A 94,237-nucleotide genomic window follows, 5' to 3' on the forward strand; every position below is an offset into this window, starting at 1 on the left:
GGGGCTTGGCAAGCGGATACGCACCTGCAGGTGCCGTCTTGTCGTTGGACATGGATGCCTCTAGCGTTCAGTCAACCGATAGTGCTGGAGGATGCCATGCCGGGCCATTGCCGTGCGTTCATGCTGGGGATTGCGATCATGGGGCTGCTCTGTTTGCCGGTGGCGCAAGTCACCGCACAGGCGGTGCAAAGCGCCAAGTCCGGGGCGAAGACGCCACGCGATGGGCAACATGATTTCGATTTCCAGATCGGCACGTGGAAGACGCATCTGAAGCGGCTCGTGCATCCGCTATCGGGATCGGACGAATGGGCGGAGTACGAGGGCGTCACCACGGTGCGCAAGGTCTGGGACGGCCGCGCCAATCTAGTCGAGCTGACGGCCGACGGTCCGGCCGGCCATTTCGAAGGCCTGAGCCTGCGCCTCTACAACCCGCAGTCGCATCAATGGAGCCTCAACTTCGCCAGCAGCCGCGGGGGAATACTGACTCAGCCGACGATCGGCGGCTTCATCGACGGTCGCGGCGAGTTCTACAATCAGGAAGACTTCGATGGTCGCGCGGTATTGGTCCGTTTCGTGATTACACCGCTCGACGCCGACACCCTCCGCTTCGAGCAGGCGTTTTCCGACGATGGCGGGAAGAGCTGGGAGGTCAATTGGGTGGCGACGGATACGCGGGTGAAGCAGTCCGGCTTACTGGATCTTCCACGGCACCCCATGTCCCGAGCGGTGGGCCGGAGCTTACCCAACTAAATCCCCTATCCCTACACGTGTGGGGCTCAAACCCGCCGCAAAATGCCCGATCTACGGTGCTTGCCAAGGACCCTGCCCTTCATGGCAAGCTATCTGCGGGGACGGTGCCACGATGGCGCCGAAGGAAAAACACCGATGCATTTCGTACAGCGGGCTGCCTGTGCCGGGCGCGTGGTGGGCTGGATCCTGTGCTTCGCACTGCTGACAGGTTGCGGTAGCGGTCCGGACGGAAACGAGTACGTGAACTATGACGGCACTACCCTGATCGTCGAGGGCACCGAGTTCAAACGGGAAAACACGATGGACCCGCCTGGCACCTTCCTTCCCGGACGCGTCGTGGTACAGCCGGAGGATGAAATGGTGGACGACGCTCTGACGCTCATCGAGCGCTACGGACTGACGTTAGAAGGTCGCAGTTCCGAAGGCTGGCTGCTGGTCAAGGCGCCCGACGGTTTCGAGATGCAGTGGGCGGCGGCTCTGCAGTCGCAGCTCGGCGGGCGTAGCTTTGCGACCATCGACTCCGCCCAGTCGCCAACACCGATAGTCACGGCCGCGGCTGGCAAAGCGCCGGTCGCCGAAGGGCCCGTGCCTGACGATGAGCCGTCCGCCGCGGACGTGCGCCGCATCGCCATTGAGAGGTACGAGCGGCTCGAGCAAGCCGGCGGTCTTCCCGTGACCATGACGGCCACCGGGCAGTCGATGGTCCTCCACAGCAAGGTATTCGATGCACGCAAGGAATCCTGCCGGAAACTCCCCGGCGCCAAGCCTGGCGAGTGGGAGTGCGAGGCCGAACTGATGATGGGGTTGTGCAGCGGCGACTGCGACCCGTCCGCCGAAGAGCCCCTGCCAAAGGGCGAGCGTGTAGGTATCCGCTGGGATCCCGCGCAGCGTGGCTTCACGCTCGACGACTGATTTGAATTAGTGCTGATTTGAATTAGCGAAGCAGGCGACTGTCCGGTTTGGTCGAAAGCGGCCACTGGTACACGGGTCAAAGACCCCGGGTGCGATTCGCGTGCCCGGGGCCGAACCTACTTACGGCTTGGCGATCTGCAACAGTTCGAGTTCGAACACGAGGGTGCTGTTAGGCGGAATCGGGCCGCCGGGCGTGCCGGCTTCGCCATAACCCAGCTTGGATGGGATCCACAGTTTGTACTTGCTGCCCACGGGCATCAGCTGCAGCGCCTCGCTCCAGCCCGGCACTACCGAGCCCAGCACGAACTGGGCGGGTTCCTTGCGCTTGTATGAGCTGTCGAACTCGGTGCCGTCGAGCAGCGTGCCGGCGTAGTGCACGCTCACGCGGTCTTCCACTTTCGGCTTCGGCCCGGTGCCCTGAGTGATGATCTGGTATTGCAGGCCGGAAGCGGTGGTGATCACGCCGGGCTTCTTGCCGTTCGCGGCCAGGAAGGTCTTCTCCAGTTCGACGTTCTTCTTGCCCTGCGCTGCCATCTCGGCCTGTTTCTTGGCCATCTCTTCCTGTTGCTTGGCCTGCATCCTGACCGCGAAGGTCTGCATCACTTTCGCCACCTGCTCGTCGTTCAACAGGAGCTTCTTGTCCTTGACGACATCTTCGATCGCCCGATTGAGCGTCTTCAGGTCGACCTCGTCCTTCATCGGCTTGAGCGATTTGCCGATATCCATGCCGATCATGTAGCTGACTTGCTCCTTGTCGGTCGCCAATCCCGGGATCTTCCCGGCCGCGTCCGGCTTGGCGGCGGTCTCGGCGGCATCTTTCTGGGACGGGTTGCAAGCGGCGAGCATCAGGGCGCACGAGGCTGCGGCCACGGTGAGGGTCAGGGGGCGCGATAACTTCATCAAAAACTCCGGAGATTGGCAGGGCTGCATAGTGAACTAATAAGACCAACACCGGCTAACTGCGCAGTCGCAAAACCGGCTTCAGGGACAGACGGGGCGGGCCCAGACCTGCCGCGCGAGGTGGGATCTGCGGAATCTGATGTTGCGCCGGCCCAGAAGCTCGAGGGTCTACCGACAGGCCTCATAGGGCGCGCTCAAGCCCGCCGCATGATGTCCGACCTACAGGGCCTGCGTCGTTCGACATGCCGTCTGCGCCGTCGCTAAACTGACCTTGAGGCTAAGGAGGTGCCATGCAGCATTGCGACCTACGCACTACCACCGGCGCCGGCATCCATGTCCTACCGGCTCCCTGGAGGCTTGCAATCCGACGCGCTTGGCTTGTGGCCTGCCTCGTCTTGTCTGGTGTGCCCGCTGCGGCGCAGACCGAATTGCAGCGCATCACCGTCACCGCACCGCCCCCTAGCAAGGTCAGCGGCGGCTATCTGCGCTCTGGCGACTTCAAGGTCGATCCGCGCATGCCTTACGTCGTATTCGCTGCGGAACCGCTGATCGCGGGCGACATCCTCACCGTCCAGCCTATGCATCTCAACGACGACGAGTATCTGGTCCTGCAGGAATGCGCTTCGGCCGACTGCAGCGTAGCCAAGCTGGTGCGGGTCTGGAGCGTGGAGGGCTCGACCTCACCCAATAGCAAACCCGACCACATCTGGATCAAGCGCGAGAACAAATACTTCCTGTGGCTCAAGCGACTGCCGGGCTTCATCTCGCCGCCGTGCGAGGGCTGCGGCACGCACTACAGCTCGTTCGCGCTCGAAAGTCCGCCACTGGTGCTGGAGCCGAATGGGACGCTGACGGCATTCAACATGGCTCGCCTGGAAGCAGCCAAGTCGGCGGATCCGATCCTTGTGAAATCGCAGCGCCACGATGGCACCTATTTCAACGTCACCTACGTGGGCGGCACGCGGATCCGCGTCCAACGCATGCGCGCGCTTTCCGCTGAGCAGGCTAAGGCTGAAAAAAGCCCCTCACAGTCACCGCGACCCTAGCTGACCGTACATAGGGCGGGCTCAAGCCCGCCGCATGACGTGTGTGCAGCAGCATAAACTCCGGCTGTCCCCCACCCTGCCGTTCCTCATTCCAAAACGCGAATGTGATCCGGCTTGGCCACCATCACCTGTGTCTGGTAATAGTATTTGTCGGTCCGCACGCCGCCGGTGCTGAAATAGATCTTCACCTGGCTGGCGGCCCCCAGCACGACGATGTCCTTGTCCTTCAGGAATTCATCCGGCGCACTGCCATGTTTGCGCTTGAACGCGGACTCGACCTCCGGACTGAAGACAAGCGAAAGGTTGCGCGCGTCGCGATAGTCGGTTTCAGAATTGAGATAAAGATAATTGCGGTCGCGGCCGCTGGCCTGTACTTTCATCACGAACAAACCGGACGCCCGGCCTTCCGCCTCCGCAGCCAATACTCCAGCAACCTTGGCGGGGATACGTTCGCCTTCGCCGGTCAGCAGCATCGCTTCCAGCACGGGAAGCACGGCTTTGCCGCCGCCGCACATTTCATTGATCACCTCGGACGGCCCGTGAGGCATCACTTTACGTGCGGCCGCAAACGGTTCGTCGGCCTGTTTGTTGCCATCCAGAGCCAGCGCGGCCCATTTGCGGTACAGGGCTGCGGCCAGGGTCAGCCGCGCGATACCGTAGTCCATGAGGTCGAGAGCCTTGGTCGCTTCGACGATCGCTCCTTCGGCATCATCGCCCCAGCACAGCAGGAAGCCTGCATAGTCGCCATGCGCCCAGGCGCTGGCGGCGTCGGTCGCAATATTGGCTCGGTACAAGGCATCTGCGTCGCCAAGCCGGTTGTTGCGCTTGTAGTACTTGATCAGGCCCAGCTGCGCCGCTTCGTTCGTGCGGGCGCTGGCATTGTCCGCCAACACTTTCTTGTAGCGCGCCACCGCTTCATCCTGGCGATTTTCCTGCAGCAGCAGGGCGGCCCAGTTGAGGTGCAGCCACGGATCGTCCGTTCCCAGCTGGTCGGCTTTCTGTAGCGCGGCCTTCGCCTGCGCGGGCTTGCCCATCAGTCGATAGACGTGCCCCTGCAGGACATAGGCGCGGGCGTAGTCCGGTGCGATCTCCAATGCCTTGCCCAGGGCCTTGTCGGCGGCCTCGAGAGTGCCTGGTTCGAACGATTCTCCGCTGCGGTGGCCGTCGATGAGGTAGTAGCCCGCGTACAGTCGGTAGGCATTGGCCGAACGCGGGTCGTCGCGCAGCACGCGGTCGAGCTCCGCCTTGGCTTCAATCAGTCCATCCCCCTGCCCGCCCCAGGAGTCCAGCAGCGATTCGGCGCGATCCAGACGCCCCTGGGACGCCGCAGAAACGCTGGGCGCTTCGCCCTCAGCGGCGAGAGCCACTCGCGGAATCATCGCCCCTGCGAAACCCGCCAACATCAACAACAGAAAGCACCGCAACGACCGCTCCCCTGTGCTCGACATTCATGCATTCCCATGGTGAATGCTGTCTAGAGTGGCTTGCAGCTCGCGATTGTCAAGCATCGTAGCCTGGGTAGAGCGCAGCGAAACCCGGGGGCACGTAACAATGGAACAACCATACTGCGCTGACTGCGGGAGCCCCGGGTTTCGCCTACGACTCTACCCGGGCTACGTCGCTCAATTCTTCGCCCTGGCAAACGGCAATCCCTTTAGCAAGCCTTGGTTGATGGAAGCGCACTGCTCTGGCTTCAAGTCGCAGACCATGGCCATGCGCACCACGGGCACGTCGCCTTCCATCATCGGGCGATAGCGTGCCGCCACGATGCGGATACCGTTTTCGTCGCTGATCACCAACCAGAACTCTCTTCCTTCGGGTCCTTCCACTTGCATGAATCTGTGCGGGACATTGAGCACGGATGGACGCACTGTATCGGGCACGGATTCTTTCACGTCCTTGCTGACCTCCGCCGCGTTGCCTTGGCCTGCCAGTGAATCGTCCGCCAAGTAGATCGGACGCCGATGCGTTTTCGGCCAATCGACATTGCGCGATTTCAGTTTGGTGTTGTTGTCCATATGGAAGGACACTTCCTGGACCACCCAGCCATCCACCGCACCGGCGCTTTCCTGCTGGGTGAGAACCGACGCACGCTTGGCCACCAGCGCAGCCTCGTTAAGATCCGGCCGCCCACTGCTCTTTTGCACCTCGGCTTCGACCACGCGCCCGCACGTATCAACCCTCATCCGCACCATCACAACGCCGCCTTTGCCGGCACGCGCGGCATCTGGCGGATAGCGCGGCACAGCCTTCAACGGTGCAGGACAGCTCATGTCTGCGGCAGGCTCTGCTTCGCTTGCCGCTAGCGGTGCGATCGCAAGAGAAAAGAGGAGGGAACCAACCGTAAGCAGGCGGCTCACGCATCCACCATCGGCAACTTCAACCCCATCTCCCGCGCACACTGCTTGGCAATCTCATACCCCGCATCCGCATGCCGCATCACCCCGGTCCCCGGATCGTTCCACAACACCCGCGCAATCCGCTTGTCCGCTTCAACGGACCCATCGCACACGATCACCACGCCTGAGTGCTGCGAATAACCCATCCCCACCCCGCCGCCGTGGTGCAACGACACCCAGGTCGCCCCACCGGCCACATTCAACATCGCATTCAACAACGGCCAATCGCTAACCGCATCGCTACCGTCCTTCATCGCTTCCGTCTCGCGGTTAGGCGACGCCACACTGCCCGAATCCAGATGATCGCGGCCGATCACCACCGGCGCCTTCAACTCCCCGTTGCGCACCATCTCGTTGAACGCCAGCCCCAGCTTGTGGCGCAAGCCCAGGCCCACCCAGCAGATACGCGCCGGCAAACCCTGGAAACTGATCCGCTCCCGCGCCATGTCCAGCCAGCGATGCAGATGCTCATCGTCTGGAATGAGTTCCTTCACCTTCGCATCGGTCTTGTAGATGTCTTCCGGATCGCCGCTCAACGCCACCCAGCGGAACGGCCCGACACCCCGGCAGAACAGCGGCCGCACATAGGCCGGGACGAAACCCGGGAAATCGAACGCGTTCTTGCAACCCTCGTCGAACGCCATCTGCCGGATGTTGTTGCCGTAATCGAACACCGGAATGCCCTGCTTCTCGAATTCCAGCATCGCCTCCACATGCACGCGCATCGACTTCTTGGCTGCGTCGCGCACCTTGTCCGGATTGGTCTTCTGCTCCAGCAGCCAGTGCTCCACCTTCCAGTCGATGGGCAGATAACCGTGCACCGGATCGTGCGCGCTGGTCTGATCGGTTACCGCATCCGGACGCACGCCCATGCGCACCAGCTGCGGCAGGATTTCCGCCGCGTTGCCCAGCAGCGCGATGGACTTGGCTTCGCCCGCCGCCGTGTACGCGCGGATGCGCGCCAGCGCGTCGTCCAGGTCGGTGGCCTGCTCGTCCACGTAACGCGTGCGCAGGCGCATGTCGATGCTCTTCTGTTGGCATTCAATGTTCAGGCTGCAGGCGCCGGCCAACGTGGCCGCCAGCGGCTGCGCGCCGCCCATGCCGCCCAGACCGGCGGTGAGGATCCACTTCCCTTTCAAGTCGCCGTTGTAGTGTTGGCGACCCATTTCCACGAAGGTCTCGTAGGTGCCCTGCACGATGCCCTGGCTGCCGATGTAGATCCAGCTGCCGGCGGTCATCTGCCCGTACATCATCAAACCCTTCTTATCGAGTTCGTTGAAGTGCTCCCAGGTGGCCCAGTGCGGCACCAGGTTGGAATTGGCGATCAGTACGCGCGGCGCATCGCTGTGGGTGGGGAACACCCCGACCGGCTTGCCGGACTGCACCAGCAGGGTCTCGTTGTCTTCCAGATTGCGCAGCGACTCCAGGATCGCGTCGTAGCAGGCCCAGTCGCGCGCGGCGCGGCCGATGCCGCCGTAGACCACCAGCGAGGTCGGATCCTCGGCCACTTCCGCATCCAGATTGTTCTGCAGCATCCGGTACGGCGCCTCGCTGAGCCAGGACTTGCAGGTGAGCCGGGAGCCCCGTGGGGCACGGATGACGCGGGAGGGGTCGTGGCGGGGATCGGACATGTGGAAATCCAGTTGCAGATGTAACCCCATTATCGGTGATCGGTGGGAGCGCCGTCCCGGCGCGAGCTCTCCCTGCACAGCAAGGCAAAAGCTCGCGCCGGGACGGCGCTCCCACAGAAATGATGGGCGTCGTGGCAGACTTGGCCCATGCGCCCCTCTATCCCGACCTTACTGACCGCCTTTCTCTCACTGGCCTTCTGCCTGAACGCCGCCGTGGCCCAGCCGCCACCGCGCGTACTGGTCTTCAGCAAGACCGCCGGCTTTCGGCATGACTCCATCCCCACCGCGGTTGCTGCGCTGCAACGACTGGGCGCGCAGGAAGGCTTGAAGGTGGACCACAGCGAAGACCCTGCCGACTTCAACGAGAAGAACCTCAAGCGCTATCGCGCCGTAGTGTTCGCCAGCACCACCGGCGACGTGCTGGACGCGGCGCAGCAGGCTGCCATGGAAAGCTTCGTGCGCGCCGGTGGCGGCTATGTGGGCGTGCATGCGGCCGCCGACACCGAATACGACTGGCCGTGGTACGGCGAACTGGTGGGCGCGTGGTTCAAGGGCCATCCGCCTGGATTGCAGACCACTCGAGTGGTGTTCGAACACGATGGCGTTCCAGTGGGCGCCGCCTGGACGGTAACCGACGAGATCTACAACTACCGCAGCAACCCGCGCAATGCGGTGCGAGTAACCGCCACGGTGGACGAACGCGACTACCAGGGCGGCACTATGGGCGCCGACCATCCCATCGCGTGGTGCCATAGCTACGACGGCGGGCGCGCGTGGTACACCGGTCTAGGACACGACGCGAAGCTGTATGCAGATCCGCAGTTCGAAGCGCAGCTGCGGCGCGGCCTGCGTTACGCGACCCGCAAGTCGGAAGACTGCTGAGCCCTGAAAGCAAAACGCCCGGCATGGCCGGGCGCTCCCCCTATTCTGATCATGATCAACTCACTGCCGGATCAGTGCACCGCCGGATCCAGCCTGCGGATCGCATCGCGCAGGTCGAGGGCGCCGGTGCGGTCGATATCCTCCTTGCTGTAAGAGCGGCCAGTAGCGTTGGCGCACTTGCGGCCCTTGCTATCGGCACGGATCAGCCGCGAGCCGGTGTATTGGAGGCAGTTGCGGTCCGCCCATTCGTCCTTCTTCGCATCGGCCTTGTCCTGCTTGGCCGATGTTTCGGTCGGAGCGGGGTCGGCCGTCTGCGGATCGGTGGGTTGCGCGGGCGCAGCTGTCTGTGCGGAAGCGGCGAAGACCAGACCCAGGAGGGCTGCGGTAAGAGCTAGGCGTTTCATGTGAATCTCCTGCGCGCAATGGACGCGCTGGGTAAGCGGAATGCAGGGAGCTACATGGGTTATACGCCTGCAGGCCTGTGGCGGTCGCAACCCTGCCTGTCTGCATTCATAAACGCGTCAGACCGCGTCGCAGGCCTTGCCGCTCCCTTCGCGGAACGCTTGCACTGCCGCCGCGTCCGCAGGTTCCGGACGGTTACCGTCGTCGAAGATCACCCGCCATGCACCGTCTTCGTCCACTTGCCAGACCGTCCTGAAGCGCCCATGCCGGAACGCGCCGGTTTTCGGGTCCTGATACAGCGCCGGCCCGCTGGAATAGGCGGTGCGCCCGTCGCCGCCCACGGCGACCGCATCGGGATACCACTCCAGCTTGAGCGCGGTTCCGTCGATGATGCCCTGCCAGTCCGCGGCGATCTTTTCGCGGCCGACGCTGGGCTTGCGCTCCATGCCGAACACCGCCTGAGGATGCAGATGCTCGGCGAAGGCGATCGCATCGCGATCGGCGACCGATTTAGCGAAGCCCAACTCGCGTTGCCAGACTTGGCAGCGTGCCGACTCCGCAGGGGCCGAAGCAGGTTCCGCGGCCGACACTCCCAAACTAGCGAGTATCAGCGTGGCGATGCAGGCAATCCGTGGAAACTGTGTCATGCGAGATACTCCCGAGTCTGCCAAGCTTGGCGCATAGATTCTCACGACAATCGCCTATGCACCTGCCATTCTTCAGGCTTGCGTGGTTGGCCGCTTTGCTGTTGTTGGCGGGCTGCTCCACCACCCCGGCCCGGACTGCCGCCGTCCAAACCGGTTCAGATCAAACCGGTTCAGCTCAAACCGGTTTAGAGCAGGCACCGCTGCTGCTGATTTCCATCGATGCCCTGCGCGCCGACTACCTGGGCAAAGGCGACACCCCGCACCTGGATCGCCTGGCCCGGCAGGGAGTCCGTGCCGAAGGGATGAATCCTTCTTACCCGGCCCTAACCTTCCCCAACCATTTCACCCTGGTCACCGGCCTGCGTCCCGATCGCCACGGCGTGGTCCACAACACCATGCGCGAAGAAGGGTTGGGCGATTTCCGCGTGGCCGATCTGGCCGCGGTCGGCGATGGGCGGTGGTGGCGGGCCGAACCGATTTGGGTGGGCGCCGAAAAAGCCGGCCTGCCGACCGCGATTTGGGCCTGGCCCGGCAGCGCGGCGGAGATCGATGGCATACGCCCCACGCGTTGGCAGCAGTACGACGAGTCCGTCCCCGCCACGCGACGTGCCGACGACGTGGCCCGCTGGCTGGAAGAGCCTGTCGCCACCCGTCCGAGATTCGCCGCGCTGTACCTGGAAATGGTGGATGGCGCCGGCCATGCCTACGGTCCGGATGCGCCGCAGACGCGCGAGGCCGTGCGCGAAGCGGATGCGGCCGTCGGCCGCCTGATCGATGCGCTGGCGCGCAAGCGCAGGTTGGACCAGGTGAACGTGATCGTAGTGTCCGACCACGGCATGGCAGCCGTGCTGCCCGGTCACGTCGTAGCGGTGGAGGACATGGTGCCGATGGAAGACGCGACGATCATCAGCATCGGCCAGTCGGTGGGCATCGCACCGCGCGCCGGTCGCGTGGAAGCGGCGGAAAAACGCCTGCTCGGCCGCCACGATCATTACGAATGCTGGCGCAAGGGCGAACTGCCGGCGCGCTGGCATTACGGCCGCAATCCGCGGGTGCCGCCGATCGTCTGTCAAATGGATGAAGGCTGGGATGCCATCCCCGCCGCCAGCGTGGGCAAACGCCCGCCCGGCGTCACTCGCGGCTCGCATGGTTACGATCCTGCGCTTCCCTCGATGCGCGCGGTTTTCATCGCACGCGGCCCCGCTTTCCGCAAAGGCGCAGTGATCGCTTCCTTCGACAATGTGGACGTGTATCCGCTGATGGCTAGATTGCTCGACATTCCGGCGCGCGAAAACGACGGCGACATCACGCCGTTGCTGCCTGCGCTGAGGCCGGGTGAATGAGACTAGCTGAGAGCAATCGGGACCTCGTTGTCCAACTCCGTGCGTGGTGAGCTTGTCGACCACGCCGTTGGCGAGGTTTTCAAGTAAAGGCGAACCGTCGCCAAGAGCATGGTTCGACAGGCTCACCATGAACGGTTCGCAAGGCACACCATTAGCACTCAGTATTGATGTCCGAAAACGGCGAGTCTGGCCTGCGAACCGATGCTAGCCTATGCGCATGGAAATCAACGGCGCCTTTACCACCCTGGACCCACGCGTCTGCGAACAGGCGCGTCTGAGTCGCGATGCGCGTTTCGACGGACTGTTCTTCATCGCGGTGAAAAGCACCCGCATCTATTGCCGCCCGATGTGCCCGGCCCCCTCTCCCAAACCGGTCAACATCACCTACTACGGCAATGCCGCCGCTGCGGAAGCCGCCGGCTATCGGCCCTGCCTGCGCTGCCGCCCGGAACTGGCGCCCGGCGACGGTGCTTGGCGGCGCGGCGATGAAGCGGTGGCGCGCGCATTGAAACTGATCGACCAGGGCATGTTGGCCGAACAACCGCTGTCGGCGCTGGCCGCACGCGTGGGCTTAGGCGAACGTCAATTGCGCAGGCTGTTCACGGATCGGCTGGGCGCCGCGCCGATCGGCGTGCATGGAACGCGCAGGCTGCTATTCGCCAAGCAGCTGCTGACCGAAACCAGTTTGCCGATCACCGAAGTGGCGTTGGCTTCGGGCTTCGGCAGTCTGCGGCGATTCAACGCCACTTTTCTGGAAGCGTACCGGATGGCGCCACGCGATCTGCGCCGCCAAACCGTGATCTCGCAGGAAGGCACGCTGGTGTTGCGCCTGGGGTACCGGCCACCTTACGACTTCACAGCCATGCTGGATTTCCTGCGCGGACGAGCCCTGCCCGGCGTGGAATCGGTGGACGAACACAGCTATGCACGCGTGATCGGTCCGGCCAGCGCGCCGGGATGGCTGCGTGTGAGCGCATGGGCGAACAACGAGCACGCCTTGAAGCTCGAACTGCACGGCGTAGCGCCGACACGGTTGCTGGACATCGTCAATCGGCTGCGACGCATGTTCGACCTGGATGCGGATCCGCATGCCATCGCCGCCGCGCTCTCGCACGACGCGCGTTTGCGGCCGTTGTTGAAGAAACGCCCGGGCCTGCGCTTGCCCAGCGGCTGGGACGGCTTCGAGATCGCTATGCGCGCCATCATCGGCCAGCAGGTCAGCGTGGCGGCGGCGCGCACGTTCACGGCAAGACTGGCGCAGGAATTCGGCGAAGCGTTGCCGGAAGGTTTCGCTGCCGGCTTGCATCACCTTTTCCCCACGCCGGAAGCGTTGGCCGAAGCCGACCTTACCCGCATCGGCCTGACCCGCACGCGCGCCGACACCGTACGCACTGTCGCACGCGCGGTACTGGACGAACGCGTGGATTTCCGCGGCGAACGCATGCTGGACGATTTCATCGCCCGTTGGGTGGCGTTGCCTGGGATCGGGCCATGGACCGCGAACTACATCGCCATGCGCGCGCTTGGGCATCCGGATGCGTTCCCGGCCGATGATCTGGTCTTGCAGAAGGCGGTGCCGACCGACGGATCGCGCATGACCGCCAAGGCGCTGACCGCACGCGCGCAGGCATGGCGGCCATGGCGGGCGTACGCGGTGATACAGGTGTGGAAGGATTCGATGGGACTTGCCAAACCCCTGGCCGCGAACAAAGTCGAAGGCAAGAAAAAAATAGTCGTCATTCCCGCGAAGGCGGGAACCCAGTGACTTTCGCTCTTCGCTCTTTTCGGTATCCATCAACAACAGCAAGCAAAGTCGCTGGGTTCCCGCCTTCGCGGGAATGACGAGTTTTTCCAGCCATGGAGAACACGCAATGATCCACTATCAATTCATCGACAGCCCCGTGGACCCGCTGCTGCTCGCAGCCGATGAGCACGGCTTGAAGTTGATCGAGTTCCACACCCCGCGGCATCCAATGTCGCGCCTTGCGGACTGGAGCGAAGGCGACAATGCGGTGTTGCAGGCCACTCGTATGCAACTGGACGAATATTTTTCCGGGGCACGTAAACAGTTCGACCTCCCGCTCGCACCGCAAGGCACGCCGTTCCAGACCGAGGTCTGGCATACGTTGGCGACGATTCCTTACGGCGAAACCATCAGCTATGCGCAGCTGGCGCAGCGCGTCGGCAAGCCGACGGCGATGCGCGCGGTGGGCGCGGCCAACGGCCGCAATCCTTTGCCGATCGTGCTGCCCTGCCATCGCGTGATCGGTGCCGATGGATCGCTGACCGGCTTCGGCGGCGGTTTGCCGACCAAGCAGTTTCTGCTGGAACTGGAAGGTGCGCTGGCCCGTCCCGCCGACCTGTTCGCACACTAGCCGCGTAGGTCGCGACGTAGGAGCGACGTGAGTCGCGAACACATAGCTTTGTTTTCAGTCGCGACTCACGTCGCTCCTACGCCAGTCCCAAGCGATGAACAACGGCCGCGGGGCGACGGAACCTACAATCTGTGGAGCGAGCGGACCTCAGTCCGCAAGCAAGCCGGCCACGACTTGGCGGTAACGCCGCGCGATGGCGTCGCGGTCGGAATGGCGGCCATCGGCAACCACCCGCTGACCACCTACATGCACCTCGCGTATCGCAGGGCGATTGCCGCTGAATATCCAGCGATCGATGACGTCGTCCGCCAGCGCGCCCGCGAAGATCGCCGCATCGGTATCGAGCACGACGAAATCGTCCGCCGCGTCCTGACCCGTCGCCTGACGGGTGCTGGCTAGCGCCCCGCGCAATAGCGTTTCGCCGACGCTGGTGGATTCCGCATTCACCGCGATGTTGCGATGGCGCGTGACCAAGCGTTGGCCGTATTCCAGCCAACGCAGCTCTTCTACCGGCGATACCGAGATATGGGAGTCGGAACCGATGCCCCACGCGCCGCCCGCATCCAGATAGGCACGTAGCGGGAACAGGCCGTCGCCCAGGTTGGCCTCGGTGGTCGGGCAGATCGCCACGGTCCCGCCGCTGGCCGCGAGCTGCTTGGTTTCCACCGGCGTCAGATGGGTGGCATGCACCAGCGTCCAGCGCGAATCGACTTCGAAGTTCTGCTGCAGCCATTCCACCGGGCGCGCGCCACGCAGCGCCAAGCAGTCCTGCACTTCGCCGATCTGTTCGGCGATGTGGATGTGCAGCGGCGACTCCGGCGGCAAGATCGCCAGCACTTCGCGCATGGCCGCCTCGGGCACCGCGCGCAAACTGTGGAACGCGCAGCCGATCCGCAGCAAATCGTTTTCCTCGGCGCGCAGGATCTGCAACAGACGCAGGAAGCTTTCCGTATCGTGGCCGAAACGCTGCTGGCGCACGGACAAGGCGCGGCCATCGAAACCGCCGGTCATGTACAGCACCGGCAACAGGGTCATCCTGATACCGGTGTCGCGCGCGGCGGCGATCAGCGCGTGCGACATCGCCGCCGGATCGTCGTAGGGCCGGCCATCGGGTGCGTGGTGCAGATAGTGAAATTCGCAGACGCTGGTATAGCCGGCTTCCAGCATTTCCACGTACAGCTGCGTGGCCACCGCATGAGTGCTGTCCGGATCCATGCGCGCGGCGAAGCGATACATGGTTTCGCGCCAGGTCCAGAAACTGTCTTCAGGATGGGTCTGGCGTTCGGCCAGACCCGCCATCGCGCGCTGGAAAGCGTGCGAATGCAGGTTGGCGATGCCGGGAATGCGCCAGTCGCCCTGCGCGGTCGTGGACAACAACTCGGTGGCGGCAGGGCCGATGTTGGCGGAGAGCGCGGCTTGCATGCAGGGTTCCGATTGCATGGGGACGGATTGCGCTAGGCTAACGCGTCGCCGCTTCCCTGACACGCCTATGAAGCTATTGCTGCTGGCCCTGGTGGTTTTTGTTCTATTGACCCTGCTGTTCGGGCGGTTCCGGCGCGGACAGACGCGCGATTCTTCGGGCTCCGGTAGCGGCGATTCGAGCGCAAGCCACAGCGCCGGTTCGGATAGCGATTGCGGCAGCAGCGATGGCGGAAGTTGCGGAGACGGTGGTGGCGGTGGCGACTGAAAGCAACGACGCAGCGCGCTGGGACGGATTAATCCTGGGTGCCAATCTGGTCACGCTGGCCGACGACTCTGGCTATGGTTTGATCGAGCAGGGGGCATTGGGCTGGCGCGACGGCCTGCTGCAGTTCGTCGGATCCGTTTCCGGCCTGCCCGCCTCGCCGGAACAACTGGCGCACCATGTCATCCAGGCCAAGGGCTGCATCACTCCCGGCTTGGTCGACTGCCATACGCATGCGGTGTTCGCGGGCGATCGCGCCGGCGAGTTCGAGCAGCGCCTAAGCGGCGTGAGCTATGAGCAGATCGCGCGCAGTGGCGGCGGCATCGTTTCCAGCGTGCGCGCCACGCGGGAGGCGAGCGAGGAGGAACTGTTCGTGCAATCGCTGCCGCGCGCACGCGCATTGCGCGACGATGGCGTGACTACACTGGAGATCAAGTCCGGATACGGCCTGGACTTCGACAACGAACGCAAGATGTTGCGGGTTGCGCGGCGCATCGGCGACGAGCTGGGGATTACGGTACGCACTACGTTCCTGGGCGCGCACGCCCTGCCTCCGGAGTTCGTAGGACGTGCGGACGATTACATCGCTTCGGTCTGCGAGTGGCTGCCCCGCCTGCATGGCGAGGGGCTGGTGGACGCGGTGGATGCGTTCTGCGAGCGCATCGGTTTCACCCTGGAGCAGACGCGGCGCGTGTTCGAGGTTGCGCGAGCGCTGGGCTTGCCGGTCAAGCTGCATGCCGACCAGTTGAGCGATGGCGAAGGCGCGGCGCTGGTCGCCGAATTCGGCGGGCTTTCGGCCGACCATGTCGAGCACACCTCAGAAGCGGGCGTGCGGGCGATGGCTCGAGCCGGCACCGTCGCGGTACTGCTACCGGGCGCCTTCCACTGCCTGCGCGAGACCGTGCTGCCGCCGCTCGATGCCCTCCGCCAGCACGGCGTACCCATGGCCGTGGCGACCGACTGCAATCCCGGCACTTCGCCCTTGCAGTCGCTGCGGCTGGCGATGTCGCTGGCCTGCACGCATTTCCGGCTTACGCCGGAAGAAGCCCTGCGTGGCGCCACGCGCAATGCGGCGCGCGCGCTGGGGTTGTCGGATCGTGGGGCGCTGCGGGTGGGCATGCGTGCCGATTTCGCGCATTGGAGCATCCGCCAGCCCGCCGAACTCGCCTACTGGCTGGGCGGCGATCCTTTGCTTGCCTCCTACTCAGGCGGCAGACGCCTATCTTGACCCCACAAACAAAAACGCGACGCCGGGCGTCGCGTTTTGTGAATGACCTGGATGAGCCGATCAGCCGGCTTTGGCCACCGTCTTCTTGGCCACGGCTTTCTTCGCCGGTGCCGCCGTCTTGGTCACGGTCTTCTTTGCGACAGGCGCGGCCGGACCGACTGCGACCTTAGAAACGTGCGTGCGTGCGTTGCCGTAGCTAGCGATGCTGCGCTTGCCTTTGGCGGTCCTGCGATCACCTTTGCCCATGGTTTGCTCCTGATTTAGCTGTAGCGCCTTGCGCGCGAGGCCGCAAAGCCTATCACGCAGGCCTCAGTGCGCGCAGCTTGCATCGTGAATATGCCAGTGATTCAGACGCAAATTGACGATGTGGGCCAGCCCCACCAAGGTCCCACCCAGGGTCATCACAATCGCGTGTATCACCACCGGATGATGCAGCGGCGGGTAATAAACGCCGGCCCACAACACCGCCAAGCCAATCAGCAGCAAGCTCAGGGCCCGAAAGGCGCGATGGCGGCGATAACCCCAGAGCAGGCTGAACAACCCCACCACGGTCACGAACACTACGAAACCGCGCTCAAAACCGTCCCCGAGCCAGGCCGAAAGGCCCAGCGACGGAATCGCCGCGAGCAGCACCGGCGTCAGCGCGCAATGCACGGCGCAGATCATCGAGCCGGTGGCGCCGAAACGGTCTAGCAGACTGCGGAAGCGGGAATCCATGTGCATGAGTATGACTTTCGGGAGGGGTGTCTTTCCAATGTTGGTATATTATAACATCCGTCAAGCCCCTCCCACCCCCTTGGACTTCCGATGCCCTCCAGCCCTGCCACGCCCTTCCCCGCGCGTTCCCGCCACCGGCTTGCCATCGCCCTGGCGCTGGCCCTTTTCCCGGCACTTTCCTGGGCCGCCACCGCCGCCGACGATGCGCGCGCGACCGCCGCCTCAGCCGATGCGCCGCCGCCCACCGATCCGAGGCATGCCGAGGGCGACGCCAACGACCGCCACATCAAGGACCTCGACGACGTGGTCGTTACCGCCAGCCCTTTGCGGGATAGCGCCGACGCCTTGAGCAAGCCCGCCGAAGTGCTTTCCGGCGAACGGCTGGATGAAAACCGCGCCGCCAGCCTGGGCGAAACTATTTCCAGCCTGCCGGGCGTGCAGAGTTCCAACTTCGGTCCCGGCGTCGGCCGCCCGATCCTGCGCGGCTTGGATGGCCCACGCGTGGCGGTGCTGAGCAATGGTCTGTCCAGCCAGGACGTGTCCACCGTCAGCCAGGACCACTCGCCCGCGGTGGAAGCTTTTCTGGCCGACCAGATCGAGGTGTTGAAAGGCCCCTCCACCCTGCTCTACGGCAGTGGCGCCATCGGCGGCATCGTCAACGTGGTCGACGGGCGCATCCCGGAAGCGGCCATCGAAGGCGGTTTCAGTGGCCGCGCGGAAGTGCGCTTCGACAGCGTCAACGAGGGCAACACCGACCTGGTCCGCGTCGACGGCGGCAACGACCGCTTCGCCCTGCACGCGGACGCCGTGTACCGCAACAACAAGGACTACGACACGCCGGACGGCAAGCAAGCCAACACTTTCATGGACACCAAGACCGGTGCGGTCGGCGGCTCGTTGTTGGGCGACTGGGGTTTCGTCGGCGTGTCGGCTTCGCGCTTCGAGGACGACTACGGCAATCCCGGCGAACCCGGCGATCTGGCCGCCGGCGAGCGCGGCGTCTGGCTGAAGCTGCGCCAGGATCGCTACGACCTGAAGGGCGGACTGACCGATCCTTGGGGCGAAGGCAGCAGCCTGCGTTACAGCTTCGGCCACACCGACTACAACCACATCGAATTCGAAGGCGACGAAGTCGGCACCACTTTCACCAAGAAGGCCAATGAAGGCCGCGTGGAAGCGGCGTTCGGGGGCGCTTCGGCATGGAAGGGCGCCGTGGGCGTGCAAGGCAGCGACTCCACTTTCGCGGCGATCGGCGAGGAATCCTTCGTTCCCGAAACCCAGACCCGCTCCTTCGGCGTCTTCGGCGTTGCGCGCAGGAACTGGAACGACTTCCAGTTGGATCTGGGTGCGCGCATCGACAAGGTGGAAGCGGATCCGGTGAACGCCGCGGCGCGCGATTTCAAGCCGCTCAGCCTGTCCCTGGCCGGCGGCTGGCGACTCAACGATCAGTGGCGGCTGACGGCCAACCTCGACCATGCCGAACGCGCGCCGGCCGAGGAGGAGTTGTTCGCCGACGGCCCTCATTTGGCGACGCTGGCCTATGAGATCGGCAACGCTGATCTGGGCAAGGAAAAGGCCAATCAGTTGGAGTTCGGCCTCCAGTACCAGTCCGACTTCATGGATGCCAAGGCCTCGGTCTACTACAACCGCTTCGACGATTTCATCTACCTGGTCGATACCGGCGAGCAAGTCGAATTCGAGGAAGGCGAATTACTGCCGATCCGCCAATGGAGCCAGGCCGATGCGCGTTTCCACGGTTTCGAGGGCGAGGCCACTTTCCATCTGGCCAACAACGACAACGGCGCCTGGGATCTGCGTGTTTACGGCGACACCGTGCGCGGCACGCTGGCGGCAGGCGGCAATCTGCCGCGGATCGCACCTTCGCGGTTCGGCACGCAGTTGCGTTGGGAACGAGAAGGCTGGCGCGCTTCGGTGGGCGCGGTGCGCTACGACAAGCAGGACAAAGTGGCGGTGAACGAAACCCCGACCGCGGGCTATACCTTGGTCGATGCGCATGTGGCCTACCACCACGATCAGGGCAATACCGCATGGGAATTGTTCCTGGACGGCAGCAACCTGACCGGCGAGACCGCGCGCGTGCACACCTCCTTCCTGAAGGACTCGGTGGTATTGCCTGACCGCAACTTCTCCACCGGCATCCGCCTGTTCTTCTGACCACGTAGGTATGACCGAAAAGGCGGCTGTCCGAACAGGCAGCCGCCTTTTTGTTGACAGAACATGTGCATATACACTTAAATAACCGAACCTTGGCGCAGGCGTACCCAAATGCCCTCTCCTTCTGAAAGCGTGTGCACCTGTTTCCGCCTGCGCCGCGCCGCGCGCCAGGTTTCGCAGATATACGATCATGAGCTCGCTGCGGTCGGCCTCAGCCTCAACGAATATTCCATCCTGCGCCATGCAGAGCACGGCGGCCATTGCCTGCTGGGCGAACTGGCCGATTCGCTGGGCATGGAACGCACCACTCTGACCCGCAACCTGAAGCCGCTGCTGGAAGCGGGTTGGCTGAAGGAGTCGCGCGGCGAAGACGCGCGGCAGCGACTGATTTCGATCGCCGCTAGCGGACGCAGGCGCATCACCAGCGCGAAGCCGTACTGGTTGCGCGCGCAACAACGCATCGAAGCGCTTTACGGCGCCGCCAGGACCGATCGTCTGCGCAAGGATCTGGATCTTCTGAATAACGCACTGCGCCAGTCGCCCGGGGTCGCCGCATGAACGCTCAACCGAATACGCGTAACGCACCGACGATGCACTGGGGATTGCTACTGACCGCGGCGGCCATGCTGATGATCACTATGGGCGCACGCCAGACTACCGGCTTGTTCGTGCAGCCCATCCATCAATCCACCGGCGTGGGCATCGCCGCGATCAGCTTCGCGTTGGCGATCGGGCAGTTCGTATGGGGTGCGGTGCAGCCGGTGTTCGGCGCCATCGCCGACAAGCAGGGTTCGACCCGCATTCTGGTCGCCGGCGGCATCCTGCTCGCCCTGGGCATGGCGTTGACGCCGTTCATGTCCTCGCAGTGGGGGCTTATGTTTACGTTGGGGCTGCTGACCGCGGCAGGTGCGGGCGCCGGCAGTTTCTCCATCCTGATCGGCGCCACCGCTTCGCGGCTAACGCCGGAGAAGCGCTCGTTCGCGGCTGGTTTCATCAATGCCGGCGGATCACTGGGACAGTTCGTGTTCGCGCCGCTGGTGCAACTGGCGATCAGCGCGGCTGGTTGGGGCGTGGCGATGTTCGGGCTGGCCGCCGCTTCTCTGCTGACGCTGCCGCTGGCTTGGCCGCTGCGGCGCAAGCCTGCTCCCGCAGTTTCGGCCGATACGAGCGCAGTCGCGGCACCACCGGCGGAAATTACTCTCCGCGAACAACTGCGCATTTCTTTGCGCGACCGCAGTTATTGGCTGCTGCACCTGGGCTTTTTCACCTGCGGTTTCCACATCGCTTTCCTGGTCACGCACTTGCCCGGTGAGATCGCGCTATGCGGTTTGCAACCCGGCGTCGCGGGCGCTTCCATCGCGCTCATCGGCTTGTTCAATGTACTGGGCAGTCTGGCCGCCGGCGCGCTGGGCCAGCGTTACCGCATGAAGCTGATACTGGCCGCGATGTATGCCAGCCGCGCGGCGATGATCGTGATTTATCTGCTATCGCCGCCCACGCCGATGACGTTCTATATCTTCGCCGCAGCGTTGGGCTTCACCTGGCTGGCGACGGTGCCGCCGACGGCGGGGCTGATCGGGAAATTGTTCGGTCCGCGCTATCTGGGCACGCTATTCGGCCTGACCTTGCTGTCGCACCAGATCGGCGGGTTCTTCGGCGCGTGGTTGGGCGGCGTGGCGATCGAGAAGTTCGGCGATTACACGTGGATGTGGTACGCGGACATCGCATTGGCACTGATCGCGGCGGCGGCGAACCTGCCTATCCGCGAGAAATCGCCACGCGTTGTTGTTGTAGGAGCGGCGCAAGCCGCGAAGCCCTGAAACCTTCACTGTTTCGCGACTTGCGTCGCTCCTACGAAAAGCGTGGCTAGGCCGCGCAGCGTGCGCACAGGCCGTGCACTTCCAGGGTCTGCGCCTGCGGCTGGAAGCCGAGCGCCTTAGCCCGGGTTTCCAGTTGCGTGACCACTTCGCGATCCTCCAGTTCCACCGCGCTGTGGCAGCGGTCGCAGATCAGGAACGGCACCGAATGCTGGTCGCTGTTGGGATGATGGCAGGCCACGAACGCATTCACCGATTCCAGCTTGTGCACGAAACCATTCGCCATCAGAAAATCCAGCGCGCGGTAGACGGTGGGCGGCGCATCGGCACCGACGCCTTTCTTTTCGCGCACCAGCTCCAGCAGTTCGTAGGCCTTGACCGGCTTGCCGGCATCGGCGATCAGCGAAAGCACCCGCGAGCGGATCGGGGTCAGGCGCAGGCCACGCTCCTGGCACGCGCGCTCCACCGCCGCGACGAAGCCATGAGCGTCGTCGACGTGGTGCTTGGGATCGGTGCAGGAGTGCTTCTGGGCCATGGTCGGGTGGAATTATGCGTCCGCAGGTATCTTGATAAGTGCTGCATCGATGCGTTTCAAGGCCTGCTCGCGCCCGGCCAGGTACACGGTCTGTGAAATATCGGGGCTGACCTGCGTGCCCGTGATGGCCACGCGCAGCGGCTGCGCCACCTTGCCCATGCCCAGGCCCAATGCCGCGGCGGTGTCGTGAAGGGCGGCGGACACCGATTCCAGCGTCCACTCCACCGCATTGGCCAGATGATCGCGGGCGGCGTTGAGCGGCGCAGCGGCAGCGGAGTTCAGGTGCTTGGCGACGGCGGCTTGGTCGTAGACCTCCAGCGGCTGGTACCAGACCGCGGCGCGCTCGGCCATTTCCTTCAGCGTGTGTACGCGATCGCGCAGGGCGGCGACGACATCGCTCGGCGCAGGACCATGGAACGGATCCAACCCCAGCTTGCGCAACTGGTACTCCAGCTGCGGCGCGATGGTGGCCGGCTCATCGCTCTTGAGGTAGTGCTGGTTCACCCAGCCCAGTTTGTCCATGTCCAGGCGCGCGGCCTTGGAATTGACGTCTTCCACCGAGAATAGCTGGATCAGCTCCTCGCGACCGAACAGCTCCTGGTCGCCATGCGACCAGCCCAACCGCGCCAGATAATTGATCAGCGCATGCGGCAGGTAGCCGGCGTCCTTGTACTGCATCACGTCCGCTGCGCCGGTGCGTTTGGAGAGCTTAGCGCCCTCCGGGTCCAGGATCATCGGCATGTGCGAGAACAGCGGCACCGGCACGCCCAGCGCTTCGTAGATATTGATCTGGCGCGGGGTGTTGTTGATGTGGTCGTCGCCACGGATCACGTCGGTGATGCGCATATCTATGTCGTCGACGACCACCGCGAAGTTGTAGGTGGGATAGCCGTCGGATCGGAAGATCACCAGATCGTCGAGCTCGCTGTTGCTGATCTCGATGCGGCCCTTGATCCGGTCCTCGAATACTACGCTGCCAGCCTGGGGATTCTTGAAACGAATCACGCGATTGGGGTCGTCGCGATGCAGCAGGTTCAGCTCGCGCGCACGGCCGTCGTAGCGCGGCTTGTCGCCGGCGGCCTGGGCCGCGTTGCGGATCGCCTCCAATTCTTCCTTGGTTTCGTAGGCGTAGTAGGCCTTGCCGTCGGCGACCAGCTGCTCGGCCACTTCGCGATAGCGGTCCAGACGCTCAGTCTGGTAAATCGGGCCTTCGTCGTAATCCAGGCCCAGCCATTCCATCGCCTCCAGAATCGCGTCGATGGCGCCCTGGGTGCTGCGCTCACGGTCGGTGTCCTCGATGCGCAGGATGAAGTCGCCGCCGCGGTGGCGCGCCTCCAGCCAGCAGTACAGCGCGGTACGCGCGCCGCCGATGTGCAGGTAACCGGTGGGACTGGGAGCGAAGCGGGTACGGCAGGTCATGAGGAAGCCAATGATGCGGAATCGCTTGATTTTACCGGAGTGGGCGGGTTTTCTCCTTCCCCTTCGAGGCGAGGCCTTAAACTTCCGGCATGACCACTCTTTTCATCTCCGATCTGCACCTGGATTCCACCCGTCCGGCGATTACCGAACTGTTCGGCCGCTTCTTGCGGCGCGAGGCGAAATCGGCCGAGGCCTTGTACGTTCTCGGCGACCTGTTCGAAGCCTGGGTGGGCGATGACGATCCTTCCGAAACCGGCGCCTATATCGCCTCGAGCCTGAAGGAAGTAGCCGATGCAGGCGTGCCGGTGTACTTCATCCGCGGCAACCGCGACTTCCTGTTGGGTCAGGACTACGCATTGCGCGCGGGCTTTCGCATCCTGCCCGACCCGGCGGTAGTGGTGCTCTACGGAAAGCCCACCCTGCTCATGCATGGGGATCTGCTCTGCACCGACGATGTCGCTTATCAGGCGTTCCGTACGCAGACGCGCAACCCGGCCTGGCAGGCCCAGTTCCTGTCGCAGCCTCTGCAGGCGCGGCTCGCCTTCGCCGCACAGGCGCGAGCCGCCAGCCAGGCGCACCAAGCCAAGTTGCGCGAAGGCGGCAATGATGTGCGCTTCGAAACGGTGACGGACGTAACGCCCGCGACGGTGGAGGCGACTTTCGCGCGCTTCGGTATCGACACGATGATCCATGGGCATACTCATCGCCCTGCCGTGCACGATCTGCAAGTCAACGGACGCGAATGCCGGCGAATCGTACTGGGTGACTGGTACGAACAAGGGTCAGTGTTGCGCGTGGATGCAAGCGGTTTTCGGTTGAAATCGCTCCCGTAGGAGCGTATGGGAGCACGCCGCTCAGGCGGACAACTGCTCCAACGCTGCGATCTCTTCGGCGTCGAATCCGGCCAGCAGACGCGCATCATGATTGAACGGTCCACGCAGCGTGGGGCCTGCATATTTCGCCAACAACTCGCGGAAGGTGGAATGCGGTTCGACGCCGTCGCGCTGGCAGTACCAGCGGAACCAGTGCGATCCGGCGGCGACGTGCGCCACTTCTTCACGCAGGATCAATTCCAGTATCTCGGCCGTGGGCTTATCGCCGGCATTGCGCAGCTTGGCGATCATTCCGGGCGTCACGTCGAGTCCACGAGCCTCCAACACGCGCGGCACCAGCGCCATGCGGGCCATGCCGTCATGTGCGGTTTTTTCGGTCATTTCCCACAGACCGTTATGTGCATCGAAATCGCCGTACTCGTAGCCGAATTCCCGCAGCCGATCGCGCAGCAGCACGAAATGTCGCGATTCGTCGTTGGCGACGGAAACCCAGTCCGCATAGAAGTCCGCCGGCATACCGCGGAACCGGTACGAGGCGTCCCAGGCCAGATCGATCGCATTCAATTCGATATGGGCGATGGCGTGGATGAACGCGGCGCGGCCTTCCACGCTGCCCAGTCCGCGCTGCGGAAGCTCGCGTGACGGAACCAACTTCGGCCGCGCGGGACGGCCCGGCATGCGAATAGGTTGCGGCGGCGGAGCCTCGGGATCGACGTGGAGTTCGCCACGGGCGAACGCGGCGGCGTACTCCTGTGTCAGCGCGACCTTGCCGTCTGGCGAAGCAGCGTCAAGGCACGTCCAAGCAGCATCGAAGAGTGATAAAGCCATTAAAAATGAATCGTCATTCCAGCGAACGCTGGGATCCATTTTGACTTTGCTCTCGAACGCCCAATAGCAAAGGCAATGGCGAAGGCAACAGCAAGATCAAGATGGATCCCAGCGTTCGCCGGGATGACGATCCGGACGGAACGTATTTCACGACACCCGACGCTTGCGCTTGGCTTCGTCCGAACGCAAGGACTCGATGCGCTCGAAATAACCGGGCTCGATGCCGGTCACGTAATCGCCATTGAAGCAAGACGAATCGAAACGCTGCAGGTCCAGGTTGCCTTCGCGCACCGAGGCTTCCAGGTCTTCCAGATCCTGGTAGATCAGCCAGTCGCAGCCCAAGAATTTCTCGATTTCCTCGACGCTGCGCTCGTTGGCCACCAGTTCGTCCACCGCCGGCATGTCGATGCCGTAGATGTTGGGAAAACGCACCGGCGGCGCTGCCGAGGCCAGGTAGACCTTGCGGGCGCCGGCATCGCGGGCCATCTGCACGATCTGCTGGCTGGTGGTGCCGCGCACGATGGAGTCGTCCACCAGCAGCACCACGCGGTTGCGGAACTCCAGGGGGATCGGGTTGAGCTTGCGGCGTACCGATTTAACGCGCTCGCCCTGCCCCGGCATGATGAAGGTGCGGCCGACATAACGGTTCTTGATGAAGCCTTCGCGGTATTTCACGCCCAGCACGTTGGAGATTTCCAGCGCCGCATCGCGCGAGGTATCGGGAATGGGAATGATGGTGTCGATATCGTGGTCGGGGCGCAGACGCAGAATCTTCTCGCCCAGCTTCACGCCCATGCGCATGCGCGCCTTGTGCACGGAGACGTTGTCGATCATCGAATCGGGACGCGCGAAGTACACGTATTCGAAGATGCACGGCGCGTGCTCTTGCGGCTCGGCGCAAATTTCGGAGAACAGCTCGCCGCGCGCGGTGATGACGATGGCTTCGCCCGGCTGCACGTCGCGCACGCGCTGGAAGCCCAGGATGTCGAGCGCTGCGGATTCGGAAGCGACGATGTACTCGTCTGCGCCTTCCTTGTGTTCGCGCTTGCCCAGCACCAGCGGACGGATGCCGTGCGGATCGCGGAAGGCCACCAGGCCCAGGCCCAGCACCACGCTGACCACCGCATAGCCGCCCTTCACCCGGCGGTGCACGCCGGCGACGGCGCGGATCGCGGTCTCGGGCGAAAGCGTGCGCTGGCGGTCCAACTCGTGGGCGAACACGTTCAGCAGCACTTCGCTATCCGAATCGGTGTTGATGTTACGGCGATCTTCTGCGAACACATCCTGGCGCAGGGCGTCGGTGTTGATCAGGTTGCCGTTGTGCGCCAGGGCGATGCCGTACGGCGAATTGACGTAGAACGGTTGCGCTTCGTCCAGTCCTTCGGAACCGGCGGTCGGATAACGGCAGTGGGCGATGCCCACGCGGCCTTCCAGGGTGCTCATCGCTTTGGGGTTGAATACGTCGCGCACCAACCCATTGTCCTTGTGCACGCGCAGGCGCGTGCCGTCGGCGGTGGCGATGCCGGCCGCATCCTGCCCGCGGTGCTGCAGGACGGTCAGCCCGTCATAAAGCTGGCCCGCAACGTTCTGGTTGCCGACGATTCCGACGATGCCGCACATGGATACGTACTCCGCTCGTTTATTGCGAACTGGGCCGTTTCTGGCCGTTAGGGCGCTGCTTTGCTGATTCGACGTTGGCCGGTTCGGCCGTTGCCGGGCCTTGCCCGGTCGATTCGACGCCGTTCGACTCAATGTTCGCGGGCTCCTGCCCGCCGGCCTCGATATTCGCCGGTTCTATGACTGCCGGGGTGCGGCCCTCCGCCTCCCCTGATACGCCGCCTTTGGCCGTATCGATTGCCTGCTGGACGACGCCTTCCAGCGAGGGCACTGACAACGCTTCTGTGCCGCCATTATCGCCCGTGAGGAGCCGATTGCGAAAATCCATTTCCGGAACGGACCAATCCGGCAGTTTGGAACGCATCCAGCCCGCACCGGGCAGCAAGATCGGCAGAACGCTGGACTGTTGCCAGGACGGCTCGCGGGGCAACGGCGTGAAACCCATCAGCAGGACCAGGACGCAGGCCAGGAAAGCCCCGCGCAGCAGGCCCAGGCCTGCGCCCAGCATGCGGTCCATCCCCGACAGACCGACCGACTGGACCATGGATTTGGCGAGAGCGCCGACTAGCGCCACCGCCACCATCACCACCACGAAACTCAGCGCATAGCCGCCGAACGATTCGACCATGGTGGGTTTGCCGTCATCGGACAACCAGAAGGCGACCTGCCCGCCGAATTGGAAAGTGATCCAGCCGGCCAGCAACCATGCGGCGGTCGATACCAATGTGCCCACCAGCCCGCGCATCAGGCCGAGCAGCACGGAGCCGCCGATGATGACCAATAAAACGATGTCGATCATCGAGACGAATATTCCCGGACTGCCACGCGCCGACCTTTCGCCAGGCCCCGATCGGGTGTCAGGCGATTACGGATGCGGACGGACCATGCCGCTGATGCCCACCTTGGCGGCAACTTGCGCCTTCAGCTTGTCGGCGTCGGCGCGGCTGGCGACCGGCCCGACGCGGACCCGGCTCAGTGTGCCCTTGTCGGTCTTCACCTGTTCGACGAAGGCACTGAAACCGCCGGCGCGCAATTTATCGCGCAGGGCGTTGGCGTCGGCGGCCTGGGAGAAGGCGCCCAGCTGCACGGCGAAACCCACGTTGGAAGCGGCCGGCTTGGGAGCTTCGACCGGCTTGGCGATCGGCTCCGCCGGCTTGGGCGTGATCGTTGTCGGCTTAGGCGCTGCCGCCACTGGTTTGGGTGTCGCCGCAGACGGCGCCTGCGTCGGTTTCGCGGGTTCGGGCGGCAAAGCCTGGGTGGCGACCGCTGGCGGCGCGGCCGCTGCCAAGGGCACCGAGGTCGACGTGGACGCCGCCGCGGGCGCATCCAGGGTCACCACCTGCGCCTTCACGTCGCTGCGCACTTGTGCGGCCTGCAGACGCACGGCTTCGGCATCGGCCCGCTCGGCATAAGGTCCGATCCGCACGCGGTAAGCGGTCTTGCCATTGATGTTGGTGGGTTCGCGGAAGGCGGGGAGCGAGGATTGCTTGAGCCGCGCAATGACCGCGTCGGCATCCGCCGGGGTGGCGTAAGCACCGAAATTGACCGCGTAGTTGCCGCCTGCGGTACTGGCCGGCAGCATCGTGCCCGCCGCCGCGACCGGCGCAGTGCCGAGCGGAACCGCTTCGCTAGCGCTCGCAGGCGCGGGGGCTGGCGCATCTTCCATGCCCACTACGCCACCCGCGGGAGCGTTGCCAGGCGTCACCAAAGGAAGTTCACGGGTTTCGTACTGCCCGCCCGGTGTTGCCGGTACGTCCAGCGGCACGTCCGAGACGCCGCTGTCGGGCGCGGGGCCCTTGATCAGCATCGGCAGGAAGATCACCGCCAACGCCACCAGGACGACGGCGCCGATCAGGCGTTGTTTGAGGGCGGTATCCATGCGGGCTCGCAAAACGACGCGGCGGGAATGCCGTGCGAATTATACGGTGCCGCGAAACGGCTTCGCCGTCATTGACCTGAATGCAGGATCGTCAGCGCTTCGGCCACGGTATGGAAGGAGCCGAAAACGAGTATCCGGTCCTCAACGCTCGCGTCCGACTGCGCGGCACGCAGCGCCGCTTTCACACTTGTATGCCTGGTACCCGCCGCGGCGGCAGTTCCAGTCAACTTCGCGGCCACAGCATCCACCGATTGTCCGCGAGCCCCGACACTTTCCAGCCCCGCGAGAAACCAAGCCGACACTTCGCGCTCCAGAGCTGCGACCACGCCCGCCACGTCCTTATCTGCCAGCGCCGAAAACACCGCCAAGGTGCGCCCCTGTACGGGTTCGGCCCGCAACCATGCCGCCAGTTCGCGAGCCGCCTGCGGGTTGTGGCCCACGTCCACGATTACTGCAGTGCCTTGCAGGTCGAAGCGTTGCAATCTTCCCGGAATCATCGCCGAAGCTACGCCCTCGGCGAATGCAGCATCGGGCAACTCGATATCCAGGGCGCGCAGCGCCGCGATTGCGATGGCCGCATTGACGCGTTGCACAGGCGCGCTCAGGGAAGGATTCGGCAGTTCGATCTCGAAACCGGCATCGCGCCAGCGCCAATGGAATTCGTCCACCGGTTCATGGAAAAAATCGCTGCCCAGACGTACCGCATTGGCGCCGATGGCATAGGCGTGGCGTAGCACGCTGGAAGGCGAGTCGATCTCGCCCAGCACCAGCGGTTTCCATGGCCGCGCGATTCCGGCCTTCTCATAGCCGATGCTTTCGCGGTCGTTGCCCAGCCAGTCGACATGGTCGATATCGACCGTAGTGATGACGGCGACGTCCGGATCGATGATGTTGACCGCGTCGAGACGGCCGCCGAGTCCGACTTCCAGGACGGCCAAGTCGAGTTCGGACCGCTGGAACAACCAGAGTGCAGCGAGCGTTCCGAACTCGAAATAGGTGAGTGGTACGCCGGAGGCCTCCCCTTCAAGGAGAGGGTTGGGTGGGGATGGTGTTGGATCGCGATCTGGGGCATCCCCACTTCGCCATACCCTCACCCCAACCCCTCTCCCGTCGGGAGAGGGGCTCGATCGCGCCGCTTCCACCGCCTCGAATGCTGCGATCAGCTCTTCATCACTGGCCTCGCGTCCCTCGATGCGCACACGCTCGTTGTAGCGAAGCAGATGTGGCGAAGTGTAAGTGCCGACCTTCAATCCGGCCGCACGGGCGATAGCTTCGATGAAGGCTACGGTGGAGCCTTTGCCATTGGTGCCGCCGACAATGATGACGTGTTTCGCTGGCCGATCGATGTCAAGGCGACCCGCAACTGCACCCACACGATCCAATCCCAGCTCGACCGATCTAGAGTGGAGCTGCTCAATATAGGAAAGCCAATCGTTGAGCACCACGGAGGTTCCAGCATCGACACTCATGTCAGATCGGCATCAAACTCTGGCAGACGGTCATTCAGACCTCATCCAAAAAGGTTGCGGGGGTTTGGGAGGGGGCGGCAATGCCGTTTGCGTCGGAAATCCCTCAAGAAACTTCACAAGCTTTGCGCAAGATTCTTGGCCTGCTTCACACAACCAACTGGCAACCCAATAAGCCTTCTTCCCATCGGAAACCAACCTCCTCCTAACCAGTGCAGGAGAGAACAACCAGCCCTTCTCGAAATATTCCCAATAAGTCCGGCCGTAACTTGTATTCAGTGAATAAACCTCGATCCCTTCCTCGCCCTTCTCACGTGCGCCCTCGCGGCGGAGCAAAGCCATGTTTTCGGCAATGTTCGGCAGACTGACCGCCAAACCATCCGGGATATATCCTGGCAATGTGCCATCGGCATTCATCGAAATCTCAACCACCTGGCTATTCTTCCATTGAATCACCATTCGCCGCAGTTCAGGGGATATCGCGGATGCTGATTCGGCCGACGTGTGGTCGGACTGGAAATCGATAGGCAAACGCAGTCTTGACGGCTTTCCCCCGTATTGGGCTCCGGGAAATACCTTCCACCCTTTGACCGCCGCCATCGCAGCGTCATCCAGGTCACGGCTCTTTGAAGAACTTTCGACCTGCACATTTACCACACGCCCGCAATGGTCCGTATCAACCAAGAGGATCACCAAGCCACCAACATGTAAATCCTTGGCCGACTCAGGATATACGGGCGGCTGGTTCATCCCGGCCTGCTCTATCGAGCATGCCGTGGCACCTTCAGAGGCATGCAGGTTCGCAGAGGCGGAACAAATCAACGCAAACACTACCTGCATCAACAAAAGACCAAGCCTCATCGACATCTCCATATTGTTTTTTTAAACCGCTAGCTATAGCGCCCGATGCACCGCTTCGCCGAAGAACGGCGTGTGGTGCGCGCAATCGTTGAGGCGGACGATTTCCAGATGGTCCACGTCGGGGCCTTCCAGCAGGTTGAGCGTAGTGGGCGCCTGGCGGAAGCTCCAGAGCTTGGACAAGGGCAGACCTAGAATGCGGCACAGGATCACGCGATTGACCGCATCGTGGGCGACGACCAGTAGTGTGTCTCCATCGCCCAGACCGTCGGCTGCGCGCGCCAGCCCCTGCCAGGAACGGTCCAACACCTGACGCAAGGATTCGCCGCCGGGCATCAGCACGGTTTCGGGTTCCTCGCGCCAGGCACGTAGGCGGGCGGGATCCTTATCGTCGATTTCGCTGGCCAGCAGGCCTTCCCATTCGCCGTGTGCGATTTCCTGCAGATCGGGATCGAGGGTCAGCATCGGAACGCGCGCTTCGCCCAGCGCCAATTCGGCGGTGCGGCGTGCACGCGACAGCGGCGAGGCCACCGCACGGGTGAGGTTCACATCTGCGAGGCGGACGCCTAGCGCAGCGGCTTGCGACTCGCCGATGGGCGATAGGGGGATATCGATCTGGCCTTGATAACGGCCTTCAGCGTTCCACGGCGTTTCGCCGTGGCGGGCAAGCAGGATGCGCATGCGGGAGGGGGATCCGTGTGGGGGTGAAGCCGGGCGTTGCGGAGACCGAAACGACGACGGGAGCGAATGATACCGCGCCGCAGCAAGCCCAAAGCGCCATGACCTCAGAACGTGCCGCAGCACGCCGGCAAGCCAACCGAGGTCAGCTCCCGACCGTTGACTGCCATGGGCGAGACGATGCTCGCGTCATTCAGCGCGCGATGCCCATCTCCTTGAGCAACTGCGGCGCTGGGTAGACCTCCTGCATGATCCAGCGCACGTAGCGGCCATCGACCGAGATCATGCGCGTCATCTTCGGATCGAACACCCAGTTGGAACTCACCGACTCCCAGTTGCCGTCGAAAGCCAGACCCACCAACTTGCCTTGCGCATCCAGCACCGGAGAACCGGAGTTGCCGCCGGTGATGTCTAGATTGGACAGATAATCCACCGGCACGGTGCCCAGGCGTTTGTCTTCCAGGCCCCCGTAACGCTTGGCCTTGACTGCATCGAGCAAGGCCTGCGGCGCGTCGAATGGCTCCACGCCGGTGGCCTTGGCGGCGACGCCTTCGACGGTGGTGAATGGTGCGTATTCCACTCCATCCTTGGGCTGGTAGCCGGTGACATTGCCGAAAGTGATGCGCAGCGACAGGTTGGCGTCCGGATAGACGAACTCGCCTTTGCTCTTGCGATAGTCGGCCACCGCCTGCAGATAGATCGGCCGTGCCAGCAGAGCCTCGCCGGCGCGCGTCTTACGCTCCTCCTCCAGCGTGAGCAGCGCGGGCATCACCGCGACGGCGTATTGGATGGCCGGATCGGTGCTGGATTCGAAAGCTTTGCGATCGGCCTTGAACCACTTCAAACGTTCGTCGGTGCTGCCCAGCTTGGTCTTGGCGAAACGGTCCAGCGCGCGGGTGAGATTTTGTTCCTTGCTACCGGCCAGGAATTTATCGATCGGGGCCAGTCTCTGCTTGGCGGGCAACTGCGCATATTGCCGCAGCCAGTATTGCTGCAGCTGTCGCTCCATTGCGGGCACGTAGCGGCGTTCGAGCTGCTTCTGTGCGCCTTCGATGGAGGGATAGTCGCGCTGCTGGTAACCCGCTTCACGCTCGGCGTCCGGCTTTTCGCGTTCGATGGACAGGCGATACAACTGGATCGCGGTACCGAGTATGGCGGTGCCGTTGAGCTGGCCGACGACATAATCGCGTTCCCGCGTGGCCTTGGCCTTTTCGCCCAGTTCGATCAGCTCGTCATGCGCCGACAGCGCCGCGGTCCCCTGCCCGCCGCGGCTGCGCAGCCACGCCAATACCGCTTCCTCATCTGCATGTTTTTGCCAGGCGGCATCGATACGCTCGAAGCCGGCCAGCTGGCCCTCGTAGTTCTTGCTGGTGTTGCTCCAGCCGGCCCTGGTGCTGGCGTACTTCACCTGGATATCGGGATTTTTCTTGCCCGCCGCATCCACCATCGCGATCAGATTCTTGTAGTGCTTGCCGATGGTCGGATACGTCCAACTGGCGGTGCTGTCGAATTCGCTGGCCAGCGCGTAGCGGTTGGTCGATCCGGGATAGCCGGCCACCATCACGAAGTCGCCCGCACCCAGCGGTTTGTCGGCGAACTTGAGCCAGCGCTTGGGCTGGTAGGGCACATTGTCGGCCGAATACGCGGCCGGCTTGCCGTCCTTGCCCACGTAGGCGCGATAGAAGGCGAAATCGCCGGTATGACGCGGCCACATCCAGTTATCGATGTCGCCGCCGTACTTGCCCACACCGCTAGGCGGCGCATAGGCCAGGCGCACGTCCTTGATTTCCAGGTTGCGGAACAGCCGGTAGGTGTTGCCGCCGGAAAAACTGAAAAGACGGCAGCGGAAGCCGGCTTCGGCTTCGCATTCCGCTATGAGCTTTTTCTCGAATGCTTCCAGCGCGCGGGTTCGTGCCAGCGGATCTCCGCCGGCCGACGCGATGGCGGCCTTGGCGTCGGCGGTGACTTCTTTGATGGAGTCCAGGACGAAAATGCGCGCATTAGGACCCGCGCTGACTTCAGCGCCTGGGACGGTTGCATTGAAGCCGAGCTTGATCAGGTTCTTCTCGGCGGTCGAATTCAACTGGATGGCGCCATACGCGCAATGGTGGTTGGTGACCACCAGTCCCCGCGGGGAGACGAAGCTGGCGGTGCAGCCGCCCAACGCCACCACCGCGCCCATCGGGTCGCCGGTCAGATCGGCCAGCTGTTTGGGACTGAGCTTGAGGCCCGCCTTCTTCAACGGCCCGGAGATCTCGGGTAGCTGTTGCGGCACCCACATGCCTTCGGCGGCCTGGGCCACGCCCGTTTGAATTGCGGCGGTGGCGGCGAGCGAAACAGCTAGCAGGGTCAAACGCACAAGCAATTCCTTGCAGATCATGGGCTTTGGATTGTAGCCAGCCCGTCCGCCGCCAGCCTCATGACTTATGGCAGGGAGGGGTCAACGGACCGCCAGGGGCGGCGGCGTATAATTCGCGCCCTCTCTAAAGGCAGGGCCCGCACCGTCATGGCGCAAACGATGAAAGCACTGGTCAAGCGGGAAGCGGGCAAGGGGATCTGGATGGAGCAGGTGCCCGTGCCGCAGCCCGGCCCCAACGAAGTGTTGATCAAGTTGGAGAAGACCGCGATCTGCGGCACCGACCTGCACATCTACCTGTGGGACGACTGGAGCCAGCGCACTATCAAGCCGGGGCTGGTGATCGGCCACGAATTCGTGGGCCGCATCGTGGAGATGGGTCCGGGTGTTAGCGGCTATGCGCTGGGTCAGCGCGTTTCCGCCGAAGGCCACATCGTTTGCGGCCACTGCCGCAATTGCCGCGGCGGCCGTCCGCATCTGTGTCCGCACACTGTGGGCATCGGCGTGAACCGCGACGGCGCTTTCGCCGAATACATGGTGATGCCGGCCAGTAACCTGTGGCCGATTCCTGACCAGATCCCCAGCGAACTCGCAGCGTTCTTCGATCCGTACGGCAACGCCGCGCACTGCGCGCTGGAGTTCGACGTGGTCGGTGAGGACGTGCTGATCACCGGTGCCGGCCCGATCGGCGTGATCGCCGCCGGTATCTGCAAGCACATCGGCGCACGCAACGTAGTGGTCACCGACGTCAACGATTTTCGGCTGAAGCTTGCCGCCGACATGGGCGCCACCCGCGTGGTCAACGTGGCCCAGCAGTCACTGAAGGACGTGATGGCCGACCTGCATATGGAAGGCTTCGACGTGGGTCTGGAAATGAGCGGCAATCCCACCGCGTTCAACGACATGCTCGATTGCATGTACCACGGCGGCAAGATCGCGCTGCTCGGCATCCTGCCGAAGGGCGCGGGCGTGGACTGGGACCGCATCATCTTCAAGGGCCTCACCGTGCAAGGCATCTACGGCCGCAAGATGTACGAGACCTGGTACAAGATGACGCAGCTGGTGCTGGGCGGTTTCCCGTTGGGCAAGGTGCTCACCCATCAGATGCCAATCGACGATTTCCAGAAGGGCTTCGACCTGATGGAAGCGGGCAAGGCCGGCAAGGTGGTTTTGAGCTGGAATTGACCAAGCGCCATCGTGCTGAGCTCGCTCACCCACTGTTGCCTTGTTGAAGCAAAAATAGCCGAGGAAACCGGCTTTACGAATCATCAAAGAAAAAGGGCGCCTTGCGGCGCCCTTTTCGTTCAAACGGCTTGAATGGTTTACGGCAACGCAACCGCTACGGTCAGCACAAGGCCCGGCTTGTAGTTGTCGGTGCCGTTGTCGCGCAGTTCGTCGGCATCCGAACTGAAGGTGTCGTAGTAGCCCAAGGTTGCAGTGGCGGGACCGAAACCCTTCGACACGGAAACCGAACCGTCGAAGTAGTCCGTAACGCCATAATCGACCTTTTCGCCTTCGATGGTTTCGTCGCCGTAATCGACCGAGGTGTAACCCACCCCTGCCGCTACGGTGAACCCGGTTTCGCCGATGCCGTACGAGGCCGTCAGATTGGCATAGCTTTCCTTCGCCTTCGGGGTCAGATCGCCGTAGTCGGGGGCATAAGCCACCAGGCCAGTGACAGTGATCGGACCACTCCAGGTGATCTTGCCGATGATTTCGTCATAGTCGCCGCTAAAGCCACCATCACCCGAATAGGTGTAGCGGGTGGCGCCGAGGTCAAGATTCCAGCTGTCGCTGAGATCTTTGTTCCAGCCGACGTAATAGTCCGTCTCAAAGCCGCCGGTACCGCCGAAATCAACGTTGGAACCCCACACGCCGGCATAGATGCCGAACGGCGCGCTGTAGGTAACGCCCGCCTGGAAGGCCGGGCCGTTGTCGGTCTGCGACACACCACGGAACACGTAATCGGTGGTGGCGGCCAGCGAGATGGCCCACGGCGAGGAGGCTTCCTCTTCGGCTGCGGGCGCTTCGGCTTCCTGAGCAAACGACACAAACGGCGTCGCCAACAATGCGGCCGCGAGAGCAATACTTAGCTTGACTGACTTCATCCGGGTTCTCCTGGTTGGGGGGTTGCAGTCCGAGCCCAGTGTCACGAGCCCGCAATGGCAAATTCACGGTTTTTTAACCGGTTTGATATTGCGACGCAACATTAGCCCCGTCAAGTGTTCGATTAGCCCCGTCAAGTGTTCGGCGCATAAAGTCTGGATAAAAATTACTGACTGGCCGCCTTACCTGAATCAACCGGGGAAAACCCCATATTGGACCGGCGCCAGCCTGACTTCGGCACCGGCGATGTGAACCGGCGCCGCAGGTCCCGCAGGCAGTTCCACTTCCACTTCCGCATCGCCGTTATGCAGCCGCGCCCACAATCTTTGGCGAGGTCCGCTGCGCTGGCTGCCCAGCACTGTGGCCGTCCAACCCTCCCCCGCCTGCGTGAGTTGCAGGTGCTCGGGCCTTACGTACAGTTCAACGCTTCCGCTGCCCGAATCGCCAGCCGGCCCCGCCAGATCAAGTCCAGCCACCTGCAAGCGTCCATCGCGCCACTCGCCCGGCAGGCGATTGACCGCGCCAACGAAGGAATACACGAAGGGGCTGGCCGGTTGGTCGTAAGTTTCCGCCGGCGTGCCGAGTTGCTCGATGCGGCCCTGGTTGAGGATCGCCACGCGGTCGGCCAGTTCCAGCGCCTCTTCCTGATCGTGGGTGACGAAGACCGTGGTCAGCCCGGTGCGGTCGTGCAGCTCGCGCAACCAGCGGCGCAGGTCGCGGCGCACCTGCGCATCGAGCGCGCCAAAAGGTTCGTCGAGCAGCAGCACCCGCGGCTCGATGGCCAGCGCACGCGCCAAGGCCACGCGTTGGCGCTGGCCGCCGGAGAGTTGCGAGGGATAACGCGATTCCAGCCCTTCCAGCTGCACCAGCGAAAGCAGTTCGCTCACCCGTTCGCGGATGCGTGCCTCCGGCCAGCGCGCTTCGCCGCGGCGCACGCGCAAGCCGAAGGCGATGTTCTCGCGGATGTTCATATGCCGGAACAGGGCGTAATGCTGGAACACGAAACCCACCCTGCGCGCCTGCACGCTCAGCTGCGAGGCGTCTTCGCCGGTCAGCAGCACGCGCCCCGCATCGGCAGGCTCCAGGCCCGCAATCGTCCGCAACAGCGTGGTCTTGCCAGAACCGGAAGGGCCCAGCAGCGCAAGCAGTTCGCCCTCGCGCACGTTGAGGCTGATGTCTTCCAATGCGACGAAATCGCCGTAGCGCTTGCTCAGGTTTTCTATGCGTATGGTCATGGGATGCAGTCTCAGTGACGATGGTTGGCGGCCAGCGATTCGCCGTGCCGCCATTCCAAGTAAGCCTTCAGGATCAGGGTGACCAGCGCGCTGAGCGCAAGCAGCGAGGCCACCGCGAACGCGGCGCCGTAGCTGCTCTGACCGATGTCGTTGTAGAGGATTTCCACGTGCAACGGCAGCGTGTTGGTGCGCCCGCGGATGTGGCCAGAGACCACCGACACCGCGCCGAATTCGCCCATCGCGCGTGCGCTGCACAGCAACACGCCGTACAACAGCGCCCAGCGGATGTTGGGCAGAGTCACTCGCCAGAAGGTCTGCCAACCGCTGGCCCCCAGACTGAGCGCGGCGAGCTCTTCATCGGTGCCTTGCTGCTCCATTAGCGGCATCAACTCGCGCGCGATGAAGGGGAAAGTCACGAAAGTCGTGGCGAGCACGATGCCTGGCGTGGAAAAGATTATCTTCGGCAATTGCAGGGTGAATTCCCCCAGCCACGGCAACGCGAAATGCCAACCTTCGTTGATCAGCGGCCAGGCCCAGCCCTGCGCGCCGAAGATCAGCACGAACACCAGGCCCGCCACCACCGGCGACACCGCGAACGGCAGGTCTATCAGGCTCACCAGCAAACGCTTGCCGCGGAACTCGTGCTTGCTGACCACCCATGCCGCAGCGATACCGAATACCAGATTCAGGGGCACCACGATGGCAGTGACGAGCAGGGTCAGCCTGATTGCGGCCAATGCATCGGCTTCGGTGATCGCCGAGACGAACGCCTGCACACCGCCGCTCAGCGCTTCCACGAACACCAACACCAACGGCAACAGCAGGAAGCCGAGCAAGAAAAGCAAGGCGACCGCGATCAACAGCACCTGGATCCCGCGCGGTTCGGTGGTCGAGGCGATGGCGCGCCGCTTGTGGGTACTGTCGCGGGCGCTCTCGCTGGCACTTTGGGTGTACAGCTGCGGATTCTCCGAAGGGAACGCAATGACGGCGGAAATGGCCTCGCTCATCTTAACGCCCCCGCCGCGTCAGCTTCGACTGCAGCGTGTTGATCGCAAACAAGGTCAGGAACGACAGCAGCAGCATCGCCAGCGCGATGGCGGTGGCGCTGGCGTAGTCGTACTCATCCAAGCGGAAAGTGATCAGCAGCGGCGCGATTTCCGTGAATCCAGGCAAGTTGCCGGCGATGAAGATCACCGAACCGTACTCGCCCACGCCGCGCGCGAACGCCAAACCGAAACCCGCCAGGATCGCCGGCCACAACGCCGGTAGCACCACCCGGGTCACCGTTTGCCAGCGGTCTGCGCCGAGCGTGGCCGAGGCTTCCTCCAGCTCGCGCTCCACTTCAGCCAGCACCGGCTGTACCACACGCACCACGAAAGGCAGACCGACGAATATCAACGCCACGGTGATTCCCAGCGGCGTGTAAGCCACCTTGACGCCTATGGCTTCAAACCAACGCCCGATCCAACCCGACGGGCCGTACAGCGAGGTCAGGGCGATGCCCGCCACTGCGGTCGGCAGCGCGAATGGCAGATCGATCATCGCGTCGAAGATCCGCTTGCCTGGGAATCGGTAGCGCACGAACACCCATGCCACCAGCGTGCCCATCAGCGCGTTGAACGCGGCCGCAGCCAGCGCGGTGCCGAAACTGAGCTTCAGCGCCGACAGCACCCGCGGCTCGGTCCATATATTCCACAAACCCTGCCAGCCCAGGCCGCCCGCCTTAACGAAAAGACCGGCCAGCGGAATCAGCACGATCAGGCCCAGCCAGGCCAGCGTATAGCCCAGGCTCAAGCCAAACCCCGGCAAGACGCGCCTGCGCCGGAGGCGCCCGATCGATGCTGACTCCGCTGCCATCAACTATTTTTCCGCTTGTATCTGATCGAATACTCCGCCGTCGGCGAAATGCGTAGCCTGGGCCTTGGCCCACGAGCCGAATACTTGGTCTATCGTCACCAGCTCCACCTTGGGAAAACGCGCGATGTCGGCGGGGTCCGCATATTGCGGAAAACGTGGACGATAGTAGTGCTTGGCCGCGATCTTCTGTCCCTCTGGCGAATACAGATATTGCAGATACGCCTGCGCCACTTCACGGGTGCCGTGCTTGTCTACGTTCTTGTCCACTAGCGCCACCGGCGGCTCGGCCAGGATCGAGAGTTTCGGCACTACGATCTCGAACTTGTCGGGGCCCAGCTCCTCGACGGACAAGAACGCCTCATTCTCCCAGGCCAACAGCACATCGCCTATTCCGTTCTGCACGAACGTGGTGGTGGAACCACGCGCGCCGGTATCCAGCACCGGCACGTTGCGGAACAGCGCGCGCACCATGTTGCGGGTTTTCGTCTCATCGCCCTTGAAGATTTTCAGACCATAAGCCCATGCAGCGAGATAGTTCCAGCGCGCGCCGCCGGAAGTCTTGGGGTTAGGCGTGATCACCGATACGCCGGGACGCAGCAGATCAGGCCAGTCCTTGACCTTCTTCGGGTTGCCCTTGCGCACCAGGAATACGATGGTGGACGTGTATGGCGCGCTGTTTTCGGGCAGGCGCTTCTGCCAGTTGGCCGGAAAAAGTTTCGCACGCTGGGCGATGGAATCGATGTCGTAGGCCAGCGCTAGCGTCACCACATCCGCTTCCAGGCCGTCGATCACCGCGCGCGCCTGCTTGCCGGAACCGCCATGCGAAGTTTCGATCTGCACCTTCTGCCCTTTCTTCTGCAGCCAGTCCTTGGCGAAGGCGGCATTGAAATCGCGATAGAGCTCGCGGGTGGGATCGTAGGAAACATTGAGCAGTTCCACGTCTTTCGCAATCGCGCCGGCCGCCACGGTCAGGCCGAAGGCGAGCAACAGGGTCCGGAGAGGCAGTGGAATGAAGGAGATTTTCATGGGGGGCTCCGTTTTCTCAGAAGGCTACTTGCAGGCGTGTGAACACGGCTTTTTCATCTTCGCGATCGGCGCCGCTCGCCGCTCCGCCCTCGAGGCTGGTATGCAGGTAATTCAACACCAGCTTGAGATTGCTATTGAGGTACCAGTTCAGACCCACGGTCCAGGAAGCGGCTTCGCTTGCCGATACTGCGGGATCGGCGAACAACGGGAACGCGTCGTCGTCCACTTCCAGTACACCATAACGTCCGACCACTTCGAACGCACCCCATCCGCCGGTGCCGGGACTGAACGGATGCGACGGCTTGACCACACCGCGGTAGCTGGCGTCCTCGCCGGTCAACACGTAACTGGCGGTTGCCTGCCAGGCTTTGTTGGACAGTTCTTCGCGCACGCCACCGATGCTGACTTCCTGTTTCGACACGATGTACTCGGCAAGCAATCCGAACGCATTGCGATAGTAGTAGCCCTGCGGCGAGAGACGGCTTTGCTGCCCATCGGCCAGCGCGGCGGCGCGGTAGTTGAAGAATTGCACCTGGCCCGGCGTGCGATAACGCGGCAGGAAATTGTTGCCGCTGCCGCGCTTGTCGCCGACGCTGGCGCCGATACCGAAGCCCAGCCCGGACAGCGCGTTGGCGTCGTTCTTGAACGGTTCGAAGAACACGCGCCCGGCATATTCGAACTCGTTGTCCGGATTGGTGGTGACCGCGTCGCGGCCATCGACGGTGCCGTTGAATACGCCGATCGCGTAGCCGAAGCGGCCCTCGGCCACGTCGCCCTGCAGCTGCACGCCGATATCGCGATTGGGCGCCAGCTCGCTGGGAAGCGCGCGCTCCACCTCGGACAGCGCCGACGAAGACTGCAGGCGCTCCAGCCCCACCGGCGAAGTGAACTTACCCGCACGCACCGTGTAAGCCGGATTGAAACGAAGATCCACATAGGCATCGACGATGGTGGCGCTGTCGCCAGCGAACTCCGGCGTGAAGCGGAAGCCCACCAGCTTGCCCAGGGAGCCTTCGATGATCGGCCGTGCGGTACGCAACAGGAAGGTGTCGTTGTTACCCGCAGGCACCCCATCCAGGAAGAAGCGGCCGTCGCCCTGCAGCAATCCGCGGATCTTGATTTCGTAATCGCCATTGGCCGACTTGAAGGAAGCGCCCTTGTCGTTGACCGCGATCACCGGCGCTTCCTTGGCCTTGGCCACCTGCTCTTCCTGCTGCAGTTCCAACTTGCGCTCCAGGATGCGCAAACGCTGATCTAGATCGGCGAGGCCGGGCTCGGCCTGGGTTTCTCCGGACTCGCTGGCCGCGCTGCCGCCGACGCGCCGTTCCAGCGCCTCCAGCCGCTGCTGCAGCTGCTCGACCGTCAGTTTTTCCTGCGCCAGCAACGGAGCGGACAGCGAAGAACAGGCCAGAACGCCCAGCAAAACTGCGCCCTGCCCTTTGCCCCTAGTCCGTTCCGATCGCGTTCGCATTGTCTGGCTTCCCCTCGGTTGACCCCATCCGGGCCGGAATGTAGATGCTGCGGATGCACAATCACCGGGGGAAATGAATAGAGGGCCGCCGCTTATGCCGGATTGGCATGAACAGGCTGCAAAACGTCTCCAGGCGAGCAATTGTTAAACTGACCGCCTTTCCCGACCGCCGAGCGCCATGACCTCTTCCGCCCTCACCGATCCCGCCTTGACCCAGCATTACGCTGCCGAATTGGAATCGATCCGCGCCCAGGGTCTGTTCAAGGCCGAACGCATCATCACCAGCCCGCAGTCCGCCGAGATCGAACTGGCCGACGGCCGCAAGGTGCTGAATTTCTGCGCCAACAACTATCTGGGCCTGGCCGACCACCCGGACATCATCCAGGCGGCCAAGGACGCGCTGGACACGCACGGCTTCGGTATGGCCAGCGTGCGCTTCATCTGCGGCACCCAGGATCTGCACAAACAGCTGGAGGCGAAGATCGCGGAATTCTTCGGCGCCGAGGACACCATCCTCTACGCCGCCTGCTTCGACGCCAACGGCGGTCTGTTCGAGCCGCTGTTGGGCGAAGAGGATGCGGTCATTTCCGACGCGCTGAACCATGCCTCGATCATCGATGGCGTACGCCTGTGCAAAGCCAAGCGCTTCCGCTATGCCAACTGCGACATGGCGGACCTGGAAGCGCAGCTGCAGGCGGCCGATGCCGCGGGCTGCAAGACCAAACTGATCACCACCGATGGCGTGTTCTCCATGGATGGCTTCATCGCACCGTTGGACCAGATCACCACGCTGGCCAAGAAGTACAACGCACTGGTGCACATCGACGAATGCCATGCCACGGGTTTCCTCGGCGCGACCGGCCGCGGCTCGGCGGAAGTCAAAGGCGTGCTGGACCGAATCGACATCATCACCGGCACCTTGGGTAAGGCCATGGGCGGCGCGCTGGGCGGATTCACTACCGCAAAGAAGGAAGTGATCGAACTGTTGCGCCAGCGCTCGCGTCCCTATCTTTTTTCCAATTCGCTACCGCCGCACGTGGTCGCGGCCGGCATCAAGGCTTTCGACATGCTTTCGTCGGCGGGCGATCTGCGCGAAAAACTGGCGGAGAATACCCACTACTTCCGCGAGAAGATGACCGCAGCCGGTTTCGACATCCGTCCCGGCGTGCATCCGATCAGCCCGGTGATGCTGTACGACGCGCCACTTGCGCAGCGTTTCGCCGAGCGGCTGCTGCAGGAAGGCATTTATGCGATCGGCTTCTTCTTCCCGGTAGTGGCCAAAGGCCAGGCCCGCATCCGCACGCAGATGAGCGCCGCGCATTCGCGCGAGCACCTGGATCGCGCGATCGATGCCTTCGCAAGAATCGGTCGCGAACTGAGCGTCATCAAAGCTTGATTGGTTTTTACGGAAGCGGCGGCGATATCGGCGACAGCGCTGCCGCTTCTGCCGGCGACAGGCTGCGCCACTGCCCTTTCGGCAATTCCCCCAACCTCAGGTCGCCGATCGCGACGCGGATCAGGCGCAGCACGCCGATATCGAACGCCGTCAGCAGCCGGCGTATCTGCCGGTTGCGCCCTTCGTCCAGCACGATCTCCAGCCAGGCGTTCTTCTCGCCATAGCGCAACATCGTCGCGGAGCTCGCTCTGAGTGCCGCGCCATCGACCAATACGCCGGCCGACAAACCCGTCAGCAACTCAACATCGGGAATACGATCGACCTGCACGTGGTAGGTCTTGAGCGGTCCGGTTTTCGGATCGGTAATGCATGCGGCCCACTCGGGATCGTTGCTGAAGAGCAGCAGTCCTTCACTGGCCTTGTCCAGACGACCGACGGGCGCGATCCAGCCCAGGCCGGCGCCGTCGAAACATCGGTAAACCGTATCGCGGCCCTGCTCGTCCTTGGCCGTGGTCACCAGCCCGCGCGGTTTGTTGAGCATCAGGTAGTGGCGCTGGCTCTTGCCGATTTCCTTGCCATCCACCGCGATGCGATGCAGGCCGCGGACCACCGGAAATTCGACGTTCCTCACGACCCGCCCATCCACCGATACCCGCCCCTCGGATATCCAGGCGGCGGCCTCGGTACGTGAGCAGACCCCTAGCTTGGATAACGTGCGCGCAAGCCCGTGTCTTGCGGCAGGCGCTGACCTGAAGGTGTTCGCGGAGGCCACGGGCTACGGATTGCGCGCCGCGCCGAACGCGAGGGAGCGCTCGATTACTTCTTTACCGGCTCGGCAGCCGGAGCCGCAACCGGTACAGGCGCTGCCGCGGGCGGTACGCCCTTGACCACGCGCACGCCGCGCGACTTCATCCAGGCATCGAACTCATCGGCGGTCATGCGCTTGCCGTTCTGGGTCATATCGAAACGCCAAGGCGTGTTGTCGAACGCCGTCTTCGGCTTGTAGGCGGCCGGATCATTGGGATCGGTGACGCTCTGAACGGGCATTGCCATCGCCACGTTCTGGCAGGCCTGGACCCGCAACCGGAGCAGCACGCGGTCGACCGACTGCGCTTCGTCGTACGCATGCGCCAGGACGCCGCTGGGCGCTCCCAGAGGCGTGGTGTTAGTGGCCAGTTCGGGAGCGACCGGTGCCAGCAACGTCTGCGTCGAGGAAAGTGGTGGCGATATGCCACCGCTCGCGCAATTGGGCAGCGCGTTGGCGCCCGGAATCGCGGCGAAGACAAACAGGCTGGAGACGACGAAACGGCGCATTGGAAAACCCGGGCGGTAGGTGTCCCAGAGTGTAGGAAGCGCGGCAGCCAATATCAAGGAAAGTCTCGCTGCCCGCTCAGGTAGCGGCGATGCAACGGATGCGCGTGCAACTATCGCGGATACCCCACGCGATACCTCAATCCGCACGCAAAAAAGAAGCCCGGCACTAGGCCGGGCTTCTGATCTTGCTTGAAGCTGTGTCCGATTAGTTCTGGACGTTCAGCTCGGTACGACGGTTCTTCTCGCTCTTGCAAGCCGGGAAGGCCTGGCCCAGGTCTTCCAGCGGACGGCTTTCGCCGTAACCGTTCGGACCCACCAGACGGCCGGCGTCGACGCCGTTCGTGGTCAGGTAGTCGTACACCGCCTTGGCGCGACGCTCGGACAGGCTCTGGTTGTACGCATCCTTACCGCACTGGTCGGTATGGCCGGCGACTTCAACGCGCAGATCCGGGTAACGCTTCAGGATTTCGGTCGCTTCGCTCAGGATCGCAACCGCGTCCGGACGCAGCTTCGACTTATCGAAGTCGAAGTTCACACCCTTCAGGTCGATCGCCACGGCCACCGGGCAGCCATCCGGACCGATGGTCTGGCCAGCTTGCGAACCCGGGCACTTGTCGTTGCAGTTGTTGACGCCATCGCCGTCGTCATCCAGATCCGCGCAGTTCGGGGCCACTTCCGGAGCAGCCGGAACCGGAGCCGACGGCGCCGGGCCGAGCGGAATCACGACACCGACCGAAGCCAGGACGTCGCCGAAGTAGCTCTCTTCCTGCTGGTGCGGATAACCGCCCCAATCCGGGCCGCCTTCGGCGGCAAAGCTGCTGTCGTCGAAGTCGGCGCGGTAGGCCAACTCAGCGCGAACCGCAACGCGCTTCTCGAACGTGCTCTGCAGACCGATACCGACCTTAGCGGACAGGTTGCCGTCCTTACGCTCGCCGGGGGAATTCGGGCTCGGGAAGTTGTCGAACTCTTCTTCCGAGCGCTGGTAGCCCAGGCCGGCCAGCAGGTAGGGGTTCCAACCGCGGCCTTCGGAGATGAAATGGCGGCGCAGATCGATCGACAGACCGTACTGGCTCCAGTTCAGGTCGTCGTTCGCGCCGGCGATGCCGCCGTCGAAGCTCGGATTCTGATAGTTCAGTTCGCCGTCGAGCGACCAGTTCGGGCTGATGAACTTGCCCAGACCCAGGCTGATGAACGGGACGTCGTCGGTGCGGCGATCATCATCCTGCATGTTGTAACCGACTGAACCCGTCAGATACCAACGGTCATCGAACTCCTGAGCGGAAGCGGCCTGCGCCACGCCCAGACCGGCCAGCAATGCGGCACAGAGAAGTTTCTTGTTCATTTGCAGCTCCTTAAAAAATCAAGATGTAAGAGAAAACCGGAGTACTTCGTTAAAGGGTCCAGCTTTTGTAAGTTGTTCAGACGGCCATGTCTGCACGCCATCTCGTCCAGATTATGCGTGTCGATGTGAAGGCTGTGTTAACGGTACCATAACAAGTCAGCAGGGCCAATGACCGCACTATCTCATATCTCTAGGCGCGGTACATGTTCATGAACGCATCGACGGGAAGGGCTTCGAGCCTGGAAGGATCGGCTGCCAGGGCCATGATCCGATCGACTTGCGCGGCCGACAGATGGGCTCGCAGGGCTGCCTCGCACTTGGCCATCAGCATCGGAATGCCTTCGGCCCGACGCTTGCGGTGGCCGACGGGGAAATCGATTGAGATCCGGTCGGTGGAAGTCCCGTCCTTAAAGAGCACCTGCACCGAATTGCCGATATAGCGTTTGTCGGGATCGAAATAGTCCTGAGTGAACTGCGGGTTCTCCTTGACTTCCATTAGGCCGCGCAAGGCATCGATCCGAGGATCGGCAGCCACGTCATCGCTGTAGTCATCGGCAGTCAGATGGCCGAAGATCAGCGGCACGGCGACCATGTACTGCAGGCAATGATCGCGGTCGGCGTAGTTCGCCAGCGGGCCGGTCTTGTCGATGATGCGAATGCCGGCTTGCTGGGTTTCCAGGACGATCCTCTCGATCTCGCCGATCCGGTCCTTGACCTGCGGATGCAGGATCATGGCGCACTCGACGGCGGTCTGGGCGTGGAACTCGGCCGGGAAGCTGATCTTGAACAGCACGTTCTCCATCACATAGCTGCCGAACGGGCGCTCGAACTGGAACGGCTTGCCCCGGAAGGCGATGTCATAGAAACCCCAGGTCCTCACGCTCAGCGCGCTGGGATAGCCTACTTCGCCGTTGACCGCATTCAATGCATGAATGACCGCGCGACGGCAGGCGTCGCCGGCGGCCCAACTCTTGCGCGGACCGGTATTGGGGGCATGGCGGTAGGTGCGCAGCGCGCCATTGTCGATCCAGCTATGCGAAACCGCGTTGACGATCTGCTCCTTGCCGCCGCCCAGCATTTGCGTAGCCACGGCAGTGGAAGCGAGCCGGACCAGGATCACGTGGTCCAGGCCGACCCGGTTGAACGAGTTCAGCAAGGCATAGCCCCCTTGGATTTCATGGGCCTTGATCGCCGCGGTCAGCACATCGCGCACGGTCAGCGGTTTGCCGCCTTCGCGGTTGGCCTTACGGCTCAGGTAGTCGGCAACCGACAGAATGGCGCCCAGATTGTCGGACGGATGGCCCCATTCGGCGGCCAGCCAGGTGTCGTTGAAATCCAGCCAGCGGATCTGCGCGCCGATCGCGAAAGCGCCCTGCACGGGGTCGAGCTCGTGAGGGGTGCCGGGAACACGCACACCACCCTGCAGGGTCGCGCCGGGAACCACCGGCCCCAAGTGCTTGACGCAATCTGGGAATTTCATCGCCAACATCGCGCAAGCCAGGGAATCCAGCAGCATGTAGCGCGCGGTGTCGTAGGCCTCCTGCGAGTCGATCCGGTAGTCGACGACGTAATCGGCGATATCGACCATGGCCTGGTCGGGAGCTGGGCGGACGGCGGAACGGGTGTCGTGGTGGCTCATGCAAACCTCGGCCAGCGGAAACCTCGCTTATGTTGCCTGACCGGCGGCCCGCCGCTGTATTCGCCACCGAAGCAGCGGCGATCCCGGACCATTACTGCAACACACCGGGTTGGCGGTGGCCCTTGGTGAAACGCACGCGCGGCCCGATCCTATGCCCTATGGAAACCACTCGCCTGCCCTCCCTTTTCGTTTCGCACGGTTCGCCAATGATGGCGCTCGAGGACTCTCCGACCGCCCATTTTCTCGACCAGCTAGGCGCCTCGCTGCCGCGGCCGCGCGCCGTGGTGATGGCTTCGGCGCATTTCATGGCGCCTGCGCCCACCGTCACCGCCACGTCCTCGCCGCGAACCATCCATGACTTCGGTGGCTTTCCCAAGCCGCTGTATGAAATCCAGTACCCGGCGCACGGCGCGCCCGCTCTGGCAGAGGAAGTGGTGCGACACCTGACCGCAGCCGGCTTCGAACCGGTACTGGACGACCACACCGGCATCGACCACGGCACCTGGGTGCCGCTGCGGCGCATGTATCCGCAGGCCGATATTCCCGTCGTGGCCTTATCCGTGAACCCCGCACAGACCGCGGCCTGGCATTACCAGCTAGGCCGGGCGTTGGCTCCTCTGCGCGAAGAAGGCGTGCTGGTGATCGGCTCCGGCGGCTATTCGCACAATCTCCGAGAGCTGGACTGGCAGCACGCCGACTCGCCGATGTATCCATGGGTGAAAGCCTTTACCGAGGCGCTCAGTGCGAAGTTGCTCTCGGGCGACGTACAAGGCGCGTTGGACTGGCAGTCACTGCCCGAGGCGCGACGCAATCATCCCACTACCGAGCATCTTTATCCTTTGTATGTCGCCCTGGGCGCAGGTGGTGCGAGCGCGCAGGCCACACGCCTGCACCATGCTGTGCAGATGGGCGGCATGGCGCTGGATGCATTCGCCTTCGACCAGGCGGCCTGAAAGCTTAGACCTTTAATCTCAGACCTTTAATCCATGCTCCCAGGGTGCGTCGCCGAACTGCGAGATGAGGAAATCGACGAACGCACCCACCCGCGGCGGCACCAGCCGACGTTGCGGCATGACCGCGCTTATCGCGGTGGTGGCAAGGCGACAGTCGGGCAGCACCACTCGCAAGCGGCCAGCGCGCAGATCGTCGGCGATATGCCACAGGGAATGAATGGCGATACCTTCGCCCGCCACGGAAGCATCGCGCAGCAGCTCGCCGTAATTGCTTTCGAACCGGCCCCGCACGCGGATCGCGTGTTCTTCGCCCTGCGCGTCGTGCAGGCGCCAGACGTCCTGACGGCCGCTGCTACCGAATAGCAACAGGCAGTCATGCTCCATCAGATCCTTGGGCAAACGCGGATTGCCCCGGCGTTTCAGATAGACAGGCGACGCGCACAGCACGCGCCGGTTGGGCGCGACATGGCGAGCGACCAGACTGGAATCTTCGAGCGCACCGATGCGTATCGCCAGATCGAAGCCTTCGCTGATCAGATCCACTACTTGATCGCTGAGATGCACGCTGATGCGCAACTTGGGATGCCGGGCCAGGAAAGCGGGCAGCAACGGCGACACGTACTGGCGGCCGAAGGAAGCGGACAGGGTGACCCGCAGGGTTCCGGCGATCTCGGTGGCGGTTTCGCGTAGACCCGTTCCCAGCGACTCCAAGTCTTCGACCAGCACGCGCCCCTGCTGCGCGAGCGCCGCGCCTTCTGGCGTGGGGTGCAGGCGGCGCGTGGTCCGATGCAGCAGACGCACCCCCAGATCGCGTTCCAACCGTTTCAAACGCTGACTCGCGACCGCCACCGACAAATCCAGGCTATGCGCCGCCGCGGTGATGGAGCCCAGGTCCAGTACGCGCAGGAATAGTGTCAGGTCGCCTACTCGATCCATTATCAATAAATTACTGAGAGTGATTAGCCATATTCGCTGTTTTTTATATTCAGCGAAAGTCCCAAGCTGGCGGCCGGTCGAACCTGAGCAGCTTCTTGAACGCCATCTCCCCCTCTCCGTCCAAACGATTCCCGCTGGCGCTGTACGCATTGACCGCCGGTGCTTTCGGCATCGGCACCACCGAGTTCGTGATCATGGGCCTGTTGATGCAGGTCGCCACCGACCTGCAGGTGTCCATTGCCGCTGCCGGCCTGTTGATCTCCGGATACGCACTGGGCGTGTTCGTCGGTGCGCCGCTGCTGACCGCCGTTACCGGCCGCATGCCGCGTAAGGCGGTGTTGGTGGTGCTGATGGTGGTCTTCACGTTGGGCAATCTGGCCTGTGCGCTAGCGCCCAACTACACCGTGCTGATGATCGCGCGGGTGATCACCTCGCTGGCGCACGGCACCTTCTTCGGCGTCGGCGCCGTGGTCGCGACCGGACTGGTCGCAGAAGACAGAAAAGCGTCGGCGATCTCCATCATGTTCACCGGCCTGACTGTGGCTACGTTGCTAGGGGTGCCTGCGGGCGCCTGGCTGGGCCTGCACTACGGCTGGCGTTCGACCTTCTGGGCCGTCACCGCCATCGGCGTGATCGCGACGATCGTCATCGCCACGCTGGTGCCGAAAGATCGCGGCGACGCCGTACCGATGGCCTTCCGCGAAGAACTCAAGGCCGTTGCCCGCCCGCAGGTGCTGTTAGGCCTGCTGATGACGGTGTTGGGCTTCGGCGGCATGTTCACCGTCTACACCTATATCCAACCGCTGCTCACCGAAGTCGCAGGCTTCGCCGATGCGGCCGTGTCGCCGATCCTGCTGGTGTTCGGCGTGGGCATGATCGTGGGCAATCTGCTGGGCGGGAAATTCGCCGATCGCCGTTTGCTGCCCGCGCTGCTGGGTACGTTGATCGCGCTGACCGCAGTGATGGGCTTGATGACCTTCGTCCTGCATAGCCAGTGGGCGATGGTGTTGTTCGTCGGCCTGCTGGGCGCAGCGGCGTTCGCCACCGTTTCTCCTTTGCAGCTGTGGGTGCTGCAGAAAGCGACCGGCGCGCAAAGTCTGGCGTCCAGTCTGAACATCGGCGCCTTCAATCTGGGCAACGCATTCGGCGCTTGGCTGGGCGGCGTGGTGATCGTGCATGGTCCGGGGCTTGAAGCCCTGCCGAGGGTCGCAGCATTGGTCCCTCTGTCGGCCTTTCTGGTCGCGCTGTGCGCGATTGCATTGGAACGCCGGCAATCATCCAGCCTGCCAGTTTCCGACCCGGCGCTGGTCTGTCGGAGCGAGAAGGCATGAACCGGTCCCGCCTGCATGCGATGGCACTGGGCGCGGCTTTGGCCACAGGCAGCGCCAGCGCCTTGGCCGCCGATGCTGCCCGCTGGATCGGGACTTGGCACGCTAGCCCGCAACCCTTGTGGCAAGGCGATTTTCCGTTCCCGACCAACGTGCCGTTCAATCTCTGGAACCAGACTTTGCGTCAGGTGGTACGGATCGGCCCAGGAGGCCGCCGGTTCAGAGTGGTGTTGAGCAATGAATACGGCGACCGGCCGCTCCACATCGGCGCCGCCCATCTCGCGCTGGCTGGAGAAGGCGCAGGCATCGTGGCCGCGAGCGATCGAGTGCTGCGCTTCGATGGCCGGGAATCGGTGACCATCCCTGCAGGCGCGCCGATGCTCAGCGATCCGGTGGAACTGGAAACTCCTGCCTCCGCGCAATTGTCGATCAGCCTGTACCTGCCGCAGCCGGCCGCACCTTCGACCTTCCACTGGGAAGGCCTGCAAAGCTCCTACCTGACCGATGGTGACGCCACCGCCGCTACGGACCTTGAAGCGGCGACCGCACTGCCTGTGCGGCTGTTCATCAGCGGTGTGCAGGTCGAAGCCGATGCCAACGCGCGCGCCGTGGTGGTGCTGGGCGACTCGATCACCGACGGCGCGGCCTCCACCCCCGCTAGCGACCGGCGCTGGCCGGACTTCCTGGCCCGGCGCCTGGCCAGCGAAGGGATTGCCGTACTGAATGCGGGAATTTCCGGTGCACGCGTATTGCGCGACCGGATGGGCGTCAACGCGCTGGCGCGTTTCGATCGCGATGTGCTGAGCCAACCGCAGCTACGGACGGTCATCGTGCTTATGGGCATCAACGACATCAGCTGGCACGGCACGCCGTTCGCCCCGGACGATGCGCCGGTGAGCGCCGATGAATTGATCGCCGGATACCGCCAGTTGATCGCGCGCGCGCATGCCCGCGGCGTGCGCATTGTCGGCGCCACGCTGACGCCTTTCGAAGGCGCATTGCCGGACACGCCGATCACCGGCTACTACAACGTGGAAAAGGAACGTGTGCGGCAGGCTGTAAACCAGTGGATACGCGAGGCTCGCGAGTTCGATGCGATCATCGACTTCGACGCCCTGCTGCGCGACCCCCGGCATCCCACCCGCATGCTGCCCGCTTACGACTCCGGCGATCATCTGCACCCGGGCGACGCAGGCTACCGGGCGATGGCCGAGGCGGTTGACCCTGCATTGCTCTGAACGCAACTATTCCTGAGCCAAGATCTTCCGTTCCAGCCTTTGTTCTTAATTTCTTCTTCCCCCACAAGGAGCAACCCCATGGAATATCGCCACCTCGGCAAATCAGGCTTCAAAGTTCCCGCATTGAGCTTCGGCACCGGCACGTTCGGCGGCCAGGGCAAGCTGTTCGGCGCATGGGGCAATACCGACGTCGCTGAAGCGCAGCGCCTGGTCGATATCTGCCTGGAAGCGGGCCTCAATATGTTCGACAGCGCCGATGTGTATTCCGGCGGCGCTTCGGAATCCATCCTTGGCGCCGCCATCAAGGGTCGACGCGACCAATTGCTGATTTCCACTAAGGCCACCTTCCGTTTCGACGACGGCCCCAACAACGTGGGCTCGTCGCGGTTCCACCTTATCAAGACCATTGATGCGGCACTGAAGCGACTCGGCACCGACTACATCGACCTGTTCCAGCTGCATGGCTTCGATGCGAAAACACCGGTGGAAGAAACCCTCTCCACGCTCGATGATCTGGTCCGCGCCGGCAAGATCCGCTACCTGGGCGTGTCCAACTTCTCCGGCTGGCACCTGATGAAATCGCTCGCAGTCGCCGAACGCCACGGTTGGTCGCGCTACGTCGCCAACCAGACCTACTACTCGCTGATCGGTCGCGACTACGAAGAAGAATTGATGCCGTTGGGCTTGGACCAAGGCGTGGGTGCGGTGGTGTGGAGCCCGCTGGGCTGGGGACGCCTGACCGGCAAGATCCGGCGCGGACAGCCGTTGCCGGAAACCAGCCGCCTGCACGACAGCGCCGAGTTCGGACCGCCGGTGGAAGACGAACGCCTGTTCAAGGTGATAGATGCGCTGGATGCCGTGGCCGCGGAAACCGGCAAGAGCATTCCGCAGATCGCGTTGAACTGGCTGCTGCAGCGCCCCACCGTTTCCACCGTGGTGATCGGCGCGCGCAACGAAGAACAACTGCGGCAGAACCTCGGCGCGGTGGACTGGGCGCTGAGCGCCGAGCACATCAAGACGCTGGACGACGCAAGCGCGACTACGCCCCCCTACCCCTACTGGCATCAGCGCGGATTCGCCGAACGCAATCCGTCGCCGGTCTGAAATCCAAGGAGCACGCCGATGAAAGCCATCGCATTGACCCGCTACCTGCCGATCAGCGATCCGGAATCGCTGCAGGACGTCGAATTGCCGAAACCGGTCGCCAACGGCCGCGACGTGCTGGTGCGCGTCGAAGCCGTTTCGGTCAATCCCGTCGATACCAAGATCCGTTCGCCCAAGTCGCAGGTGGAAACGCAGCCGAAGGTGCTGGGCTATGACGCCGCGGGCGTGGTCGAAGCCGTGGGCGAAAACGTCACACTGTTCAAGCCCGGCGATGAGGTCTATTACGCCGGCGACGTCACCCGCAGCGGCAGCAATGCGCAGTTCCAATTGGTGGACGAGCGCTTGATCGGCCGCAAGCCGGCGACGCTGGATTTTGCACAGGCAGCCGCCCTGCCGTTGACCGCCATCACCGCCTGGGAGCTGTTGTTCGAGCGCATGCCCTTCTCCATCGACATGGAAAACAACACACGTACGTTGCTGATCATCGCCGGCGCCGGCGGTGTCGGTTCCATCGCCATCCAACTGGCACGGCATGCCGGCTTCACCGTGATCGCTACCGCTTCGCGCAATGAAACTGCAGATTGGTGCAAGTCACTGGGTGCGCACCACGTGATCGACCATCGGCAGCCGCTGCAAGCTCAACTAAGCGCGCTTGGCCGCGAACAAATCGACGTCGTACTCAATCTGATCGATCCGAGCCCCTACTGGGAAGCGATCGGCGAGGTCCTTGCGCCGCAGGGGCACGTGGGATTGATCGTGGAGCCCAGCAAGCCATTGAACATAGGCGACCCCTACAAAGCCAAATGCATCGGCATCCATTGGGAAATGATGTTCGCGCGCGCGCGTTTCAAGACGGCGGACATGATCGAACAGCATCACCTGCTCAATCGCGTGGCGAGTCTGGTCGACGCAGGCGAACTGCGGACCACGCACACCGAAACCATTGGCGCCATCAACGCCGCCAATCTGCGCGAAACGCATCGCCGGCTGGAATCGGGAACCACCATCGGCAAGCTGGTGCTGGCAGGCTGGTAGCGCATGGGGCGTCTTTCTTTCGACAACCGGGGATACGAGGGATGAGCCTGTCTGCTTGGTCGTTGTTTTGCGCGTTGTCGCTGATCACCGCGTTCAGCCCCGGCCCCGCTATTCTGTTGGCGGTATCCAACGCAGCGACGCTGGGCATGCGTCGGGCACTGATCAGTTCGGCTGGCAATGCGGCTGGAGTCGTTCTGGTGTCGGCGACCGCGATGCTGGGTCTGGGCGCCCTGTTGAAGACGTCCGCATGGCTGTTCGGCGCGCTCAAGCTGGCGGGTGCGGTCTATCTGATCTATCTGGGTATTCGGCAATGGCGCAGCCGGGCCAGCGTCTTCGACGCGGCGTCGAATGCAGTGGGGACGAGGGAGCAGCCGATTGCACGGCTGTTCCTGCAAGGCCTGCTGGTGGCAACGACCAATCCCAAGAGCATTCTCTTCTTCACCGCGCTGCTTCCGCAGTTTATGAGCAACGAAGTGCCGGTGATGCGCCAGTTCCTGATGCTGACGCTGACCTTCGCAGCCTGCACGGTGATGTCGCACCTCTGCTATGTCGGACTGGTACGTGGCATGGGCCGCTGGTTCGCCGGCAGCGCGCGTGCGCGGTTGTTCAACCGCTTGTCCGGGGCGATGTTCGTGGTCCTCGGCGTCGGCTTGCTGCGTCTGCGCAACAATCACGCGACCTGAGTAGCGCCGAGAACACCGACATGCGCGAAGAACGCAGCGCCAACTGGAACTGAGCGTCGCAGGCACGCGCTGCATGCGGTCGATAGAATCGTTTTTCCGCATTGGATAGCACGCATGACTCTTCCTCCCCTGTTCGCACGCCGTTTCGCTCAACTCCTCCTAGGCCTCTTCCTCTATGGAATCGGCATCAGCCTGATGGTGCGCGCCAGTGTGGGCATCGCGCCGTGGGACGTGTTGACGCAGGGATTGTCGAAACAGAGCGGTCTTTCGTTCGGCCTGCTGACCAATCTGATCGGGCTGGTGGTGTTGTTGCTTTGGATTCCCATCCGGCAGATGCCTGGCCTGGGAACGCTGCTCAACGTGGCGTTGATCGGGCCGAGCGCGGCGTTCGGACTGTGGCTGTTCCCGCAATTCGAGGGTCTATGGCAACAGATCCCTGCGTTCGTCGCCGGCTTGGGCGTATTAGCGCTCGCTACCGGCATGTATATCGGCGCCAACTTCGGCCCGGGTCCTCGCGATGGCCTGATGACCGGCCTGCACCGGCGTACCGGTTGGCCGATCGCCGCAGTGCGCACAGGTATCGAAGCCAGCGTGCTGCTCGCCGGCTGGCTGATGGGTGGCGATGCGGGCTGGGGAACCTTGGCCTTCGCCGTGGCCATCGGCCCGATGTGCGCGGTTACGATGCGCTGGTTCGCCGCCGCACCGCGAGCGCCGCTTGGCGATCTGGCCGGCGATGCCGCAGCTGGACCCAGGCCACACGGTTAGAGCCTTGCCCGGAGCGGGGATAACCGGCATCGTGCGCATTCCGTACGCACACGTATCGATTGCATGACCCTCGCGCCCAGCCCGCTGCCGTCCACGACGGAAGCCGCCAACCCGCACTATCCGCATCTGTTCGCGCCGCTGGACCTGGGGTTCACCCGAATCCGCAACCGGATACTGATGGGTTCCATCCATACCGGGCTGGAGGACCGCGCCAGCGATTTCCCCAAACTGGCCGCCTATTTCGCCGAACGCGCTCAGGGCGGGGTGGGTCTGATGGTGACCGGTGGGTTCTCGCCGAACCTGGTCGGCTGGCTCAAGCCCTTCGGCGGAAAGTTGTCCTGGCCGTGGGAAGTACGCCCGCACAAGTTCGTCACCCAAGCTGTGCACCACAACGGCAGCAAGATCTGCCTGCAGCTGCTGCACGCAGGGCGTTACGCCTACCACCCCTTCTCGGTCGCGCCGTCCAAGCTCAAGGCGCCGATCAATCCGTTCACCCCGCGCCAGCTTTCCGCGCGTGGCGTGGAGCGGCAGATCACCGCCTATGCCGACGCCGCGCGCCGTGCGCGCGAAGCCGGCTACGACGGCGTGGAAGTGATGGGCTCGGAAGGCTATTTCATCAACGAGTTCACCGCCCCGCGCACCAACAAGCGCAACGACGCTTGGGGCGGCACGCCGGAGAAACGCATGCGCTTCGCGGTGGAGATCGTGCGCCGCGTGCGCGAGGCCTGCGGTCCGGACTTCATCATCATCTACCGGCTTTCGTTGTTGGACCTGGTGGAAGACGGCAACCAATGGGAAGAGATCGTGGCGCAGGCCAAGGCCATCGAAGCCGCGGGTGCGACGATCATCAATTCCGGCATCGGCTGGCATGAAGCGCGCATTCCCACCATCGTCACTTCCGTGCCGCGTGCGGCCTTCGTCAACGTCACCGCAAAATTGCGCCCGCACGTGGCGTTGCCGCTGATCGCGACCAACCGCATCAATATGCCCGACGTCGCCGAACGCATCCTCGCCGACGGCATCGCCGACATGGTGTCGCTGGCGCGCCCGCTGTTGGCCGATCCGGACTGGGCCAACAAGTCGCGCTCCGGCAAGCCGCATTCCATCAATACCTGCATCGCCTGCAACCAGGCTTGTCTGGATCACGTGTTCGAGAACAAGCACGCCAGCTGCTTGTTGAACCCGCGCGCCTGCGCCGAGACGGAGTTGAACTACAACAAGACCTTCGCGCCGAAACGCGTAGCGGTAGTCGGAGCCGGGCCCGCCGGCCTGGCATGCGCGACGGTCGCCGCCGAACGCGGCCATCGCGTGACCTTGTTCGACGCCTCTGGCGAGATAGGCGGACAGTTCAACTACGCGAAAAAGATTCCGGGCAAAGAGGAATTCCACGAAACCCTCCGCTACTTCACCCACAAGCTGGAAGAAACCGGAGTGGAAGTGAAGTTGGGCGCCCTGGCGACCGCGCAGGATCTTTCCGGGTTCGATGAAGTGGTGTTGGCCACCGGCATCCTTCCGCGTCGGGTGGAGTTTCCCGGTTCCGATCACGCCAAGGTGGTCAGCTATCTGGATGTCCTCAGCGGCCGGGTCAAAGTCGGCGGACGTGCAGCGATCATCGGCGCTGGCGGCATCGGTTTCGACGTGGCCGAGTATCTGGTGCATGAGGGCGTGTCCCCTACCCTGGACGCGGCACGCTGGATGGCCGAATGGGGGGTGGACCCGACCTTCGAAGCGCGCGGCAGTCTGGTTCGGCCCAAACCGGAAGCCCCCGCCCGCGAGGTCTGGCTGCTGCAGCGCTCGCCCGGCAAGCCCGGAGCCCGCCTGGGCAAGACCAGCGGCTGGGTCCACCGGGCCACCCTGAAGGCGAAGAAGGTGCAGATGCTGGGCGGAGTCGAATACCTGGGAGTGGACGACGCCGGCCTGAATGTCCGGATCGACGGCATCGAACGTGCCTTGCCGGTGGACCACGTTGTGATCTGCGCCGGCCAGGAACCTCGTCGTGAGCTGCAAGTCGAGCTGGAAGCGGCTGGCATTTCTCCCCATCTGATCGGCGGCGCCGACGTGGCGGCGGAGCTGGACGCCAAGCGCGCGATCGACCAGGGAAGCCGGCTGGCGGCCGCACTCTAGCGGCCTGGTCGCCGGTTGCGCCACGCCTTGCGGTCGGACAACCAGAGTAAAGACTCCATTTTCAATCAAGCACTTAGCTTGATTGTCAAGCTCAGGGGTTCAGGCCAGGTTGGGTCTTCGGCCCTTACCTTGCGCCAACTTTTTCGGCCCGCCCCCGTTTCAACTGGCGAGCCACCCCGGCCCTGATCCCACCCTTCTGGCCGGTCCTGGGCAGCTTGTCGCAGCAGCTGCCTCCCCATGACGCCCTGACGCCGTGTCTATCCAAACGCACCTTCCCCGAGGGGAGGCGCGTGGACGCTGCCAAGACGGAGCAAGGAGTTCGAATAGTGAAACTGGCTTGGATTCTCTGGCTGTCGCATATGTTGCCGCAGCCTGCCGCAGACTCGCTCTGCCTCAGCACCACCGTCTACCTGGAAGCCCGCGACCAGACCCTTCGTGGCCAGCAAGCCGTGGCCGAGGTCGCCCTGCGTCGCCTCGACAGCGGCCTGTGGGGCGACTCGATGTGCGAAGTGGTCACCGCCCGCAAGCAGTTCGCCCCTACCCTGGTCGCCCCCGGCACTCGCTTGCAGAATTCGGATGCCTGGGCCGCCTCGATCAACGTAGCCCTGGGCGCCGAACGCAACTGGGCGCTGCCGCCCGGTCAACGCAAGGAAATCGTCCCCGGCGCCAGCCACTTCATGGCGCACAACATCGCCAGTCCCAGTTGGCGCAACGCCTACCAGGTAGCGACCATCGGCGACCACACTTTCCTGCGCGTGCAGAAGCTCAAGCCTCGTTCGTAACGAGGTCTCCGACGAGGCATTAACGCTCTTCATCGACAATGCCGAAACGGACTGGGAAACTCCCGGTCCGTTTTTACATGGGGAGTTTTCAAATGGGGAGTTTCAAATGGGGATCGGCATGAAGCTCTACACCAAACCGGGAGCCTGCTCGCTCGCCGATCACATCGCCCTACGCTGGATCGGCAAGCCGTTCGACGTGCAGGTCATGGATGCGGCTGGGATGAAAACGTCCGAATACCTGAAACTCAATCCAACCGGCGCCGTACCCGTACTGGAAGTCGATGGTTGGGCGTTGACCCAGAACGCGGCGATTCTGAATTTCCTTGCAGACACTTTTCCGGAATCCGGACTGGGCGGCGACGGCACGCCGAGAAGCCGCGCAGAAATAAATCGCTGGCTTGCCTTCCTGAATGCCGATGTGCATCCCGCTTTTCACCCGATTTTCGGCTCGACGCGTTACTTAGGCGAAGACGCCATGATCGAGAAGAGCAAGGACAACGCACGCACGAAACTGCGCGATATGTTCGAGCGGCTGGATGCGCAACTGGCCGGAAAGGATTGGCTGACCGGCGCGCGCTCCGTCGCAGATCCTTACCTATTCGTCACCCTGCGCTGGGCAAGAGCAACGCGAGTGGACCTGTCAGGCCTGCAGAATCTGGAGAGCTTCTTCATTCGCATGCGTGCCGATGCCGGCGTGACGGCAGCGATGGAAGTCGAAGGGCTCTAACGCTTTATAAAGAAGGAACTTCGAGCAACGGGGAAGATGCATCGGCATCCCGGTTCAAGCCTGTACTTCGTTCAAGCCTGTACTTCGGCACGCGTCCGGGCGAGCCATTCACTGGCGAAAGTGTGGTCCTTGGCTTTGGTCAGCGCAGTGGCGATTTCAGGCAACAGGGCGAGCAGCGCATCCACATCGGCGCACTTCTCGACCTTGAGCTGTATGAAATATCCCTTCAGCCCCATGTGCCTGCGCACCGTATCGGTCACGATCTCGTACAACCGCCGGTAGCGCCCGAAGTCGGCCGGTAGCTGCACCTCGCCGGGTAAGGGACCCGCTGCCGCTGCCAATGTGGCGAGAGTCGGGGCTGCCGATGGCGGCGTTACTGGTGGTGCCGGCGCTGCTGGCGGAGCAGCGGGCCCGTCACGCTTGACCAGTCCCATGACCAGCAACTGTTCCAGCGCATCGTCGGGCACGCGCAATCCGGCCATCAGGTCGCGCAGCTGGGTCTGGTCGCGCTGTCCATCGACCATCAACAACAGCGAACGCAGGGAGGCAGGCAACTTACGGCCGCGATCCTGGATTTCCTGCTTGCCCGCATCGGTCTTGTAGTACAACTCGCCCACTCTCACTCCCCCAGACCGGCGTCTACGCGCAGTCGTCCCGTTACTGATATTTCCCCAAGTATAGGGTTGCAGAGAAGGCGCCGACGGTCCGTTATGGAGGTCACAGAAAGGCCACGGCGACACCCCGTGCGGTCGGAGTCCCCTTCGAGAGACCCACCCGCGGTCGATGTGGCGTTGTTCGGAGCGGGACCGGACCTGCACTCCCGACAGGAATCAGAACACGTTGCCTGGCACCCGTACCGCACCTTCCATCAGCACCCGCGCGCTACGGCTCATGACCGCTTTGGCGACTGTCCATTGTCCATCGACTTGCTTCGCTTCCGCACCCACCCGCAGGGTTCCGGACGGATGGCCGAATGCGATTACCTCGCGAGTGCCGCCGCCGGCCGCCGCGTTGACCAGCGTCCCCGGCACCGCGGCGGCGGCAGCGATCGCCACCGAAGCCGTGCCCATCATCGCGTGGTGCAGCTTGCCCATGGACATCGCACGGGCCAGCAGGTCGATGTCGGCCGCATGCACGGGCTTGCCGCTGGAAGAGACATAGTCCTTCGGCGCCGCGACGAACGCTACCTTCGGCGTGAGCGGGCGCGCCGCGGCTTGGGCGACATCGTCGAGTAACCCCATGCGCACGGCGCCGTGGGCGCGGATCGCCTCCAGTTTTGCCAAGGCGGCCTTGTCTTCGTTGATCGCACCCTGCAGTTCGGTGCCGTCATAACCCAACTCAGCGGCGTCGACGAAAATGGTCGGCACGCCGGCATTGATCATGGTGGCCTTGAACGTCCCTACTCCGGGCACCTCGAGAGAGTCCATCAGGTTGCCGGTCGGGAACATCGCGCCGCCACCCTCGCCCTCGCCTTCATCGGCCGGATCCAGGAATTCCAGTTGCACTTCGGCGGCCGGGAACGTCACGCCATCGAGCTCGAAGTCGCCGGTTTCCTGTACCTCGCCATCGCTGATCGGCACGTGCGCGACGATGGTCTTGCCGATGTTCGCCTGCCAGATGCGCACCGTGCAGATCCCGTCGCGGGGGACGCGTATCGGATCGATGAGGCCGTTGGCGATCGCGAACGGACCGACCGCCGAAGACAGGTTGCCGCAGTTGCCGCTCCAATCGATAAAGCTGTCGTTGATCGGAACCTGTCCATACAGATAATCGACGTCGTGGCCTGGCTGCTCGCTCTTCGAGAGGATGACGACCTTGCTGGTGCTGGACGTCGCGCCGCCCATGCCGTCGGTGTGCTTGCCGTACGGATCCGGCGAGCCGATTACGCGCAACAGCAACGCGTCTCGCGCTTTACCTGGTAGCTGCGCGGCGGCCGGAAGATCCTGCAGCCGAAAGAACACGCCCTTGCTGGTGCCGCCTCGCATGTAGGTGGCGGGGATACTGATTTGCGGTGGATGTCGCATGGTAATGATCAGCCTGTTGAATGAATTCGCTTGAACCCCTCTCCCGTTTTACGGGAGAGGGACAAGGGTGAGGGCGCCGTTTGCGAAATAGCCAAAGCGCCCTCATTCGGCGCTTCGCGCCACCCCGTATCAAGTACGGGGCAGGCTCTTCTCCCGCAAGCGGGAGAAGGGTTATTCACGCTGCTTTTGATGACTCCAGGAAATCCTGCGCGAAGCGCTGCAGCACGCCACCCGCTTCGTAGATCGATACCTCCTCGTCGCTGTCCAGGCGGCAGGTCACCGGCACCTCGACCCGCTCGCCATCTTTGCGATGGATCACCAGCGTCAGGTCGCTGCGCGGCGTGCGCTCGCCGACCACGTCGAAAGTCTCCATGCCGTCGATGCCCAGGGTGCTGCGTGTCGTTCCGGCTTTGAACTCCAAGGGCAGTACGCCCATGCCGATCAGATTGGTGCGATGAATGCGCTCGAAGCCTTCGGCAACGATGGCTTCCACGCCCGCCAAGCGCACGCCCTTCGCAGCCCAGTCGCGCGAAGAACCCTGACCGTAGTCGGCGCCGGCGATGATGATCAGCGGCTGCTTGCGTTCCATGTAGGTTTCGATGGCTTCCCACATGCGCATGACCTTGCCCTCCGGCTCCACTCGAGCCAGCGAACCTTGCTTTACGCTGCCGTCCGGATTGCGCACCATTTCATTGAACAACTTGGGATTGGCGAAAGTGGCGCGCTGCGCGGTGAGGTGATCGCCGCGATGGGTCGCGTAGGAATTGAAGTCCTCTTCCGGCAAACCCATTTTTTCCAGGTATTCGCCGGCCGCGCTGTCCAGCATGATCGCGTTGGACGGCGACAGGTGATCGGTGGTGATGTTGTCCGGCAGCACCGCCAGCGGCCGCAAGCCGAGCAGCGTGCGTTCGCCGGCCAACGCTCCCTCCCAATACGGCGGACGACGGATGTAGGTACTCTGCGGACGCCAGTCGTACAACGGGTCCACTTTCGGGCCGTGTTCCACCCGCACCGCGAACATCGGGTTGTAGACGCTGCGGAACTGCTCCGGCTTCACCGACGCCTTGACTACCGCATCGACCTCTTCATCGCTGGGCCAGAGATCCTTCAAGCGGATTTCCCTGCCCTCCACCACGCCCAACACATCTTTTTCGATATCGAAACGGATGGTACCGGCGATGGCATAAGCCACTACCAGCGCTGGCGAGGCCAGGAACGCCTGCTTGGCGTAGGGATGGATGCGGCCATCGAAGTTGCGGTTTCCCGACAGCACCGCGGTGGCGTACAGATCACGGTCGATGATTTCCTGCTGGATCGCCGGATCCAATGCGCCCGACATGCCGTTGCAGGTGGTGCAGGCGAAAGCGACGATGCCGAAGCCGAGCTTCTCCAGTTCCGGCAGCAACCCGCCTTCCTCCAGATACAGCGCCACCGCCTTGGAGCCGGGCGCGAGCGAGGATTTCACCCACGGCTTGCGGCTCAATCCCAGTCGATTGGCATTGCGCGCCAACAGCGCCGCTGCAATCACGTTGCGCGGATTGCTGGTGTTGGTGCAGCTGGTGATGGCGGCAATGATCACCGCCCCGTCAGGCATCAGTCCTGGCGTTTCTTCCCAGGCACCGGCGATGCCTTTGGCTGCCAGGTCGCTGGTCGCGACACGCGCATGCGGGTTGGACGGGCCGGCCATGTTGCGCACCACGCTGGACAGGTCGAAATGCAGTGCGCGCTCGTATTCGACATTCTTCAAACTGTCGGACCACAGCCCGATCTGCTTCGCATAGGTTTCCACTAGACGTACCTGCACGTCTTCGCGGCCGGTGATACGCAGGTAATCGAGGGTCTGCTGGTCGATGGAGAACATCGCCGCGGTGGCGCCGTATTCCGGGGCCATGTTGGAAATGGTGGCGCGATCGCCCAGGGTCAGCGCGGCCGCGCCTTCGCCGAAGAATTCCAGATAGGCGCCCACCACCTTGGATTTGCGCAGGAATTCGGTCAGCGCCAGCACGATGTCGGTAGCGGTGATGCCCGACTGCGGCTTGCCCCCCAGTTCCACGCCGACGATGTCCGGCAGGCGCATCCATGAGGCACGGCCGAGCATCACATTCTCGGCTTCCAATCCGCCTACGCCGATGGCGAGTACGCCCAGCGCGTCGACGTGCGGGGTATGGCTGTCGGTGCCCACGCAGGTATCGGGGAAAGCGACGCCGTCGCGCGCCTGCACCACCGGCGACATCTTCTCCAGATTGATCTGATGCATGATCCCGTTGCCCGGCGGGATCACTTCCATGTTCTTGAATGCCTGCCGGGTCCATTCGATAAAGTGGAAGCGATCCTCGTTGCGGCGATCCTCGATCGCGCGGTTCTTGGCGAACGCATCCGGATCGTAGCCGCCGCATTCCACCGCCAGCGAGTGATCGACGATCAACTGCACCGGCACGACCGGATTGACCTGGGCTGGATCGCCGCCCTGCTCTGCGATTGCGTCGCGCAGACCCGCCAGGTCGACCAGTGCGGTCTGGCCGAGGATGTCATGGCAGACCACCCGTGCCGGGAACCAGGGAAAATCCAGGTCGCGTTTGCGTTCGATCAGCTGTTTCAAAGAATCGGTCAGCGTGGCTGAATCGCAACGGCGCACAAGATTCTCGGCCAGCACGCGCGAGGTGTAAGGCAGCCTGTCGTAAGCGCCGGCTTGGATGGCTTCGACCGCAGCGCGCGCGTCGAAATAGTCCAGCGAGGTGCCGGGCAAGGGTTTGCGGTACTGGGTGTTCATGGCTGGCGATCCGGTGAGATTTGCTGGCCGACTGGCAAAGTCGATCGACGCATCGGCGACCAGGGCTGACGCCCTGTCCACCTGTTCTGTTAGCGCTTGTCGAGCGGCACGAAGGCGAGGTCTTCCGGTCCGGTGTAGTTCGCGCTGGGACGGATGATCTTGCCGTCGATGCGCTGCTCGATCACGTGCGCGCTCCAACCGCTGGCGCGGGCGATGACGAACAGCGGGGTGAACATCGCGGTGGGCACGCCCATCATGTGGTAGCTGACCGCGCTGAACCAGTCCAGGTTAGGGAACATCTTCTTGATGTCCCACATCACCGTCTCCAGACGCTCGGCGATGTCGTACATCTTGCGGCTGCCCTGCTCGTCCGACAGTTCGCGCGCCACTTCCTTGATCACCTGGTTGCGCGGATCGCCGGTGGTGTAGACCGGGTGGCCGAAGCCGATGATGACTTCCTTGCGGTCGACACGCGTCTTGATGTCCTGCTCGGCCTCGTCAGGCGATTCGTAGCGCTTCTGCACCTCGAACGCGACTTCGTTGGCGCCGCCGTGTTTGGGGCCGCGCAACGCGCCGATACCGCCGGCGATCGCGCTGTACATGTCGCTGCCGGTGCCGGCGATGACGCGGCAGGCGAAGGTGGAGGCGTTGAACTCGTGCTCCGCGTACAGGATCAGCGAAGTGTGCATCGCCTGCACCCACGAGTCGCGCGGCTTCTCGCCATGCAGCAGATGCAGGAAGTGGCCGCCGATGCTGTCGTCGTCGGTGTCGGTATCGATGCGCTTGCCGTTATGGCTCCAGTGGTACCAGTACAGCAGCATCGGCCCCAGCGAGGCCATCAGCTTGTCGGCGATGTCGCGCGCGCCTGGATGGTTGTGGTCGTCCTTCTCGGGCGATACGCAGCCCAACACGGAGACGCCGGTACGCATCACGTCCATCGGATGCGCCGAGGCCGGCAGCTGTTCCAACGCGGCCTTAACCGCGGCCGGCACGCCGCGCAGCGATTTCAGCTTGGCTTTATAGCTGGCCAGTTCGGCGCGGTTTGGCAGCTTGCCATGCACCAGCAGGTGCGCGATCTCCTCGAACTCGGAAGCGCGCGCGATATCCAGAATGTCGTAACCGCGGTAATGCAGGTCATTGCCACTGCGGCCGACGGTGCAAAGGGCGGTGTTGCCCGCTGATGTGCCGGACAGGGCGACGGATTTCTTGGGCTTGAACGGGACTGCAGCTTCGGACATTTCAACACCTCGTCTTGATATAGAGCCCCTCTCCCACCGGGAGAGGGGTTGGGGTGAGGGTACGGCGGAGTCCTTGCTGTCCAAACAGCGTGGACTCCGCCGTACCCTCATCCGATGCTTCGCGCCACCTTCTCCCGGAGGGAGAAGGGAAAAGCTATTTCTTCGCTGCGAACAACGCATCCAGCTTCTGTTCGTACTCGTGATAACCGATACGGTCGTACAGCTCCTCACGCGTCTGCATCAGATCCACCACATTCTTCTGATGGCCGTCGCGGCGAATTGCGGTGTACACGGCCTCGGCGGCCTTGTTCATGGCGCGGAACGCGGACAGCGGATACAGCACGATGCCGACGCCTGCGGTCTTGAGTTCCTCGACGGTGAACAGCGGCGTCTTGCCGAATTCGGTGATATTGGCCAGCACCGGCACCTTCACCGCATCGACGAAGCGGCGGTAAGTCGGCAGGTTGTAGGCGGCTTCGGCGAAGATGCCGTCCGCACCGGCTTCGACGCAGGCGATGGCGCGCTCGATGGCCGCGTCCACGCCGTCGACCTGGATAGCATCGGTGCGCGCGATCAGGAAGAAGTCCGCATCGGTCTTGGCATCGGCCGCGGCTTTCACGCGATCGGCCATTTCCCCGGCGCTGACGATTTCCTTGCCGGGACGGTGGCCACACCGCTTGGCGCCCACCTGGTCTTCGATATGACAGGCAGCGGCGCCAGCCTTGATCAGGGATTTCACGGTACGCGCGATGTTGAACGCGCTGGGGCCGAAACCGGTATCGATATCCACCAGCAGCGGCAGATCACAGACATCGGTGATCCGGCGCACGTCGACCAGCACGTCGTCGAGCGTATTGATGCCCAGGTCGGGCAAGCCCAGCGAACCGGCGGCGACGCCGCCGCCCGACAGATAGATAGCGCGATACCCGGCGCGCTTGGCCAGCAGCGCATGGTTGGCGTTGATGGCGCCGATCACCTGGAGGGGCGATTCGGCAGCTAGCGCGGCGCGGAACTTCATTCCCGGTGAAGCGGGGGCGCCAGCGGTCGGGTTGCTCATGCGGCAGGACTCCTCTTGGGTCGTCTTGTCCGCCACGGCGCGGAGCGCCGGACGGTCGAGGTGCGCGAATGGTACGCCCCTCTGCGGGTCGCAAATCTGGCACTATCCGGAGTATTGATCAATCTTGATTAATTCAATCAATATATATCCATGCACCCCGACCCGATGCGTACCGACCTACTCTCCGCTCGCGATACCTGCGAGATCCTCGGCATCAGCCAGGCGACGCTGTATGCCTATGTCAGCCGAGGCCTGCTGGAATCGCGGCCCGGCCCGGATCACCGCAGCCGCCTGTACTCCCGGCAGGATGTGGAGCGCTTGGCGCAGCGCAAGCAGGCAGGACGCGGTGCGGCACGCGGCGCGGCGCAGAGTCTGGATCGCGGCCTTCCGGTGCTGCAGACGCAGATTTCGCTGATCCGGCCCGATGGGCCGTACTACCGGGGCAAATCCGCGATCGCTGCCGTGCACGACGGCGCCACCCTGGAAGACATCGCACGCCTGCTCTGGGATTGCGGCGACCAGGATCCGTTCGCCGTGGAAATAGGTCCGCACTGGCCGGCGACGGTAGCGGCGATTGCGAGCGATGCACGCCTGCCACCGCTGGAACGCGCCATGTCCGCGATCCCGCTGTTGGCGTTGGAAGTGCGTCACTCGTTCAACTCCGCTCCACGCGTGCGCCAGGAGATCGCGGCCGCGCTGTTACGGCACAACGCCTCGCTACTGGTGGCCCAGCCGCCGTTCGCCGGTCCGGTACACCGACTGTTGGCCAATAGCTGGAAACCTGGCGACGAGAATTTCGCCGAACTGGTGCGCGCGGCGCTGGTGGTCTGCGCCGATCACGAACTGAATGCTTCCGCGTTCGCCGCACGTGTGGTCGCCTCCACCGGCGCGCATCTGCATGCCACCGTCTGCAGCGGATTGGCTGCTTTGTCGGGCCCGCGTCATGGCGGCGCCACTGCGCGCGCGCATGCCTTGATCGCCGACGCGGGCGACGCGCCATCGGTGCGCGAGTTCATCGGAACCCGCTGGCAACGTGGCGACGAGCTGCCGGGCTTCGGTCACGCGCTCTATCCGCACGGCGATCCGCGTGCCGCCGAAATCCTTTCTCGCTTGCGCGAGTCGCATGCGGGCACACCGATGATGCTGAGGTTGGAAGAGATCATCGTCGTCGCCGAGGAAATCAGCGGGCAGCGTCCCAACATCGATTTTCTGCTGGCCTCCATTTGCCAAACACATGGCTTGCCGGCCACGCCGGCGCTGGTGATGTTCGCCGCTGGACGCCTGGCCGGCTGGCTTGCACATGCGCTTGAGCAACAGGCGCTGGGCAGGTTGATCCGTCCACGTGCGAGCTATACGGGTGTGGCTCCGTCGCTCAAGGAATGAGTTAGGTCTTGCTGAACTACGCACCGAACATGTTTCAACGCTCTGCTTATCTTCAGTGCGCCCTCCTCTATCGACCGTCATCCCGGCGAATGCCGGGATCCATCTTTCAGATCATATGCACTTGCCGAAGGCCGTTTTAATCGAACACCGAGCTGCCAACTGCTGCGGAATTGTCCGAGCAGCCGAGGATGGGTCCCGGCATTCGCCGGGATGACGATTTCAATAAAATGCACGCTCGTTGAGTTCAACTTCCCATTTTTGAAGGCCATGCAACACGGCGATCCGCACTCGGCGCTGCCGTCATGCGCTTCAGCTGCCCACTTCCGGCCCCCGCAGCAACGCCTTCTTGATTTCTTCCAGCGCATTGGGATCATCCAGTGTGGACAGGTCGCCGGGATCGGTGCCCTGCGCGAGCGCTTGGAGCGAGCGTCGCAGCAACTTGCCCGAACGCGTTTTGGGTAAGGCATTGACGATGTAAACGCGTGCCGGGCGCGCTACCGGGCCCAGGTTGTGCTCCACCGCACGACGCATGCCGTCGGCTGCGGCAACGCGCTCATGCGGCTCTTCGGTGTTCTGGCGCAGAGTGGCGAACACTACGGGCACCTGACCCTTGAGCTCATCGTAAACGCCAATCACTGCAGCTTCGGCGACAGCGCCGTAGCCGGAAACGGACTCCTCGATCTCGCGCGTGCCAAGACGGTGCCCGGCCACGTTGATCACATCGTCGGTACGGCCCAGGATGAAGGTATAACCCTGCTCGTCGCGGATGGCCCAGTCCAGCGAGCTGTAAAGCAGCTCCTTGAAGTGGCTGAAGTAGCTGCTGACGAAACGCGCATCGTCGTTCCAGATCGTGGTCATGCAGCCCGGCGGCAAAGGCGGTTCGATCACCAACACGCCTTTCTGGTTGGCGGCGACTTCACTGCCGTCGCTTTCATCGATCACCTTCATCTTGTAGCCGAGATTCGGGAACCCTGGCGAACCGAATTTCACCGGCTTCATCTCCAGCCCCGGCAGCAGCGTGATCGCCGGCCAACCGGTCTCGGTCTGCCAGTAGTTGTCGATGATCGGCTTGCGCAGCGCATCGTGGATCCATTGCGCGGTGGGCTCGTCCAGCGGCTCGCCCGCCAGGAACAAATACTGCAGTTTCGAGAGGTCATGGTTGCGGATGAAGCTGGAGTCGTACTTCTTCAGTACGCGGATGGCGGTGGGCGACGAGAACATCGTCCGCACGCCGTACTTTTCGCACAAGGACCACCAGATGCCGGCATCGGGATTGAACGGCAATCCTTCGTAAAGCAATGAAGTCGCGCCGCCGATCAGCGGCCCGTAGACGTTGTAGGAATGCCCCACCGCCCAGCCGACATCGGAAGTGGAGAACATCGTTTGACCAGGTGCGACATCGAACACGGTGCGCATCGATAGCGCCAATGCCACCGCATACCCACCCACGTCTCGCTGCACGCCCTTGGGCTTGCCGGTGGTGCCGGAGGTATAGAGCAGGTAGCTGGGCTCGTTGGACTCCAGCCATTCCACCGGCACCTCGGCATCGCCCACTTCGGCGCGCAGCGTGGCGTAGTCCACGTCGCGCCCTTCTACTTTCGGCAAGGCCGCATCCAATCCGCGCGATACGATCAGGACCTGGGGCGGCGGCGCGGCCGATTCGGCGCAGGCTTGGTCCACCAGCGCCTTGTACGGAATCACCTTGCCTCCGCGCATGCCTGCGTCGGCGGCGATCAGCAGTTTCGGCGCGGCATCGTCGATGCGTAGCGCCAGGTTGTGCGCGGCGAACCCGCCGAATACCACCGAATGCACCGCGCCGATGCGAGCGCAGGCCAGCATCGCGAACACCGCTTCTGCCATGTTGGGCATGTAGATGACGACGCGATCTCCGCGCCTGACATCCAGCCGCTTCAGTATCGCTGCGAACGCATTCACCTCCCGATGGAGCTCGTTGTAGGTGATCTCACGGGTGATGTTGGTTTCGGTTGAGATCGCCACCAAGGCGAGTTGGTTGCCACGCTCCACCAAGTGCCGATCGACTGCGTTGTAGCAGAGGTTGGTCTCGCCGCCGACGAACCACCGACGGAACGGCGGATTGGAGTAGTCGAGTATTTTCTGCGGCGGCTTGTGCCAGTGGATTGCACGCGCTTGCTCGCCCCAAAATTCCTCAGGCTGTTCTATGGAACGGCGATAGGTTTCCTCGTACCCCATCCTGGCCTCCCGGTCGGTCCCGCAGGGCCCCAGCATAGGCCCGCACGCGGGCACTCACCTTGCGACCTTGGTCTAGGGGATGGACCGTTATCGGGCTGGCTCGCGGTATTCCAACGCCTCGCCGTCGCGGAAGCGGATCTCTTGCGGCCGCCATTCCACTATGAAGTCCTGCGCAGACATGTTCACGAACGCGCGCTCGTCGGCTTTAGGGCTGCCTTGGCTGGCGCATTGGAAATCGATGTGGTCGCCGGGAAGCAAGCGCTCCTGAGTGAAATAACAACCGGTCAAAGTAGGAAGCTCTGCAGGCGAAGGATGCGCCTTGAGAATATCCACCGTGCCCCGAACCGACTCCAGCGTGCGATTGGTGCGGTTCTGCAACCGATAGGTCGCAAGAAACACTTCGTCTTCCACCCCTCCGCGCTTGAAGATGGTCTGAGTGGCTTTTGCCCGTTCGGCCAGCGCGGCCCGCGGCGTATTCGGTTCCGCCCGCAGCACTGCCGCCTGACTGACCGGCAGGATCTCGCGACCCAGCAGACTCACCGAGGTGGCCTCGCGCAGCGGCGCATAGGCCAGGTCGCGTTGCTCCTGCATGCCGCGCGCCCGCGATTCCTGGCCGGACTGCAGGACCAAGAAGGCGCGCTGCAGCTCGATCGCTTCAGAAAAGGTATGCGCGGTAAAGGGCTCGTCCGGATCGGCCAGCGAAGCCGGCATTACGTCGCCACGGCTGCGCTTTACGTAACCCAGCACCAGTTCCCTGTCTTCCTGCGGCAGCGCGTCCAGCTGCGTCTGCACCGTCGACAAATCATCGGTGCCAAAAGGCAGCTTGGTGTGGTGCGGATCGCGCGACCTGATCGCTCCCCAGGTGCCGAGCGCCAGGAGCGCGAGCAGAACGATCCAGACAGATTTCGACACACCATTCCCCAATGTTGTGCGGAACAAAAACGCCGAGCTTGGCCCGGCGTTCTGTTATGGCCTATCGATGCGGCATCAACCCAGCAGATGCGCTACGCCGGCGCGCTCTTCTTCCAGCTCAGCCAGCGTCTTGTCCATGGCCGCGCGGCTGAAGGCGTCGATTTCCAGGCCTTCGACGCGGGTGTATTCGCCGTTGGCGGTGATCACCGGTACGCCGTACATCACGCCTTCCGGAATGCCGTAGCTGCCGTCCGAAGGCACGCCCATGGTCACCCATTTGCCGTTGCTGCCCAGCACCCAATCGTGAATGTGGTCGATGGCCGCATTGGCGGCCGAAGCGGCCGAGGACAGACCGCGCGCTTCGATGATCGCCGCACCGCGCTTGCCCACCTGCGGGATGAACGCATCGCTATTCCAGGCCGCGTCGTTGATCTTGTCCTTCAACGAAGCACCATTGACGGTGGCGAAGCGATAGTCCGGATACATGGTCGGGCTGTGGTTGCCCCACACGATCAGATTCTCGATGTCACCCACTGCAACGCCGGCCTTGTTGGCCAGCTGCGACAGCGCGCGATTGTGATCCAGACGCAACATGGCGGTGAAGTTTTTGGCCGGCAGGTCCGGCGCGGACTTCATGGCGATATAGGCGTTGGTGTTGGCCGGGTTGCCGACCACCAGCACCTTCACGTTACGGCTGGCGACTTTGTTCAACGCCGCGCCCTGAGCGGTGAAAATCTTGGCGTTTTCCAGCAACAGGTCCTTGCGCTCCATGCCCGGTCCGCGCGGACGCGCGCCGACCAGCATCGCTACGTCGGCGTCCTTGAACGCCACTTCCGGATCGTCGGTACCAACCACGCCGGCCAGCAGCGGGAACGCGCAGTCTTCCAGCTCCATGATCACGCCCTTCAGCGCGGCCTGGGCTTTGTCGATCGGCAGTTCCAGCAGCTGCAGGATCACCGGCTGGTCCTTGCCCAGCATTTCGCCGGAAGCGATGCGGAACAGCAACGCGTAACCGATCTGGCCGGCGGCGCCGGTGACTGCGACTCGTACGGGGTTCTTCATGGTGCAAATCCTCGGGGGTTTCGTGGGCGGCCTCAGCCCAACGCAATAGTGGTGAACGATTACTTCAGTTCAGCGAAGAATTCCTGGATGCGCTGCATGCCCGGCGCCAGCTGCGGCGTAGGACAGGTGTAGCTGATGCGCAGCGCGCGCGGTTCGCCGAATGCCGACCCCGGCACGCAGGCCACGCCCTTTGCTTCCAGCAACGCGTTGCAGAAATCGATGTCGTTGCCGATCACCTTGCCGTCGTGCGACTTGCCGAAGGCCACGCTGATGTCCGGAAACACATAGAACGCACCTTGGGGACGCGGGCAGACCACACCCGGTATTTCGGCCAGCGCGGCCATGACCAAGTCGCGCTTGCCCTGGAATTCCAGGTTCTTGGCTTCGGTCACGTCCTGCGGGCCCGACAGCGCGGCGATCGCCGCAGCCGTGGTTACTTCAGGGATGTTGGTGATGTGGTTGGAATTGAGCGTGGTCACCGCCTGCGCGATGGCCTCGGGACCGGCCATGAAGCCGACGCGCCAGCCCGGCATGCCATAGGTTTTGGACAATGAATCGACGAACACGGTGCGCTCGCGCAGTTCCGGGCGCGCCTGCACGAAGTTGTAATACTCCAGCCCGTCGAACAGCATGCGGTTGTAGATGTCGTCGGTGATGATCCAGGTGTCCGGATACTTCACCAGCACCTCGGCCAGAGCGATGATTTCTTCCTTCGTGTAGACCATGCCGGTCGGATTGGAAGGATTGTTGAACAGGAACACCTTCGGCTTGGTGGCCAGCGCGGCGTCGAGCTGGGCGACGGTCAGCTTGTAGTCCTGGCTAGCCGGGCACGGCAGTTCCAGGATCTTCGCGTTGACGATCTCGGCGATGTCGACGTAGGTGGTCCAGTACGGCGTCGGAAAGGCGATAGTGTCGCCCTCGTCCAGCAACGCTTCGGCCAGGTTGTAGAGCACATGCTTGGCGCCGATGCCGGTGGACAGATTGGCACGGGTGTAGCCGCTCAGCCCCAGGTCCTCCATATGCTTCAGGAAGGCATCCAGCAGCGCGTCGGCGCCGCGGTTGGAGCCGTACTGGCCGGAATCCTTAGCCAGCGCGTCGCGCGCGGCCTGGTAGACATGTTCGCCGGGCAGGAAATTGGGAACGCCGATGGAGAAACTGATGATGTCGCGACCGGCGGCCTTGAGCTTCTTGGCCTTTTCGGCGACCGCCATGATCGCGCTGGGCTTGGCGCGGCCCATGCGTCCTGCTAACTGGAGCATTGCGAAAACCTCGTGGGGTGAGGAACAGACTTGCTAGGTGCAGACTGGCTGCTGCGGACCGTTTATTGCGGCGCAAAATTTTAGCATGGCCCCCAGTCGGTTTGCCGTTGCGGGAGAGGCGAAAACCCCTCCCGCCCCGGCCCGATTGTTCAGGCGCTCAGGTGGCGGTTCCACTCGGCCACGCGCTCGGCGTTGGCGGCCAGCACGGCGGAGGCGTCGCCCTCGATCTTCACCGAAGCGATGGCATCGCCGCCCGCGACGCTATCGACCACGTCCAAGCCTTCGATGACCTTGCCGAACACAGTGTGCTTGCCGTCCAGCCACGGGGTGGGCACATGGGTGATGAAGAACTGGCTGCCATTGGTATTGGGGCCGGCATTGGCCATGGACAGCACGCCGCGGTCGTGGCGCACGCCGTTGTTGGTTTCGTCCTCGAAACGGTAACCCGGGCCGCCGCGGCCGGAACCTTCCGGGCAGCCGCCCTGGATCATGAAATCGGGGATGACCCGGTGGAAGCTCAGGCCGTCGTAGAAGCCGCGCTGGGCCAGGTTGACGAAATTGGCGACCGTCAGCGGGGCCCTGTCGGGATACAGCTCGATCTTGATGGGGCCGCGGGCGGTGTCGAAGGTGGCGGTCAGGGACATTGGGGACTCCGTGGTTGAAGGAATGGGGGGATTTCGGATGAATTGGGGCGAATTTATCGATCAAAACCGCTTGGGCGGCCGGATCCGGCGGATTTAGATGACCCTCCGTGCCGATCTGGAGCTAAAGCGCAACCGTAACCCGCTATAATACGCGGCTTCCTTCCCTGCCCCGAGCGCGGCTCCAAAATCGCGCCTTTCGTCATGTCCATTCAGAACCTCCGCAATATCGCCATCGTCGCCCACGTCGACCACGGCAAGACCACCCTCGTCGACTGCCTGCTCAAGCAGTCGGGCACGTTCAGCGAACGCACGGTCACCACCGAGCGGATGATGGACAGCAACGACCAGGAAAAGGAACGTGGCATCACGATCCTGTCCAAGAACACCGCCATCAACTGGCAGGGCAACCGCATCAACATCGTCGACACCCCCGGACACGCCGACTTCGGCGGCGAAGTGGAGCGCGTGCTGTCGATGGTGGATTCGGTGCTGATCCTGGTCGACGCGATGGACGGCCCGATGCCGCAGACCCGCTTCGTCACCCAGAAGGCGTTCGCGATGGGCTTCAAGCCGATCGTCGTGGTCAACAAGATCGACCGCCCTGGCGCGCGTCCGGACTGGGTGATCGACCAGGTGTTCGACCTGTTCGACAAACTGGGCGCGACCAACGAGCAGCTCGACTTCCCGATCGTCTACGCCTCGGCCCTGCACGGCTACGCCAGCCTGGACGACGCCGCCCGCGAAGGCGATATGACCCCGCTGTACGAAGCGATCATGAAGCATGTTTCGCCGCCGGACGTGGACCGCGAAGGTCCGTTCCAGATGCGCATCAGCCAGCTGGACTACAACAACTTCGTCGGCCTGATCGGCGTCGGCCGCATCCAGCGCGGCAAGGTGCGCACCAACATGCCGGTCAGCGTGATCGACCGCCACGGCAAGAAGCGCCAGGGCAAGGTGCTGCAGGTGCTCGGCTTCATGGGCCTTGAGCGCATCGAAGTGGAGGAAGCCGAAGCGGGCGACATCGTCGCCATCTCCGGCGTGGCCGACCTCAGCATCTCCGACACCCTGTGCGCGCTGGATACGCCGGAAGCGCTGCCGGCCCTGACCGTCGACGAGCCGACCATCTCGATGACCTTCCAGGTCAACAATTCGCCGTTCGCTGGCAGCAAGGAACACAGCGGCGGCAAGTTCATCACCAGCCGCCAGATCCGCGAGCGCCTGGAGCGCGAGACCCTGCACAACGTGGCGTTGAAGGTCGAGGAAGGTTCCGATCCGGACAAGTTCCTGGTTTCCGGCCGCGGCGAGCTGCATCTGTCGGTACTGATCGAAACCATGCGTCGCGAAGGCTTCGAGCTGGCCGTGTCGCGCCCGGAAGTCATCATCAAGGAAATCGACGGCAAGCAGATGGAGCCGGTCGAGCAGTTGGTGGTCGACATCGAAGAACAGCACCAGGGCGGCGTCATGGAAAAGCTGGGCATCCGCAAGGGCCAGCTGAAGAATATGGAGTCCGATGGCAAGGGACGCGTGCGCCTGGACTACATGATTCCGGCCCGTGGCCTGATCGGTTTCCAGAACGAATTCCGCACCCTGACCCAGGGCTCGGGCCTGCTGTTCCATGTGTTCGATCACTATGGTCCGAAGGAACAGGGCGCCATCGCCAAGCGCCAGAATGGCGTGATGATCGCCAATGCGCCCGGCGCCACCCCGGCCTATTCGCTCGGACCGCTGGAAGAACGCGGCAAGCTGTTCGCCGCCGAAGGCGACAACGTCTACGAAGGCCAGCTGATCGGCATCCATTCCAAGGACAACGACCTGACCGTCAACGCCATCAAGACCAAACCGCTGACCAACATGCGCGCTTCGGGCAAGGATGACGCCATCAAGCTGACGCCGGCGATCAAGTACACGCTGGAACAGGCGCTGGACTTCATCGAGGACGACGAGTTGGTCGAAGTCACTCCGAAGGAAATCCGCCTGCGCAAGAAGTTCCTCAGCGAAAGCGACCGCAAGCGCGCCTCACGCGCCGCCTGATCTCTGGATTAGCGCGTCGTAGTGACGGAAACGCCTTACAACCCGGCCCCGCAAGCGCATCCGGGCCTGCATGTGCTGGCCCTGTTCGAGGGCCTTAAGGGTCTGCTGGCCCTGATTGCGGCCGCCAGCCTGGAAGTGCTGGGGCCGCAGCCGTTGCGCAATGTGATCAAGGCGCTGATCGCCAAATTCAACCTCGATCCAGTCCACGGCACCCTGCCCTCGCTGCTCGACGCCATCAACCCGGGCGCCGTGCATCTGGCGGTGGCGGTGGTGTCGCTGTACGCCGCCTGGCGCCTGGTCGAGGCCTGGGGTCTTTGGCGAGCCAAGGCCTGGGCGTCCTGGCTGGGTTGCGTGGGCACCGCCGCCTACCTGCCGCTGGACGTATACGCGCTATACCACCATCACGGCTGGCACACGTGGGCGGTGCTGGTGCTCAACCTGATCGTGGTGGCGGTGCTGGCGCGCGACCTGATCAAACGGCATGCGTCCGCAAGCGTTGAGATTGCGCGTTCCGCGGACGCTGGGTAGCCTGTCCTACGCATCTCCTTGCAAGGGTGGAACTCAATGCGGCGCATACCGCTTTTGCTGGCCTTCGTGTTTGTCCTTGGCGCATGCGACTCCAAGGCGCCTGACGGCGTTCCGCCGACGGGGGCCGAACCTACCGATTTCATCTTCGCCGAAGTCGACATCAACGATCTGCAGACCCGCATGCAGAGAGGCGAACTGGATAGCCGCACGCTGACCCAGGCCTACCTGGACCGCATCGCCGCCATCGACAAGGCCGGACCAACCCTTAATGCGGTGATCGAGATCAACCCCGACGCGCTGAAGGAAGCCGCCCTGCGCGATGTCGAACGCAAGACCAATTCCGTTCGCGGACCTCTGCACGGCATCCCGATCCTGCTCAAGGACAACATCGGCGCCACGCCCATGACCAACTCCGCCGGCTCGCTCGCGCTGAAGGATTTCCGCCCGGCGAACGACGCTTTCCTGGTGCGGAGGCTTCGCGAAGCGGGCGCCGTGATTCTGGGCAAGACCAACCTCAGCGAATGGGCCAATTTCCGTTCCACCCGCTCCACTTCCGGCTGGAGCGCCCGCGGCGGGCAGACACGGAATCCTTATGCCCTGGACCGCAATCCCTGCGGTTCCAGCTCGGGCAGCGCGGTGGCGGTGTCGGCGAATCTTGTAGCGGCCGCGATCGGCACCGAGACCGACGGCAGCATCATCTGCCCTGCCGCGATGAACGGGCTGGTGGGGTTGAAACCCACCGTTGGCCTGGTGAGCCGCGAGGGCATCATCCCCATTTCCTTCAGCCAGGACACCGCCGGACCGATGACCCGCAACGTCTCCGACGCGGCTTATCTGCTGACCGTACTGGCCGGTCGCGACAACGCCGACCCGGCGACCGCCAACACCGCCTGGAACACCACCCTGGACTACCACGCGCACTTGAAGGCAGATGGATTGAAAGGCGCGCGCATCGGCGTGATGCGCAGCAAGCTGTCGATCCATCCGGATGCCGCCGCCGCGATGGAAGTGGCCATTAGCACCATGCGCGAAGCCGGAGCGACCGTCGTCGATGCCGAGATTCCGACCGATGACCAATGGTCGGACGACGAAAACGTGCTGCTGCTTTACGAATTCAAGGCTGGCCTGGAGCGCTACCTGCAGAAACAGAATGCGCCGCTCAAGACCCTGTCGCAGTTGATCGGCTACAACCAGCAATATTCCACTTCGGAAATGCCGTTCTTCAGACAAGAGCTGTTCGAGCAAGCCAACGCCAAGGGCGGGCTGGGCGAGATGGAATACATCAGCGCCAGATCGCGCGCACGCCGCCTCGCCGGTCCCGAAGGCATCGACGCCGCACTCAAGGCGCAACAGCTGGATGCATTGATCGCCCCCGCCACAGGCCCTGCCTGGGTGACCGACCCGCTGACCGGCGACCACTTCCCTGGCGCCGGTTACGGCGCAGCGGCCGTGGCCGGTTATCCCAGCCTGACCATTCCGATGGGCAGCAGCGATGGATTGCCATTGGGTATCGTCTTCATGGGCGCCGCCTGGAGCGAACCGCGACTGATCGAACTGGGTTACGCCTACGAGCAACTCACGCGTGCGCGCATGCCGCCGCAGTACTTGCCTAGCCTGACCCCCGCCCGCAAACCCGCGCGCTGACCCGCGCGCGAATCTATCGCGCCGCGGGCGCGGCCAGCTGGTTCTGCTTGCGCACGATCGACATCGCGATCTCCAGCGATTGCTCGTAGTTCAAACGCGGATCCACGGTGGAGCGGTAGGCGCGTTCAAGATCGATGTCGGTGAGTTCGCGCGCGCCGCCGGTGCATTCGGTCACATCCTCGCCGGTGAGCTCCAGATGCACGCCGCCCAGACGCGTGCCTGCGGCCGCATGCAGATCGAACGACTGCTCCACTTCGCCACGGATATTGTCGAAGCGGCGCGTCTTGTAACCATTGGAGGTGCTTTCGGTGTTGCCATGCATCGGATCGCACACCCACAACACACGACGGCCGTCGCGACGCACCGCATCCAGCAACGGCGGCAGCTTTTCGGCGATCTGCGCGGCTCCCATACGATGGATGAAGGTCAGGCGTCCTGGCTCGTCTTCCGGATTGAGGATGTCGATCAGGCGCAGCAGCTGGTCCGGATTCACCGAAGGCCCGACCTTCAGCGCGATCGGGTTGCGCACGCCGCGCAGGTATTCCACGTGCGCGCCATCGACCGCGGCGGTACGCATGCCGATCCACGGGTAATGCGTGCTCAGGTTGAACCAGCCCCACTGGCGCGGCACTTCGCGGGTCAGCGCTTCTTCGTACGGCAGCAACAGCGCTTCGTGCGAAGTGTAGAAATCGATGCGGTTGAGGTTGTGCACTTCCGAACCGGCCAGCGTTTCCATGAAACGCACCGCATCGCCGATCGAAGTCGCCATCTGCTGGTACTCGTTGGCGTTGGGCGAATAGCCCACCCAATTGAGGTTCCAGTATTCGGGGTGATGCAGGTCGGCGAAACCGCCGTCGATCAGCGCGCGCACGAAATTCATGGTCATCGCCGAGCGCGCATGCGCTTTGATCATGCGACGCGGGTCGGGGATGCGCGCTTCGGCGGTGAATTCGGGCTGGTTGACCAGATCGCCGCGGTAGCTGGGCAGCGTGACGCCATCGCGGGTTTCGGTATCGGTCGAACGCGGCTTGGCGTACTGGCCGGCGAAGCGGCCCACGCGAACGACCGGCAAACGCAGGCCATGCACCAGCACCAGGCTCATCTGCAGAAGGACCTTGAGGCGGTTGGAAATCAGGCCGGATTCGCAGTCGCTGAAACTCTCCGCGCAATCGCCGCCCTGCAACAGGAAGCGCTTTCCTTCCTGCGCCTCGGCCAATTGCTTTTTCAGCGCGAAGATTTCCCAGGAGGTCACCAGCGGCGGTAACTGGCGCAGTTCGCCCAATGCCGACTCCAACGCCGCCGCGTCCGGATACGTGGGCATCTGCACCGCCGTGCGCGAACGCCAGGTAGCGGGCGCCCAGTCGGTGGGAAGATTCACCGCACGGAGATTGCGGTCCGTATTACTCAAGGTGCTGCTGCTCATGGTGCTGCTACTCATGGTGATGCCCTCAGCGGATCACCATGTTGCCAGATTGATGCGCCGCGTCAAAATGTCGTTACGCTTGCAACTTACGCCGGCGGAATGCGGCAAACAATGCCCAAGCGAGCAAGGCCAGGAACCAGGCGAGACTCCATTCAGGCATCGACAAGCCCAGGAAGGTCCAGTCGACCACCGCGCATTCGCCCGACCCGGTGAACACCTTGCGTAGCACATCGGCGAAAGGGAACGCTTCCATCATGTACGCCAGGTCCGGGCCGCAGGCAGGAACCTTGTCGGCGGGCAGATGCTGCAGCCAAACATGGCGTCCGGCCACCGCCAAGCCCAAAGCCGAGGCCACCAGAGCCAGACCGCCATACGCGCCACGACCGCCGACGCCCTTCGGCGAGTGCAAGCCGCCGATCAGGAACACCACTGCCAGCAACAAGAATGCCCCGCGTTGGAACGTACACAGCGGGCATGGATTCAGGCCCAACTGGTACTGGGAGTAGAAGGCGAATCCCAGCAGCGCCACGCAGAGGGCGAACCCTGTCAGGAATTGGGCGCGGAACGACCAGCGAAATGGGTTCATGGCAAGCCTGCTCAAAACGATGGCGGCCATTATCTCTGCGCAAACCCGCATCGTCACATGCCATAAGTGCCGGCTGGCCGGCTAACTCATGCCGGCGGCCAGAAAAACAAAACCCCGGCTAGGCCGGGGTCTGTGTATCGCTTGCTGCAGGCTTTGGATTACTCAGCCGACAGTGCCGCCGCTTCCGGACGGTCCAGCAGTTCCACGTAGGCCATCGGCGCATTGTCGCCAGCGCGGAAACCGCACTTGAGGATGCGCAGGTAACCGCCCGGACGCGACTGGTAGCGCGGGCCCAGGGTGGTGAACAAGGTGCCGACCGCTTCCTTATCGCGCAGACGCGCGAAGGCAAGGCGGCGATTGGCGACGCCGTCGATCTTGCCGAGGGTGATCAGCGGCTCCGCGACGCGGCGCAGTTCCTTGGCTTTCGGCAGGGTGGTGCGGATCAGGCCGTGCTTGATCAGCGACGCGGCCATGTTGCTGAACATCGCCTGGCGATGGGCGCTGGTGCGGCTGAATTTGCGGCCGGCTTTCTGGTGGCGCATGGTCTTGATTCCTAATGAATGTTGATGCTGTTGGAGTTCGCTGTCGCCATCATGGCGTTGGTGCTTGGACTGCGGATGGCCCGAGCCCGTTCGTCCTGATCGGGCATCGCCGCGCACCTTCAGGCGCGTCGGCGTTGTGTTGCGTGCTCAATGTTGCATGTTCAACCGAATCCCCGCAGTTGCTGCGGGGATCCGTTACAACTATTGGATCAGCCCAACATGCCGTGCTGGGAAACGCCGGCCGGCGGCCAGTTTTCCAACTTCATGCCGAGCGAAAGGCCGCGCTGTGCGAGGACTTCCTTGATCTCGGTCAACGACTTCTTGCCGAGGTTCGGGGTCTTCAGCAGCTCGACTTCGGTTTTCTGGATCAGATCGCCGATGTAGTAAATGCTTTCGGCCTTGAGACAGTTGGCCGAACGCACGGTCAGCTCCAGGTCGTCGATCGGACGCAGCAGCACCGGGTCCACGCCGCTGGCTGCCGGCTTGGCAGCGCCGCGATCGCGGTGGGTGAAGTCGCCGAACACCGACAGCTGGTCGCTAAGAATGTCGGCGGCGGTGCGCACGGCTTCCTCGGCGTCGATGGTGCCGTTGGTTTCGATTTCCAGAACCAGCTTGTCCAGGTCGGTGCGCTGCTCGACGCGTGCGGCTTCCACCGCATAGGCGACGCGGCGGACCGGCGAGAACGAGGCGTCCAGCATCAGACGACCGATGGCGCGGGTTTCTTCGTCAGGACGGCGACGGGCAGCGGCCGGCTGGTAGCCGAAACCGCGCTCGATCTTCAGGCGCATGTTGATCGCCGTGTCCTTGGTCAAGTTGCAGATGACCAATTCCGGATTCAGGATCTCGACGTTATGGTCGGTCTTGATATCGGCGGCGGTAACGACGCCCGGGCCCTGCTTGGCCAGGGTCAGGGTGGAGCTGTCGCCGGTATGGATGCGGATGGCGACGTCTTTCAGGTTCAACAGGACTTCAAGTACGTCTTCCTGCAAACCTTCGATGGTGCTGTATTCGTGCAGAACGCCGTCGATCTCGACTTCCGTAATCGCGAAGCCGGGGATGGACGAGAGCAGCACGCGACGCAGCGCATTGCCCAGGGTGTGGCCGTAGCCGCGTTCCAGCGGCTCGATCACGACTTTGGCGCGATTGTCGCCAAGGCGTTCGATTTGCGGGCCGCGGGGGCGCAGCACCTGCTGTGTGGTAACCGTCATGTTGCTTGGTCTCCTGCAAATCCCCGGCTGATCCGGGGATTCGTGATGGGATTACTTCGAGTACAACTCGACGATCAGCGCTTCGTTGATGTCGGCAGGCAGATCTGCGCGATCCGGCACGGCCTTGAACACGCCGCTGAACTTCTTCGAGTCCACTTCAACCCACGAGGGGCTGAGATCCATCTGCGCCGAAACGGTCAGGGATTCCTGCACGCGCAGCTGTTTCTGGGCTTTTTCGGACAGTTCGATCGCATCGCCGGCCTTGATCTGGTAGGACGGCAGATTGACCGACTTGCCGTTGACCAGCACGCCACGGTGCGACACCAGCTGGCGCGCGGACGGACGGGTGATGGCGAAGCCCATGCGGTAGACGACGTTGTCCAAACGGGTTTCCAGCAACTGCAGCAGGTTCTCGCCAGTGTTGCCCTTCTTGGTCGAGGCCTTCTTGTAGTAGTTGCGGAACTGACGCTCCAGCAGGCCGTAAATACGCTTGACCTTCTGCTTTTCACGCAGCTGGGTGGCGTAGTCGGACAGCTTGCCCTTGCGAGCGGTAGCGCCGTGCTGGCCGGGCTTTTGCTCCAGCTTGCACTTGGAATCCAGCGCGCGCGCCGGGCTTTTCAGGGAAAGATCGGCGCCTTCGCGGCGGGCGAGCTTACAGGTAGGACCAATATAACGAGCCATTTCTCTTCAGCTCCTCAGACGCGACGCTTTTTGGGCGGGCGGCAACCGTTATGCGGGATAGGCGTAACGTCGATGATGTTGGTGATTTTGTAACCAACGTTGTTGAGCGAACGCACCGCGGACTCGCGGCCCGGGCCGGGGCCCTTGATGCGTACTTCCAACGACTTCAGACCGTAGTCCAATGCGGCACGGCCGGCCTTTTCGGCGGCGACCTGTGCGGCGAACGGCGTGGACTTGCGGGAACCGCGGAAACCCGCGCCGCCCGAAGTTGCCCACGACAGCGCATTGCCCTGGCGATCGGTGATGGTGACGATGGTGTTGTTGAAAGAAGCGTGGACGTGGGCGACGCCGTCGGTGACGACGCGCTTGATCTTCTTCTTTACTTTTGCTGCTGCTGGTTTGGCCATGATTCGCGCCCCTTACTTCTTGATGGCTTTGCGCGGACCCTTGCGGGTGCGTGCATTGGTACGGGTGCGCTGGCCACGCAGCGGCAAGCCACGGCGATGGCGCAGGCCGCGGTAGCAGCCCAGGTCCATCAGGCGCTTGATCGCCATACCCACTTCGCGACGGAGGTCGCCTTCGACGATGAACTTGCCGATTTCGGCGCGCAGGCGCTCGACTTCCGGCTCGGACAGGTCACGGATCTTGGTGGTGGAAGTGACGCCTGCGGTTTCGCAGACCTTCTTCGACCGGGTACGGCCTATGCCGTAAATGCTCTGCAACCCGACCCAGACATGCTTCTGGGCAGGCAGGTTGACACCTGCAATACGCGCCATGACGCGACTCTCCAACTGTGTTTGATGGCCCGATTGCAGGCAAATCCGTGAGGATTCGGTGCAAGCCGGCGGAGTGAACTACGAATTTTAACAAGATCTCGGGTTTCTGGGAAGCCCTGGCAGGCCGAAGCTTGCCGGGACCACGGCATGGGGAGTGTGCCCATGCTCCGGCGCCGGAACCTGCCTGGTGCGGGTCGACTTCGGCTCTCGCCTTCCTCGCCCCGCCCCGCCCCGCGCTACTCTTGCGCAGGAACTGGCCGATTCTCACCTGCGCACGAGATCGCTGCACAGGCCGCCCATCTAAGTTGTGGCTGGCCGCAGGCATAACGCCATGCAGGACCGGCCTAGGTATTTCCTCAGCCCCGCGACAAACCGCCGCGCGAGCCGCCTTTCAGGTTCGCCTTCTTCAACAGGCTTTCGTACTGGTGCGACATCAGATGCGCCTGGACCTGGGCGATGAAATCCATCACCACCACCACCACGATCAGCAGCGAGGTGCCGCCGAAGTAGAACGAGGTGCCCAGCTGTGTACGCATGATTTCCGGCAGCAAGCAGACCGCGACCAGATACAGCGAACCGACCGCCGTCAGACGGGTCAGGACCGCGTCCACGTAATCGGCGGTCGCCTTGCCGGGGCGGATGCCCGGGATCAGCGCGCCCGATTTCTTCAGGTTGTCAGCCGTTTCCTGCGAATTGAACACCAGCGCCGTGTAGAAGAACGCGAAGCCGATGATCATCGCCGCGAACACGATCATGTGCAGCGGCTCGCCCGGCGCCAGCGCCTGGGAGATGCGCTGCAGCCACACTGTCGAGGAGGACTGACCGGACCAGAGCGCCAGTGTGGCCGGGAAAGCCAGGAGGCTGGAAGCGAAGATCGGCGGGATCACGCCGGCCATGTTGAGCTTGAGCGGCAGGAACGAGGTCTGGTTCATGTACGCATTGCGGCCGCCCTGGCGGCGCGCGTAATTAACCGTGATCCGTCGTTGTCCGCGCTCCACGAACACCACGAAGTAGGTGAACGCAGCGACGGTCAGCGCAATCAAGATCAACGCTATGGCGCTGATGGTGCCGTTGCGGAAACCCTCGATCGTGTTGATCACCGCCACCGGCAAGCCGGCCACGATGCCCGCGAAGATGATCAGCGACACGCCATTGCCGACGCCGCGCTCGGTCACCTGCTCACCCACCCACATCAGGAAGATGGTGCCTGCGGTCAATGCCACCACCGCGGTCAACACGAAACCCATGCCCGGGCTGTACACCACCGGCATGCCGCCCGGCGCGACCTGGTTCTGCAAGGCCCCCGCGATACTGCCGCCCTGCACCACCGCCAGCAACACCGCGCCCATGCGCGAATACTGGGTGATCTTGCGGCGGCCGGATTCGCCTTCCTTCTGCATCGCTTTCAGCGACGGAAAGATGTGCACGGCCAACTGGAACACGATGGACGCCGAGATATAAGGCATCACGTTAAGCGCGAAGATGCTGAAACGGTGCAAGGCGCCGCCCGAGAACATGTTGAACATGTCCACGATGCCGCCGCCCTGCGCCTGCATCATCGCCAGCATCGCATCGGGGTTCACGCCGGGAACCGGAATGAAGCAACCGATGCGGTAGACGATCAGCGCGCCGACCACGAACAGCAGACGCTGGCGCAGTTCAGTGAACTTGCCCAACCCGCCTACGCCGCCTGCGTTGCCTTGCGCCATTCTGCGATTACTCCTGCACGCTGCCGCCGGCGGCTTCGATCGCCGCCTTGGCACCGGCTGTGGCAGTGATGCCCTTCAGCACGAACTTCTTGGTCAGATCGCCCTTCTTGACGATCTTGGCGCGCTTGGCCGAGGTCGGCACCAGCTTGGCGGCACGCAGGGCGGCGAAATCGATCTCGCCGGCCTCGAGCTTGTCCAACTGGTACGACAGCACTTCGGCGCAATCCAGCTTCAGCTTGGAGCGGAAACCGACCTTCGGCAGGCGCTTGATCAGGGGCATCTGGCCGCCTTCGAACTTGGCCTTGATCTTGCCCTTGCCCGAACGCGCGAACGAACCCTTGTGTCCGCGGCCGCAGGTCTTGCCCAGACCCGAACCAATGCCGCGGCCAACGCGCTTGCGATCGGTGCGGGCGCCTTCGCCAGGCTTGAGTGTATTGAGATGCATATCGATTACTCCTCGACGCGCACGAGGTAGTGAACCTTATTGATCAGGCCGCGTACCTGCGGGCTGTCCTTCAGTTCACGCACATCGTTGAGCTTGTTCAGGCCCAGCGCCTTCACCGACAAACGGTGGATGCCCTGGGAACCACGCAGACCGCGCACCAGGCGGACTTTAACGGTACCGTTCTTGACCGTACCGGTCTTGTTGGACTCACTTGCCATAATTGAGTTCCTCGATTTTCTTGCCGCGCTTGGCCGCGATGCGGGTCGGCGACTGCATGTCGCCCAGGCCCTTCAGCGTGGCGCGCACCAGGTTGATCGGGTTGCGCGAACCGACGGCCTTGGCCAACACGTTCTTCACGCCCACCGCTTCCAGCACGGCACGCATGGCGCCGCCGGCGATCACGCCGGTACCTTCGGAGGCCGGCTGCATGTACACACGCGCCGCGCCGTGGCCGGCCTTGACCGGGTGCCACAAGGTGCCGTTGTTCAGATCGACGTTGAGCATGCCCTTGCGCGCATATTCCATCGACTTCTGGATGGCGACCGGCACTTCGCGGGCCTTGCCATAACCGAAACCGATCTTGCCGTTGCCGTCGCCCACCACCGTCAACGCGGTGAAGGTGAACTGGCGACCGCCCTTGACCGTCTTGCTGACGCGGTTGACCGCGACCAGCTTCTCGATCATGCCGTCGTCTACTTTCTCTTCGCGGTTGCGGTCGCGATCACGACCCCGCGGTGCACGTTCTTCAGCCATTTCCAGATTCCTTGAGTAAGTAAGTGATTACGGCTGAGCCGCTTATAGTTGTGAAGTGAAGCGGTGAACCGCAGGCGCGCGCAGAAGTCGCGGTGCGTCCGGCATTATCCCTGCCGGCGGATTACAGGTGGAGGCGAACCCCACCTGTTTCAACTTGTCCAATCAGAACTGCAGACCGGCTTCGCGGGCAGCATCGGCCAGGGCCTTGATGCGGCCGTGGTAGCGGTAGCCCGAACGGTCGAAGGCAATCTTCAGGATGCCAGCAGCCACGGCGCGCTCGGCGATGACCTTGCCCACGCGGGCAGCGGCGTCGCTGTTCTTGCCGTTCTTCAGGCCTTCTTTCACGTCGGCCTGCAGCGTGTTGGCGGCAGCGATGACCTTGGAGCCATCGGCGCTGAACAGCTGCGCGTACAGGTGCTGACCAGTGCGCAGCACCGACAGGCGCGGCACGCCCAGGACACGGATGTGGGCGCGGGTGCTCTTGGCGCGGCGGAGACGGGCGATGTTCTTGATGCTCATGATCTTGATCCTTGGGAAGCGGATAAGCCTTATTAGGCTTTCTTGGCTTCCTTGCGAATGATGACTTCGTCGGAATACTTCACGCCCTTGCCCTTGTAAGGCTCCGGCGGACGGAAACCACGAATCTTGGCGGCCACTTCACCGACGCGCTGCTTGTCCGAGCCCTGCACCAGGATTTCCGTCTGGGTGGGGGTGGAGATGGTGATGCCTTCAGGGGTCTTGAACAGCACCGGGTGCGAAAAACCCAGCGACAGGTTCAGATCCTTGCCGGCCATGGCGGCGCGGTAACCGACGCCCACCAGCTCCAGCTTGCGCTCGAAGCCTTCCGAAACGCCTTTGACCATGTTGGCCAGGATCGCGCGGATGGTGCCGGTGATCGCGTCGTCGGCCGGGGTGGTCGGCGACAGGTTCAGGCTGCCGTCTTCCACTTTGATTTCGACGCCCGACGGCTTGATCAGCAACAGGGTGCCCTTCGGGCCCTTCACGCTCAGCGTGTCGGTCTGATTGTTGAACTCGACGCCCTTGGGCAGGGTGATCGGCAGTTTGGCTACACGGGACATACGTTTACTCCCTTAAGCCACGAAGCACAGGACTTCACCGCCGACGCCATGCTGGCGCGCCTGCGAGTCGGTCATGATGCCCTTGGAGGTGGAAATGATGGCGACGCCCAGGCCGTCGAGCACCTTGGGCAGGTCGGCCTTGCCGCTGTACTTGCGCAGGCCCGAACGCGAAACGCGGGTCAGGCGCTCGATCACCGGCTTGCCTTCGAAGTACTTCAGCACGATCTCGAGCTGCGGCTTGTTGTCGACGGTGTTGACGCGCGAATCGGCGATATAGCCTTCGGCCTTCAGCACGCCGGCGATGGCGACCTTGATATTGGAGGACGGCATCTTCACCGTCGGCTTGCCTACAGCGGCCGCATTCTTGATGCGGACCAGCATGTCGGCGATGGGATCAGTCATGCTCATTGCGTATTACCCTTTGAGTAGCACCGATATCCGCTTTCGCGAAAATCTTAGGTTGGTTGAATTTTACCAGCTGGCCTTGCGCAGGCCGGGAACGTCGCCGTTCATCGTCGCCTTGCGCAGCATGTTGCGGCCCAGGCCGAACTTGCTGTAGACGCCGCGCGAGCGACCGGACAGCGCGCAACGGTTGCGTTCGCGGCTCGGCGACGAATCGCGCGGCAGCTTCTGCAGCTTGGTCACGGCTTCCATCTTTTCTTCGTACGACGCGCTCTGGCTGGAGATGGTCTTCTTCAGCGCTTCGCGCTTGGCGGCGTACTTCTTGGACAGTTTGGCCCGCTTCAGATCGCGGTTAACCATTGAGGTCTTTGCCATTGCTCAGGTTTCCTTGCGAATCAGTTGCGGAACGGGAATTTGAAAGCTTCGAGCAGCGCCTTTGCTTCGGCGTCGGTCTTGGCGGTGGTGGTGATGGCGATATCCATACCGCGGATCGCGTCGACCTGGTCGAAGTCGATTTCCGGGAAGATTATCTGTTCCTTCACGCCCATGTTGTAGTTGCCACGGCCGTCGAACGAGCGGCCGGACACGCCACGGAAGTCGCGCACGCGCGGCAGCGAGACGTTGACCAAGCGGTCGAAGAATTCGTACATCCGCGCGCGGCGCAGGGTGACCTTGCAGCCGATCGGCCAGCCGTCGCGGATCTTGAACGAAGCCACCGAAACGCGCGACTTGGTCGTGATCGGCTTCTGGCCGGTGATCTTGGCCAGGTCGGCGACCGCATTTTCCAAGATCTTCTTATTGGTCGCGGCTTCGCCCACGCCCATGTTGATGGTGATCTTGGTGATCTTCGGCACTTCCATCGGATTGGAGTAGCCGAATTTCTCGGTCAGGCTGGGAACAACCTGTTCCTTGTAGAACTTTTCGAGACGGGTGGTCATGACTTCATTCCTTAGGCGTCGAGCGCCTCACCACTGGAGCGGAACACACGCAATTTGCGTCCATCCTCCAGTACTTTGAAACCGATACGCTCGCCCTTGCCGGAAGCCGGGTTGAACAGCGCGATATTGGAGATGTGCATCGAAGCTTCACGCTCGACCACGCCGCCGGCGACACCCGCCTGCGGATTCGGCTTGGTGTGGCGCTTGATGATGTTGACGTTGGACACGATCACGCGATCGCCGTCCACACGCACCACGTCACCACGCTTGCCCTTGTCCTTGCCGGCGATGACGACCACTTGGTCGCCCTTTTTGATACGGTTCATAGTTATGTCCTCGGCTCAGAGCACTTCAGGCGCGAGCGAAACAATCTTCATGAACTTCTCGGAACGCAGCTCGCGGGTCACTGGCCCGAAGATGCGGGTACCGATAGGTTCCTGCTTGTTGTTGAGCAATACGGCGGCGTTGCCATCGAAGCGGATCAGCGAACCATCGGGACGGCGCACACCCTTGCGGGTACGCACCACGACGGCGTCGTAGACTTCGCCTTTCTTGACCTTGCCACGCGGGATGGCGTCCTTGACGGTCACCTTGATGATGTCGCCAATGTGCGCGTAGCGGCGCTTGGAGCCGCCCAGCACTTTGATACACATCAGTTCCTTGGCGCCGGAGTTGTCGGCCGCGTCAAGGTAGCTCTGCATCTGGATCATGATTCAGGTTTCCTTGTTAGACGGCCGCACGGGTGACGATTTCCACCACGCGCCAGTTCTTGGTCTTGGACAGCGGGGCGATTTCGACCACGCGCACCACGTCGCCTTCGTTGCAGGCGTTGTCAGCGTCATGGGCGTGCAGCTTGCTGGAACGGCGGATGTACTTGCCATACAGCGCATGCTTGACCTGACGCTCCACCAGCACGGTGACGGTCTTGTCCATCTTGTTGCTCACGACACGGCCTTCGACCGTGCGCTGCGATTTTTCTTTAGTGTCGCTCATCACGGCGGTCCTTACTTCTTGCTGCCGAGCAGGGTCTTGACGCGAGCGATCTCGCGACGAACCCGCCGGGTTTCATGGGTCTTGGGCAGCTGACCGGTGACCTGTTGCATGCGCAGGGAGAACTGCTCCTTGCGCAGGTCGGTCAGATGTTCGTTCAGCTGGTCGGCCGACTTCTCACGGAGTTGTTTGAGTTCCATTAGCGCACCGTCCGGGTAACGAAAGTGGTGGTCACGGACAGCTTGGCCGCAGCCAGGCGGAACGCCTCGCGTGCGATTTCCTCGGTGACGCCTTCGATTTCATAAATCATGCGGCCCGGCTGGATCTGCGCCACCCAGTATTCCACGTTGCCCTTACCGGAGCCCATGCGGACCTCGATGGGCTTCTTGGTGATGGGCTTGTCGGGGAACACGCGGATCCACATCTTGCCGCCACGCTTGACGTAACGGCTGATGGAACGACGCGCAGCCTCGATCTGGCGCGCGGTCAACTGGCCGTGCGCGGTGGCCTTCAGGCCGTACTCGCCGAAACTGACGAGATTGCCGCTCCAGCTCAGGCCGTCATTGCGGCCCTTGTGCTGCTTGCGGTACTTGGTACGTTTTGGTTGCAACATGGCCGATTACCTCGCGTCACGGTCACGGGCCGGACGCGACGGACGTTCGCTGCGCTCGGGGCGCGCTTCGTCCTGCTTTTCCTGGCCAATCTGGGAGAAGTCGAACACTTCACCCTTGTAAACCCACACCTTGATTCCGATGATGCCGTAGGTGGTCTTCGCCTCGGCAAAACCGTAGTCGATGTCGGCGCGCAGCGTGTGCAGCGGCACGCGACCTTCGCGATACCACTCCGAACGCGCGATTTCCGCACCGTTCAAGCGGCCAGCGACGTTGACCTTGATGCCCAGGGCGCCAAGACGGATCGCGTTGCCGACGGCGCGCTTCATCGCGCGACGGAACATGATGCGGCGCTCGAGCTGCTGGGCGATCGACTCGGCAACGAGCTGCGCGTCCAGTTCCGGCTTGCGCACTTCGGTGACGTTGATGTGCGCCGGGACGCCCATCAGGTCGCTCACTTCCTTACGCAGCTTCTCGATGTCCTCACCGCGCTTGCCGATCACCACGCCCGGGCGGGCGGTGTGGATGGTCACGCGTGCGGTGTTGTTCGGACGCTCGATCAGGATCTTGGAGATACCTGCCTGCGCCAGCTTCTTGCGCAGCATTTCGCGCACCTTGAGGTCGGCAGCCAGATACTCGGCATACAGGCCCTTCTTGGCGAACCACTTGGAGTTCCAGTCCTTGGCGATGCCCAGGCGGAACCCGATCGGATGAACTTTATGACCCATCGTTTTTTCCTTCCGCCTTTACTTGCCTGCGCCCACAACCACAGTGATGTGGCTGGTGCGCTTGAGGATACGGGTGCCGCGGCCCTTGGCCCGCGCCATGAAACGCTTCAGCGACGGACCTTCGTCGACCATGATGGTCACGATCTTCAGTTCGTCGACGTCGGCGCCCTGGTTGTTCTCGGCATTGGCTATCGCCGACTCAACCACTTTCTTGATCATGTGCGCCGCTTTCTTGTCCGAGAACTTCAGCAGGTTCACGGCGCGTTCGGCTGACAGACCGCGCACCTGGTCGGCGACCAGGCGGGCTTTCTGCGCGGAGATGCGCGCGGTGCGCAGGATGGCTTTAGCTTCCATGGTCATCTCCTTAACGCTTGCCCGGCGCGGCTTTCTTGTCGCCACCGTGACCCTTGAAGGTACGGGTGACGGCGAACTCGCCGAGTTTGTGGCCGACCATGTTCTCGTTGACCAGCACCGGGATATGGTTCTTGCCGTTGTGCACGGCGATGGTGAAACCCACCATCTCCGGCAGAATCATCGAACGACGCGACCAGGTCTTGATCGGACGCTTGCTGCCACCGGCGGCCTCCACCTTCTTGATGAGGTGATGGTCGACGAATGGGCCCTTCTTGAGTGAACGTGCCATGGTCGATTAGCCCCTACGATCGCGGACGATGAATTGCTGGGTGCGCTTGTTATGGCGCGTCTTGTAACCCTTGGTCGGCACGCCCCACGGCGTGACCGGATGCGGGTTGCCCTGGCCTGCCTTGGCCTCACCACCACCGTGCGGGTGATCGACCGGGTTCATGGCCGCGCCGCGAACGGTCGGCTTGATGCCGCGCCAACGCTTGGCACCGGCTTTACCCAGCTTCTCGAGGCTATGCTCGCTGTTGCCGACTTCGCCGATGGTCGCGCAGCATTCGATCTGCACCTTGCGCATTTCGCCTGAGCGAAGACGCAGTGTGGCGAAGCCTTGCTCGCGGGCGACCAGCTGCACGCCGGCGCCGGCGGCACGGGCGATCTGCGCGCCCTTGCCCGGCTTCATCTCGATCGCATGCACCGTGGTGCCGACCGGAATGTTGCGCAGCGGCAGGGTGTTGCCGGCGCGGATCGGGGCATCGCTACCCGCGATGACCTGGTCGCCCGCCTTCAGACCCTTCGGCGCGATGATGTAACGGCGTTCGCCGTCGACATAGCACAGCAGCGCGATGTGTGCGGTACGGTTCGGATCGTATTCGATGCGCTCGACGCGGGCGGGAATGCCGACCTTGTCGCGCTTGAAGTCGATCAGACGGTAGTGCTGCTTGTGGCCACCACCGATGTGACGGGTGGTGATGCGGCCGTGATGGTTACGGCCACCGCTCTTGCTTTGCGGCTCGAGCAACGGCGCATGCGGCGCGCCCTTGTGCAGGTCGGGCGTCACGACGCGGACCGCGGAACGGCGGCCGGGCGAAGTGGGCTTGAATTTCATTAATGGCATGGGATGTTCCTCAGGCCTTGGCGGTTACGTCGATGGCCTGGCCTTCGGCCAGACGCACATACGCCTTGCGCCAGCTGCCGCGGCTGCCGGTGCGGTTACGGAAGGACTTGTTCTTGCCCTTGACGTTCAGCACGTTGACGCCCTCGACCTTGACGTCGAACAGCTGCTCGACCGCGGCCTTGACTTCGGCTTTGGTGGCGGTGCTCGAGATTTCAAAGACGTATTGGTTGGAGACTTCCTGCAGGCGAGCGGTCTTCTCGGAAACCCGAGGAGCGCGCAGCACGCTGAAGATTTTTTCGTTGCTGAACTTGGCGGTCGTGCTCATGCCAGCCACTCCTCGATTTTCTTGACCGCATCGGCGGTGATTACGACGGTGTCGGCGCCGACCAGCGAGGCCGGATCCAGACCCTGCACGTCGCGCACTTCCACGTAGGGAAGATTGCGGGCGGACAGGTACAGATGCTCGGAAGCCTCTTCGGTCACGATCAACGGACGACGACCGACTTCCAGGCCTTTGAGCTTGGCGATCAGACCGGTGGTCTTGGCCGAGTCGACGTCGAACGAGTCGACGATCATCAGACGACCCTGGCGATTGAGCTCAGACAGAATGGCCTTCATCGCCGCGCGGTACATCTTGCGGTTGACTTTCTGCTCGAAGCTGCGCGGCTTGGCCGCGAAGGTCCTGCCGCCGCCCACGAAGATCGGAGCGGTCAGGGCGCCGTGACGTGCACCGCCACCCTTCTGCTTCTTGGACTTCTTGGTGGTGCCGTTGACTTCCGAGCGCGTCTTCTGCGCTTTGGTGCCGGCGCGGCCCGCATTGCGGTACGCGACCACGACCTGGTGGACCAGGTCTTCACTGAATTCGCGGCCGAACACTTCGTCGGAAACCGACAATTTGTTGGCGCTGCCTGTGATGGCAAGTTCCATCATCGTTCTCCCTTATCCCTTGCTCGACGGACGCACGATCACGTCGCCACCCGGGGCACCCGGCACCGCGCCACGAATGGCGATCAGTCCGCGCTCGACATCAACTTTCACAACTTCCAGATTCTGCGTGCTCTGGTTCACCGCACCCATGTGGCCGGACATCTTCTTGCCCGGAAACACGCGGCCCGGCGTCTGGCGCTGACCGAGCGAACCCGGCTGGCGGTGCGACAACGAGTTACCGTGGGTGGCGTCGCCCATGGTGAAGTTCCAACGCTTGATGGTGCCCTGGAAGCCTTTGCCCTTGGTCACGCCCTGGACGTCGACCTTCTGGCCCACTTCGAAAATGTCGGCCTTGATTTCGCCGCCGACGGTGAAGTCGCCCAGCTTGTCGTCTTCGACGCGCAGTTCCCACAAGCCACGACCGCCTTCGACCTTGGCCTTGGCCAGGTGACCGGCTGCCGGCTTGTTGATCAGCGCGGCGCGGCGCGTACCCACCACCACTTGCACGGCGCTGTAGCCGTCGGTTTCGGGGGTCTTGAGCTGGGTGATGCGGTTCGGGGTTGCTTCGATCAGGGTGACCGGGATGGACTTGCCATCTTCGGTGAACACCCGGGTCATGCCAGCCTTGCGGCCGACCAGACCCAACGAATATTTCTTCGCGGTCATGTCAGTGGCCTCAGGTCAGCTTGATCTGGACGTCGACGCCGGCAGCCAGTTCGAGCTTCATCAGCGCGTCCACGGTCTTGTCGTTGGGGTCGACGATATCGAGCACGCGCTTGTGCGTGCGGGTCTCGTACTGGTCACGCGCGTCTTTGTCGACGTGCGGCGAGGTAAGGATGGTGTAGCGCTCGATCTTGGTGGGCAACGGGATCGGGCCGCGCACTTGCGCGCCGGTCCGCTTGGCCGTTTCTACGATCTCGCTGGCCGAACGGTCGATCAGACGATGATCGTACGCTTTGAGCCGGATCCGGATCTTTTGGTCCGCCATGACGGTGTTCCTTGGTTAAAAGAGCGACGGGCGCGGCCTCTGGGATGCCTTGCCCCGGTTAATCTTGCTGGTTATTCCCCCGCTAGCCGCTGCTAGAACCCGCGACCGCGATGTGGGGATTCGTCCTGAAAAGCTAGGCGGCCCGGTAAACCGGCCCGCCCAGACAGAAAAGTATAAGACGCGTGAATCACCCCGTCAATAGCGGGGGCGCCAATTCTGGCAATCACGCGACATTTCCTTGTCTGGCGAACACGAGGCGCTTCCTGCACCTCTTTTCGCGGTAGCCGGCGACCTCCCAGGAGGCGCTGGCGGATACTGCAACACACGCCCGGCTGCAAAGCCGGGCGCGAATAATACACTTACTTAATGATCTTTGCCACCATTTTGGGTGGCTTTTTGGATCCCGGCGTTCGCCGGGATGACGCTGCGACCATGGATCCCCGACAAGAGCACTCGGGGATGACGGTTTGGCAAAACCGTGGCCGCTAGGCGGCCACGGGCCAAAACGTCACTTAATGATCTTGGCCACCACGCCGGCGCCAACCGTACGGCCGCCTTCGCGGATCGCAAAACGCAGGCCTTCGTCCATCGCCACCGGGTTGATCAGCGTCACCACCATCTTCACGTTGTCGCCCGGCATCACCATCTCCACACCTTCCGGCAGCTCAACGGCGCCAGTGATGTCGGTGGTGCGGAAGTAGAACTGCGGACGGTAACCCTTGAAGAACGGGGTGTGACGGCCGCCTTCGTCCTTGCTCAGCACATAGACTTCG

The 94,237-nt window shown here is 63.1% G+C and carries 100 protein-coding genes (1 of these 100 running past the window's edge); 29 read left to right on the forward strand and 71 right to left on the reverse strand.

Going from position 1 to position 94,237, the window contains the following annotated elements; translation table 11 throughout:
• A protein-coding gene (locus AC1DTQ_RS10670; RefSeq protein WP_477849573.1) for a winged helix-turn-helix transcriptional regulator crosses the window boundary here: on the reverse strand, window positions 1-52 show its start. Its footprint begins 389 nt before the window's first position; 52 of the gene's 441 nt are visible here — the first part of the coding sequence; it begins with the start codon at window positions 50-52; its stop codon lies off the left edge, out of view.
• A 44-nt stretch (window positions 53-96) separates the two neighbouring features.
• Between AC1DTQ_RS10670 and AC1DTQ_RS10675 the strand changes: the two genes are divergently transcribed.
• Both AC1DTQ_RS10675 and AC1DTQ_RS10680 read left to right on the forward strand, forming a co-directional pair.
• Window positions 97-750, forward strand: a complete 654-nt coding sequence (locus tag AC1DTQ_RS10675; protein WP_477849574.1) for a hypothetical protein — start codon at window positions 97-99, stop codon at window positions 748-750.
• Between the two features lie 81 nt (window positions 751-831).
• The gene (locus tag AC1DTQ_RS10680) at window positions 832-1,662 is read left to right on the forward strand and encodes a hypothetical protein (protein ID WP_477849575.1); all 831 of its coding nucleotides are present in this window, start codon (window positions 832-834) and stop codon (window positions 1,660-1,662) included.
• Between the two features lie 120 nt (window positions 1,663-1,782).
• Here AC1DTQ_RS10680 and AC1DTQ_RS10685 read toward each other — a convergent pair whose 3' ends face one another.
• A complete protein-coding gene (locus AC1DTQ_RS10685; protein WP_477849576.1) occupies window positions 1,783-2,562 on the reverse strand; it encodes an FKBP-type peptidyl-prolyl cis-trans isomerase in 780 nt (259 codons plus the stop codon).
• Window positions 2,563-2,942: 380 nt separating this feature from the next.
• On the opposite strand from AC1DTQ_RS10685, the gene AC1DTQ_RS10690 reads away from it, so the two are divergent.
• Window positions 2,943-3,608, forward strand: a complete 666-nt coding sequence (locus tag AC1DTQ_RS10690; protein ID WP_477849577.1) for a hypothetical protein — start codon at window positions 2,943-2,945, stop codon at window positions 3,606-3,608.
• Between the two features lie 86 nt (window positions 3,609-3,694).
• On the opposite strand, the gene AC1DTQ_RS10695 is transcribed toward AC1DTQ_RS10690, so the two are convergent.
• From AC1DTQ_RS10695 to hutU, 3 genes are all read right to left on the reverse strand, one after another.
• Window positions 3,695-4,975 carry a tetratricopeptide repeat protein gene (locus AC1DTQ_RS10695; protein ID WP_477849578.1) on the reverse strand — a complete coding sequence of 427 codons (1,281 nt, stop codon included), beginning with the start codon at window positions 4,973-4,975 and terminating at the stop codon, window positions 3,695-3,697.
• Between the two features lie 255 nt (window positions 4,976-5,230).
• A complete protein-coding gene (locus AC1DTQ_RS10700; protein WP_477849579.1) occupies window positions 5,231-5,968 on the reverse strand; it encodes an energy transducer TonB in 738 nt (245 codons plus the stop codon).
• Entirely contained in the window at window positions 5,965-7,638 is a 1,674-nt protein-coding gene (hutU, locus tag AC1DTQ_RS10705) for a urocanate hydratase (RefSeq protein ID WP_477849581.1), read from the reverse strand. Before hutU ends, AC1DTQ_RS10700 begins: the two co-directional genes overlap by 4 nt.
• A gap of 147 nt (window positions 7,639-7,785) precedes the next feature.
• On the opposite strand from hutU, the gene AC1DTQ_RS10710 reads away from it, so the two are divergent.
• On the forward strand, window positions 7,786-8,520 hold the full coding sequence (locus AC1DTQ_RS10710; RefSeq protein WP_477849583.1) for a ThuA domain-containing protein: 735 nt from the start codon (window positions 7,786-7,788) through the stop codon (window positions 8,518-8,520).
• Between the two features lie 71 nt (window positions 8,521-8,591).
• Here the strand turns inward: AC1DTQ_RS10710 and AC1DTQ_RS10715 are convergent, their stop codons facing one another.
• The gene (locus tag AC1DTQ_RS10715) at window positions 8,592-8,924 is read right to left on the reverse strand and encodes a hypothetical protein (protein ID WP_477849584.1); all 333 of its coding nucleotides are present in this window, start codon (window positions 8,922-8,924) and stop codon (window positions 8,592-8,594) included.
• A gap of 117 nt (window positions 8,925-9,041) precedes the next feature.
• Window positions 9,042-9,569, reverse strand: coding sequence for a YybH family protein (locus AC1DTQ_RS10720; RefSeq protein ID WP_477849585.1), 528 nt, complete (start codon window positions 9,567-9,569; stop codon window positions 9,042-9,044).
• A 56-nt stretch (window positions 9,570-9,625) separates the two neighbouring features.
• On the opposite strand from AC1DTQ_RS10720, the gene AC1DTQ_RS10725 reads away from it, so the two are divergent.
• From AC1DTQ_RS10725 to AC1DTQ_RS10735, 3 genes are all read left to right on the forward strand, one after another.
• Window positions 9,626-10,912: an alkaline phosphatase family protein gene (locus AC1DTQ_RS10725; protein WP_477849586.1), complete on the forward strand. Its 1,287-nt coding sequence runs from the start codon at window positions 9,626-9,628 to the stop codon at window positions 10,910-10,912.
• A gap of 211 nt (window positions 10,913-11,123) precedes the next feature.
• Entirely contained in the window at window positions 11,124-12,677 is a 1,554-nt protein-coding gene (locus tag AC1DTQ_RS10730; RefSeq protein ID WP_477849587.1) for a DNA-3-methyladenine glycosylase 2 family protein, read from the forward strand.
• A 106-nt stretch (window positions 12,678-12,783) separates the two neighbouring features.
• Entirely contained in the window at window positions 12,784-13,287 is a 504-nt protein-coding gene (locus AC1DTQ_RS10735; protein ID WP_477849588.1) for a methylated-DNA--[protein]-cysteine S-methyltransferase, read from the forward strand.
• Between the two features lie 147 nt (window positions 13,288-13,434).
• Here the strand turns inward: AC1DTQ_RS10735 and AC1DTQ_RS10740 are convergent, their stop codons facing one another.
• On the reverse strand, window positions 13,435-14,709 hold the full coding sequence (locus AC1DTQ_RS10740; protein WP_477849590.1) for a formimidoylglutamate deiminase: 1,275 nt from the start codon (window positions 14,707-14,709) through the stop codon (window positions 13,435-13,437).
• A 67-nt stretch (window positions 14,710-14,776) separates the two neighbouring features.
• On the opposite strand from AC1DTQ_RS10740, the gene AC1DTQ_RS10745 reads away from it, so the two are divergent.
• Together AC1DTQ_RS10745 and hutI are read left to right on the forward strand one after the other, a co-directional pair.
• Window positions 14,777-14,974 carry a hypothetical protein gene (locus AC1DTQ_RS10745; protein ID WP_477849591.1) on the forward strand — a complete coding sequence of 66 codons (198 nt, stop codon included), beginning with the start codon at window positions 14,777-14,779 and terminating at the stop codon, window positions 14,972-14,974.
• Entirely contained in the window at window positions 14,934-16,199 is a 1,266-nt protein-coding gene (hutI, locus tag AC1DTQ_RS10750; RefSeq protein WP_477849592.1) for an imidazolonepropionase, read from the forward strand. The genes AC1DTQ_RS10745 and hutI overlap by 41 nt, the downstream gene beginning before the upstream one ends.
• Before the next feature lie 60 nt (window positions 16,200-16,259).
• On the opposite strand, the gene AC1DTQ_RS10755 is transcribed toward hutI, so the two are convergent.
• Window positions 16,260-16,445 carry a 30S ribosomal protein THX gene (locus AC1DTQ_RS10755; RefSeq protein WP_310094686.1) on the reverse strand — a complete coding sequence of 62 codons (186 nt, stop codon included), beginning with the start codon at window positions 16,443-16,445 and terminating at the stop codon, window positions 16,260-16,262.
• A 63-nt stretch (window positions 16,446-16,508) separates the two neighbouring features.
• Window positions 16,509-16,922, reverse strand: a complete 414-nt coding sequence (locus AC1DTQ_RS10760; protein ID WP_477849593.1) for a MerC domain-containing protein — start codon at window positions 16,920-16,922, stop codon at window positions 16,509-16,511.
• Between the two features lie 84 nt (window positions 16,923-17,006).
• Here AC1DTQ_RS10760 and AC1DTQ_RS10765 point away from each other — a divergent pair, with 84 nt between their 5' ends.
• The 3 genes from AC1DTQ_RS10765 to AC1DTQ_RS10775 all read left to right on the forward strand — a co-directional run bounded on the left by AC1DTQ_RS10765 (window position 17,007) and on the right by AC1DTQ_RS10775 (window position 20,911).
• Window positions 17,007-19,091 (forward strand): TonB-dependent receptor, encoded by a 2,085-nt coding sequence (locus tag AC1DTQ_RS10765; RefSeq protein ID WP_477849594.1) that lies wholly within the window; start codon window positions 17,007-17,009, stop codon window positions 19,089-19,091.
• A gap of 111 nt (window positions 19,092-19,202) precedes the next feature.
• Window positions 19,203-19,649, forward strand: a complete 447-nt coding sequence (locus tag AC1DTQ_RS10770) for a MarR family winged helix-turn-helix transcriptional regulator (RefSeq protein ID WP_477849596.1) — start codon at window positions 19,203-19,205, stop codon at window positions 19,647-19,649.
• Entirely contained in the window at window positions 19,646-20,911 is a 1,266-nt protein-coding gene (locus AC1DTQ_RS10775; protein WP_477849597.1) for an MFS transporter, read from the forward strand. Before AC1DTQ_RS10770 ends, AC1DTQ_RS10775 begins: the two co-directional genes overlap by 4 nt.
• A gap of 46 nt (window positions 20,912-20,957) precedes the next feature.
• Here AC1DTQ_RS10775 and AC1DTQ_RS10780 read toward each other — a convergent pair whose 3' ends face one another.
• Both AC1DTQ_RS10780 and gltX read right to left on the reverse strand, forming a co-directional pair.
• Window positions 20,958-21,443 carry a transcriptional repressor gene (locus AC1DTQ_RS10780; RefSeq protein WP_477849598.1) on the reverse strand — a complete coding sequence of 162 codons (486 nt, stop codon included), beginning with the start codon at window positions 21,441-21,443 and terminating at the stop codon, window positions 20,958-20,960.
• Between the two features lie 12 nt (window positions 21,444-21,455).
• A complete protein-coding gene (gltX, locus tag AC1DTQ_RS10785; RefSeq protein ID WP_477849600.1) occupies window positions 21,456-22,862 on the reverse strand; it encodes a glutamate--tRNA ligase in 1,407 nt (468 codons plus the stop codon).
• A gap of 89 nt (window positions 22,863-22,951) precedes the next feature.
• On the opposite strand from gltX, the gene lpxH reads away from it, so the two are divergent.
• Window positions 22,952-23,695, forward strand: a complete 744-nt coding sequence (lpxH, locus tag AC1DTQ_RS10790) for a UDP-2,3-diacylglucosamine diphosphatase (protein ID WP_477849601.1) — start codon at window positions 22,952-22,954, stop codon at window positions 23,693-23,695.
• Window positions 23,696-23,716: 21 nt separating this feature from the next.
• On the opposite strand, the gene AC1DTQ_RS10795 is transcribed toward lpxH, so the two are convergent.
• The 8 genes from AC1DTQ_RS10795 to AC1DTQ_RS10830 form a co-directional block, all read right to left on the reverse strand.
• Window positions 23,717-24,562, reverse strand: coding sequence for a ferritin-like domain-containing protein (locus tag AC1DTQ_RS10795; RefSeq protein WP_477849602.1), 846 nt, complete (start codon window positions 24,560-24,562; stop codon window positions 23,717-23,719).
• 108 nt (window positions 24,563-24,670) lie between these two features.
• On the reverse strand, window positions 24,671-26,143 hold the full coding sequence (gene purF, locus AC1DTQ_RS10800) for an amidophosphoribosyltransferase (RefSeq protein ID WP_477849603.1): 1,473 nt from the start codon (window positions 26,141-26,143) through the stop codon (window positions 24,671-24,673).
• A gap of 19 nt (window positions 26,144-26,162) precedes the next feature.
• On the reverse strand, window positions 26,163-26,939 hold the full coding sequence (locus tag AC1DTQ_RS10805) for a CvpA family protein (protein ID WP_477849604.1): 777 nt from the start codon (window positions 26,937-26,939) through the stop codon (window positions 26,163-26,165).
• Window positions 26,940-27,005: 66 nt separating this feature from the next.
• On the reverse strand, window positions 27,006-28,019 hold the full coding sequence (locus tag AC1DTQ_RS10810; protein ID WP_477849605.1) for an SPOR domain-containing protein: 1,014 nt from the start codon (window positions 28,017-28,019) through the stop codon (window positions 27,006-27,008).
• 68 nt (window positions 28,020-28,087) lie between these two features.
• Window positions 28,088-29,488 carry a bifunctional folylpolyglutamate synthase/dihydrofolate synthase gene (locus AC1DTQ_RS10815; protein ID WP_477849606.1) on the reverse strand — a complete coding sequence of 467 codons (1,401 nt, stop codon included), beginning with the start codon at window positions 29,486-29,488 and terminating at the stop codon, window positions 28,088-28,090.
• Between the two features lie 30 nt (window positions 29,489-29,518).
• Entirely contained in the window at window positions 29,519-30,346 is an 828-nt protein-coding gene (locus AC1DTQ_RS10820; protein WP_477849607.1) for an energy transducer TonB, read from the reverse strand.
• A 33-nt stretch (window positions 30,347-30,379) separates the two neighbouring features.
• The gene (locus tag AC1DTQ_RS10825) at window positions 30,380-31,024 is read right to left on the reverse strand and encodes a histidine phosphatase family protein (RefSeq protein ID WP_477849608.1); all 645 of its coding nucleotides are present in this window, start codon (window positions 31,022-31,024) and stop codon (window positions 30,380-30,382) included.
• A 190-nt stretch (window positions 31,025-31,214) separates the two neighbouring features.
• Window positions 31,215-33,380, reverse strand: coding sequence for a S46 family peptidase (locus AC1DTQ_RS10830; protein ID WP_477849609.1), 2,166 nt, complete (start codon window positions 33,378-33,380; stop codon window positions 31,215-31,217).
• A 147-nt stretch (window positions 33,381-33,527) separates the two neighbouring features.
• On the opposite strand from AC1DTQ_RS10830, the gene tdh reads away from it, so the two are divergent.
• On the forward strand, window positions 33,528-34,562 hold the full coding sequence (tdh, locus tag AC1DTQ_RS10835) for an L-threonine 3-dehydrogenase (protein ID WP_477849610.1): 1,035 nt from the start codon (window positions 33,528-33,530) through the stop codon (window positions 34,560-34,562).
• A 137-nt stretch (window positions 34,563-34,699) separates the two neighbouring features.
• On the opposite strand, the gene AC1DTQ_RS10840 is transcribed toward tdh, so the two are convergent.
• The 6 genes from AC1DTQ_RS10840 to AC1DTQ_RS10865 form a co-directional block, all read right to left on the reverse strand.
• Entirely contained in the window at window positions 34,700-35,485 is a 786-nt protein-coding gene (locus tag AC1DTQ_RS10840) for a TorF family putative porin (RefSeq protein WP_477849611.1), read from the reverse strand.
• A gap of 189 nt (window positions 35,486-35,674) precedes the next feature.
• Entirely contained in the window at window positions 35,675-36,718 is a 1,044-nt protein-coding gene (locus tag AC1DTQ_RS10845) for a sulfate/molybdate ABC transporter ATP-binding protein (protein WP_477849612.1), read from the reverse strand.
• 11 nt (window positions 36,719-36,729) lie between these two features.
• Complete coding sequence (cysW, locus tag AC1DTQ_RS10850) at window positions 36,730-37,725, reverse strand: sulfate ABC transporter permease subunit CysW (RefSeq protein ID WP_477849613.1); 996 nt, start codon at window positions 37,723-37,725, stop codon at window positions 36,730-36,732.
• Between the two features lies 1 nt (window position 37,726).
• Entirely contained in the window at window positions 37,727-38,575 is an 849-nt protein-coding gene (gene cysT, locus AC1DTQ_RS10855; protein WP_477849614.1) for a sulfate ABC transporter permease subunit CysT, read from the reverse strand.
• A gap of 3 nt (window positions 38,576-38,578) precedes the next feature.
• Complete coding sequence (locus tag AC1DTQ_RS10860) at window positions 38,579-39,601, reverse strand: sulfate ABC transporter substrate-binding protein (protein ID WP_477849615.1); 1,023 nt, start codon at window positions 39,599-39,601, stop codon at window positions 38,579-38,581.
• 16 nt (window positions 39,602-39,617) lie between these two features.
• The gene (locus tag AC1DTQ_RS10865) at window positions 39,618-41,072 is read right to left on the reverse strand and encodes an OprO/OprP family phosphate-selective porin (RefSeq protein ID WP_477849616.1); all 1,455 of its coding nucleotides are present in this window, start codon (window positions 41,070-41,072) and stop codon (window positions 39,618-39,620) included.
• 178 nt (window positions 41,073-41,250) lie between these two features.
• Between AC1DTQ_RS10865 and kbl the strand changes: the two genes are divergently transcribed.
• Window positions 41,251-42,468 carry a glycine C-acetyltransferase gene (gene kbl / locus AC1DTQ_RS10870; protein WP_477849617.1) on the forward strand — a complete coding sequence of 406 codons (1,218 nt, stop codon included), beginning with the start codon at window positions 41,251-41,253 and terminating at the stop codon, window positions 42,466-42,468.
• Window positions 42,469-42,475: 7 nt separating this feature from the next.
• Here kbl and AC1DTQ_RS10875 read toward each other — a convergent pair whose 3' ends face one another.
• The 4 genes from AC1DTQ_RS10875 to AC1DTQ_RS10890 all read right to left on the reverse strand — a co-directional run bounded on the left by AC1DTQ_RS10875 (window position 42,476) and on the right by AC1DTQ_RS10890 (window position 46,763).
• A complete protein-coding gene (locus AC1DTQ_RS10875; protein WP_477849618.1) occupies window positions 42,476-43,240 on the reverse strand; it encodes a pseudouridine synthase in 765 nt (254 codons plus the stop codon).
• A gap of 44 nt (window positions 43,241-43,284) precedes the next feature.
• On the reverse strand, window positions 43,285-43,782 hold the full coding sequence (locus tag AC1DTQ_RS10880; RefSeq protein ID WP_477849619.1) for a hypothetical protein: 498 nt from the start codon (window positions 43,780-43,782) through the stop codon (window positions 43,285-43,287).
• Window positions 43,783-43,987: 205 nt separating this feature from the next.
• Window positions 43,988-45,124, reverse strand: a complete 1,137-nt coding sequence (locus AC1DTQ_RS10885; RefSeq protein ID WP_477849620.1) for an OmpA family protein — start codon at window positions 45,122-45,124, stop codon at window positions 43,988-43,990.
• 190 nt (window positions 45,125-45,314) lie between these two features.
• The gene (locus tag AC1DTQ_RS10890; RefSeq protein WP_477849621.1) at window positions 45,315-46,763 is read right to left on the reverse strand and encodes a bifunctional 2-methylcitrate dehydratase/aconitate hydratase; all 1,449 of its coding nucleotides are present in this window, start codon (window positions 46,761-46,763) and stop codon (window positions 45,315-45,317) included.
• Window positions 46,764-46,921: 158 nt separating this feature from the next.
• On the opposite strand from AC1DTQ_RS10890, the gene ygiD reads away from it, so the two are divergent.
• Window positions 46,922-47,716: a 4,5-DOPA-extradiol-dioxygenase gene (gene ygiD / locus AC1DTQ_RS10895; protein WP_477849622.1), complete on the forward strand. Its 795-nt coding sequence runs from the start codon at window positions 46,922-46,924 to the stop codon at window positions 47,714-47,716.
• Window positions 47,717-47,734: 18 nt separating this feature from the next.
• Here the strand turns inward: ygiD and AC1DTQ_RS10900 are convergent, their stop codons facing one another.
• Window positions 47,735-48,652: a LysR family transcriptional regulator gene (locus tag AC1DTQ_RS10900; protein ID WP_477849623.1), complete on the reverse strand. Its 918-nt coding sequence runs from the start codon at window positions 48,650-48,652 to the stop codon at window positions 47,735-47,737.
• A gap of 95 nt (window positions 48,653-48,747) precedes the next feature.
• Here AC1DTQ_RS10900 and AC1DTQ_RS10905 point away from each other — a divergent pair, with 95 nt between their 5' ends.
• The 9 genes from AC1DTQ_RS10905 to AC1DTQ_RS10945 all read left to right on the forward strand — a co-directional run bounded on the left by AC1DTQ_RS10905 (window position 48,748) and on the right by AC1DTQ_RS10945 (window position 58,438).
• A complete protein-coding gene (locus tag AC1DTQ_RS10905; RefSeq protein WP_477849625.1) occupies window positions 48,748-49,983 on the forward strand; it encodes an MFS transporter in 1,236 nt (411 codons plus the stop codon).
• Window positions 49,980-51,218, forward strand: coding sequence for an SGNH/GDSL hydrolase family protein (locus tag AC1DTQ_RS10910; protein ID WP_477849626.1), 1,239 nt, complete (start codon window positions 49,980-49,982; stop codon window positions 51,216-51,218). Before AC1DTQ_RS10905 ends, AC1DTQ_RS10910 begins: the two co-directional genes overlap by 4 nt.
• 78 nt (window positions 51,219-51,296) lie before the next feature.
• Complete coding sequence (locus AC1DTQ_RS10915) at window positions 51,297-52,322, forward strand: aldo/keto reductase (RefSeq protein ID WP_477849627.1); 1,026 nt, start codon at window positions 51,297-51,299, stop codon at window positions 52,320-52,322.
• Between the two features lie 18 nt (window positions 52,323-52,340).
• A complete protein-coding gene (locus tag AC1DTQ_RS10920; RefSeq protein WP_477849628.1) occupies window positions 52,341-53,357 on the forward strand; it encodes a zinc-binding alcohol dehydrogenase family protein in 1,017 nt (338 codons plus the stop codon).
• Window positions 53,358-53,398: 41 nt separating this feature from the next.
• Window positions 53,399-54,040, forward strand: a complete 642-nt coding sequence (locus AC1DTQ_RS10925; protein WP_477849629.1) for a LysE family translocator — start codon at window positions 53,399-53,401, stop codon at window positions 54,038-54,040.
• Window positions 54,041-54,154: 114 nt separating this feature from the next.
• Complete coding sequence (gene yczE / locus AC1DTQ_RS10930) at window positions 54,155-54,805, forward strand: membrane protein YczE (protein ID WP_477849630.1); 651 nt, start codon at window positions 54,155-54,157, stop codon at window positions 54,803-54,805.
• Window positions 54,806-54,868: 63 nt separating this feature from the next.
• Window positions 54,869-56,929: an FAD-dependent oxidoreductase gene (locus AC1DTQ_RS10935; RefSeq protein WP_477849631.1), complete on the forward strand. Its 2,061-nt coding sequence runs from the start codon at window positions 54,869-54,871 to the stop codon at window positions 56,927-56,929.
• 326 nt (window positions 56,930-57,255) lie between these two features.
• The gene (locus tag AC1DTQ_RS10940; protein WP_310094757.1) at window positions 57,256-57,711 is read left to right on the forward strand and encodes a cell wall hydrolase; all 456 of its coding nucleotides are present in this window, start codon (window positions 57,256-57,258) and stop codon (window positions 57,709-57,711) included.
• 118 nt (window positions 57,712-57,829) lie between these two features.
• Window positions 57,830-58,438, forward strand: a complete 609-nt coding sequence (locus tag AC1DTQ_RS10945) for a glutathione binding-like protein (RefSeq protein WP_477849632.1) — start codon at window positions 57,830-57,832, stop codon at window positions 58,436-58,438.
• Between the two features lie 71 nt (window positions 58,439-58,509).
• On the opposite strand, the gene AC1DTQ_RS10950 is transcribed toward AC1DTQ_RS10945, so the two are convergent.
• The 5 genes from AC1DTQ_RS10950 to prpB form a co-directional block, all read right to left on the reverse strand.
• Window positions 58,510-59,055 (reverse strand): hypothetical protein, encoded by a 546-nt coding sequence (locus AC1DTQ_RS10950; RefSeq protein ID WP_477849633.1) that lies wholly within the window; start codon window positions 59,053-59,055, stop codon window positions 58,510-58,512.
• A gap of 213 nt (window positions 59,056-59,268) precedes the next feature.
• Complete coding sequence (gene prpF, locus AC1DTQ_RS10955) at window positions 59,269-60,462, reverse strand: 2-methylaconitate cis-trans isomerase PrpF (RefSeq protein ID WP_477849634.1); 1,194 nt, start codon at window positions 60,460-60,462, stop codon at window positions 59,269-59,271.
• Between the two features lie 175 nt (window positions 60,463-60,637).
• Window positions 60,638-63,232: a Fe/S-dependent 2-methylisocitrate dehydratase AcnD gene (acnD, locus tag AC1DTQ_RS10960; protein WP_477849636.1), complete on the reverse strand. Its 2,595-nt coding sequence runs from the start codon at window positions 63,230-63,232 to the stop codon at window positions 60,638-60,640.
• An 89-nt stretch (window positions 63,233-63,321) separates the two neighbouring features.
• Window positions 63,322-64,470, reverse strand: coding sequence for a bifunctional 2-methylcitrate synthase/citrate synthase (gene prpC, locus AC1DTQ_RS10965; protein ID WP_477849637.1), 1,149 nt, complete (start codon window positions 64,468-64,470; stop codon window positions 63,322-63,324).
• A gap of 154 nt (window positions 64,471-64,624) precedes the next feature.
• Window positions 64,625-65,527 carry a methylisocitrate lyase gene (prpB, locus tag AC1DTQ_RS10970; RefSeq protein ID WP_477849638.1) on the reverse strand — a complete coding sequence of 301 codons (903 nt, stop codon included), beginning with the start codon at window positions 65,525-65,527 and terminating at the stop codon, window positions 64,625-64,627.
• A gap of 150 nt (window positions 65,528-65,677) precedes the next feature.
• Between prpB and AC1DTQ_RS10975 the strand changes: the two genes are divergently transcribed.
• Complete coding sequence (locus tag AC1DTQ_RS10975; protein ID WP_477849639.1) at window positions 65,678-66,910, forward strand: citrate synthase family protein; 1,233 nt, start codon at window positions 65,678-65,680, stop codon at window positions 66,908-66,910.
• Between the two features lie 309 nt (window positions 66,911-67,219).
• Here the strand turns inward: AC1DTQ_RS10975 and prpE are convergent, their stop codons facing one another.
• From prpE to AC1DTQ_RS11000, 5 genes are all read right to left on the reverse strand, one after another.
• A complete protein-coding gene (gene prpE / locus AC1DTQ_RS10980) occupies window positions 67,220-69,121 on the reverse strand; it encodes a propionate--CoA ligase (protein ID WP_477849640.1) in 1,902 nt (633 codons plus the stop codon).
• Window positions 69,122-69,208: 87 nt separating this feature from the next.
• Window positions 69,209-70,033 carry a hypothetical protein gene (locus AC1DTQ_RS10985; protein ID WP_477849641.1) on the reverse strand — a complete coding sequence of 275 codons (825 nt, stop codon included), beginning with the start codon at window positions 70,031-70,033 and terminating at the stop codon, window positions 69,209-69,211.
• Window positions 70,034-70,108: 75 nt separating this feature from the next.
• Window positions 70,109-71,095, reverse strand: coding sequence for a malate dehydrogenase (locus tag AC1DTQ_RS10990; protein ID WP_477849642.1), 987 nt, complete (start codon window positions 71,093-71,095; stop codon window positions 70,109-70,111).
• A 59-nt stretch (window positions 71,096-71,154) separates the two neighbouring features.
• The gene (locus AC1DTQ_RS10995; protein WP_477849643.1) at window positions 71,155-72,354 is read right to left on the reverse strand and encodes an aminotransferase class I/II-fold pyridoxal phosphate-dependent enzyme; all 1,200 of its coding nucleotides are present in this window, start codon (window positions 72,352-72,354) and stop codon (window positions 71,155-71,157) included.
• Between the two features lie 149 nt (window positions 72,355-72,503).
• A complete protein-coding gene (locus AC1DTQ_RS11000; RefSeq protein WP_477849644.1) occupies window positions 72,504-72,998 on the reverse strand; it encodes a peptidylprolyl isomerase in 495 nt (164 codons plus the stop codon).
• Window positions 72,999-73,199: 201 nt separating this feature from the next.
• Here AC1DTQ_RS11000 and typA point away from each other — a divergent pair, with 201 nt between their 5' ends.
• The 3 genes from typA to AC1DTQ_RS11015 are packed head-to-tail and all read left to right on the forward strand — an operon-like array spanning window position 73,200 to window position 77,201.
• On the forward strand, window positions 73,200-75,029 hold the full coding sequence (gene typA, locus AC1DTQ_RS11005; protein WP_310094788.1) for a translational GTPase TypA: 1,830 nt from the start codon (window positions 73,200-73,202) through the stop codon (window positions 75,027-75,029).
• A gap of 21 nt (window positions 75,030-75,050) precedes the next feature.
• Window positions 75,051-75,557 carry a DUF2127 domain-containing protein gene (locus AC1DTQ_RS11010; RefSeq protein WP_477849645.1) on the forward strand — a complete coding sequence of 169 codons (507 nt, stop codon included), beginning with the start codon at window positions 75,051-75,053 and terminating at the stop codon, window positions 75,555-75,557.
• Between the two features lie 36 nt (window positions 75,558-75,593).
• Window positions 75,594-77,201 (forward strand): amidase, encoded by a 1,608-nt coding sequence (locus AC1DTQ_RS11015; protein ID WP_477849646.1) that lies wholly within the window; start codon window positions 75,594-75,596, stop codon window positions 77,199-77,201.
• 13 nt (window positions 77,202-77,214) lie between these two features.
• On the opposite strand, the gene AC1DTQ_RS11020 is transcribed toward AC1DTQ_RS11015, so the two are convergent.
• From AC1DTQ_RS11020 to AC1DTQ_RS11165, 30 genes are all read right to left on the reverse strand, one after another.
• The gene (locus AC1DTQ_RS11020; protein ID WP_477849691.1) at window positions 77,215-78,624 is read right to left on the reverse strand and encodes a class II 3-deoxy-7-phosphoheptulonate synthase; all 1,410 of its coding nucleotides are present in this window, start codon (window positions 78,622-78,624) and stop codon (window positions 77,215-77,217) included.
• Window positions 78,625-78,697: 73 nt separating this feature from the next.
• On the reverse strand, window positions 78,698-79,210 hold the full coding sequence (locus AC1DTQ_RS11025; protein WP_310094798.1) for a disulfide bond formation protein B: 513 nt from the start codon (window positions 79,208-79,210) through the stop codon (window positions 78,698-78,700).
• Window positions 79,211-79,368: 158 nt separating this feature from the next.
• Window positions 79,369-79,752 (reverse strand): 50S ribosomal protein L17, encoded by a 384-nt coding sequence (gene rplQ / locus AC1DTQ_RS11030; RefSeq protein WP_310094801.1) that lies wholly within the window; start codon window positions 79,750-79,752, stop codon window positions 79,369-79,371.
• A 209-nt stretch (window positions 79,753-79,961) separates the two neighbouring features.
• Complete coding sequence (locus tag AC1DTQ_RS11035) at window positions 79,962-80,960, reverse strand: DNA-directed RNA polymerase subunit alpha (RefSeq protein ID WP_093289969.1); 999 nt, start codon at window positions 80,958-80,960, stop codon at window positions 79,962-79,964.
• Between the two features lie 51 nt (window positions 80,961-81,011).
• Complete coding sequence (gene rpsD / locus AC1DTQ_RS11040) at window positions 81,012-81,641, reverse strand: 30S ribosomal protein S4 (RefSeq protein WP_162350134.1); 630 nt, start codon at window positions 81,639-81,641, stop codon at window positions 81,012-81,014.
• 14 nt (window positions 81,642-81,655) lie between these two features.
• On the reverse strand, window positions 81,656-82,048 hold the full coding sequence (rpsK, locus tag AC1DTQ_RS11045) for a 30S ribosomal protein S11 (RefSeq protein WP_093289967.1): 393 nt from the start codon (window positions 82,046-82,048) through the stop codon (window positions 81,656-81,658).
• 12 nt (window positions 82,049-82,060) lie between these two features.
• On the reverse strand, window positions 82,061-82,417 hold the full coding sequence (gene rpsM, locus AC1DTQ_RS11050) for a 30S ribosomal protein S13 (RefSeq protein WP_093289966.1): 357 nt from the start codon (window positions 82,415-82,417) through the stop codon (window positions 82,061-82,063).
• A 356-nt stretch (window positions 82,418-82,773) separates the two neighbouring features.
• Complete coding sequence (gene secY / locus AC1DTQ_RS11055; protein ID WP_477849649.1) at window positions 82,774-84,126, reverse strand: preprotein translocase subunit SecY; 1,353 nt, start codon at window positions 84,124-84,126, stop codon at window positions 82,774-82,776.
• Window positions 84,127-84,133: 7 nt separating this feature from the next.
• The gene (gene rplO / locus AC1DTQ_RS11060; RefSeq protein ID WP_430540613.1) at window positions 84,134-84,571 is read right to left on the reverse strand and encodes a 50S ribosomal protein L15; all 438 of its coding nucleotides are present in this window, start codon (window positions 84,569-84,571) and stop codon (window positions 84,134-84,136) included.
• Between the two features lie 5 nt (window positions 84,572-84,576).
• Window positions 84,577-84,789, reverse strand: coding sequence for a 50S ribosomal protein L30 (gene rpmD, locus AC1DTQ_RS11065; RefSeq protein ID WP_162315265.1), 213 nt, complete (start codon window positions 84,787-84,789; stop codon window positions 84,577-84,579).
• Window positions 84,779-85,324: a 30S ribosomal protein S5 gene (gene rpsE / locus AC1DTQ_RS11070; RefSeq protein WP_477849651.1), complete on the reverse strand. Its 546-nt coding sequence runs from the start codon at window positions 85,322-85,324 to the stop codon at window positions 84,779-84,781. The genes rpmD and rpsE overlap by 11 nt, the downstream gene beginning before the upstream one ends.
• 162 nt (window positions 85,325-85,486) lie before the next feature.
• Window positions 85,487-85,843 (reverse strand): 50S ribosomal protein L18, encoded by a 357-nt coding sequence (gene rplR, locus AC1DTQ_RS11075; RefSeq protein WP_477849653.1) that lies wholly within the window; start codon window positions 85,841-85,843, stop codon window positions 85,487-85,489.
• A gap of 32 nt (window positions 85,844-85,875) precedes the next feature.
• Entirely contained in the window at window positions 85,876-86,403 is a 528-nt protein-coding gene (rplF, locus tag AC1DTQ_RS11080; protein ID WP_477849654.1) for a 50S ribosomal protein L6, read from the reverse strand.
• 12 nt (window positions 86,404-86,415) lie between these two features.
• Window positions 86,416-86,811, reverse strand: coding sequence for a 30S ribosomal protein S8 (rpsH, locus tag AC1DTQ_RS11085; RefSeq protein WP_310094826.1), 396 nt, complete (start codon window positions 86,809-86,811; stop codon window positions 86,416-86,418).
• A 63-nt stretch (window positions 86,812-86,874) separates the two neighbouring features.
• Window positions 86,875-87,180 carry a 30S ribosomal protein S14 gene (gene rpsN, locus AC1DTQ_RS11090; RefSeq protein ID WP_310094830.1) on the reverse strand — a complete coding sequence of 102 codons (306 nt, stop codon included), beginning with the start codon at window positions 87,178-87,180 and terminating at the stop codon, window positions 86,875-86,877.
• Window positions 87,181-87,200: 20 nt separating this feature from the next.
• The gene (gene rplE, locus AC1DTQ_RS11095; protein ID WP_310094834.1) at window positions 87,201-87,743 is read right to left on the reverse strand and encodes a 50S ribosomal protein L5; all 543 of its coding nucleotides are present in this window, start codon (window positions 87,741-87,743) and stop codon (window positions 87,201-87,203) included.
• A gap of 11 nt (window positions 87,744-87,754) precedes the next feature.
• On the reverse strand, window positions 87,755-88,069 hold the full coding sequence (gene rplX, locus AC1DTQ_RS11100) for a 50S ribosomal protein L24 (RefSeq protein WP_093289956.1): 315 nt from the start codon (window positions 88,067-88,069) through the stop codon (window positions 87,755-87,757).
• Window positions 88,070-88,084: 15 nt separating this feature from the next.
• A complete protein-coding gene (rplN, locus tag AC1DTQ_RS11105) occupies window positions 88,085-88,453 on the reverse strand; it encodes a 50S ribosomal protein L14 (protein ID WP_042614221.1) in 369 nt (122 codons plus the stop codon).
• 16 nt (window positions 88,454-88,469) lie between these two features.
• Window positions 88,470-88,736, reverse strand: a complete 267-nt coding sequence (rpsQ, locus tag AC1DTQ_RS11110) for a 30S ribosomal protein S17 (RefSeq protein WP_477849657.1) — start codon at window positions 88,734-88,736, stop codon at window positions 88,470-88,472.
• Window positions 88,737-88,747: 11 nt separating this feature from the next.
• Complete coding sequence (gene rpmC / locus AC1DTQ_RS11115; RefSeq protein WP_162315256.1) at window positions 88,748-88,933, reverse strand: 50S ribosomal protein L29; 186 nt, start codon at window positions 88,931-88,933, stop codon at window positions 88,748-88,750.
• Window positions 88,933-89,346 carry a 50S ribosomal protein L16 gene (rplP, locus tag AC1DTQ_RS11120; RefSeq protein ID WP_093289953.1) on the reverse strand — a complete coding sequence of 138 codons (414 nt, stop codon included), beginning with the start codon at window positions 89,344-89,346 and terminating at the stop codon, window positions 88,933-88,935. The genes rpmC and rplP overlap by 1 nt, the downstream gene beginning before the upstream one ends.
• A gap of 6 nt (window positions 89,347-89,352) precedes the next feature.
• Window positions 89,353-90,072, reverse strand: coding sequence for a 30S ribosomal protein S3 (rpsC, locus tag AC1DTQ_RS11125; RefSeq protein WP_310094842.1), 720 nt, complete (start codon window positions 90,070-90,072; stop codon window positions 89,353-89,355).
• 18 nt (window positions 90,073-90,090) lie between these two features.
• Complete coding sequence (rplV, locus tag AC1DTQ_RS11130; RefSeq protein ID WP_093289951.1) at window positions 90,091-90,426, reverse strand: 50S ribosomal protein L22; 336 nt, start codon at window positions 90,424-90,426, stop codon at window positions 90,091-90,093.
• A gap of 10 nt (window positions 90,427-90,436) precedes the next feature.
• On the reverse strand, window positions 90,437-90,715 hold the full coding sequence (gene rpsS / locus AC1DTQ_RS11135) for a 30S ribosomal protein S19 (protein WP_093289950.1): 279 nt from the start codon (window positions 90,713-90,715) through the stop codon (window positions 90,437-90,439).
• 6 nt (window positions 90,716-90,721) lie between these two features.
• Complete coding sequence (gene rplB, locus AC1DTQ_RS11140; protein ID WP_310094848.1) at window positions 90,722-91,549, reverse strand: 50S ribosomal protein L2; 828 nt, start codon at window positions 91,547-91,549, stop codon at window positions 90,722-90,724.
• A 10-nt stretch (window positions 91,550-91,559) separates the two neighbouring features.
• Window positions 91,560-91,874 carry a 50S ribosomal protein L23 gene (gene rplW / locus AC1DTQ_RS11145; RefSeq protein WP_477849659.1) on the reverse strand — a complete coding sequence of 105 codons (315 nt, stop codon included), beginning with the start codon at window positions 91,872-91,874 and terminating at the stop codon, window positions 91,560-91,562.
• Window positions 91,871-92,476, reverse strand: coding sequence for a 50S ribosomal protein L4 (gene rplD / locus AC1DTQ_RS11150; RefSeq protein WP_310094853.1), 606 nt, complete (start codon window positions 92,474-92,476; stop codon window positions 91,871-91,873). The genes rplW and rplD overlap by 4 nt, the downstream gene beginning before the upstream one ends.
• A gap of 12 nt (window positions 92,477-92,488) precedes the next feature.
• Window positions 92,489-93,142: a 50S ribosomal protein L3 gene (gene rplC / locus AC1DTQ_RS11155; RefSeq protein ID WP_093289946.1), complete on the reverse strand. Its 654-nt coding sequence runs from the start codon at window positions 93,140-93,142 to the stop codon at window positions 92,489-92,491.
• Between the two features lie 10 nt (window positions 93,143-93,152).
• Window positions 93,153-93,464, reverse strand: coding sequence for a 30S ribosomal protein S10 (gene rpsJ / locus AC1DTQ_RS11160; RefSeq protein WP_036212661.1), 312 nt, complete (start codon window positions 93,462-93,464; stop codon window positions 93,153-93,155).
• A 508-nt stretch (window positions 93,465-93,972) separates the two neighbouring features.
• The coding region (locus tag AC1DTQ_RS11165; protein WP_477849660.1) for an EF-Tu C-terminal domain-related protein at window positions 93,973-94,237 on the reverse strand (265 nt) is incomplete at its 5' end.

This window comes from Pseudoxanthomonas sp. P4_B2 (assembly GCF_056402315.1).

Coding starts and splice junctions, on each gene's coding strand:
- AC1DTQ_RS10675 (WP_477849574.1), top strand. CDS start 97: ATGCCGGGCCATTGCCGTGCGTTCATGCTGGGGATTGCGATCATGGGG.
- AC1DTQ_RS10680 (WP_477849575.1), top strand. CDS start 832: ATGGCAAGCTATCTGCGGGGACGGTGCCACGATGGCGCCGAAGGAAAA.
- AC1DTQ_RS10685 (WP_477849576.1), bottom strand. CDS start 2,562: ATGAAGTTATCGCGCCCCCTGACCCTCACCGTGGCCGCAGCCTCGTGC.
- hutU (WP_477849581.1), bottom strand. CDS start 7,638: ATGTCCGATCCCCGCCACGACCCCTCCCGCGTCATCCGTGCCCCACGG.
- AC1DTQ_RS10710 (WP_477849583.1), top strand. CDS start 7,786: ATGCGCCCCTCTATCCCGACCTTACTGACCGCCTTTCTCTCACTGGCC.
- AC1DTQ_RS10715 (WP_477849584.1), bottom strand. CDS start 8,924: ATGAAACGCCTAGCTCTTACCGCAGCCCTCCTGGGTCTGGTCTTCGCC.
- AC1DTQ_RS10720 (WP_477849585.1), bottom strand. CDS start 9,569: ATGACACAGTTTCCACGGATTGCCTGCATCGCCACGCTGATACTCGCT.
- AC1DTQ_RS10725 (WP_477849586.1), top strand. CDS start 9,626: ATGCACCTGCCATTCTTCAGGCTTGCGTGGTTGGCCGCTTTGCTGTTG.
- AC1DTQ_RS10730 (WP_477849587.1), top strand. CDS start 11,124: ATGCGCATGGAAATCAACGGCGCCTTTACCACCCTGGACCCACGCGTC.
- AC1DTQ_RS10735 (WP_477849588.1), top strand. CDS start 12,784: ATGATCCACTATCAATTCATCGACAGCCCCGTGGACCCGCTGCTGCTC.
- AC1DTQ_RS10740 (WP_477849590.1), bottom strand. CDS start 14,709: ATGCAAGCCGCGCTCTCCGCCAACATCGGCCCTGCCGCCACCGAGTTG.
- AC1DTQ_RS10745 (WP_477849591.1), top strand. CDS start 14,777: ATGAAGCTATTGCTGCTGGCCCTGGTGGTTTTTGTTCTATTGACCCTG.
- hutI (WP_477849592.1), top strand. CDS start 14,934: ATGGCGGAAGTTGCGGAGACGGTGGTGGCGGTGGCGACTGAAAGCAAC.
- AC1DTQ_RS10755 (WP_310094686.1), bottom strand. CDS start 16,445: ATGGGCAAAGGTGATCGCAGGACCGCCAAAGGCAAGCGCAGCATCGCT.
- AC1DTQ_RS10760 (WP_477849593.1), bottom strand. CDS start 16,922: ATGCACATGGATTCCCGCTTCCGCAGTCTGCTAGACCGTTTCGGCGCC.
- AC1DTQ_RS10765 (WP_477849594.1), top strand. CDS start 17,007: ATGCCCTCCAGCCCTGCCACGCCCTTCCCCGCGCGTTCCCGCCACCGG.
- AC1DTQ_RS10770 (WP_477849596.1), top strand. CDS start 19,203: ATGCCCTCTCCTTCTGAAAGCGTGTGCACCTGTTTCCGCCTGCGCCGC.
- AC1DTQ_RS10775 (WP_477849597.1), top strand. CDS start 19,646: ATGAACGCTCAACCGAATACGCGTAACGCACCGACGATGCACTGGGGA.
- AC1DTQ_RS10780 (WP_477849598.1), bottom strand. CDS start 21,443: ATGGCCCAGAAGCACTCCTGCACCGATCCCAAGCACCACGTCGACGAC.
- gltX (WP_477849600.1), bottom strand. CDS start 22,862: ATGACCTGCCGTACCCGCTTCGCTCCCAGTCCCACCGGTTACCTGCAC.
- lpxH (WP_477849601.1), top strand. CDS start 22,952: ATGACCACTCTTTTCATCTCCGATCTGCACCTGGATTCCACCCGTCCG.
- AC1DTQ_RS10795 (WP_477849602.1), bottom strand. CDS start 24,562: ATGGATCCCAGCGTTCGCTGGAATGACGATTCATTTTTAATGGCTTTA.
- purF (WP_477849603.1), bottom strand. CDS start 26,143: ATGTGCGGCATCGTCGGAATCGTCGGCAACCAGAACGTTGCGGGCCAG.
- AC1DTQ_RS10805 (WP_477849604.1), bottom strand. CDS start 26,939: ATGATCGACATCGTTTTATTGGTCATCATCGGCGGCTCCGTGCTGCTC.
- AC1DTQ_RS10810 (WP_477849605.1), bottom strand. CDS start 28,019: ATGGATACCGCCCTCAAACAACGCCTGATCGGCGCCGTCGTCCTGGTG.
- AC1DTQ_RS10815 (WP_477849606.1), bottom strand. CDS start 29,488: ATGAGTGTCGATGCTGGAACCTCCGTGGTGCTCAACGATTGGCTTTCC.
- AC1DTQ_RS10820 (WP_477849607.1), bottom strand. CDS start 30,346: ATGAGGCTTGGTCTTTTGTTGATGCAGGTAGTGTTTGCGTTGATTTGT.
- AC1DTQ_RS10825 (WP_477849608.1), bottom strand. CDS start 31,024: ATGCGCATCCTGCTTGCCCGCCACGGCGAAACGCCGTGGAACGCTGAA.
- tdh (WP_477849610.1), top strand. CDS start 33,528: ATGGCGCAAACGATGAAAGCACTGGTCAAGCGGGAAGCGGGCAAGGGG.
- AC1DTQ_RS10840 (WP_477849611.1), bottom strand. CDS start 35,485: ATGAAGTCAGTCAAGCTAAGTATTGCTCTCGCGGCCGCATTGTTGGCG.
- AC1DTQ_RS10845 (WP_477849612.1), bottom strand. CDS start 36,718: ATGACCATACGCATAGAAAACCTGAGCAAGCGCTACGGCGATTTCGTC.
- cysW (WP_477849613.1), bottom strand. CDS start 37,725: ATGAGCGAGGCCATTTCCGCCGTCATTGCGTTCCCTTCGGAGAATCCG.
- cysT (WP_477849614.1), bottom strand. CDS start 38,575: ATGGCAGCGGAGTCAGCATCGATCGGGCGCCTCCGGCGCAGGCGCGTC.
- AC1DTQ_RS10860 (WP_477849615.1), bottom strand. CDS start 39,601: ATGAAAATCTCCTTCATTCCACTGCCTCTCCGGACCCTGTTGCTCGCC.
- AC1DTQ_RS10865 (WP_477849616.1), bottom strand. CDS start 41,072: ATGCGAACGCGATCGGAACGGACTAGGGGCAAAGGGCAGGGCGCAGTT.
- kbl (WP_477849617.1), top strand. CDS start 41,251: ATGACCTCTTCCGCCCTCACCGATCCCGCCTTGACCCAGCATTACGCT.
- AC1DTQ_RS10880 (WP_477849619.1), bottom strand. CDS start 43,782: ATGCGCCGTTTCGTCGTCTCCAGCCTGTTTGTCTTCGCCGCGATTCCG.
- AC1DTQ_RS10885 (WP_477849620.1), bottom strand. CDS start 45,124: ATGAACAAGAAACTTCTCTGTGCCGCATTGCTGGCCGGTCTGGGCGTG.
- AC1DTQ_RS10890 (WP_477849621.1), bottom strand. CDS start 46,763: ATGAGCCACCACGACACCCGTTCCGCCGTCCGCCCAGCTCCCGACCAG.
- ygiD (WP_477849622.1), top strand. CDS start 46,922: ATGGAAACCACTCGCCTGCCCTCCCTTTTCGTTTCGCACGGTTCGCCA.
- AC1DTQ_RS10900 (WP_477849623.1), bottom strand. CDS start 48,652: ATGGATCGAGTAGGCGACCTGACACTATTCCTGCGCGTACTGGACCTG.
- AC1DTQ_RS10910 (WP_477849626.1), top strand. CDS start 49,980: ATGAACCGGTCCCGCCTGCATGCGATGGCACTGGGCGCGGCTTTGGCC.
- AC1DTQ_RS10915 (WP_477849627.1), top strand. CDS start 51,297: ATGGAATATCGCCACCTCGGCAAATCAGGCTTCAAAGTTCCCGCATTG.
- AC1DTQ_RS10920 (WP_477849628.1), top strand. CDS start 52,341: ATGAAAGCCATCGCATTGACCCGCTACCTGCCGATCAGCGATCCGGAA.
- AC1DTQ_RS10925 (WP_477849629.1), top strand. CDS start 53,399: ATGAGCCTGTCTGCTTGGTCGTTGTTTTGCGCGTTGTCGCTGATCACC.
- yczE (WP_477849630.1), top strand. CDS start 54,155: ATGACTCTTCCTCCCCTGTTCGCACGCCGTTTCGCTCAACTCCTCCTA.
- AC1DTQ_RS10935 (WP_477849631.1), top strand. CDS start 54,869: ATGACCCTCGCGCCCAGCCCGCTGCCGTCCACGACGGAAGCCGCCAAC.
- AC1DTQ_RS10945 (WP_477849632.1), top strand. CDS start 57,830: ATGAAGCTCTACACCAAACCGGGAGCCTGCTCGCTCGCCGATCACATC.
- prpF (WP_477849634.1), bottom strand. CDS start 60,462: ATGCGACATCCACCGCAAATCAGTATCCCCGCCACCTACATGCGAGGC.
- acnD (WP_477849636.1), bottom strand. CDS start 63,232: ATGAACACCCAGTACCGCAAACCCTTGCCCGGCACCTCGCTGGACTAT.
- prpC (WP_477849637.1), bottom strand. CDS start 64,470: ATGTCCGAAGCTGCAGTCCCGTTCAAGCCCAAGAAATCCGTCGCCCTG.
- prpB (WP_477849638.1), bottom strand. CDS start 65,527: ATGAGCAACCCGACCGCTGGCGCCCCCGCTTCACCGGGAATGAAGTTC.
- AC1DTQ_RS10975 (WP_477849639.1), top strand. CDS start 65,678: ATGCACCCCGACCCGATGCGTACCGACCTACTCTCCGCTCGCGATACC.
- prpE (WP_477849640.1), bottom strand. CDS start 69,121: ATGGGGTACGAGGAAACCTATCGCCGTTCCATAGAACAGCCTGAGGAA.
- AC1DTQ_RS10990 (WP_477849642.1), bottom strand. CDS start 71,095: ATGAAGAACCCCGTACGAGTCGCAGTCACCGGCGCCGCCGGCCAGATC.
- AC1DTQ_RS10995 (WP_477849643.1), bottom strand. CDS start 72,354: ATGCTCCAGTTAGCAGGACGCATGGGCCGCGCCAAGCCCAGCGCGATC.
- AC1DTQ_RS11000 (WP_477849644.1), bottom strand. CDS start 72,998: ATGTCCCTGACCGCCACCTTCGACACCGCCCGCGGCCCCATCAAGATC.
- typA (WP_310094788.1), top strand. CDS start 73,200: ATGTCCATTCAGAACCTCCGCAATATCGCCATCGTCGCCCACGTCGAC.
- AC1DTQ_RS11015 (WP_477849646.1), top strand. CDS start 75,594: ATGCGGCGCATACCGCTTTTGCTGGCCTTCGTGTTTGTCCTTGGCGCA.
- AC1DTQ_RS11020 (WP_477849691.1), bottom strand. CDS start 78,624: ATGAGCAGCAGCACCTTGAGTAATACGGACCGCAATCTCCGTGCGGTG.
- AC1DTQ_RS11025 (WP_310094798.1), bottom strand. CDS start 79,210: ATGAACCCATTTCGCTGGTCGTTCCGCGCCCAATTCCTGACAGGGTTC.
- rplQ (WP_310094801.1), bottom strand. CDS start 79,752: ATGCGCCACCAGAAAGCCGGCCGCAAATTCAGCCGCACCAGCGCCCAT.
- AC1DTQ_RS11035 (WP_093289969.1), bottom strand. CDS start 80,960: ATGACGGTTACCACACAGCAGGTGCTGCGCCCCCGCGGCCCGCAAATC.
- rpsD (WP_162350134.1), bottom strand. CDS start 81,641: ATGGCTCGTTATATTGGTCCTACCTGTAAGCTCGCCCGCCGCGAAGGC.
- rpsK (WP_093289967.1), bottom strand. CDS start 82,048: ATGGCCAAACCAGCAGCAGCAAAAGTAAAGAAGAAGATCAAGCGCGTC.
- rpsM (WP_093289966.1), bottom strand. CDS start 82,417: ATGGCGCGTATTGCAGGTGTCAACCTGCCTGCCCAGAAGCATGTCTGG.
- secY (WP_477849649.1), bottom strand. CDS start 84,126: ATGGCGCAAGGCAACGCAGGCGGCGTAGGCGGGTTGGGCAAGTTCACT.
- rplO (WP_430540613.1), bottom strand. CDS start 84,571: ATGCATCTCAATACACTCAAGCCTGGCGAAGGCGCCCGCACCGATCGC.
- rpmD (WP_162315265.1), bottom strand. CDS start 84,789: ATGGCAAGTGAGTCCAACAAGACCGGTACGGTCAAGAACGGTACCGTT.
- rpsE (WP_477849651.1), bottom strand. CDS start 85,324: ATGGCTGAAGAACGTGCACCGCGGGGTCGTGATCGCGACCGCAACCGC.
- rplR (WP_477849653.1), bottom strand. CDS start 85,843: ATGAGCATCAAGAACATCGCCCGTCTCCGCCGCGCCAAGAGCACCCGC.
- rplF (WP_477849654.1), bottom strand. CDS start 86,403: ATGTCCCGTGTAGCCAAACTGCCGATCACCCTGCCCAAGGGCGTCGAG.
- rpsH (WP_310094826.1), bottom strand. CDS start 86,811: ATGAGCATGACTGATCCCATCGCCGACATGCTGGTCCGCATCAAGAAT.
- rpsN (WP_310094830.1), bottom strand. CDS start 87,180: ATGGCAAAGACCTCAATGGTTAACCGCGATCTGAAGCGGGCCAAACTG.
- rplE (WP_310094834.1), bottom strand. CDS start 87,743: ATGACCACCCGTCTCGAAAAGTTCTACAAGGAACAGGTTGTTCCCAGC.
- rplX (WP_093289956.1), bottom strand. CDS start 88,069: ATGAACCGTATCAAAAAGGGCGACCAAGTGGTCGTCATCGCCGGCAAG.
- rplN (WP_042614221.1), bottom strand. CDS start 88,453: ATGATCCAGATGCAGAGCTACCTTGACGCGGCCGACAACTCCGGCGCC.
- rpsQ (WP_477849657.1), bottom strand. CDS start 88,736: ATGAGCGACACTAAAGAAAAATCGCAGCGCACGGTCGAAGGCCGTGTC.
- rpmC (WP_162315256.1), bottom strand. CDS start 88,933: ATGGAACTCAAACAACTCCGTGAGAAGTCGGCCGACCAGCTGAACGAA.
- rplP (WP_093289953.1), bottom strand. CDS start 89,346: ATGTTGCAACCAAAACGTACCAAGTACCGCAAGCAGCACAAGGGCCGC.
- rpsC (WP_310094842.1), bottom strand. CDS start 90,072: ATGGGTCATAAAGTTCATCCGATCGGGTTCCGCCTGGGCATCGCCAAG.
- rplV (WP_093289951.1), bottom strand. CDS start 90,426: ATGGAAGCTAAAGCCATCCTGCGCACCGCGCGCATCTCCGCGCAGAAA.
- rpsS (WP_093289950.1), bottom strand. CDS start 90,715: ATGGCACGTTCACTCAAGAAGGGCCCATTCGTCGACCATCACCTCATC.
- rplB (WP_310094848.1), bottom strand. CDS start 91,549: ATGCCATTAATGAAATTCAAGCCCACTTCGCCCGGCCGCCGTTCCGCG.
- rplW (WP_477849659.1), bottom strand. CDS start 91,874: ATGAGCACGACCGCCAAGTTCAGCAACGAAAAAATCTTCAGCGTGCTG.
- rplD (WP_310094853.1), bottom strand. CDS start 92,476: ATGGAACTTGCCATCACAGGCAGCGCCAACAAATTGTCGGTTTCCGAC.
- rplC (WP_093289946.1), bottom strand. CDS start 93,142: ATGACCGCGAAGAAATATTCGTTGGGTCTGGTCGGCCGCAAGGCTGGC.
- rpsJ (WP_036212661.1), bottom strand. CDS start 93,464: ATGGCGGACCAAAAGATCCGGATCCGGCTCAAAGCGTACGATCATCGT.